The sequence below is a fragment of the Amycolatopsis sp. NPDC005961 genome (genome assembly GCF_040629235.1).
Taxonomy (GTDB): Bacteria; Actinomycetota; Actinomycetes; order Mycobacteriales; family Pseudonocardiaceae; genus Amycolatopsis; species Amycolatopsis camponoti.
Genome location: NZ_JBEXVF010000015.1, coordinates 1 through 115343, shown reverse-complemented (window position 1 = coordinate 115343; position 115343 = coordinate 1). Strand labels below are relative to the sequence as shown.

General features: G+C 71.1%; 100 protein-coding genes and 2 pseudogenes. 45 read left to right on the top strand and 57 right to left on the bottom strand.

The features are described from left to right. Positions 1-50 precede the first annotated feature (50 nt). Positions 51-890, bottom strand: a pseudogene (locus ABZ342_RS16570) (glycoside hydrolase family 16 protein); the annotation flags it as partial. 170 nt (positions 891-1060) lie between these two features. After that, positions 1061-1300: a hypothetical protein gene (locus tag ABZ342_RS16565; protein WP_155543724.1), complete on the bottom strand. Its 240-nt coding sequence runs from the start codon at positions 1298-1300 to the stop codon at positions 1061-1063. Positions 1301-1528: 228 nt separating this feature from the next. On the opposite strand from ABZ342_RS16565, the gene ABZ342_RS16560 reads away from it, so the two are divergent. Further along, positions 1529-3571, top strand: a complete 2043-nt coding sequence (locus ABZ342_RS16560; protein ID WP_360473572.1) for a phosphocholine-specific phospholipase C — start codon at positions 1529-1531, stop codon at positions 3569-3571. A gap of 118 nt (positions 3572-3689) precedes the next feature. Further along, on the top strand, positions 3690-5144 hold the full coding sequence (locus ABZ342_RS16555; RefSeq protein ID WP_360473570.1) for a cellulose binding domain-containing protein: 1455 nt from the start codon (positions 3690-3692) through the stop codon (positions 5142-5144). Between the two features lie 25 nt (positions 5145-5169). Here the strand turns inward: ABZ342_RS16555 and ABZ342_RS16550 are convergent, their stop codons facing one another. From ABZ342_RS16550 to ABZ342_RS16535, 4 genes are all read right to left on the bottom strand, one after another. Further along, the gene (locus tag ABZ342_RS16550; protein WP_360473568.1) at positions 5170-9099 is read right to left on the bottom strand and encodes a hypothetical protein; all 3930 of its coding nucleotides are present in this window, start codon (positions 9097-9099) and stop codon (positions 5170-5172) included. 45 nt (positions 9100-9144) lie between these two features. Further along, complete coding sequence (locus ABZ342_RS16545) at positions 9145-9354, bottom strand: hypothetical protein (RefSeq protein ID WP_155543720.1); 210 nt, start codon at positions 9352-9354, stop codon at positions 9145-9147. A 173-nt stretch (positions 9355-9527) separates the two neighbouring features. Then, a complete protein-coding gene (locus ABZ342_RS16540) occupies positions 9528-9653 on the bottom strand; it encodes a hypothetical protein (RefSeq protein WP_277875398.1) in 126 nt (41 codons plus the stop codon). Between the two features lie 307 nt (positions 9654-9960). Beyond that, complete coding sequence (locus tag ABZ342_RS16535) at positions 9961-10755, bottom strand: SDR family oxidoreductase (RefSeq protein ID WP_360473565.1); 795 nt, start codon at positions 10753-10755, stop codon at positions 9961-9963. A 187-nt stretch (positions 10756-10942) separates the two neighbouring features. Here ABZ342_RS16535 and ABZ342_RS16530 point away from each other — a divergent pair, with 187 nt between their 5' ends. Together ABZ342_RS16530 and ABZ342_RS16525 are read left to right on the top strand one after the other, a co-directional pair. Continuing rightward, positions 10943-11593: a LysE family transporter gene (locus ABZ342_RS16530; protein WP_360473563.1), complete on the top strand. Its 651-nt coding sequence runs from the start codon at positions 10943-10945 to the stop codon at positions 11591-11593. A gap of 110 nt (positions 11594-11703) precedes the next feature. After that, positions 11704-12411 carry a DUF6008 family protein gene (locus ABZ342_RS16525; RefSeq protein ID WP_360473561.1) on the top strand — a complete coding sequence of 236 codons (708 nt, stop codon included), beginning with the start codon at positions 11704-11706 and terminating at the stop codon, positions 12409-12411. Here ABZ342_RS16525 and ABZ342_RS16520 read toward each other — a convergent pair. From ABZ342_RS16520 to ABZ342_RS16510, 3 genes are all read right to left on the bottom strand, one after another. Further along, positions 12392-16471, bottom strand: a complete 4080-nt coding sequence (locus ABZ342_RS16520) for a beta-galactosidase (RefSeq protein WP_360473559.1) — start codon at positions 16469-16471, stop codon at positions 12392-12394. The two genes, ABZ342_RS16525 and ABZ342_RS16520, sit on opposite strands and share 20 nt — an antisense overlap. A 153-nt stretch (positions 16472-16624) precedes the next feature. Further along, positions 16625-17668 carry a LacI family DNA-binding transcriptional regulator gene (locus ABZ342_RS16515; protein ID WP_360473667.1) on the bottom strand — a complete coding sequence of 348 codons (1044 nt, stop codon included), beginning with the start codon at positions 17666-17668 and terminating at the stop codon, positions 16625-16627. 83 nt (positions 17669-17751) lie between these two features. Next, complete coding sequence (locus ABZ342_RS16510; protein WP_360473557.1) at positions 17752-18636, bottom strand: hypothetical protein; 885 nt, start codon at positions 18634-18636, stop codon at positions 17752-17754. 117 nt (positions 18637-18753) lie between these two features. Between ABZ342_RS16510 and ABZ342_RS16505 the strand changes: the two genes are divergently transcribed. The 3 genes and pseudogenes from ABZ342_RS16505 to ABZ342_RS16495 all read left to right on the top strand — a co-directional run. Then, positions 18754-19326, top strand: a complete 573-nt coding sequence (locus ABZ342_RS16505) for an RNA polymerase sigma factor (protein WP_360473555.1) — start codon at positions 18754-18756, stop codon at positions 19324-19326. Further along, entirely contained in the window at positions 19319-20446 is a 1128-nt protein-coding gene (locus tag ABZ342_RS16500) for a CU044_5270 family protein (RefSeq protein WP_360473553.1), read from the top strand. Before ABZ342_RS16505 ends, ABZ342_RS16500 begins: the two co-directional genes overlap by 8 nt. Positions 20447-20497: 51 nt before the next feature. Then, a pseudogene (locus ABZ342_RS16495) lies at positions 20498-21232 on the top strand (sulfite exporter TauE/SafE family protein); the annotation flags it as partial. 45 nt (positions 21233-21277) lie between these two features. Here ABZ342_RS16495 and ABZ342_RS16490 read toward each other — a convergent pair. After that, positions 21278-21934, bottom strand: a complete 657-nt coding sequence (locus ABZ342_RS16490) for a helix-turn-helix domain-containing protein (protein ID WP_360473551.1) — start codon at positions 21932-21934, stop codon at positions 21278-21280. 86 nt (positions 21935-22020) lie between these two features. Here ABZ342_RS16490 and folE point away from each other — a divergent pair, with 86 nt between their 5' ends. Beyond that, positions 22021-22641 carry a GTP cyclohydrolase I FolE gene (gene folE / locus ABZ342_RS16485; protein WP_155543711.1) on the top strand — a complete coding sequence of 207 codons (621 nt, stop codon included), beginning with the start codon at positions 22021-22023 and terminating at the stop codon, positions 22639-22641. Between the two features lie 117 nt (positions 22642-22758). On the opposite strand, the gene ABZ342_RS16480 is transcribed toward folE, so the two are convergent. The 4 genes from ABZ342_RS16480 to ABZ342_RS16465 form a co-directional block, all read right to left on the bottom strand. Then, positions 22759-23193, bottom strand: coding sequence for a hypothetical protein (locus ABZ342_RS16480; protein WP_155543710.1), 435 nt, complete (start codon positions 23191-23193; stop codon positions 22759-22761). Between the two features lie 109 nt (positions 23194-23302). Then, positions 23303-23962 (bottom strand): response regulator transcription factor, encoded by a 660-nt coding sequence (locus ABZ342_RS16475; RefSeq protein WP_155543709.1) that lies wholly within the window; start codon positions 23960-23962, stop codon positions 23303-23305. Continuing rightward, the gene (locus tag ABZ342_RS16470) at positions 23959-25464 is read right to left on the bottom strand and encodes a GAF domain-containing protein (RefSeq protein ID WP_360473665.1); all 1506 of its coding nucleotides are present in this window, start codon (positions 25462-25464) and stop codon (positions 23959-23961) included. The genes ABZ342_RS16475 and ABZ342_RS16470 overlap by 4 nt, the downstream gene beginning before the upstream one ends. Positions 25465-25610: 146 nt before the next feature. After that, a complete protein-coding gene (locus ABZ342_RS16465) occupies positions 25611-26015 on the bottom strand; it encodes a pyridoxamine 5'-phosphate oxidase family protein (RefSeq protein ID WP_360473548.1) in 405 nt (134 codons plus the stop codon). A 234-nt stretch (positions 26016-26249) separates the two neighbouring features. On the opposite strand from ABZ342_RS16465, the gene ABZ342_RS16460 reads away from it, so the two are divergent. Together ABZ342_RS16460 and ABZ342_RS16455 are read left to right on the top strand one after the other, a co-directional pair. Next, entirely contained in the window at positions 26250-26870 is a 621-nt protein-coding gene (locus tag ABZ342_RS16460) for a sigma-70 family RNA polymerase sigma factor (RefSeq protein ID WP_360473546.1), read from the top strand. 189 nt (positions 26871-27059) lie between these two features. Further along, positions 27060-27575: an AAA family ATPase gene (locus ABZ342_RS16455; RefSeq protein ID WP_360473544.1), complete on the top strand. Its 516-nt coding sequence runs from the start codon at positions 27060-27062 to the stop codon at positions 27573-27575. Here ABZ342_RS16455 and ABZ342_RS16450 read toward each other — a convergent pair. Together ABZ342_RS16450 and ABZ342_RS16445 are read right to left on the bottom strand one after the other, a co-directional pair. Next, positions 27544-28938, bottom strand: a complete 1395-nt coding sequence (locus ABZ342_RS16450) for an MFS transporter (protein WP_360473542.1) — start codon at positions 28936-28938, stop codon at positions 27544-27546. The two genes, ABZ342_RS16455 and ABZ342_RS16450, sit on opposite strands and share 32 nt — an antisense overlap. A 157-nt stretch (positions 28939-29095) precedes the next feature. Beyond that, positions 29096-29890, bottom strand: coding sequence for an IclR family transcriptional regulator (locus ABZ342_RS16445; protein WP_360473540.1), 795 nt, complete (start codon positions 29888-29890; stop codon positions 29096-29098). Between the two features lie 116 nt (positions 29891-30006). Between ABZ342_RS16445 and ABZ342_RS16440 the strand changes: the two genes are divergently transcribed. From ABZ342_RS16440 to ABZ342_RS16425, 4 genes are all read left to right on the top strand, one after another. Beyond that, entirely contained in the window at positions 30007-31215 is a 1209-nt protein-coding gene (locus ABZ342_RS16440) for a CaiB/BaiF CoA-transferase family protein (RefSeq protein WP_360473538.1), read from the top strand. A gap of 2 nt (positions 31216-31217) precedes the next feature. Beyond that, a complete protein-coding gene (locus tag ABZ342_RS16435) occupies positions 31218-32117 on the top strand; it encodes a hydroxymethylglutaryl-CoA lyase (protein ID WP_360473536.1) in 900 nt (299 codons plus the stop codon). Between the two features lie 602 nt (positions 32118-32719). Beyond that, on the top strand, positions 32720-34150 hold the full coding sequence (locus ABZ342_RS16430; RefSeq protein WP_360473534.1) for a DUF1996 domain-containing protein: 1431 nt from the start codon (positions 32720-32722) through the stop codon (positions 34148-34150). Between the two features lie 71 nt (positions 34151-34221). Further along, positions 34222-34572 carry an MmcQ/YjbR family DNA-binding protein gene (locus ABZ342_RS16425; protein WP_155543701.1) on the top strand — a complete coding sequence of 117 codons (351 nt, stop codon included), beginning with the start codon at positions 34222-34224 and terminating at the stop codon, positions 34570-34572. Here the strand turns inward: ABZ342_RS16425 and ABZ342_RS16420 are convergent. Further along, positions 34548-35756: an MFS transporter gene (locus tag ABZ342_RS16420; RefSeq protein WP_360473532.1), complete on the bottom strand. Its 1209-nt coding sequence runs from the start codon at positions 35754-35756 to the stop codon at positions 34548-34550. The genes ABZ342_RS16425 and ABZ342_RS16420 overlap by 25 nt on opposite strands. Positions 35757-35831: 75 nt before the next feature. Between ABZ342_RS16420 and ABZ342_RS16415 the strand changes: the two genes are divergently transcribed. Further along, the gene (locus ABZ342_RS16415; protein WP_360473530.1) at positions 35832-36365 is read left to right on the top strand and encodes a winged helix-turn-helix domain-containing protein; all 534 of its coding nucleotides are present in this window, start codon (positions 35832-35834) and stop codon (positions 36363-36365) included. Between the two features lie 612 nt (positions 36366-36977). Here the strand turns inward: ABZ342_RS16415 and ABZ342_RS16410 are convergent. The 7 genes from ABZ342_RS16410 to ABZ342_RS16380 form a co-directional block, all read right to left on the bottom strand. Next, positions 36978-37736, bottom strand: coding sequence for a hypothetical protein (locus tag ABZ342_RS16410; RefSeq protein WP_360473528.1), 759 nt, complete (start codon positions 37734-37736; stop codon positions 36978-36980). 106 nt (positions 37737-37842) lie between these two features. After that, entirely contained in the window at positions 37843-40989 is a 3147-nt protein-coding gene (locus tag ABZ342_RS16405; RefSeq protein ID WP_360473526.1) for a tetratricopeptide repeat protein, read from the bottom strand. Between the two features lie 96 nt (positions 40990-41085). Next, the gene (locus ABZ342_RS16400; protein ID WP_360473524.1) at positions 41086-42525 is read right to left on the bottom strand and encodes a glycoside hydrolase family 3 N-terminal domain-containing protein; all 1440 of its coding nucleotides are present in this window, start codon (positions 42523-42525) and stop codon (positions 41086-41088) included. A 3-nt stretch (positions 42526-42528) separates the two neighbouring features. Beyond that, positions 42529-43359, bottom strand: a complete 831-nt coding sequence (locus ABZ342_RS16395) for a carbohydrate ABC transporter permease (protein WP_155543694.1) — start codon at positions 43357-43359, stop codon at positions 42529-42531. After that, the gene (locus ABZ342_RS16390; RefSeq protein WP_155543693.1) at positions 43356-44342 is read right to left on the bottom strand and encodes a sugar ABC transporter permease; all 987 of its coding nucleotides are present in this window, start codon (positions 44340-44342) and stop codon (positions 43356-43358) included. The genes ABZ342_RS16395 and ABZ342_RS16390 overlap by 4 nt, the downstream gene beginning before the upstream one ends. Further along, a complete protein-coding gene (locus ABZ342_RS16385) occupies positions 44339-45643 on the bottom strand; it encodes a sugar ABC transporter substrate-binding protein (RefSeq protein ID WP_155543692.1) in 1305 nt (434 codons plus the stop codon). The genes ABZ342_RS16390 and ABZ342_RS16385 overlap by 4 nt, the downstream gene beginning before the upstream one ends. A 301-nt stretch (positions 45644-45944) precedes the next feature. Continuing rightward, positions 45945-46499 carry an FHA domain-containing protein gene (locus tag ABZ342_RS16380; protein ID WP_360473521.1) on the bottom strand — a complete coding sequence of 185 codons (555 nt, stop codon included), beginning with the start codon at positions 46497-46499 and terminating at the stop codon, positions 45945-45947. Between the two features lie 155 nt (positions 46500-46654). Here ABZ342_RS16380 and ABZ342_RS16375 point away from each other — a divergent pair, with 155 nt between their 5' ends. Then, on the top strand, positions 46655-48160 hold the full coding sequence (locus ABZ342_RS16375) for a CBS domain-containing protein (RefSeq protein ID WP_360473519.1): 1506 nt from the start codon (positions 46655-46657) through the stop codon (positions 48158-48160). 4 nt (positions 48161-48164) lie between these two features. Here ABZ342_RS16375 and ABZ342_RS16370 read toward each other — a convergent pair whose 3' ends face one another. After that, a complete protein-coding gene (locus tag ABZ342_RS16370; RefSeq protein ID WP_360473517.1) occupies positions 48165-50258 on the bottom strand; it encodes a (Fe-S)-binding protein in 2094 nt (697 codons plus the stop codon). Between the two features lie 30 nt (positions 50259-50288). Continuing rightward, complete coding sequence (locus ABZ342_RS16365) at positions 50289-50708, bottom strand: hypothetical protein (protein ID WP_155543688.1); 420 nt, start codon at positions 50706-50708, stop codon at positions 50289-50291. A gap of 219 nt (positions 50709-50927) precedes the next feature. Between ABZ342_RS16365 and ABZ342_RS16360 the strand changes: the two genes are divergently transcribed. Continuing rightward, positions 50928-51590, top strand: coding sequence for a nitroreductase family protein (locus tag ABZ342_RS16360; RefSeq protein WP_360473514.1), 663 nt, complete (start codon positions 50928-50930; stop codon positions 51588-51590). A 7-nt stretch (positions 51591-51597) separates the two neighbouring features. On the opposite strand, the gene ABZ342_RS16355 is transcribed toward ABZ342_RS16360, so the two are convergent. The 3 genes from ABZ342_RS16355 to ABZ342_RS16345 all read right to left on the bottom strand — a co-directional run bounded on the left by ABZ342_RS16355 (position 51598) and on the right by ABZ342_RS16345 (position 56281). Then, positions 51598-53700 carry an EAL domain-containing protein gene (locus ABZ342_RS16355; protein ID WP_360473512.1) on the bottom strand — a complete coding sequence of 701 codons (2103 nt, stop codon included), beginning with the start codon at positions 53698-53700 and terminating at the stop codon, positions 51598-51600. Between the two features lie 88 nt (positions 53701-53788). Continuing rightward, entirely contained in the window at positions 53789-54880 is a 1092-nt protein-coding gene (locus ABZ342_RS16350) for an alpha/beta fold hydrolase (RefSeq protein WP_360473510.1), read from the bottom strand. Between the two features lie 72 nt (positions 54881-54952). Continuing rightward, entirely contained in the window at positions 54953-56281 is a 1329-nt protein-coding gene (locus ABZ342_RS16345) for a cytochrome P450 (protein WP_360473508.1), read from the bottom strand. A 114-nt stretch (positions 56282-56395) separates the two neighbouring features. On the opposite strand from ABZ342_RS16345, the gene ABZ342_RS16340 reads away from it, so the two are divergent. Further along, positions 56396-57211, top strand: a complete 816-nt coding sequence (locus ABZ342_RS16340) for an SAM-dependent methyltransferase (protein WP_360473506.1) — start codon at positions 56396-56398, stop codon at positions 57209-57211. Here the strand turns inward: ABZ342_RS16340 and ABZ342_RS16335 are convergent, their stop codons facing one another. Further along, complete coding sequence (locus ABZ342_RS16335; protein ID WP_360473503.1) at positions 57212-60130, bottom strand: glycoside hydrolase family 3 C-terminal domain-containing protein; 2919 nt, start codon at positions 60128-60130, stop codon at positions 57212-57214. Positions 60131-60478: 348 nt separating this feature from the next. Here ABZ342_RS16335 and ABZ342_RS16330 point away from each other — a divergent pair, with 348 nt between their 5' ends. The 5 genes from ABZ342_RS16330 (at position 60479) to ABZ342_RS16310 (ending at position 66600) form a co-directional block, all read left to right on the top strand. After that, a complete protein-coding gene (locus ABZ342_RS16330; protein WP_155543681.1) occupies positions 60479-61486 on the top strand; it encodes a LacI family DNA-binding transcriptional regulator in 1008 nt (335 codons plus the stop codon). Between the two features lie 136 nt (positions 61487-61622). Then, a complete protein-coding gene (locus ABZ342_RS16325; RefSeq protein WP_360473501.1) occupies positions 61623-62852 on the top strand; it encodes a sugar ABC transporter substrate-binding protein in 1230 nt (409 codons plus the stop codon). Positions 62853-62854: 2 nt separating this feature from the next. After that, positions 62855-63787: a sugar ABC transporter permease gene (locus ABZ342_RS16320; RefSeq protein WP_360473663.1), complete on the top strand. Its 933-nt coding sequence runs from the start codon at positions 62855-62857 to the stop codon at positions 63785-63787. Continuing rightward, positions 63784-64587, top strand: a complete 804-nt coding sequence (locus tag ABZ342_RS16315) for a carbohydrate ABC transporter permease (protein WP_360473499.1) — start codon at positions 63784-63786, stop codon at positions 64585-64587. The genes ABZ342_RS16320 and ABZ342_RS16315 overlap by 4 nt, the downstream gene beginning before the upstream one ends. Positions 64588-64596: 9 nt before the next feature. Then, positions 64597-66600: a TIM-barrel domain-containing protein gene (locus tag ABZ342_RS16310; RefSeq protein WP_360473497.1), complete on the top strand. Its 2004-nt coding sequence runs from the start codon at positions 64597-64599 to the stop codon at positions 66598-66600. 11 nt (positions 66601-66611) lie between these two features. Here the strand turns inward: ABZ342_RS16310 and ABZ342_RS16305 are convergent, their stop codons facing one another. Next, positions 66612-67568 carry a pentapeptide repeat-containing protein gene (locus ABZ342_RS16305; protein ID WP_360473495.1) on the bottom strand — a complete coding sequence of 319 codons (957 nt, stop codon included), beginning with the start codon at positions 67566-67568 and terminating at the stop codon, positions 66612-66614. Positions 67569-67621: 53 nt separating this feature from the next. Here ABZ342_RS16305 and ABZ342_RS16300 point away from each other — a divergent pair, with 53 nt between their 5' ends. Then, complete coding sequence (locus ABZ342_RS16300; RefSeq protein ID WP_360473493.1) at positions 67622-68227, top strand: TetR/AcrR family transcriptional regulator; 606 nt, start codon at positions 67622-67624, stop codon at positions 68225-68227. Positions 68228-68248: 21 nt separating this feature from the next. On the opposite strand, the gene ABZ342_RS16295 is transcribed toward ABZ342_RS16300, so the two are convergent. Beyond that, positions 68249-68806: a YceI family protein gene (locus ABZ342_RS16295; RefSeq protein WP_155543674.1), complete on the bottom strand. Its 558-nt coding sequence runs from the start codon at positions 68804-68806 to the stop codon at positions 68249-68251. Between the two features lie 104 nt (positions 68807-68910). On the opposite strand from ABZ342_RS16295, the gene ABZ342_RS16290 reads away from it, so the two are divergent. From ABZ342_RS16290 to ABZ342_RS16275, 4 genes are all read left to right on the top strand, one after another. Then, positions 68911-69387 carry a MarR family winged helix-turn-helix transcriptional regulator gene (locus tag ABZ342_RS16290; RefSeq protein ID WP_360473491.1) on the top strand — a complete coding sequence of 159 codons (477 nt, stop codon included), beginning with the start codon at positions 68911-68913 and terminating at the stop codon, positions 69385-69387. Positions 69388-69395: 8 nt separating this feature from the next. Next, positions 69396-70379 carry a glutathione S-transferase C-terminal domain-containing protein gene (locus ABZ342_RS16285; RefSeq protein WP_360473489.1) on the top strand — a complete coding sequence of 328 codons (984 nt, stop codon included), beginning with the start codon at positions 69396-69398 and terminating at the stop codon, positions 70377-70379. A gap of 22 nt (positions 70380-70401) precedes the next feature. Continuing rightward, entirely contained in the window at positions 70402-71184 is a 783-nt protein-coding gene (locus ABZ342_RS16280) for an SDR family oxidoreductase (protein ID WP_360473487.1), read from the top strand. A 102-nt stretch (positions 71185-71286) separates the two neighbouring features. Beyond that, the gene (locus ABZ342_RS16275; RefSeq protein WP_360473485.1) at positions 71287-73107 is read left to right on the top strand and encodes a DUF262 domain-containing protein; all 1821 of its coding nucleotides are present in this window, start codon (positions 71287-71289) and stop codon (positions 73105-73107) included. Here the strand turns inward: ABZ342_RS16275 and ABZ342_RS16270 are convergent. Continuing rightward, on the bottom strand, positions 73091-74026 hold the full coding sequence (locus ABZ342_RS16270; protein WP_360473483.1) for a WYL domain-containing protein: 936 nt from the start codon (positions 74024-74026) through the stop codon (positions 73091-73093). The genes ABZ342_RS16275 and ABZ342_RS16270 overlap by 17 nt on opposite strands. A 61-nt stretch (positions 74027-74087) precedes the next feature. Here ABZ342_RS16270 and ABZ342_RS16265 point away from each other — a divergent pair, with 61 nt between their 5' ends. After that, entirely contained in the window at positions 74088-75218 is a 1131-nt protein-coding gene (locus ABZ342_RS16265; RefSeq protein ID WP_360473481.1) for an epoxide hydrolase family protein, read from the top strand. Here ABZ342_RS16265 and ABZ342_RS16260 read toward each other — a convergent pair. Together ABZ342_RS16260 and ABZ342_RS16255 are read right to left on the bottom strand one after the other, a co-directional pair. After that, on the bottom strand, positions 75215-75715 hold the full coding sequence (locus ABZ342_RS16260) for a TetR family transcriptional regulator C-terminal domain-containing protein (RefSeq protein WP_360473661.1): 501 nt from the start codon (positions 75713-75715) through the stop codon (positions 75215-75217). The genes ABZ342_RS16265 and ABZ342_RS16260 overlap by 4 nt on opposite strands. Beyond that, positions 75657-76199 carry a GNAT family N-acetyltransferase gene (locus ABZ342_RS16255; protein ID WP_360473659.1) on the bottom strand — a complete coding sequence of 181 codons (543 nt, stop codon included), beginning with the start codon at positions 76197-76199 and terminating at the stop codon, positions 75657-75659. Before ABZ342_RS16255 ends, ABZ342_RS16260 begins: the two co-directional genes overlap by 59 nt. Before the next feature lie 367 nt (positions 76200-76566). On the opposite strand from ABZ342_RS16255, the gene rox reads away from it, so the two are divergent. The 3 genes from rox (at position 76567) to ABZ342_RS16240 (ending at position 80852) form a co-directional block, all read left to right on the top strand. Next, positions 76567-77994: a rifampin monooxygenase gene (gene rox, locus ABZ342_RS16250; RefSeq protein WP_360473479.1), complete on the top strand. Its 1428-nt coding sequence runs from the start codon at positions 76567-76569 to the stop codon at positions 77992-77994. A 30-nt stretch (positions 77995-78024) separates the two neighbouring features. Continuing rightward, positions 78025-80181 (top strand): RNA polymerase recycling motor ATPase HelR, encoded by a 2157-nt coding sequence (gene helR / locus ABZ342_RS16245; RefSeq protein ID WP_360473477.1) that lies wholly within the window; start codon positions 78025-78027, stop codon positions 80179-80181. A 71-nt stretch (positions 80182-80252) separates the two neighbouring features. Further along, a complete protein-coding gene (locus tag ABZ342_RS16240) occupies positions 80253-80852 on the top strand; it encodes a hypothetical protein (RefSeq protein ID WP_360473475.1) in 600 nt (199 codons plus the stop codon). Positions 80853-80854: 2 nt separating this feature from the next. Here ABZ342_RS16240 and ABZ342_RS16235 read toward each other — a convergent pair whose 3' ends face one another. From ABZ342_RS16235 to ABZ342_RS16190, 10 genes are all read right to left on the bottom strand, one after another. Further along, entirely contained in the window at positions 80855-81043 is a 189-nt protein-coding gene (locus tag ABZ342_RS16235; RefSeq protein WP_155543665.1) for a hypothetical protein, read from the bottom strand. A 116-nt stretch (positions 81044-81159) separates the two neighbouring features. Next, positions 81160-82851 (bottom strand): chaperonin GroEL, encoded by a 1692-nt coding sequence (gene groL / locus ABZ342_RS16230; RefSeq protein ID WP_155543664.1) that lies wholly within the window; start codon positions 82849-82851, stop codon positions 81160-81162. An 11-nt stretch (positions 82852-82862) separates the two neighbouring features. Next, entirely contained in the window at positions 82863-83888 is a 1026-nt protein-coding gene (locus ABZ342_RS16225) for an NAD(P)-dependent alcohol dehydrogenase (RefSeq protein ID WP_360473473.1), read from the bottom strand. Continuing rightward, on the bottom strand, positions 83885-84610 hold the full coding sequence (locus tag ABZ342_RS16220; protein WP_360473471.1) for an iron-sulfur cluster assembly protein: 726 nt from the start codon (positions 84608-84610) through the stop codon (positions 83885-83887). Before ABZ342_RS16220 ends, ABZ342_RS16225 begins: the two co-directional genes overlap by 4 nt. Further along, a complete protein-coding gene (locus ABZ342_RS16215; RefSeq protein WP_360473469.1) occupies positions 84607-85644 on the bottom strand; it encodes an amidohydrolase family protein in 1038 nt (345 codons plus the stop codon). Before ABZ342_RS16215 ends, ABZ342_RS16220 begins: the two co-directional genes overlap by 4 nt. A 43-nt stretch (positions 85645-85687) precedes the next feature. Beyond that, complete coding sequence (mimD, locus tag ABZ342_RS16210; RefSeq protein WP_360473467.1) at positions 85688-86059, bottom strand: propane 2-monooxygenase effector subunit MimD; 372 nt, start codon at positions 86057-86059, stop codon at positions 85688-85690. Continuing rightward, complete coding sequence (locus ABZ342_RS16205) at positions 86056-87225, bottom strand: toluene hydroxylase (RefSeq protein WP_360473465.1); 1170 nt, start codon at positions 87223-87225, stop codon at positions 86056-86058. Before ABZ342_RS16205 ends, mimD begins: the two co-directional genes overlap by 4 nt. Before the next feature lie 5 nt (positions 87226-87230). Further along, the gene (locus ABZ342_RS16200) at positions 87231-88268 is read right to left on the bottom strand and encodes a 2Fe-2S iron-sulfur cluster binding domain-containing protein (RefSeq protein ID WP_360473463.1); all 1038 of its coding nucleotides are present in this window, start codon (positions 88266-88268) and stop codon (positions 87231-87233) included. 20 nt (positions 88269-88288) lie between these two features. Then, positions 88289-89941 carry a methane monooxygenase gene (locus ABZ342_RS16195; protein ID WP_155543657.1) on the bottom strand — a complete coding sequence of 551 codons (1653 nt, stop codon included), beginning with the start codon at positions 89939-89941 and terminating at the stop codon, positions 88289-88291. Between the two features lie 105 nt (positions 89942-90046). After that, on the bottom strand, positions 90047-90295 hold the full coding sequence (locus ABZ342_RS16190; protein WP_360473461.1) for a hypothetical protein: 249 nt from the start codon (positions 90293-90295) through the stop codon (positions 90047-90049). A 171-nt stretch (positions 90296-90466) separates the two neighbouring features. On the opposite strand from ABZ342_RS16190, the gene ABZ342_RS16185 reads away from it, so the two are divergent. Then, on the top strand, positions 90467-92272 hold the full coding sequence (locus ABZ342_RS16185) for a helix-turn-helix domain-containing protein (protein WP_360473459.1): 1806 nt from the start codon (positions 90467-90469) through the stop codon (positions 92270-92272). A gap of 141 nt (positions 92273-92413) precedes the next feature. Here the strand turns inward: ABZ342_RS16185 and ABZ342_RS16180 are convergent, their stop codons facing one another. Next, complete coding sequence (locus ABZ342_RS16180) at positions 92414-93568, bottom strand: FAD-dependent monooxygenase (RefSeq protein ID WP_360473457.1); 1155 nt, start codon at positions 93566-93568, stop codon at positions 92414-92416. 93 nt (positions 93569-93661) lie between these two features. On the opposite strand from ABZ342_RS16180, the gene ABZ342_RS16175 reads away from it, so the two are divergent. Next, positions 93662-94237: a TetR family transcriptional regulator gene (locus tag ABZ342_RS16175; protein ID WP_360473455.1), complete on the top strand. Its 576-nt coding sequence runs from the start codon at positions 93662-93664 to the stop codon at positions 94235-94237. A gap of 26 nt (positions 94238-94263) precedes the next feature. Next, complete coding sequence (locus ABZ342_RS16170) at positions 94264-94698, top strand: DUF5655 domain-containing protein (protein ID WP_360473453.1); 435 nt, start codon at positions 94264-94266, stop codon at positions 94696-94698. Positions 94699-94702: 4 nt separating this feature from the next. Here ABZ342_RS16170 and ABZ342_RS16165 read toward each other — a convergent pair whose 3' ends face one another. Continuing rightward, a complete protein-coding gene (locus ABZ342_RS16165) occupies positions 94703-95956 on the bottom strand; it encodes a YncE family protein (protein ID WP_360473451.1) in 1254 nt (417 codons plus the stop codon). Between the two features lie 172 nt (positions 95957-96128). Between ABZ342_RS16165 and ABZ342_RS16160 the strand changes: the two genes are divergently transcribed. Beyond that, positions 96129-97244 (top strand): helix-turn-helix domain-containing protein, encoded by a 1116-nt coding sequence (locus ABZ342_RS16160; protein WP_360473449.1) that lies wholly within the window; start codon positions 96129-96131, stop codon positions 97242-97244. A 14-nt stretch (positions 97245-97258) separates the two neighbouring features. Here ABZ342_RS16160 and ABZ342_RS16155 read toward each other — a convergent pair whose 3' ends face one another. The 4 genes from ABZ342_RS16155 to ABZ342_RS16140 form a co-directional block, all read right to left on the bottom strand. Next, complete coding sequence (locus tag ABZ342_RS16155) at positions 97259-97468, bottom strand: DUF2945 domain-containing protein (protein WP_360473447.1); 210 nt, start codon at positions 97466-97468, stop codon at positions 97259-97261. A 19-nt stretch (positions 97469-97487) separates the two neighbouring features. Next, positions 97488-98705: an FAD-dependent monooxygenase gene (locus tag ABZ342_RS16150; RefSeq protein ID WP_360473445.1), complete on the bottom strand. Its 1218-nt coding sequence runs from the start codon at positions 98703-98705 to the stop codon at positions 97488-97490. A 31-nt stretch (positions 98706-98736) separates the two neighbouring features. Next, positions 98737-102033, bottom strand: a complete 3297-nt coding sequence (locus tag ABZ342_RS16145) for a BTAD domain-containing putative transcriptional regulator (protein WP_360473443.1) — start codon at positions 102031-102033, stop codon at positions 98737-98739. Between the two features lie 77 nt (positions 102034-102110). Next, entirely contained in the window at positions 102111-103232 is a 1122-nt protein-coding gene (locus tag ABZ342_RS16140) for an epoxide hydrolase family protein (RefSeq protein WP_360473657.1), read from the bottom strand. A gap of 53 nt (positions 103233-103285) precedes the next feature. Between ABZ342_RS16140 and ABZ342_RS16135 the strand changes: the two genes are divergently transcribed. Continuing rightward, complete coding sequence (locus ABZ342_RS16135; RefSeq protein ID WP_360473441.1) at positions 103286-104251, top strand: WYL domain-containing protein; 966 nt, start codon at positions 103286-103288, stop codon at positions 104249-104251. On the opposite strand, the gene ABZ342_RS16130 is transcribed toward ABZ342_RS16135, so the two are convergent. Beyond that, entirely contained in the window at positions 104220-104699 is a 480-nt protein-coding gene (locus ABZ342_RS16130) for an SRPBCC family protein (protein WP_360473439.1), read from the bottom strand. The two genes, ABZ342_RS16135 and ABZ342_RS16130, sit on opposite strands and share 32 nt — an antisense overlap. A 1-nt stretch (position 104700) precedes the next feature. Further along, the gene (locus tag ABZ342_RS16125) at positions 104701-105036 is read right to left on the bottom strand and encodes a metalloregulator ArsR/SmtB family transcription factor (RefSeq protein ID WP_360473437.1); all 336 of its coding nucleotides are present in this window, start codon (positions 105034-105036) and stop codon (positions 104701-104703) included. Between the two features lie 90 nt (positions 105037-105126). Between ABZ342_RS16125 and ABZ342_RS16120 the strand changes: the two genes are divergently transcribed. From ABZ342_RS16120 to ABZ342_RS16095, 6 genes are all read left to right on the top strand, one after another. Next, positions 105127-106323 (top strand): ROK family transcriptional regulator, encoded by a 1197-nt coding sequence (locus tag ABZ342_RS16120; protein WP_360473435.1) that lies wholly within the window; start codon positions 105127-105129, stop codon positions 106321-106323. Positions 106324-106424: 101 nt separating this feature from the next. Further along, entirely contained in the window at positions 106425-107444 is a 1020-nt protein-coding gene (locus tag ABZ342_RS16115; protein ID WP_360473433.1) for an ABC transporter substrate-binding protein, read from the top strand. Continuing rightward, positions 107441-108214: an ABC transporter ATP-binding protein gene (locus ABZ342_RS16110; RefSeq protein WP_155543643.1), complete on the top strand. Its 774-nt coding sequence runs from the start codon at positions 107441-107443 to the stop codon at positions 108212-108214. The genes ABZ342_RS16115 and ABZ342_RS16110 overlap by 4 nt, the downstream gene beginning before the upstream one ends. Next, positions 108211-109053: an ABC transporter permease gene (locus ABZ342_RS16105; protein WP_360473431.1), complete on the top strand. Its 843-nt coding sequence runs from the start codon at positions 108211-108213 to the stop codon at positions 109051-109053. The genes ABZ342_RS16110 and ABZ342_RS16105 overlap by 4 nt, the downstream gene beginning before the upstream one ends. Next, positions 109050-110363: an LLM class flavin-dependent oxidoreductase gene (locus ABZ342_RS16100; protein ID WP_360473429.1), complete on the top strand. Its 1314-nt coding sequence runs from the start codon at positions 109050-109052 to the stop codon at positions 110361-110363. Before ABZ342_RS16105 ends, ABZ342_RS16100 begins: the two co-directional genes overlap by 4 nt. After that, positions 110360-111256, top strand: a complete 897-nt coding sequence (locus tag ABZ342_RS16095; protein ID WP_360473427.1) for a TauD/TfdA family dioxygenase — start codon at positions 110360-110362, stop codon at positions 111254-111256. Before ABZ342_RS16100 ends, ABZ342_RS16095 begins: the two co-directional genes overlap by 4 nt. 24 nt (positions 111257-111280) lie before the next feature. Here ABZ342_RS16095 and ABZ342_RS16090 read toward each other — a convergent pair whose 3' ends face one another. The 3 genes from ABZ342_RS16090 to ABZ342_RS16080 all read right to left on the bottom strand — a co-directional run bounded on the left by ABZ342_RS16090 (position 111281) and on the right by ABZ342_RS16080 (position 113376). Next, positions 111281-112468, bottom strand: coding sequence for an amidohydrolase (locus ABZ342_RS16090; protein WP_360473425.1), 1188 nt, complete (start codon positions 112466-112468; stop codon positions 111281-111283). Positions 112469-112531: 63 nt separating this feature from the next. After that, entirely contained in the window at positions 112532-113011 is a 480-nt protein-coding gene (locus tag ABZ342_RS16085; RefSeq protein ID WP_155543638.1) for a hemerythrin domain-containing protein, read from the bottom strand. A gap of 8 nt (positions 113012-113019) precedes the next feature. After that, positions 113020-113376: a hypothetical protein gene (locus ABZ342_RS16080; RefSeq protein ID WP_360473423.1), complete on the bottom strand. Its 357-nt coding sequence runs from the start codon at positions 113374-113376 to the stop codon at positions 113020-113022. Between the two features lie 98 nt (positions 113377-113474). Between ABZ342_RS16080 and ABZ342_RS16075 the strand changes: the two genes are divergently transcribed. Continuing rightward, positions 113475-114560 (top strand): glutamate--cysteine ligase, encoded by a 1086-nt coding sequence (locus ABZ342_RS16075; RefSeq protein WP_360473421.1) that lies wholly within the window; start codon positions 113475-113477, stop codon positions 114558-114560. On the opposite strand, the gene ABZ342_RS16070 is transcribed toward ABZ342_RS16075, so the two are convergent. Next, complete coding sequence (locus ABZ342_RS16070) at positions 114557-114943, bottom strand: STAS domain-containing protein (protein WP_360473419.1); 387 nt, start codon at positions 114941-114943, stop codon at positions 114557-114559. The genes ABZ342_RS16075 and ABZ342_RS16070 overlap by 4 nt on opposite strands. Before the next feature lie 126 nt (positions 114944-115069). Here ABZ342_RS16070 and ABZ342_RS16065 point away from each other — a divergent pair, with 126 nt between their 5' ends. Beyond that, positions 115070-115234 carry a hypothetical protein gene (locus ABZ342_RS16065; RefSeq protein WP_196425367.1) on the top strand — a complete coding sequence of 55 codons (165 nt, stop codon included), beginning with the start codon at positions 115070-115072 and terminating at the stop codon, positions 115232-115234. Positions 115235-115343: the final 109 nt, after the last annotated feature.

The window sequence follows — 115343 nt, the reverse complement described above, 5'->3', positions numbered from 1 at the left end:
CCTCGCACCGCGCGTGAAGGGAAGCCGGTCCCGCTGCTCTGGTCCCCTCAGCTCACGTGGACGTAGTCGACCACGAGCTGCTGCGGGAACTGGGTGCTGCCGTCGGGGTCACCGGGCCAGTAGCCGCCGACCGCGAGGTTCAAGATCACGAAGAAGTCGTGGTTGAACACCCACTGGTTGCCGCCGACGTCGGCCGGCGTGCGGGTCTGGTAGGCGTTGCCGTCGACCGACCACACGATCTTGTCCTGCGACCAGTCGACCGCGTAGGTGTGGAAGTCGTCGGAGAAGTTCGGCCCGCTGTAGGGCGCGCCGATGCCGGCGGAGCCCGAGTAGCCCGGGCCGTGGATGGTGCCGTGCACGGTGTTCGGCTCGAACCCGACGTTCTCCATGACGTCGATCTCGCCGCACTGCGGCCAGCCGACGTTGCCGATGTCCGCACCGAGCATCCAGAACGCGGGCCACATGCCCTGCCCGCGGGGCAGCTTCATCCGCGCCTCGACGTGCCCGGACGACGCGGTGAACTTGCCGGAGGTGTTGAGCCGCGCCGAGGTGTACTCGCACGCGCCGTACCAGCAGTTGTTCCCGCTGCTCTCCTTCTTCGCGGTGATCACGAGGTGACCTTGGCCGTCGAGCGCCGCGTTGGCGGTGCCGTCGGTGTACCACTGCCGCTCGTGGTTGTTCACGTTGTCACCGGTCTCGTGGCCCCACTTCGAGCCGTCGACGCCGCTGCCCGCGGGGCCGTCGAAGTCGTCGGTGAAGCTCGCGAAGGTCTGAGCCGGCGCGGCCTGGCTCTGTGGTGCGGTCACCACGGCGGCGGTCACGAGCAGTGCCGCGGGTGCCACCAGCAGGCGGGCGGTCCGCCGCCATCGGGCGGAGTTCCTGGTCGACATCGTCGTCGCCCCTTCCGTTCCGCGGGCGACGGCTGGCGGCTCACCGGCGCCCTATTTGTTGTCGAACGCAACAAAGTATGAACGGGTGCCTGGCGAAGAACAAGGATAACCGGTCGGGGATTTTCCGACGATACCCGATGGTCCGGACCACCGGGTACTTTCGGGCAACGTCAGCGCTGGATGCAGTCCAGGCCCAGCCCCACGCCGGTCGCGACGTACTGGCAGATGTGCGACGCGTGCGCCGCGTCGGTCTCGGTGCACCCCAGCGGAACGCCCAGCAGGTCGACCGCGCAGTAGGCGTAGAACTGGTTCGCGTTGCCGGGGACCGGGTCGGCCGACGCGGGGGCCGCCGTGGCGACGGCCGAAGCGAGGGCGAGCGCGGCCGCGAGGGCGGCGATACGGGTCTTCATGGTGCTCTCCTCCCGGAATCCCCTGTGGGCCAGGGGCTTGTGCCCGGAGAGATTCCCCGTCCGGCACGGGTTCACCTCCGGGTCACCGGAAAGTGTCACGCGGCCGGCCCGCCGATCGAACAGATCGTGAACTTCTTTCTGCATGATTCCGTCCGAACGTCGGTGTTTGCGAACAGCTTCGATCACCTACGCTGGCGCAGCCCTGCCGTGGTCCCCCTGGAGGCTCCCGTGATAGCCGACCCGCACGAGCTCACCCGCCGCAGCTTCCTCGGCGGGGTCGCCGCCGCCGGCGCCCTCGGCGCCCTGCCGCCCGGCATGGCCGAGGCGCTCGCCGAGCCCCGCGTCTCCGGCAGCCTGTCCGACGTCGAGCACGTCGTCGTCCTCATGCAGGAAAACCGCTCGTTCGACCACTACTACGGCACGATGAAGGGCGTCCGCGGGTACGGCGACCGGTCGGCGATCGTGCTGCCGAACGGCCAGGACGTCTTCCACCAGCCCGATTCCGGCCGCACCGACGGCAAGTACCTCCTGCCGTTCCGGGTGGACACGACCAAAGTGGACGGTCAGGACCTCGGCGACCTCGGGCACGGCTGGGCCGACCAGCACCAGGCGATCGCCGGCGGCGCCAACAACGCGTGGATCCCCGCCAAGGGCGAGATGACCATGGGGTACTTCACCGACGGCGACATCCCGTTCCACCGGGCGCTCGCGGACGCGTTCACGGTGTGCGACCACTACTTCTGCTCGGTGCAGGGCCCGACCACGCCCAACCGGCTCTACCTGTTCACCGGCACCATCGACGCCGACGCCCACGGCGGCGGCCCGGCGAACTACAACCCCGCCGACTACAAGCCGGTCTTCAGCTGGACGACCTACCCGGAACGCCTGCAGCGGAACGGGGTTTCGTGGAAGGTGTACGCCAACAAGGAGGTCGGCGACGCGGGCGGCTCCTTCGTCGGCGACTACGGCGACAACCCGCTGTGGCTCTTCAAGGCCTACCACCAGGACTACAGCTCCGACTTGTCCAAGCGGGCCAGTGTGTTCAAGACCTGGGGCCCGGATTCGGGACAGGGCAAGGACGTCGACCACGTCCTCGCGGAGTTCAAAGCCGACTGCGCGAGCGGCTCGCTCCCCCGCGTGTCGTGGGTCGTGGCGCCCTACGGCTACTGCGAGCACCCCGAAGCCCGCCCGGTCGACGGCGCCGCGTACACCCAGACCGTGCTGAACGCCTTGTGGGCCAACCCGAAACTCTGGGAGTCCACGGTCGTCCTCATCAACTACGACGAGAACGACGGCTTCTTCGACCACGTCGCCCCGCCGGTCGCGCCGCCGGGAACCGCGGGCGAGTACGTCGGCGGCAAGCCGATCGGACTCGGCGCGCGGGTGCCGATGACGGTGATCTCGCCGTGGAGCCGCGGCGGGTGGGTCAGCTCCGAGGTCACCGACCACACCTCGGTGATCCGGTTCCTCGAACGCTGGACCGGCGTCGCCGAGCCGAACATCAGCGCCTGGCGCCGCGCGCTGTGCGGCGACCTGATGACGTGCTTCGACTTCGGTACGCCGGACACCCGGATCCCGCTGCTGCCCGACACCGCGGCGCTGCGCAAGCAGGCCGACGACACCCAGAAGAAGCTGCCCAAGCCGGCCCCGCCCGCGACCGGGAAGCAGCAGGTCCCGGTGCAGGAGGCGGGGACCCGCCCGGCCCGCGCGCTCCCCTACCGGCCGCTGGTGACGACGTCGCTGAGCGCGGACCACCAGATCCTCACCACGACGTTCGCCAACCAGGGCACCGCGGCCGTGCAGCTGATGGCGTACCGCAACGACGGCCAGACCGACGGCCCGTGGCCCTACGACGTCGCGCCGGGGGCGCAGGTCAGCGACACCTGGCGGATCCAGCTCTACGGCGGCGGCAAGTACGGCGTCGCGGTCCACGGGCCCAACCGGTTCCGCTGGGTCCTGGCGGGAGACGCGAACAGCGCGGGCGCGGGTGTCGACGTCCTCGGCGGCTACACGACCGAGAACAAGCTGCGGCTGACCATGCGCAACAGCGGAACGTCGGCGGTCAAGCTCACCATCACGGCCAACCACTACCGCACGGACGGCCCGTGGACGTACTCGCTGGCGGGCGGGCAGACCCTGACGGACGACTGGAACCCGGTCGCCTACGGGTCCGGCTGGTACGACCTGTCGGCGACGCTCGACGTCGACCCGAAGTTCCTCCGCCGGTTCAGCGGGCACCTCGAGACCGGCGCGTCGAGCTTCACCGGCTGACCGTTCACATCCATGACTATCGTTCAGCTCATTGACGTGTGTCACATCCTTGACCTATAAAGGGAAAGTCCGGGTGTCCGCCGCAACACCTCCGCTGTCCCTTTTCCGGAGGCCATCGGTGTCCCCACGAAGTCGTGCCGTTTTCCTCGGCGCCGCCACCGTTTCCGCCGCACTCGCGCTGACCGGTGCGGTCACCACCGCGCAAGCCGCCGCGGCGAACCTGTCCGCCGGTTTCGCCCGGACGTCGGTCTGGAGCGGCGGCTACGGCGGCGAGTACACGATCGCCAACCGCGGCGACGCCCCCTCCACCGGCTGGACCGTCGAGTTCGACCTGCCCACCGGCACGGCGGTGAGCAGCTCGTGGAGTTCGGTCAAGACGCAGACCGGGCAGCACTACAAGTTCGCCAACGCCGGCTTCAACGGCACGGTCAAGCCCGGCGCCACCGCGAACTTCGGTTTCAACGTGACGGGCTCCGGACTGCCGTCCGGCTGCACGGTGAACGGGCTCCCGTGCGCGGGCGGCGGCCCGGTCACCACGACACCTACGACGACCACCACGACTCCGCCACCGACGACCACCACCACGCCACCGCCCGCCGGGGACACCGTGAGCGTCTCGACGGCCGCCCAGCTGCAGGCCGCACTGGCGAACGCGGCACCCGGTCAGGCGATCAAGCTCGCGGCCGGCACCTACCGCGGCTCGTTCGTCACGACCAAGGCCGGCACCGCCGCGAAGCCGATCACGCTGTCGGGCCCGGCGAACGCCGTCCTGATCAACGACGGCCCGTCGGGTGACGCCCCGGACTGCCCGGCACCGACGGCGGGCTGGGACTCCGGCTACGGCCTGTGGCTCTCCGGCGCGCCGTACTGGAACCTGACGGGCTTCACCGTGCAGGAGTCCAAGAAGGGCATCGTCGTGGACAACTCGCCGCACACGACGATCGACGGCGTGAACGTCAACCACGTCGACGAGGAAGCGATCCACTTCCGCCGCTCGTCGGCCGACAGCGTGCTGAAGAACTCGACGATCACCTACACCGGGCTGGTGCAGCCCGGCTACGGCGAAGGCGTCTACCTCGGCTCGGCCAATTCGAACTGGGCCTGCCACGGCAACTCCGGCGGCGCGGACCGCGGTGACCGGATCCAGGTGCTGGACAACCACATCGGCCCGTTCATCGCCGCCGAGCCCATCGACGTCAAGGAAGGCACGTTCAACGGCCTGATCCGCGGCAACACCTTCGACGGCCGCGGCATCTCCGGCGAGAACTCGGCGGACTCCTGGATCGACGTCAAGGGCATCGGCTACACGATCGAGAACAACACGGGCACGTTCTCCTCGCCGGGGGTGTTCGCCAACGGGTACGAGAACCACAACACGAGCACATCCCCGTCGTTCGACAACGGCTGCGGCAACGTGTGGCGCGGCAACAAGTCCGACCTCGGCGGCGTCGGCGCCTACGCCATCAAGATCAGCTCGGTGTCGAAGTGCGCGGCGAACCCGAACGTGGTGTACGCGTCGAACACGGTCACAAACGCGACGTCGGGACTGACGAACATCCCGGTCACGCCCTAGCGCCTCTCACCGCTGGAGTGCCGGCTCAGGCCAGGTCATCCCAGGTCCACGGTTCGGCGGGAGCACCGTCCGGCTCCCGCCCGAACCGGAACCGGACGGCGTTGTCCCCTGTTTCGAGGAAACGGTCGAACTTCCCCGCCGCCGGCAACCGGTCCGCCGAGGTGACCCCGACCACGGCAGCCTCGGTTGCCATCAGCACCGGCGGCGTCCAGTCCTCGTCGGAAAAGTAGGCCGCCCGGGACCTTTCTTCCAGCAACGTCGCCTGGGCGTCGGCACCGACCGAGCGCAGAGCTTCCAGAACTCCCGTGACCGTGTCCGGGTAGCCGAGCCACGTTTCGGCCGCGATCCGGTCGGCGAGCACCTGCACCTGGTCGTCGGACTCCAAACCGTGCAGTTTCTTCAGTAGGAAAGCCGCGTTGTCGTACCTCCCGATCTCCACATGCCGCGCGGGCTCACGCGCCAGCAGCCTCGCTTCGTCGCCTGCTGCTCCCACTCTTCTCATGTGCGCAAGCAGCAGGCCCACCTCGGACGCATCTCGCAACGGCGATTCCGCTGCAGCCCGGGCCGCAAGTTTCGCGGCTTGGCCGTCGGCACCGACCGAGCTCAGCGTCGTACAGAGGTTTACAACGGCTCGTGGCCGTTCCACATCTGCATGGGCCGCCGGCTCGCGGGAGAGGAGGAGTCGAAGCTGATCTTCGGCGCCGACGACCTGAAGCGCCGACAACAGATCCTTCACGGCCGTCGGATCGGTGAGATCCACATGCGCTCCTGGCTCGTTTGCCAGCAGGTCGGTCATCTTGTCGATGGCTTCCGCTTCGAACAACATCTCCACCAACTTGGCCTGCACCGAGCCGGCTTGCTCGCCGCCACGTTCGTTGACCAACCGGTCGATCAGCTCGGCGGCCTGATCGGCTCGCCCGAACCGCCGCAACGTCCGCAGAAGGTTCCTGACGTGCCTGAGGTTTCCCTTCACTGACGCCGAAGACGCCGGCAGCCGATCGAGGAACACCTCGAGCTGCCCTGTCAGGCCAAGGTCGGCGAACCGGTCGGCTAACGCACTGATCCGAAATGGATTGTCGAGCGGCGCTCCCGAAGCCGCCCGACCAGCCAGCAGCTCGACCTGTGTCCGCGTGCCGAGTTGCTGCAGCTTCTCCAGCAATTTGGCCAAAACGAGCGGATTCCCCAGGGACACGAGGCCTTCTGGACCGCGCCTCAGTAAAACGCCGACCTGGTCGACGGCGCCAACGGCTTCGAGGCAGTCCAAGTTGTACGCTACGTTATCGGCATCATCGAGCTTCGCTTCCTCCGCGATTCGGGTGGCCAGTGCGACGACCCGGTCACGGACTCCGAGATCGTGTAACCGCTTCAGCAACCCTCCTGCGCCCCACCAGCTCGTCACGTCGTCGACAGACAGGAAGTCACGTTCCAGCAGCACCCGCAACTCGTCGTGCGCACGAATCCGGCGCAAGATATCCAGCAGGTGATTGACCTGGCCCCAGTCAGACAGCGGCGCGCCCCCGGCTGCCCGTCTGGCCAGAATGGCGGCTTGCTCCCGGGCACCAAGCTCGACAAACTGCGATATCAGCGAACCCAGTGACATCGGGCTGTTCAACGAAACCGCCGAGCTGGGGTCGCGGGACAGCACTACAGCCAGACACTCATTCTCGCCCACCGTCCGCAACGCCTCCAGCAGTGCAGTGACCTCCCTTGGTTCGTCGACGCGCACACCCGCCGCGGCGCGCTCGGAGAGCGTCGCGACCTGCTCGGCCGCCCCCAAATCGGCCAGCCGCAGCAGGAGCCTGGCCACCGGCACGCCTTGATCCACCGCGACCTGAGCGGCCGGAGTCCGGGACAGCAGTACGCGGACATGATCGGCACAACCCACTGCGGCCAGATCTTCCAGTACTCCGGCTACGTCGGAGGCATGGCTCAGCGGTAACCCTGTTGCGACCCGCTCGGCCAGCTTGCGCATCTGGTCTTCCGCACCGATGGCCCGGAAGAACACGATCAATTTCCCGGCACCGTTCAAGGGCAGGTCCACTGAGACGTGCGACGAGGGATCCCGCCGCAGCAGCGCTGCGACCTGCTCGTCACCACCCGCAGCATGGAGGGCTTGCAGGAAGCGCCCGATTTCACTCGCGTTTTCCAGCGCAACCGCGGACGCGGGATCACGCGCCAAGAAGACATCGACCAGACCGGGATCCCCCACCTCGTGAAGTCCGCGCAGAAGTGCACCGAACCCCACGCCCGCGACCAAGGAAACGCCGGCGGCCACCCGCGCTGCGGCCGCATGACATAGGTCCTCGGTCCCGATCGCGCGGATCCGTTCCAGGATCATCGCCACGCCGTACGGGGAGTCGAGTGGAACGTTCTCCACGACCCACTCCGCACCGCGGAGGTCGCCGGGATGCACTGTGTTCATCCGGTCGATGATCGAGGCTCCGGCGAAGGTGCTGCCGCGACGCACCGCTTCTTTGTTGAGCGCCACGGAATCTCGGTACAGCCCACGGTTCCACGCCGAAATGGCGAGGGCGGCCAGGCTCTGCGATCCCGCCGACGCCACCGCGGCCGTCCAGAACCCGATGGGCGGTATCCAATCGGCGCGGTGCTTCCGGGAGTATTGATCAAGATAGTCGGCCAGCCGGAACAGGAGTTCGCCCGACTTCGGCGTCCTGGGCCGCCGTCGGTCGCGACCATTCACGCGCTGGGGGATCGGGGTGACCGGCCCCGGTGCGCCCTTGCACGGCTCGGCGATCCTAGCGAGGGCTCTCTTTTCCCACCCCTTTTTGAGCGAGCTGCGCTGCGCGTCGGTCAGGTAAGCCTCGACCGCTTGCACGAGCAGCGCGTGCGGAAGGGCATTCCGGTGTCCCATCCGAACTGCGTCCATCGCAACCTGGATGAACGCCTTCTCCACCGGGCCCACCGTGGCGAACCGCGCGAGCAGGGCGGGCCCACCGGCCAGCCACTGCGTGATCTGGCCGTCCGCCGCGTGCGCGGCTGCCCACGCGAGGCGGTCGTCGTCCGGGGTGGACTTCTTCAGGACTTCCAGCTCGGCGGTGCCGAAGGCCTCCGGCACCTCGATGACGGCGCCGTCCAGCACCTGCTGGATCTGGGCACCGGGGTTCTGCGTGAGGTCGGCGTGGTGCTCGGGCCACAGGGTCCCCAGCACCAGCACGGGTGCCCGGCTCGGATCGGCCAGCATGCTCCGGATCTTGGCTGCCACTCCCTCGGCGGGCTCGCCCTTGCAGTACTCCTGGGTCTCGTTGAGCCACACCACGGTCCGCGGGCCGACCTGGTCCAGCCCTTTCAGAGCGGCTTCGGACCGCCCCGGGTCGAACGGGTGCCACAACCGCCATCCCCCGGCCGTCCGCAACGGCTCCAGCGCTTCCCAGCAGGTTCTCGTCTTGCCCGCCGAAGAGCCGGCGACGAGTACGGCGATCGCGCTCTCGCCGCCCATCGCCCGTGCTATGACCTCCGCCAGCCGGTCGTCATGAGGGCGCCGGATGTAGGGCGGCAGGCCCGGCAAGCCGTCGGCATCGTCAAAGGTGATCGGGCGGTGCACTTCGAGCGCGAACGGATCGGTGATCTCGGCGAGCGGCTTGCCGATAGACGGAGCCAGCGACGCCGCATGCCAGAGTTCTCGTGCCTGACCGGCCGCACGCACCGCATCGACGCCGGCCGCCCGAGCCAGAACGATGACGACGGCCACCACGTCCAGGTGTGATGCCGGCAGTCTCGGACCGCTGATGATCCGGCCGGCCGTCGTGCGGTCCGGGGCCGCGGCCAGATCGTCGTCCGCCGCGATCCACCCGGCTATCGTGTCCAGCGTCGGGAGGTCCGCGAGCAGGTAGAGCTCGTAAACGAAGTTCTTCAGCTCGCGCAGCGGGCCCGGCGGCAGCTGTGGCCGGCCGGCCGGCCTGCGCCGCCGTCTCGGATCGTTCTCCCCGCCACTCATCGTGGACCATTGTCGCCCGGGCGGCCCCTGCCGCGCGAGAGCCGGTCACCAAGGGCCCAGGCCGTGCAGCTTCACCACCAGCTGCAGCAGGCCTCCCCCACCTCCGGCTCCGGCGATGATCCCGGTGAGGAGCTTGAGGACCCGGTAGGCGTCGGCACGCTGGGCGGCGTCCCGCACGAAGACCGCGACGTAACCGGAGCTACCCAGCAGAGCGGTGAACAAGACGGTGCACCACGTGACGATCCAGGAAAGCATGGGAACCCCTCGGCCTGGTGGGTGGATGCGCCCGGTCGGCGCGGAACCCACCTTCGGGCCGCACGGAAGATCAACACCCAGTTGCCACGAGAGAGTGCGCGGGCCGCATGTTCCCCCAGGTCGGCGGACCCGGATCGAAGCGCGATGCGACCAGTCGCGACGACACTCGTCGGCTACAGGTGCATGGCCAGCCAGAGCGCTACCCAAGCCGTGGCGGCGAGCAACGCGCCCGCCGCCACGGCCAGGAGTACCCGGCGCAGGGCCAGGACGGGTTTCGCCGGTGTCTCGATGTGGTCCATGAAGTCGATCATGAACCACGCGGGCCGATCGGGACAGTCCGCACGCACGTCCGGGCGACCCCTGCGCGGGGTACCCCGGATGGCCGCGACGCACGTCACCCCCGGCCGCGGAACACCAGACCCGGCGAAGCGTTGTAGAGGGTGTCGGTACGGCGGTGCCCCCGGGCCTCACCCCTTGCCTTCACGGAATACCGGTAACGCAGGAGCCGTGTCGTGCCTTCCGCCGCGAGGCGGCCCCCGTACCGGCCCCGAACTCCCGTTCCCTCCCGGGCCTCCCCCGTGCGCCCGGGCGGGAACGGGTCCCGCGTCAGGGAACGATCGAGTCGACGTACCCGCCGTCGACGCGCACGGCCGCGCCCGTCGTCGCCGAGGCGAACGGCGAACTCAGGTAGACCACCAGGTTCGCGATCTCCTCGGGCTCGATCAGGCGCTGCAGCAACGACTGCGGCCGGTGCTTCGTCATGAACTCGCGCTGGGCCTCGTCCCACGGCAGGTCCTTGTCGACCAGCTCGTAGACGAAGTCTTCGACGCCGGCGGTGTGCGTCGGGCCCGCGATCACAGCGTTGACCGTGACGCCGGTGCCCGCCGCGTGCTTGGCGAAGCCGCGCGAGACCCCGAGCAGCGCCGTCTTCGACACCCCGTAGTGGATCATCTCGGCCGGGATCACGATCGCGGAGTCGCTGGCGATGTACTGGATCCGGCCCCAGCCGCGCCCGGTCATGCCGGGCAGGTAGGCGCGGGTGAGCCGCACCGCCGCCAGGACGTTGACCTCGAAGTAGCGCCGCCAGTCGGCGTCGGTGATGTCGAGGGGCTCCTGGGCGCCGAAGATGCCGAGGTTGTTGACGAGGATGTCGGCGTCGGGCACCGCCTCGACGACCTGCGCCGCGCCGGCCTCCTCCGAGACGTCGCCCGGTGCCGCCACCAGGTCGGCGTCCGGCACGTCCTCCCTCAAGCGCGCGATCGCCTTGGCGACGCCGGTGTCGCTGCGGCCGTTGATCGCGACCCGCGCGCCGGCCGCGGCGAGTCCCGCCGCGATCGCCGAGCCGATGCCCCCGGTGGACCCCGTGACCAGGGCCGTCTTCCCGCTCAGGTCGACCCGCATTCGTGAAAACCCTTTCTCGCGCCGGCCCCTCGCCCGGGCCGATTCAAGCACAGCTGCCCGCGGCGCACCGGCTGGAAATCCGGTTGCCGCACCGGGGCCGCCGAGGACACCATCGGCCCATGACCTCCTACCGCACTCCACTCCTGCCGACCGTCGCCGCGACCACCGCGCCGGTCCAGCAGCAGCCGTGCCGTCCGCGGAGGTCGATCACCCCAGCGCCGTGACCGGCGCGCTGCTCGCCGGCCTGTTGGCCGGCTACGGCATCGCGATCCCGGTCGGCGCCGTCGCGACCTACCTCGTCGCGCTCACCGCCCGCACGTCGCTGCGGACCGGCTTGGCCGCCGCCCTCGGCGTCGCCACGGCCGACGGCGTTTACGCGCTGGTGGCGGTGCTCGGCGGGGCCGTGATCGCAGGCCTCGTCACGCCGGTCGCCGGGCCGTTGCGGCTGGTCTCGGCCGGGATCCTGGTCGTGCTGGCCGTCCGGGGCGCCGTCCTGGCCCTGCGAACCCACCGCGACGCCGCCGCCCGGCCCGTGACGCCGCTCGCGCCCGGCCGCGCCTACGTCAGCCTGCTCGGCATCACGCTGGTGAACCCGACGACGGTCGTCTACTTCACCGCCCTGGTCGTCGGCGACCGCGCCGGCACCGCGGTGTCCCTGCCCGAGCAGGTCGTGTTCGTGTTCGCCGCGTTCGCCGCCTCGGCGAGCTGGCAAGCGCTGCTGGCCGGCGGCGGAGCCCTGCTCGGACGGGTGCTCACCGGACCGCGCGGCCGCCTGGTGACGGCACTGGTGTCGAGCGCGGTGATCACCGCACTGGCCGTCCGACTTGTCCTCGCCTAGCCCGGAAACCCCTGCCATGCAACGGTTTGTCCGGTTCCGGCCGCACGGCGGAAGACGTTCGGCGGCCGGTTCCGCGGCTAGCCTGGGCGGGACGCGGACGGGAGGCGGCCATGACGATGCCGATGGGGGCGATGTCCGGCTGGGACGTCGCGGGCGCGACCCTGCTCGTGCTCTGGGCGCTGGCCATGTGGGCGGCGGTCGGGGTGCTGGCGTACGCGAACCGGGGGCCGGTGCGCCCGTGGGTGTACCGCGGCTCGGTCGCGGTGATCGGCGTCGGCGTGCTCGGGCAGCTCGGGCACGTCCAGGAGCACATCGCGCAGGTCGGCTACTGGCTCGGGCACCCGAACTCCCCCGCGTGGATGACGCCGTGGGGCACCGGCCTCGCGAACGGCCTGCAGATGCTCCTCCCCGGTCGCAAGACGTTCGGGATGGAACTGCTGCACCTCACGGGCAACTTCATCTTCCTCGCCGGGCTGGCCGGGGTCATGGTGATCACGCGGCGGGCGCTCGGCACGCGCGCCCGCCGCTGGGCGAAGATGGGCGTCTGGATGCAGGGGCTGCACGGGCTCGAGCACCTCGTCCTCACGCTGTCGATCGCGTTCGGCGCGCCCCGGGCGATCGGGCTCTCGACGTTCTTCGGGCTCGTCGACCCGGGCATCGGCCTGACGACCTACCGCGTGTGGTGGCACTTCGCCGCGAACGTGATCGGCTCGATCATCTTCGGCCTGGCGCTGTACCACCTGTGGCGCGAACGCCGGGAGGTCCGGGCGACGTTTTTCGTCCGGCCCGTCCCGGAGCTCACCCGGCGGGCGGCGTAGCGCAGGTCAGCGTCGGCAGCGCCCAGTCCGCGTGGTCGTTGCCGTTGCCGTCGCCGCCGTCGGACACCAGCAGGTCGAGGACCTGGGCCCCGGTGAGGTCGACGTCGATCGGCAAGGCCGCCTGGCCGCCTCTGACCACCGGCGTCGTCACCCGGGTCGCGCCGTCCACCGAGACGCTGAAACTCACGCTTCCCCCGGTGCCGGTCTCGCCGTCGACCCCGACCGAGGCCGTCAGCCGGCTGCACGAACCCGCCAGGTAGAGCTGGACGTCGCTCGCCGCGTGGGCGCCCAGGCCCTTCGCGTACGCCACCCCGCCGATAGTCATCGGCTTGCCGTCGCCCGCGCTCGCTTCGCCGTTGCTCGTGTCGCGCTCGACCGGGCCCCAGCCGTTCGTCGCCGTCAGGAACGGCAGCGAGCTGACGGCCACATGCCCGGCCGGCGGGGCGGGCGGCACCGCGCCGACGATCCGCTCGTCCGCCGCCGATCCCGACCGTCCGGCCTGCCGGTAAGCCACCGTCACCTTCAGCGCGGAAGTGTCCACTGTGGCGGGAGCGGTGACGGGCCAGGTGAAGCTCGCCGACTTCCCGCCGTCGATCTTCGCCACCGAAGGCGGGGAGGCCGCCCCGACCGTCCACCCGGCCGGCGCGGTCAGCACCGGCTTGACGTCGAACGCCGGCGGCGCGCCCGCGGGGACCTGCACGGTCGCCGAGGCGGTGAACCGCTGCCCGCCCGTCACGGTGTCCGGCGCGGTCAGCGACACGGCCGCCGTCGGTGCCGCCGGCATCGCGTACCGCCCGGGGTCGTAGCCCGGCGAGGCGTTCTGCCTGACGGTGAGCGGCGAGCGGTAGCTGCCGTAGTTCGTCCACGCGATCTTGCCGAGGCCGCCCGTGCTGCCGTCGAGGTTCCACACCGCGACGGCGATCGTGTTGTGGCCGTTGGGGTTCAGGATCCCGTTCGGAATCGGGAAACTGTGCTGCGGCCCGAGGTAGTTGACGTACTGGCCGAGCTGCCAGCCGTTGACGAAGAGCAGCGCCCGGTACTGGCGAGCCGGATCGTCGGTGATCGTCAGGCCGAGCGAGGTGTCCTGACCGCGGGGCAGGTCGAGATCCGCGGTGGTGCGGTACCAGGACACGCCCGGCGTGGTGTCCCTCGCCGGAAGCGTCGTCGACGTCCAGCGCCCGTCGGGGAAGCCGGGCAGCGACCAGCCCGCCCGCTCGCCGTACAGCCCGCCGGTGTTGAGCGGGCCACGGACCGGGTCGAGGCCGGTTTCGCCGCCGCGGACGCCCTGCAGCCGCCAGGTCACCGACGTCAGCGGCGACCCGGTCAGTCGCGCGGAGGTGAGCCCGCGCGCAGCCTTGTTGCCGTTGTTCGCGCCGTAGTCCTCCTCGTGCCCCATGTTCACGGTCAGCACGGAAATCTCGTTGTCGCCCGGACGCACCGAACCGGCCGGGAAGCCGAATGTGTGCTGCGGATCGGTCGAGCTGCCGAGGAAGACGCCGTTGAGCCACGCCGAGAACGCACCCGCCGGGCCGCCGCTCTGGCTCGACAGCGTGATCCCGGTCTGCTTGCCGTCGCTCGCGAACCGGCCCCGGTACCACGTGTTGCCGGTGTGGAAGCCGTAGTCGTCGGCGAAGAGCACCGGTTTCGTGCCGAGCACCGTCGAGCTGTTCGACGTGTCCTTGTCGGCCACCGGCCAAGCCGAGTCGTCGAAGCCGGGCTGGCTCTCCGGTGACTCCTGCTGGTGCTTCCAGCCGCCCAGCGCGGGCAGGGTCACCGGTTTCGCGGTCGGTGCGGTGGCGGTGAGGCTGCCGCTCGGCGTCGGCTGGGTCGCGACCCGGGATCCGTTCCACGACAACGCCTTCTCGGGTGCGAAAACCTCGAACGCGCCGTCGGTGCCGGTGTCGCCGGTCAGGTTCAGGGTGCCGTGGTCGTCGGCCGCGGTCCGCACCAGGTGCGTACCGCGGACCAGCACCGGGCCCGCCGCGGTGTCCTGGCGCCAGAAGGTCGCCGCCGTCGCCTTATCCGCGAGCAAGAGGAGCAGCGGCCGCTGTCCGGGTGCGGTGACGAGCACGCGCGCCAGGCCGTCGTGGGTGTAGTTCAGCCGTAGGTCGCCGCGAGCGGCGTCCCAAGTGGACGTCGCGCTGCCGCCGAGCACCTGCACGGACGGTTGCTTCGCGAACCGCAAGACGGTTTCGCCCGGCCCGCCCTTGTCTCCGTAGAGGACGGCGACGTCACGGCCGCCGATGGCCGCGTTCGTCATGATCTCCGACGTCGAGTACTGCATCCGGGTCTGCCCGAGGTCGTACCCGGCGACGACGATCTTCGACTGCCGGCCGTTCAGCGTGATCCCGGTGCCGGGCTGCTGCGGGACGACCGGGTAGTAGTCGCTGCTGCCCGACAGCAGGTCGACGGCGTCCACGACGACGAACGGCCCGGTCGCGTTCGTGTTCTTCTGCCCGGTGACGACGATCTTGAGCGTGTGCGCGCCGGCGGGCAGGCCGCGGACCTCGTAGCCGGTGACCTGGTTCTGCTTGCTCGTCGCGTAGAGGTCGACGGTGCTGACCTTCGCGTCGTCGAGGTAGACGTCGGCGATGCCGTGGCTCGGGTCCTTCGACGTCACCCAGCGGATCCCGGTGCCGGTGAAGGGGATGCTGACGTCGTCGCCGGTGACCTCCGAGAACGACTCGGTGTGCTGGTAGTCGCCGCCGGTGTAGTTCACCTCCGGCCCCACGTGGCTCCAGGTGCCGGTGTAGCCGACCTCGGCGGCGCGGTCGTCGTAGGTGTAGCCGGCGTGCGCGGCGAGGTCGAGCGCGAGGCTCGTGGTGTTCGTGGTGGTGGACGTCGAATCGGTGTGGCGCAGGGTGTGGAACTGCGTGCGGGTGTCCGGGTTGATCCGGGCGGTGTCGGTCAGCGCCGGGTCGGTCAGGGGCGCCGAGGCAAGCCCGTCGGTCTTGGTCAGCGGGGTGACGGACTGCGTGAAGTAGCCGATCAGCTTGTCCTCGTTGTACTTCGGGTCGAACTGGCGGCCTTCGGTGATCGCCGCGCCGTAGTCGTAGGACGTGTAGTTCTGCGGGATCGCGCTCCAGCCCCACGACGTGCCGCCGTGCAGCATGTAGAAGCTCTGGCCGGTCGCGCCGACCGCGATGTTCTGCTTGTAGAAGACGTTCGCGAACTGGTCGTTGATCAGCTGCGCGCACTTCTCGTAGCCCGGGCCGCCCCACGGGTCGAAGGCGCCGCCCTGGAACTCGGCGGTGATCAGCGGCTTGCCGGGGACGTGGTCGTAGCTGATGTCGGGGACGCCGTTCCAGCGCGTGGGGTTGGAGCAGTCGAAGCCCTGCGGGTAGGAGTCGGCGGCATCGACGTCGAGCGCGGCCTCGCCGGCGTTGAAGGTGCCGTTGTTGTTGCCCACCAAGGGAACCGTGATGCCGTCGGCGCGGGCCTTGTCCTCGAGGTGCTTCATGTACGCGCGGCCGTCGGCGTTGCCGTTGTAGTACTCGTTCTCGACCTGGTAGGCGAGCACGCTGCCGGTGCCGTTCGTCAGCTGGTGACGCGCGATGATCCGGTCGATCTGCGTCTGCCACTCGTCGGAGTACTTCAGGTAGACCGGGTCGGCGCTGCGGGTGTGGCCGGGGGTGATGGACAGCCAGGTCGGGAAGCCGCCGCCGTCGACCTCGGCGTTGATGTACGGCCCGGGCCGCGCGATGACGTAGAGCCCGGCCTGCTGGGCCACGTCGAGGAGCTTGTCGAGGTCGCGGACGCCGGTGAAGTCGTTGACGCCCTGGCGCGGCGAGTGGTAGCCCCAGTCGAAGTAGAGCGACGTCGAGTTGAACCCGGCGGCCTTCATCTTCTGGAAGATGTCGAGCCAGAGGTCGGGGCTCGGGAGGCGGTAGGAGTGGAACTCCCCCGACCACAGGTAGGTCCGGTTGCCGTCGACCAGGAACGAGTAGCCGTCGTAGGTGACGGTGTGTCCCGCCCGCACCGGCGCCGCGGTGGCCTGCGGGACGACCACGCCGGCCAGGGCGAGCAGGGCGACGAGCAGGGCCCGGACGGGAGCACGCATGCGGGGACCTCCTGGAACGGCACTGAACCGAACACGATCCTTTGGCAACCACACAGAAGCGGTCAAGATACAACACCGAGATGGATCAGTGCCGAGGTAGTGTTAGCGCTAACTGTCCAGGTCCGCTGTCTCGAACCGGTCATCCACCGGACATCAGCGCGGGCCGGTGCTCTCCCGCACGATCAGCTCGGCCGGCACGAGGTGGCGCGCCCGCACGTCGCCGCCCGCCATGCGGTCCTCGAGGAGACCGAAGGTCTTCCGGCCGACCTCGATGAAGTCCTGGCGGACCGTCGTCAGCGGCGGGTTGAAGTACGCCGCCTCCGGGACGTCGTCGAAGCCGGCGACGTGGACGTCCTCCGGCACCCGGATCCCCGCCTCGGTGAACGCGCGCAGCACGCCCAACGCCATCTGGTCGTTGGCCGAGAACACCGCCTTCAGCCCGCGCTTGCCGACCAGCGACCGACCCGCCTCGTAGCCCGACCGCGGGCTCCAGTCGCCGCGCACGACCGCCGGCACCCGCAAGCCCCGCCGCTCCAGGGTCTCGCGCCAGCCGCGTTCGCGGTCGCGGGCCTCCAGCCAGTCCTCCGGCCCGGCGACGTGCCAGACCGTCCGGTGCCCCAGCGCCAAGAGGTGCTCGGTGGCGCGGCGGGCGCCGTCGTACTGGTCGACCGAGATCACCGGCACCGGCGCCGACTCGCCACCGCCGACGGCCACCACCGGGATGTCGCCGGGCACCGCGGCCAGCGCGCGGCCGGCCGTGACGTGCGGGGCGATGACGACGATCCCCTCGACCGCCTGGCGCCGCAGGCTCTCCACCGCGTCGCCGATCGACGTCCGGCCGGGCCGCGTGACACTGCAGATCGCGACGCCGTACCCGGCTTCGCGCGCCGCGTTCTCGATGCCGTACAACGTGCTCGCCGGCCCGTAGAGGTTCGACTCCAGCGCCACCACGCCGAGGGTGCCCGACCGGCCGGTCACCAGCGTCCGCGCGGCGGTGTTGGGCCGGTACCCGAGCTTGTGCACGGCGGCGAGGACCCGCTCCCGGGTCTCCGGGCGCACCGGCCCGCTCTCGTTCACCACGCGCGAAACGGTCATGTGCGACACCCCGGCCATGCCGGCGACGTCGGCGAGGCTGGGCTGCCGCGGTCCCGGTGCCGCCGTCCTGGCCTGCTCCCCCGGCTTCGCCCGGTCCACCACCCTGGCCCCCTCCACCTCGTGCTGCGTCACCACCGACGAGACCGTACCGCCGAACGGGCCGTTCCCGGCGGACGCCGGGCGCGTCAGGGCCGGCCGAGCGGGCCGGAGAGCGCTTTCACGACCGCGGTGACGTTCTGCGACGCCTTCGCCCAGGACGTGGCGGCGGGCTGGGCGGTCAGCACGACGACGATGTAGCGGCGCCCGCCGACGAGCCCGCTGGTGTGCAGGTTGCGGCCCGGGTCGCAGCAGGACCAGCCCTGCTTCACCGCCCAGTCGGCGCCCTCGACCGCGTCCGGGATGCCGAAGTACTGGTCGAAGCCGTCCGCGCCGTGTTCGGTGGCGCCGCCGAGGGCGCGCAGGACGATCTGCCGGGTGCCCGCGCCGGCCTCGTCCATCAGGTACCGGTAGGTGCGGACGAGGTCGGCGGCGGTCACGAGGGTGCTGCCCCAGTGCGCGGCGTCGGCGGGCGGGCTCGTCGACCGCAAGCCGATCCGCTTCGCCCACGACGTCACGATCGCGGGGCCGCCGAGCTTCGTCCACAGCCGACTTGCGACGTCGTCGTCGCTGCGCGAAAGCATCTCCGCGACTTCGTCGGCGGGCTCGCCCCGCCGCAGCGCTTCCAGCGCGATGAACAGCTTGACCAGCGACGCGGACGTGTAGGTCGCGTCCGGGCGGTAGGACACGACGTCCTGGTCGTTCTCGCGGTCGTGGACCAGCACGCTGAGCTTGCCGGGCACGAGCTTCGCCAGCGAGGCGCCGTCGGGCGCCGGCTGCCGCTTCGCCGAGGTCTCCGGCGGCGCGGAAGTCGCCGTCGTGGCCACGCTCGTGGTGTACGACGGTGCGGTCGCGAGCGCCGGTCCGGCCGCCGCCGCGGGGCCCGGCGGCCGGACCGCCGAGGCCACGACGAGCATCGCCACCACCGCCCCGGCGCAGGTCCCGGCCAGTAGCATCGCGGTTCCCCTGTGCATACCCGGCTCTTGTCCGCAGCCCCCGGTCCTGTTCGGCCGGAAGGGCCCGGATGTGGCCTGCGTCTCATCCGGCCGGGCGGTCGGGGACGCGAGCGGCGGGTCGCGACAACCAGTACCGTGACCAGAATCGTGGAACGGCTCGACCGGCCCGACCTCGCCGCGCGGGATCCGAAAGAGGTCTTCTCGCGGCTCTTCGACGAGTACGCCCATCCCCTGCGCGGATACCTCGCGGGCCGGGTGGGCGTGCACACCGCCGACGACCTCGTGGCGGAGACGTTCGTCGTCGCGTTGCGCAGACGCGCCAGCTACGACCCCGAGAAGGCCCCGATCCGCGGCTGGCTCTACGGGATCGCGACCAACCTGCTGCGCAACCACGTGCGGCACGAGGTGCGCGGGTTCCAGCTGACGGCGCGGGCCGGCGCCGAAGAGCGCCCGGAAGAGAACCACGACACCGCGGTGGCCGGCCGGGTCGACGCGGCCGCACGCCTGCGCCTCCTCGCCGGCGCGCTCGCCGCGCTGTCCGAAGAGGACCGTGACGTCCTGCTGCTCACCTCCTGGGCCGGGCTCGAACCCGCCGAAGTCGCCGAAGCGCTCGGCGTGCCCGCCAGCACGGTCCGCTCGCGCCTGCACCGCGTCCGCCACCGCCTCCAGGCCCAGCTCGTCCCCACCGAGGAGAACCCCCATGCCTGAGCTCGACGAAACCCTCGAGCTGCTCCACCGCGACGCCCGCACGGCACCCGCCGACCTCTCCGCGGCCCGCGCGAGGCTGATGGCCGAACTGGACGCCGGATCGACCGTCGTCCCGCTGCGGCCGAGGCGGACCCGCCGGTTCGCCCTGCCGGTCGCCGCCGCCGTGGCCGGGGTGGTCGCGGTGACGGTCGTCGTCGTCCAGACCGGTTCGTCCGGGCCCACCGCCGGGCCCGCCGGCCCGTCCCCCCTCGCGAGCGCGACCCCGGGCCCGAGCCGGAACCCGACCGCGAACTGGCCCGACATCAAGCTGATGTCGGCGGTGCAGGTGCTGAACCGGGCGGCCGACCTCAGCGTCGGCGCGGTCGACCAGCCCGTCGGTCCCGGGCAGTTCCGGTACGTCGGCGAGCACACGTGGGTCGGGCGCGGCGTCCACACCGGGGAGACGACCGGCTACACCTACCTGTGGGAGCAGCAGGTCGACCTCTGGATCCCGGCCGACACCCACGACGTCTGGCAGCAGAATCGCAAGATCCTCACCACCGGGAAGTTCCTCGGCGGTTCGCAGCCGCAGGCCCAGTCCCCCGAGCCGGAGATCACGGACACCGACCAGGGGCAGTGGCAGGGCCGCTGCGGCGACTTCTTCCCGAAGTCGAAGCCGGCGAAGAAGTGCGACGACCCGGCCGACTGGGACAGCCCCGCGTTCTACGCGACGCTGCCGCACGACCCGGCGGCGCTGTACGCGAAGCTGCGGAGCCTGACGAAGGGCCGCGGCTCGACGCCGTCGGCGATGTTCCACTTCGGCACCGAGATCCTCCGGGCCGGGCTGATGCCGGCCGGGCTGCGGGCGCAGTGGTACCGGGCGCTGGCGAAGATCCCGGGCATGACGATCCTGGCCGCGGAGACGAACCTCGACGGCCGCACCGGCGTCGCGCTCGGCCTCGACGACCGGCACGAGATCCGGCAGCTGATCATCGACCCGGTGACGGGCCAGTTCATCGGCGAGCGCACGGTGGCGGGCGCGGAGCCGGACGAGCCGTGGATCAAGCCGGGCACGGAGCTCGGCGCGAGCGCGATCACGACCGCGGTCGCCGGTCGCCTCGGCGAGGTTCCGGCCAAGTAGCGAACCGGCCGGCGCCCGGAGCGGGGTGCCGGCCGGCCACCGGCTACGGTCGAGTCCGTGGTGGCCGTCCTGCTCCTCGCGGTACCGGTCGGTGTCTTCATCGGCATGATCGGCATCGGCGGCGTCCTCCTGCCGCCCGCGCTCACCTGGCTCGCCGGGCTCGACATCCACACCGCGGCGGGCACCAGCAGCTGGTGCTTCCTGTTCACCGGGATCGTCGGTACCACCGCCTACGCGCGCCACCAGGCCATGCCGTGGCGCTTCGGCGGCCGGCTCACCCTCGGCGCGGCACCGGCCGCGGCGGCCGGCGCGCTCGTCAACGGCGTCGTCCCGGCGACCGTCCTCTGGCTGTTCCTCGCGACCGTGACCGCCGGCTCCGGCGCCTTCAACCTCTGGGCACGGCCCCGCGAAGCACGTGAACTGCCCGCGCCCGCCGCGGTCGCGGTCGGGGCGGTCGTCGGGTTCGGCTCGGCGCTGACCGGCACGGGCGGGCCGGTGCTGCTCGTCCCGGTGCTGCTCGCGCTCGGCGTGCCCGCGCTGACGACGATCGCGGCCGGGCAACTGATCCAGCTACCGCTCGTGGGCTTCGCGACGCTCGGCTACGCGGCGCAGGGCTCCGTCCACTTCGGACTCGGCAGCGTCCTCGGCGTCCTGGCCGGCGCCGGCACGCTGCTCGGCACCCGCCTCGCGCGAAAGCTGCGCGGGCGCCACCTCCACCGCGTCGCCTCGGCGGCCCTCGTCGGCTTCGGCGCCTTCCTCTTCGTCCTCCCGTTCCTCCCCCGGTAGAAGCGAAAGCCGCCGGCTCGAGCAGTTCCCCCGCGAACACCTCGCTCAGGCGGGCGCGAGGCGCACGCAGCACAAGCCGGGCTCCGGATCGAGGCCGGCGCGCAGCCGGTGCTCACCCGCGCCGGCGAGCATGCCTTCGACCAGCCCCAGGCTCATCTCGCAGACCAGCCGCGGGTGCGTCCGGGCCAGCCGCTGGAACGGGCAGTTGCCGAGCAGCACCCCGTCGCCTTCGACGCGCGGCTCGAACCCGTGCTCCTCGAGCGTGGCGACGACGTCCGCGGCACCGGCGGCCACCTCGGCCCCGTGCTCGCGGGCGCGCCGCGCCAGGATTTCGCGCGCCGGGCCGCCGGTCGCGTCGGCCTCCTCGACGGCGGATGCCAAGAGCTCGCCGGCCAGCTCGTAGTGCCGCTCGGGCACCGAGACGCTGACCTGCCGGTCGGAGCGGTGGTAGAGCTTCGCCGGGCGGCCCGCGCCCGGCCCGGTGCGGCCGGAGCGGCGCTCGTACTCGACGACCAGGAGCCGCTCCGCCACCAGCCGGTCCAGGTGGAAGGCGACGGTCGCCCGCGGTACGGCGAGAGCCGAAGCGACGTCGTCACGGCTCACCGGTTCCGGGCGCCGGACGACGTACTCGTACAGCCGCCGGCGCGTCGGCTCGTCGAGCGCCGCGACCGCGGCGAGCGCGCCGGCCTGGGACTTGTGCATCCGAGCACTCTAAAACACACAACCGTTGACGAAAACCTCGGAGGGCTTCTAACGTCGGCTCGTCTTGGTTTTAGAAGGAGGCTTCCGTGACCGTCGATCCCGTCCGTGAACCGGTGCCGCTGCGGCACCTGGGTGTCGTCCACGACCGCGACGCCATGGACCTGCCGGCGGCGGAACGCGCGGTCGCCGACCTGCTGCGGGCGCTGGGGAAGGACCCGTCGTCCGAGCACCTGGGCGACACGCCGCGGCGGGTCGCCCACGCCTACGCGGAGATGCTGCAGCCGCGCGACTTCCAGCTGACGACGTTCCCGAACGACGAGGGCTACGACGAGCTCGTGCTGGCCAAGAGCATCCCGGTGCAGTCGTTGTGCGAGCACCACCTGCTGCCCTTCCGCGGCGTCGCGCACGTGGGCTACCTCCCCGGCGAGCGGATCCTCGGCCTGTCGAAGCTCGCCCGCGTCGTCGAGATGTTCGCGCGCGACCTGCAGGTGCAGGAGCGGCTGACCAAGCAGGTCGCGGACTGGCTGCAGGAGCACCTGGCGCCGAAGGGCGTCGGCGTCGTGATCGAAGCCGAGCACCTGTGCATGTCACTGCGCGGGGTGCGGGCGATCGGCGCGCTCACCGTCACGTCGTCCCTGCACGGGCTGCTGCGCGAGGAACCCAAGACGCGGCAGGAGTTCTTCGCGCTGACCGGGGTGAGTGCCTGACGGACGCCGCCGGCGCGGAGGCGCCGGCCGATCCCGCGCGTCCGCTCACGAGCCGGCCGCGCCGGCTGTCCGGTCGTGGGCGGTGAGCCCGGCTCACCGCCCACGACCCCCGAACCGCTAGTTGTCCCGCCGGTGCCGCCCGCCGCGTGATCCGGCGATCGCGCGCACCCGCAGCTCCAGGTCGCCCCGGCGGGAGCGGCGCGCGTACTCCAGCAACGCCTCCACCTGCTCCTGCGGCAGCCACCCTTGATCCGCCCCGGCCTCCAGCCGCAGCAGGTGCGTGACCAGCTCGCGTGAATCCTCGTCGTGCTCGCCGGCCAGCTCCGCGAACCGGCAGGCCGCGTCCGCCTCGCCGTCGCACCACGCCGTCATCGCCAGGAGCGTCGCCGTCGCCGTCAGGATGTCGCCGCGGTGGATGCCCCCTTCCGCCGCCAGGTGCTCCGCCAGCTGGAAGCTGCGCGTGCCGACGCCGCCGGCGCCTTCCCGGCGCACGGCTCTGGCCAGCGCCTTGATCTGCTGCGTGACATAGTCCCCGCTCGACAACCCCGACATGCTGTCCCCTCTGCCGCGCACGACAACTCGTGCGTCACCCGACAGGTGTATCGCATTTGCGGCCAGATACGTCGGATGCCCGACCGGTTTCCGCCGAGTGGGCGTGCGATCAGGACGAACGGCCGCCGTCGGCGCGTCGCTGCGACACGTACACCGCCGCCGAAGTGCGCCGCTCGACCCCGAGCTTGTGCAGCACCGAAGACACGTAGTTCTTCACCGTCTTCTCCGCCAGGAACAGCCGCTCCGCGATCTGCCGGTTGGTCAGGCCTTCGGCGACCAGGTCCAGCACCCGCCGCTCCTGCGGGCTGAGCTGCTCGTACCGCGGGTCCGGGGCCGCCACGTCCTCGCCGCGCAGCTTGTTCATCACCGACGCGGTCAGCGTGGCGTCCAGCAGCGAGCCGCCGACGGCGACCGTGCGGACGGCGTCGACCAGCGACCGGCCGGAGACCTGCTTGAGCATGTACCCGGCCGCGCCCGCCATGATCGCGCCGAAGAGCGCGTCGTCGTCCGAATAGGACGTCAGCATCAGGCAGGCCGGCGCCGGCTCGACCGTCGAGCGGATCTCGCGGCACACCTCGACGCCCTGGCCGTCGGGCAACCGGACGTCGAGGATCGCCACGTCCGGGCGGGCCTGCGGGATCCGGACCAGCGCCTCGGCCGCGGTTCCCGCCTCGCCGACCACCTCGATGTCCTCTTCGGACTCGAAGACGGTCTTCAGGCCGGTGCGGACCAGCTCGTGGTCGTCCAGCAGGAACACCGAGATCGTCATCGTCCACTCCCCTGCTCGCCGGTCCGTGCCGGCAGCTCCGCGGTCCATTCCAGCCGGGAGCCGCCACCGTCGGCGGCCACCAGGTCGCAGGTCCCGCCCCACCTGGCCGCGCGCGCGGCCAGGTTGGCGAGCCCGCTGACACGCTCGCGCTCCGGCGGCGGGCCGGTGCCGTCGTCGCGCACCACCAGGCTGAGGTGCCGGCCGGCGCCGTCCACGGTGACGTCGACCGACGACGACGTCGCCCCGGCGTGGCGGGCCACGTTCGTCAGCGCCTCGCGCAGCGACGCGAGCAGGTCGGACCGGACGGCGTCGGGCACCGCGGCGTCGAGCGGCCCGTCGAAGCCGACGCGCGGCTCGAAGCCCAGCGTGTCGCGCGCGTCGACGGCGACGCGCAGCAGCTCGGCGCGCAGGCTTCCCTGCGCCTGGGCGGGCGCCTGCAGCGAGAAGATGCTGTTGCGGATCTCGCGGATCGTGCCGTCGAGGTCCTGGGCGAACCCGGCGACGCGCGCCCCGACGGCCGGATCGGCGATCAGCCTGCTGACGCCCTCGAGCCCGAGACCGGTCGCGAACAACCGCTGGATGACCAGGTCGTGCAGGTCGCGGGCGATCCGGTCGCGGTCGGAGAACACCGCCAGCTGCTGGCGCACCTCCTGCGCCCGGGAGAACTCGACGGCGAGCGCGGCGTGCCCGGCGAAGGTCTCGGCCAGCTGGACCTCGGTCGGGGTGAACGGCGTCTTGTCCCGGAACTTCGCGACGACCAGCACGCCCAGCGTCTCGTCCCCGACCAGCAGCGGCACCGAGATCGCCGAGTCCAGGTCCTTGATCATCGCCGGCATCGCCCCGGCGAGGTCGCGCTGCTGCTCCTGCACGCGGTCGCCGTAGTCGCGCACGACGACCGGGCGGCGGGTGGTGAACGCGACCCCGGTGGCCGTCCCTTCGGTCGGCACGGTCACGCCGGTGAGCCGGTCGGCGTCCTCCCCCGGCGGCTCGACGACGTCGAACACCAGCCGCCCCGGCCCGTCGGGCAGCGCGATCGCGCCGGCGGTACCGCCGCCGACCACGCGCGCGCGTTCGGCGACGAGCCTCAGCGTGGCCCGAAGGTCTTGCGCGGCGAGCAGTGCGCTCGTGACGTCGTAGGACGCTTCGAGCCAGCGTTCGCGGCGGCGCATCTGGTCGACGAGCATCGCCTTGTCGACGGCCATCGCGGTCGCGGCGACGAGCGCGCCCACCACCTCGCGCTCGCGGAGGCCGAGCTCGCGGCCGGGCGCGGGCTCGATCACGAACCGGCCGAACGTCTTCGGCCCGGCCCGCACCGGCAGCTCGACCACCCCGTTGCCGCCGGCCCGCCCGTATTCGGCGACGGCACCTTCGGGACCCGTCACCTCGACGCGGCCGTGCCGCGCGCCGACGAGGTCGCAGACCGTCGTCACCGCGGTGCGCAGTACCGCCGGAACTTCCAGCTCCCGCGCGATCCCGGCCACCGCGGCCAGGATCGCCGGCATGCCGATTTCGTCCGCCACTTCCCGCCGACCCCACATGAGCCCGATCCCGGGGGTGTCCCCGGGCCGTCAAGGGTCCCACAGGCGACTGCCCGTGTCGGCCCAATCCGGTTCGTCCATCCGGTGGGTCGATCGGAAGAGTCCGTTTGTTACTCCGCGTGGCAGGCGATGCGGTGGCCGGTGATGGTCTCCGCCGGAATCCGCAGGAACCGGCGGCCGGCGAGGCCCGGGCACGGGCACGGGCAGGCGATCCCGGCGTCGTCGGCCGGCGACTCGGTGGCGCGTCCCAGCAGGCTCACGTACCAGCCGGCGCCGAAGTCGTCGGCGAAGTCGTCGGCTTCGAACGCCACGACGGCGTCGCGGGCGCCCGCGTAGAGGGGGCTGCTGGTCGGGACGGCGAACACGACGGCGTCGTCGACGACGACGTAGCGCACCGGCCGGACGGCCGGCATGGCCCGGTGGGTGAAGATCACCCGGCCGAGGCTCGACTTCCGGAGCAGCGCGAGGCACTCCTGCCGGTCGAGCAGCAGCCCGAAGCCCACGTCGTCCACCATCGCGTCCCTGCGTTTCTCCCTGTGAAAAATCCCCGATCGCCAGCGTGATCGAGGGGCCGAGGCCGCCGATAGGGCCGTTCGGCCCGGCCCCTCCCGGACGTCACGGGACGCACACCGGAGGGACCCGCGCCAGGGCCGGAAGACCCGGGCCGCGGCGGCCGCCCGGCCGGTGTGGCGGCCACGAGGGGTGACCTAGCGTCGTGACCGTCCGTTGCCGAGGAGAGGTGAGACCCGATGCCTCCGCAGTCCGCCGCGGGCGAACCCGCGACGTTCAGCCTCGATCCGGAGCAGGTCCGGTCCGCGATGACCGGCAACCGAGCCGCGATCGCGGGTGTGCTGCGCGCGCTGCGGCCGATGGTGTTCCGCTACTGCCTCGGCCGGCTCGGCACGTGGCAGGACGGTTCGTCGGACGCCGAGGACTGCGCGCAGGACGTGCTCATGGCGGTCGTCGGCGCGCTGCCGGGGTATCGCTACGAGGCCGACGGGTTCCTGGCGTTCGTGTTCGGCATCGCGGCGCACAAGGTGTCCGACGTCCACCGCAAGCGCGCCCGCGACCGCACGAGCCCGGTGGCCGAGCCCCCGGCCGAGCCCCCGGCCGAGCGCTGGACGGGCGGCGACCCGACGGGCGAAGAGGTCGAGCGCGCGGCGGGCCTGGACTGGTCGGCGGGACTGCTCGACACGCTCCCGCCGCGCCAGCGGGAGATCTTGGTGCTGCGCATCATCTTGGGCCTCTCGGCCGAGGAGACGGCGGCCGCGGTCGGCCTGGCCAGCGCGGGCGCGGTCCGGGTGGCCCAGCACCGGGCGTTGACGACGTTGCGGCGCGGGTTGCTGGCGCAGAAACGCGCGGCGTCCTGACGGGCGCGGCCGCGGTGGACCCGGGAATGCCGCATCGAGGGACTTGGCCTCCTTCGATACGGCATTCCCGACCTCGCTCGGCGCCGGGTCGTCGGCACGCCCCGTTCCCCTATCGAGAAGACCTGCGGCGCCACCGGCCACGCCCCGCCGCACGGGGCCGCGTGCCCTGCGGCGTGCGATCATCCTCCCGTGCCTCCGCTGCTGATCGTCCTGGGCGGGCTGCCCGCCACCGGGAAGAGCACCGTCGCCGCGGAACTGGCGCGGCGTAGCGGTTTCTCCTTCCTGCGGGTGGACACCATCGAACACGCCATCGTCGGCAGCACTCCCCTGGCGCACCCGCTCGGGCCGGTCGGCTACGTCGTCGCGCAGGGGGTTGCCGGCGATCTGCTGCGCACCGGTGTCAGCGTCGTCGCCGAATGCGTCAACCCGCTCGCCCTCACCCGCGATGCCTGGCGGGACACCGGTTTCGCCGCCGGCGCGCGCGTGCTCGAGGCCGAGATCGTCTGCTCCGATCCCGCCGAACACCGGCGCCGCGCGGAGAGCCGGGACACCGGCATCCCGGGGCACGTCCCGCCCACCTGGGCGGCGATCACGGCCCGCGAGTACGAGCCGTGGACCCGCGACCGCCTCGTCGTCGACACCGCCCGGCTGCCCGTCGACGAGGCGGTGGCCGTCATCGAAGCGGCGGCGCGATCTCGTCGTTGACGCTCTCCAATCGCCGGCCGGTCGTGCGCGGGCCGAGCACCGCGATGTCCACCGCGACCACCACCAGCGCCGCGGCCACGACCAGGAACAGCGTCGTCGGGCCGTGCGAGTTCAGCAGCGGCACCAGCACGAACGGCATCGCGCCGCTCGCCAGCCGCGAGAGCGAGTAGGTGCCGCTCGACGCCGTCGAGCGCAGCGCCGTCGGGAAGATCTCGGCCTGGTAGATGTGGTAGGCGTTCGAGAACACGTTGCTGGTCGCGGTGTAGAGGAAGCCGAACACGAGGATCAGCGCCATCGAGCCCGAGTAGCCGAACGCGATGCCGAACACCGCCATCGCCAGCACCGAGCCGACCACCAGGTACTTCCGCTCGACGCGTTCCACGAGCGGCAGCGACAGCGCCGAGCCGACCGGGTAGCCGAGGTAGGTCAGCGCGGCGAACAGCAGCGACTGCGAGAGGGCGTATCCCTTGGCCGCCAGCACCAAGGGCACGAGCGTGCCGAAGCCGTAGTAGCCGAGCGTCTGCAGGATCTGGAAGACGACCATCATCCACGTGCGGCGGCGCAGTGCCGGCCCGAACAGCTCGCGGACCGGCGCGGCGGCGCGCTTGCGGGTGTTGCCGCGCGCCGGGGAGGCGTTTTCGTTGACGCCGCCGCGTGCTTCGGCCTCGAGCCCGGCCACCAGGTGCTCGGCCTCCTCGGTGCGGCCGACGGACTCCAGCCACCGCGGCGACTCGGGCAGGCCGCGCCGCAGCAGGAACACCGCGCCCGCGCCGAGAGCACCGATCACGAACAGCCAGCGCCAGCCGGCGATGCCGAAGATCTCGTGCTCGGTCAGGCCGCGGGCGAGGAAGCCGACGACCGGGAAGCCGCAAAAGGCGAGCGTGTACGCCCAGGCGATGAACCGGCCGCGCTTGCGGGCCGGCAGCAGGTCGGTGAGGTAGGTGTCGGCCAGCGGCGGCTCCGCGCCCAGGCCGATGCCCGCGAAGAACCGCGTCACCAGCAGCATCAGCGCGCTGCCGCTGAACGCGCCGAGCAGCGAGAACAGCGAGTAGAGGCCCAGGTTCAGCAGGAACGCGCCGCGGCGGCCGAACCGGTCGGCGAGCCGGCCGAGCAGCAGGGCCCCGAAGAACATACCGACGAACGTCGACGCCAGCAGCGGCGGCAGCTCCGCCTTCGTGAGCGAGAACTCCTGGACGAGCACCGAGCTGAGCACGCCGGTCAGGAAGACCTCGTAGAAGTCGAAGAACAGGCCGAGCCCGACGGCGACGGTGGCCCGCCGGTGCGTACGGGTGATGGGCAGCCGGTCGAGCCGGCCCGCGATCGTGCCGGTGTCCGGCACGGTGGCGTCGGGGATATTCGCCATCCGTCGTCTCCTTTGACTTCTCCACGATGTGGTTGGCCGACCCATAATGTGACGGTGGCCGCGCCGAGTCAAGGACAGCCGGGCACGGGTCATGGTGCGTTAACGGGCACCAGGGCGCCATCCGGCACGAACCGGGCGCTCGCGGCGTCCCGAGAACTCAGAGAGCGGCGACCTGCTCCACGCCGGGCCGGTGACCCAGCCGTTCCGAGGCGCGCCGCGCGGCCTCGACGACGACCGGCGCCAGGCGCGGTACGTCGGCCGGCGTCATGCGCTGGGTCGGCGCGCCGATCCCGATCGCCGCGCTGACCTCGCCGTTCAGGCCGAACACCGGCGCGCTGAGCGACGCCGCGCCGAGATCGCGTTCCTCGAAGCTGACCGCGTACCCCGCGTCGCGGATCTGGCGCAGCTGCTCGGAAAGCAGGTCGATGTCCACCGTCGTCCGCGGGGTGAACCGGGCCAGGCCGTGGCCGATCGCGTCCTTGACCGCCAGCTTGTCCCAGGCCAGGAACACCTTCCCGGCCGACCCGGCGTGCAACGGCATCACCATGCCGACGACGAACAGGCGCACCACCGGGTGCCGGGACTCGGCCAGCGAGATCACCGTGCGGTACGCGCCATCGCGGACGTACAGGCACGCTGTCTCGCCCGTTTCGTCGCGCAGCTGCTGCAGCACCGGCCGGGTCAGCCGGACGAGGTCGAGGCCGAACGTGCCCGGCGCCGCCCAGCGGACCAGCCCGAGCCCGACGCGGTAGGTGTCGTCGTAGCGGTCGAGGAAGCCTTCGCGCACCAGGTTGTGGACCAGCCGCTGGCAGGTGCTCGCCGGCAGCCCGGTCGAGCGGGTGATCTGCTGCAGCGTCAGCTCGGGGTCGTCGATCGTGAACGACTCGAGGATCTGCTTGAACTTGCGCAGGACCAGCACCGGCGTCGTGCCGCTGCGTTCTTCCTCTGCCATCGCCCCGCCCCGTGCCCGTGGTGTGCCGCACAGTCTATCCACGCTCCGCGCTGTTGACTCCGCGACACTCGCCCGTATTCTGGGTTTACAACTCACATCGTGGTTTGGAGTCGGGCATGAGTCAGCAAACCGGACCCCTGGCGGGCATCCGGGTGGTCGAACTGGGCAACTTCATCGCCGCGCCGACCGCCGGCCGGCTCCTGGCCGACTTCGGTGCCGACGTCGTCAAGGTCGAACGCCCGGGCACCGGGGACGAGCTCCGGCGGTGGCGGCTGCACGCCGGCGACACGTCCCTGCTGTTCCGCGCCCTCGGCCGCAACAAGCGCTCGGTGACCGTCGACCTGCGCCGCCCGGAAGGCCAGGACCTCGTCCGCACGCTCGCCGCCCGCAGCGACGTCCTGCTGGAGAACTTCCGCCCCGGCACCCTCGAACGCTGGGGCCTCGGTCCGGACGAGCTGCGCGCGCTCAACCCGCGGCTGGTCGTCGTCCGGGTCTCGGGGTACGGCCAGACCGGCCCCTACCGCGACCGTCCCGGCTTCGGCGGCGTGGCCGAGGCGATCGGCGGCCTGCGCGCGCTCACCGGTTATCCCGACCGGCCGCCCACGCGCGTCGGGGTCAGCCTCGCCGACTCCGTCGCCGGGCTCTACGCGGTGATCGGCGCGCTGATGGGCCTGCTCCGGCGCGACCGCGAGCCGGGTGCCACCCCGGGTGAAGTGGTCGACGTCGCGCTGTACGAAGCCGTCTATTCGCTGATGGAGTCACTGCTCCCGGACTACGCGGCGTTCGGCGTCGTGCGCGGACCGGCCGGCTCCGCACTGCCCGGGGTGGCGCCCTCCAACACCTACCGCTGCGCCGACGGCAAGTACATCGTGGTCAGCGGCAACGGCGACGCGATCTTCCGCCGGCTCATGCACAGCATCGGCCGGGACGACCTCGCCGGCGACCCGCGGCTCGCGGACAACGCCGGCCGGGTCGAGCACGCCGCGCTCCTCGACGGCGCGATCGGCGCGTGGACGGCGACACTCTCCCAGGAAGCCGCCGAAGCCGTGCTGCGCGAGGCGTCCGTCCCGTGTGGACCGATCCTGACCGCCGCGGACATCGCCAAGGACCCGCACTTCGAGGCGCGCGGGATGCACGAGCGGCACCACGTCCGCGGCCACGACGGCGAAGTCACCTTCCCCGGCATCGTGCCCACGCTGACCGAGCGCCCCGGCCGCACCCGCGCGCTCGGGCCGGAGCTGGGCGAACACACCGAGGCCGTGCTCGCCGAGCTCGGCGTCACCGGCGAGGCGGTCACCCGCCTCCGCGAGAGTGGAGTGATCTGACCATGACCGAAGTGCTCCTCACCGAGGTCGTGCTGCGCGACGGCCTGCAGGACGAAGCCGTCACCGTGCCGACCCACGAGAAGGTCCGGCTCGCCCGCGGCCTAATCGACGCCGGGGTGCGGTCCCTGGAGGCCGGGTCGTTCGTCTCCGCGCGCCGGGTGCCGCAGATGGCCGACACCGGCGAGGTGCTGCGGGCCTTGGCCGGCGCTCCGGCGACCCTGCACACGCTCGTGTTCACCGAACGCGGGGCGCGGCAGGCGATCGACGCCGGCGCGAAGTCGGTGCGGCTGGTCGTGTCGGCGAGCGACGGCCACAGCGTCGCCAACGCGGGCGTGCCGACGGCCGCGGCCCTCGACCGGCTGGCCGGGTGCGCCGAGCTGCTGGGTTCGGCCGGGGTGGCGGTGGAAGCGTCGGTCGCGACGGCGTTCGTGTGCCCGTTCGACGGCGACACGGACCCGGACCGCACCGCCGACGTGGCCGCGCGGCTGGGCCGAATGGGCGCGCGCGTGGTGCACCTCGCCGACACCATCGGCGCGGCGCGGCCGAGCCAGCTGCGCACGATCGTATCGGCGGTCCGGGACGAGCTGCCGGACGTCCCGCTCGGCCTGCACCTGCACAACACCTACGGCTTGGCGGCAGCGAACGCGTGGGAAGGGCTCGGCCTCGGCATTCGCCGGTTCGACGCGGCCCTGGGCGGCCTCGGCGGCTGCCCGTTCGCCCCGGGCGCGTCCGGGAACGTCGCGACGGACGACCTCGTCGACTTCTTCCACCGCGAAGGCATCGCGACCGGCATCGACGGGGGGAAACTGGCCACACTGCGGGACCAGGTGGGACTCGCGGTGGGCCACCGCTTGAACTCGGCGCTGTCCGCGATTCCCGCCGTTCCGGCGGCGCTGCGCTGACTCGATGCTGTGAATGGCAGGTTCTGGTCGCCGAACGGCAGGAATCAGCCATTCACGCCGGGTTCGGCCGGTCATTCGCCGAGCAGGCATTCAGCAGGCCTCACCCAGGTATACGGATGCGGGTTCAGGTCGGTTCAAAGTTTTTCGCCACATCGCCGGAAGCTGGACAACGCCCCGGTCAGCGGCCCAGGATGACCGCACCCCCGAGTACGCCGGAGAGGGACACGCGCGGCCGCCCAGCGTGATCCAGGTGCGGTCCGTCGCGCCCGCGTTTTTCGCGTACCCCATTCTTCGTCGATTCCCGGCGCCTTTTCGCGATCACCCGCGACTACGCAAACGGAACCCCGGCCTGACGGTTCGTAATGGGCGCAAATCCCTTCTTGCCCCGTGTCAAACCCCGGTGTAGCTTCCATCACGGAACGATAACCAGCCGGTTGACGGCATGGCCACGGGCAGGTGGCCGCGCACCCATCGATGTCGGGTCGGTGGCCGGTCCGGGAATCGTTCCGTCCCCGCCGACGCACTACCTGGTGAGCACGAGCCTGGGCTCGTCCCGCCAGTGTCGCGCCTTCCCGCCAGCCCGACACCCGGAGGATCCATCCATGTCCCGCACCCAAGGGCGCCATCGCATTTCCCGCAGAACCAAGATCGCGACCGGCGGTATCGCCCTCGCGCTCGCGGTCGGCGGCATCGTCGTCGCGACGACCACCGGCAACACCGGTGAAGCGAGCGCCGACGAGGCGAACCCCGCCTTCTTCGTCGACATCCTCAAGGTGCAGCCGAACCAGTTCGACCCACGCCCGGTCTACGGCGCGTCGACCGGCACCTTCACCGTCGACTGCGGCCGCAACGAGAACGGCCACTTCAACCCCGACAACTTCATCGCGCAGCCCGGTGTCCGCAACGGCGCCCAGCACCTGCACGACTACGTCGGCAACCTCTCGACGAACGCCGACTCGAACAACAAGAGCCTCGTCAAGGCCGGCACCACCTGCCGCAACGGCGACAAGTCCGCCTACTTCTGGCCGGTCGTGCGCATCGACACCGGCGAGGAGGAGAAGAACGAGCCCGCGAAGAAGCCCGACGGCGACCGCGCGCAGGCCGACCAGGAAGCCAAGACCGTCCAGGTCGCCTGCCCCGACGTCGCGAGCAAGCTCACCGACGTCCCCGACCAGGCCATGGCCGAGGTCGACAGCAACCTCGACCAGATCGACACGCAGACCGACGAGGCCAACCAGCGCATCGCGCAGACGCAGGGCCAGGGCGGCGCGAACTTCGTGCAGAACGCCATCCTCAACCCGCTGAAGGACCGGCGGGCCGCGATCCTCGAGCGGATCGCCACCATCATCGCCCGGTTCGCGCCGAAGCCGAAGGACCTCGGTGGGCTCGCGCCGTGCGCGCCGAAGCCGGGCAAGGACACCGGGACGCCCACTCCGCCGCCGAGCACCACGGCGGGCGGCGCGCTGCCGGGCCAGGACGAGAACAACGAGCTGCCGGGCAACGACGGCAAGATCCTGCGCCCGCAGAAGGTGCAGATCACCTTCCGCGGCAGCCCGGTGGGCAAGGTCGTGGCGATGCCGAAGTTCCTGCGCGTGCTCTACGGCGACGCGAAGGTCTCGACGAACGGGCCGGCGAACGCCCGCGCGAGCTGGACGTGCACCGGGTTCGAGAACCGCGTCACGGACAAGTACCCGATCTGCCCGCAGAACAGCAAGGTCAAGCGGATCCACACGTTCCCGAGCTGCTGGGACGGGAAGAACACCGACAGCACGAACCACCGCACGCACATCGTGTTCCCGGACCAGTTCGGCCAGTGCGCCAAGGGGTTCAAGGCCGTACCGCAGCTGCAGATCTCGCTGACCTACGACATCCCGCACGACATCCAGGTCAAGAAGCAGTACAAAGTGGACGCTTTCCCGCAGGAGAAGCACAACCCGGGTTCCGACCACGACGACTTCGCCAACGTGATGTCGCAGCGGATCATGAACGGGCTGGTCAACTGCGTGAACCGCGGCAAGAACTGCCGGGCCTGACCTCCCCTCTCGCGGAAAGCCGGCGGCGCAGCGTGCACTGCGCCGCCGGCTTGTGCGGTTGAATGACCGGCATGGTCACCGGTGACGAGGTCCGCGCGTTCGCCCTGACGCTCCCCCGCGCCTACGAGGCGTTCGTGCGTGACCGGGCCAAGTTCCGGGTCGGGCAGATCGTGTTCGCCGCGCTCTCCCGGGACGAGACCGAGCTGGGGTTCGGGTATCCCCGCGACCAGCGGGAAGCGCTGGTGACGGGCGAGCCGGACAAGTTCCTGATGCCCGAGCCTTCGGACCTGCGTTACCAGTGGGTCCGCTGCCGCCTGGCGGCGATCGACGCGGAAGAGATGCGCGAGCTGGTGCTGGACGCGTGGCGGATGTGCGTGCCCAAGAAGGTCTGGAACGCCTACGCGGAGACGCACCCGCTCTGAGCGAGGGCCTCTTCGGTCACCACGCGGAGCCCGGCCACGACGGCGAACGCCAGCACGGCCATCACCACGAACACCGCCCGTAGCCCGAAGGCCTGGGCGATCGCCCCGCCGGCCAGGGCGCCGAGGGACTTCGTGCCCCACGCGACGAGCCGGTGGCTGCTGTTGAGCCGCCCGAGCAGGCGGTCGGGCGTGAGCTGCTGGCGCAGCGAGACCATCACGACGTTCGACACCAGGATTCCCACGCCGCCGAGGAAAAAGGCGGCGCCGGCCACGTACGGGTTCGCCGTCACGGCGAGCGCGCCGACGACGATGCCGCCGATCGGCCACGAAACCCACAGCGCGCGGACGCGGCCCAGCCGGCGTTCGACCGCCTCGGCGATCAGCGATCCGACCAGGCCACCGGCCGCGCTGGTCGCCATCAGCAGCCCGAAGGCGGGTTCGGACAGTCCCATCGCCGATCCCGGGCCCACCGCGTAAAGGACGAGGACGGCGAAGGTCGCTCCGGTGGCGAAGTTGAACGTGCCGGTCATGACGGAAAACGTCCGCAGCACCCGGTGGCGCAGCAGGAAACGCAGGCCCTCGGCGATGTCCGCGCGCAGGGTGGTGGGTTTCTCGCGCGGAACCCGGTACTCGCCGCGCACGAGCAGCAGGGCCGCGACGGCCACCGCCCACAGCGCCACCGGCGTGACGAGCGCGGCGACGACCCCCGCCGCGGCCAGCACCCCGGCGAGCGGCGGGCCGGCGAACTCGTTGGCCGTCTGCTCGGCCGCGAACATCCGGCCGTTGGCGCGAGCCAGCTGCGCCCGCCCGACGACCTGCGGGACGATCGACTGCGCCGCGGTGTCGTAGATCGTCTCCGCGCAGCCGACACCGAGCGCCGCCACGTACAGCGCCCAGATCGATCCCCCGCCGAAGACGGTCAGCAGCGCGACGCCGCCGAGAAGCCCGCCGCGCACGAAATTGGCGGCGAGCATCGCGCGGCGGCGGTCGAGCCGGTCGACCAGCGCGCCGGCGGGCAGCGCGAACAGCAGCCACGGCAGGCTGAAGGCGAAGGCGAGCCCGGCGATGAGCACCGGCTCGCGGGTGTAACCGACCGCGACCAGCGGCAACGCGACCTTGAGGACGCCGTCGGCGAGGCTGGACAGGCCGGCGGCGGACCACAGGCGCCAGAACACGGGGTTCATGAATGGAGGATCGCACATCGATGGGCTTTTCTCCATCGATGTGACCGGATCCCATCGATGGACTACGCTCCGTTCATGACCGAACCCCGCCGGCGGCGCCCGGCGACGCCGGCGGAGGCCAAGGCCCTCGGCCACCCGCTGCGGCTGCGCATCATGCGGATGTGCCTGCTCGAGGAGCTGACGAACAAGCAGCTGGCCGACCGTCTCGACCGCGACCCCGGCACGGTCCTGCACCACGTGCGGCAGCTGGTGTCGGCGGGCCTGCTGAAGCCGGCCCCGGTCCGCACCGGCGCCAGTGGCGCACTGGAGAAGCCGTACAAGGCCGACAACGAGACGTGGTGGCTGGACGGCCCCCTGGCCGGAGCCGACGCCGAGACGCGGTTCGCGCCGATCGAGATCTTCCAGGAGGAGATCCGGGCGGCGGGGCCGGAGTCGGTCGCGGTCCACGAGAAGTTCCTGCTGCACCTGTCCCCCGACGAGATCGAGGAGCTGGACCGCCGGATCCTCGCGGTGCTGGACGAGTACGTGGCGACCGACCACGAGCGCACCGACCGGCCTGCGGTGGGCGGGATCTTCGTGCTGCACCTGGCCGACCCGAAACGTCGATGAATCTCGACACGGCGCCATTTTCCGATTTCGTTTGACGGCACCGGAATTATGCATTGCGGGAATCGATCATCCGGCGCTACGGCGGCCAGGTCGCGCGGAGTGTCGAGCTGCCGCGGTAGCACCCGGAGTCGGCGCAGTGCCGCGCGGCCGTCGCCCGTGAACTGCGCGACGCGGGCGCCGACCGCGATCCCCAGCTCGTCGCACTGGCCGAACGACTGCGCGCGCTCGTCGAAGCGCCCGGCCGGGCCGTGCTCGCCGAAGACCCCGTCGAGCGGGTCCAGCGGTCGAGCGCGCTGGGGATGATCCGGCAGATGCTGGACGGGCACATCACCCAGGTGCTCGGGTCCGCGCCCGGCACAGTCCCTGCCGGTCGGCGCGTCCTGCGTGTGCCGGACCCCGAACGGCGACATCGGCGGCGTGGTCGACTGACACCGGGCGGCCCCTGCCCGGGAGAGGTGGGCAGGGGCCGGGCCACTCGCTCACCCCCGGCCGGGGATGGTGGCCGGGGGTGCAGCACGCGGATCTCGCCGGAGGCACGGCCGACGACCCCGCGCGGTCCGTCGCGGGTCTCGCCACCCCCAGGGCCGGCGAGACCCGCTTCCGGTCACCGCGTCAGTGGTTCACCTTGAACCACGGCTGCGACCAGCCGAGGTAGGTCTGGCCCCACTTGCTCTTGATCTGCGCGATCGTCGTCTCGGTGTAGCTGCCGTAGCCGTTGATGTCGTTCGACAGGAACTTGCCGCCGCCGATCGAGATCATCGTGTGGCCCGCGCCGCTGCTCTTGAAGAACGCGAGCCCGCCGGCCGGGACCTGGTAGTCGCCCGGGTGCTTGTACGAGGCCGGGATCTGGGTCCAGTGGATGTAGGCCGTCTCCGAGCCGGAGGCGGTCCAGCCGTAGTTCTGCGCGTTGATCCGGTCGCACCAGCCCTCGTACGAGTCGAGGTCGTTCGTGTGGACGCGGGTCTTGGCGTAGGCCACGGCTTGCGCGCACGTCTTCGAGTCGCCGGTGCCCGCGGTGGAGCAGGTCAGCGTCGAGCCCGCGCAGTCGGGCGCGACCCGGCCGTCGGAGCCGGTGTAGACGTAGGCGTCGCTGACGTAGCCGTCGCCGACCTTGTCCCAGATGTCCGACGTGCCGTACTTGCCGTCGACGGTCGACCCGTTGGTCTGGCAGCTGATGGTCACGGCGGTGCCGTCGGCGATGCTGCCGACCGAGCCCGCGGTGGCGCTCGGGCTGGACCGCACGGTCAGCGGCGCGCCCGAGTCGGTGTGCACCGTGCCCGAGGCCGCCAGGGCCGGGGTGGCGCCGGCGAGCACGATCGCCGCGGCGATGCCGGCCACGGCGGCCGCCCGCTTCCCGATCCGAATTCTCATTTGTCCGTCCCTCCGGGATTCGTTGTGGCGACAGCATGGCGACCGCCGGTACAAGGCCCGTACAAATGCCGGACCCGCGGTGTACCGGACACCCGGACAGAAGCGGCTATTCGTGCAGTTTCGCCCGCAGGGCGGCCTCGAACTCCGCAAGCTCGGGCACCGCCATGATGGAACCGAGGTCTTCAAGGTCTTCGAGCGCGTCGCGGAAGCGTCCGGCGTCAGGCGCCCTCGCCAATGCGGCCCCGAGCCAGGATCTCGCCTCCGTCACGTCGCCGAGCGCGAGGTGGTAGACCACGAAGTTGAGCAGCATGTTGCCCGTGGTCTCGCCGGCCGCGATCTCGGCAGCTTCGGCGAGCACCGCGGCTGCGAAAAGCTCCTTCGCCGCGTCCGGTCGTCCTTGGGCATGTGCGAGAAGGCCCAGTTGGTAGTGGTCCCAAGCCCCGGCGCCGAGCTGCACCAACCGCTCGAGATCGGCCTGTGCTTCGACCAGCCGGCCGCATCTGCGGTGAATCTGCCCTCGTCGGTTGAGGGCTAGGGTCAAGGCCGGGTCAATGGCTATCGCCCGCGTGAAGTCTGCCAACGCCTCGTCGTACTGGTTCAACGACTTCCGGCTCTCGCCCCGGCCGCAGAAGGCGTGGGCGAACGTCGGGTCGATTTCGGCGGCCCGAGTGAAATCGGCCAAAGCCTCCTCGTACCGCCCCGACATGTGCAGGACATTGCCCCGGTCCACCCACCAGAATGCCGTAGCCGGGTCGGTCTCGATTATTCGCGTGAGGTCGGCGAGCGCGTCCTCCGAGCGGTCGAGGTCACACAACACGAAAGCCCGCTGCCGGACCGCCCAGGAATACTCTGGGGCTCTTGCGATCAGCCGGTCGTAGTCGGCGAGCGCGTCGTCGAGCCGCCCGGCCCGATGGTAGGTTCCCGCACGGTCACGAAGGATCCAGCTCACTCCCGGGGCGATCTCGAGCGCCCGGGCGTAGTCCGCCAAGGCCTCCTCCCAGCGATGCATGTCCGCGTAGGTGTGCCCTCGCCTCGCGAACACCGCGGGATACTTCGCCTCGATCTCCACCGAGCGCGTGAAGTCCGCCAGCGCGTCCTCGTACCGCTTCATCCGACGATTCGTTTCGCCGCGGTCGGTCAGGGCCCAGGTCGCTTCCGGCTGCAGCTCCAGCACCCGGTTGAAGGCGGCCAGCGCCGCCTCGTAGGACTTCAGCTGGAGGTGAACGCGGCCACACCAAGAGAGCGCCCAGCTGTCGTTCGACCCCAGCTCCAGCACCCTGGTGAAATCGAGGAGGGCTTCCGGGTACCGGGCCATCTCGTAGAGCGCCTCGCCTCGGACGCCAAGAACCTCCGCCGTGTCCGGCATGAGGTCCAGCGACCGGCTGAGGTCGGCCACGGCCTCCTCGTGCCTTTTCAGCGAGAGCAAAGTCTGTCCGCGGGCACCGATCGGCCAGCCGGCCGCCGGATCCAGCTCGACCGCACGGTCGAGGTCCGCCAGCGACGCCTCGAGCTTTCCCAGCACGTGGTACAGGATGCCCCGGATCGTCAGGGCGACGCCGTCTTCAGGCACCTGCTCGAGCGCTTTGGAGAACGCCGTCACGGCATCGGCGAAGTCGGGCGTCCGACGTCGAAGATGGTGGTGGGCGACCTGCAGGTAGGCGCTGTGCCGAGCCTTGACCGACAGGGTGGTCTCAGCGGTGAGGCAGTTCAGCAGAGCGAGCGAGTCCTCTGCCGCACTCAGTCGGGAACCCAGGGCGGCCACCTGCTCCGCGCCGGAGTCCACCCCGGCCTGGGCCACCATGGCGACCCACCGCCCGACCTGGTCGGCTCGCACCGCGATCGTCGTGACGAGCGCGGCCAGCGCGTCCGCCGTCGCCACCGTGGCGCAGATGCGGTGGTAATGCTCCTCCACCGCCAGCGCCTGCCAACCCTCGTCCTGCCAGCCGGACCGGTCGTCGAGGCCGAGTTGCTCACGCCTGGCCCGGTAGTACTCCGACAGGACGCAGTGGCGCTCACGCCACTCGACGGACGACCGGCGCCGCACCACGCGGATCATCGTGTCGCGGACCACGTCGTGGTACCGGTAGCCGCTCGCGCGCTCGGCCACGAACGGCAGGCGGCGCAGCCACGCGAAATCCTCGTCCGGCGTGGCCGCGTCGGCGGCCAGCGCGAACACGTCCCGGTCCAGCTGCCTCGGCAGCGCGCCGCGCAACGCCGCCTGTTTCCGCTTCTCGTCCTTCTCCCACTTCAGGAAGCGCTCGACCGCGTTGTCCCCCGGATCGGCCACGCTCGCGGCGCTGTCCAGGCGGGACTCCGCCAGCAGCGCCAGCAGCACTGGCAACCGTCCGGACAGCGCTAGAACGACCTCGACCACCTCGTCCGCCGTGATGCCCCGGGCCGCCAGGAACTCGCGGGCCTCCTCCTCGGTGAACAGTTGGAGCGGGCAGTCGGCACGGACGCCCAGGTAGTCGCCCCACGCGTGGACGTCCAGCGGGTGCTGGCCCGCGAGCACCAGCACCAGGTTCGGCGGGAGGCTGCCGTAACGGCCGTCGAGCAAATCCAGCAGCCAACGCTCGAGAAACACCCCGGTGCGTTCGAAGGTGTCGAAGAACAGCACCACCGGTCGTTTCGCCGCCACCTGCCGGAGCTCGGCCACGAAGATCGGGGTCAGCTCTTCGACCGGCGACATCAACAGGCGCACATCGTGCTGGTTGCGCAGCTTCACGCTGAGGAAAGCACGGAACTTCTCGACCTGGTTCGAGATGGCGTCGCGGTCGAGCTCCTTGGCGAACGACCCGACGACCGGGATGTCTTCCGCGGCGCGCAGGCTGATCCGCACGGCCGACCGGGTCAGCACCGAGGACAACCCTTCCGGGGTGGCCGGGTCCGCGTCGAGCTCGTGCCGCTTTTCGTGGTAAAGCTCGGACTTCTTGGCGAACTCCTTGCACGGATCACCCTGCCGGGCGAACGACCGGACGATGCCCGACAGCGCCGACGGGATGTCGAAGACCGACTCGTCGACGTACGCGACGGCGCATCCCGACTCCTGCGCGATCCGCTGGAACTGGTTGATCAGGAACGACTTCCCGACGCCGGCATCGCCGTGCACGCTGAACAGGAACCGGCGGCGCTGGTCCTCCAGCGGGAGCCGGAGGGCTTCTTCGAACCGGCCGATCTCGTGGCGCCGCCCGACGAAGCCGTCGGCCTGCCGCCGCTTGATCAGGTCCTGCAGGGTCAGCCCGCCCGCGTCCAAGGCCCCGCCCTCCCTTCGCCGGCCGGACGTCGACCATAGCAAGACAGGACGACGAAGCCCCGCCGGAAACTCCGGCGGGGCTTCATCGGGGAGAACTCAGGCCAGGTACTCGGCCGCCGCGCGCAGGCTGACGTAGGAGCCGCTGAACGTGTCGATCCGCGGACCGTCGCCGTCCGCGGGGCCCGGCACGCCGGTCTCCACGCGGATGAAGTCCACAGTGGACAATGTGGCCAGCAGCTCGCGCACCCGCGGGTGCCGGTGCGCCTCGCGGGTCACCACGACGACGCTGCGGAAGTCCCGGGCCGCTTCGAGGATCGCGTCGGCGTCGTCCGGCGTCGCGGTCAGCGTCCGCGTGCCCGGCATCAGCTCGGCCAGGTGCGCGCCGAGGCCCCACGGCATCGGGCCGGCCGCGATGGTCGGCTCGGTCTGGACGTCGACGACCAGCGGCGGGCCGTCCAGCCGTACGTCACCCCGGACGCGCAAGGCCTTGCGCGCCGCCTCCAGGCCGAGCCGCCGGTCGACCGGGCCCACCGAAGCCGGGGCCGGGTCGGTGCCCAGCGCCGCCGTCCGCGAAGCCGCCTCCTCGAGCCGTTCGAGCGGCAGCTCCCCCGCGGCGACCGCGGCCACGATCGCCGTGACGCACGCGTCCAGGTGCTCGGCCTCGAACGCCGCGCCACCGAGGCAGAGCGCGTCCGCCCCCGCGGCCAGTGCCCGCACGGCCGAACGGCCGAGGCCGTCGTGCTTGCCGTACGCGCCGGACACCGCCCCCATTTCCAGCGCGTCGGTGATCACCGCACCGGTGAAGCCGAGCTCGCCGCGCAGGACGTCGGTGAGCGCGACGCGGTTGAGCGTCGCGGGCTCCTCACCCCAGGCTTTCACGACCAGGTGGCCCGACATCACCGAGCGGACGCCGGCGCGGATCGCCGCGGCGAACGGGACCAGCTCGATCTCCCGCAGCTCTTCGACCGTGCGTGGCAGCACCGGCAGCGCGACGTGCGAGTCCTCGGTCGCCGCGCCGTGGCCCGGGAAGTGCTTCGCGCACGCCGCGACGCCGTACTTCTGCAGGCCGGTCACGTAGGCCGCGACGTGCGGCGACGCCTTCGCCGGGTCGGACCCGAACGCCCGGACGCCGATGATCGGGTCCTCGGCCGCCAGGGTCAGGTCCGCGCACGGCGCCAGGTTCAGGGTGACGCCGCAGGCCGCCAGCCGTTCGCCGAGCGCGGCGGCGACCGCCGTGGTCAGCTCCGGGTCGTCGGCCGCGCCCAGGGCCAGCGGCCCCGGCACGAACGACCCGGTGTTCACGTCGAGGCGGGTGACGTCGCCGCCCTCCTCGTCGATGCCGACGACAACACCGTCCCGCTCACCGCGCAGCTGGGCGGTGAGCGCGGCGACCTGCTCGTCGTCGACGACGTTGCGGCCGAACAGCACCACCCCGCCCAGTCCCCCGGCGATCCGGCGGCGCAGCCAGCCGGGCGCGGTGGTCCCGGCGAACCCGGGCAGCAGGACGGCCTCGGCGAGCTTCTCGGGAGAAGACAACGGCTACCCCTTCACGGCGCCGGCGGTCGCGCCGGACACCAGCTTGCGTTGCACGAGCAGGAAGAACACCAGCGCCGGGATCGCGTAGATGACCGACGCGGCCATGACGCCGCCCCAGTCGGTGGCGAACGCCGTGCGGAACGACGCCAGCCACACCGGCAGCGTCTCCTTCTGCTTGTCCCGGATGAACACCAGCGCGAAAAGGTACTCGTTCCACGCGGTGATGAAGCTGAACACCGACGTCGTGACCAGCCCCGGGCCGAGCAGCGGCAGCGTCACCCGGCGGAACGCGCCGGTCTGGCTGCAGCCGTCGATCATCGCGGCCTCTTCCAGCTCGTACGGGATCCCGTTGACGAAGCCGTAGAGCATCCAGACCGTGAACGGCAGCGTGGTGGCGAAGTAGATCAGCAGCAGCGACGGCAGCGTGTTGAGCAGCCCGGCGTCCCGCATCAGCAGGAACAGCGGGATGAACAGCGCCGACACCGGGGCCAGCTGCGCCACCATGACCAGCACCAGGAAACCCTTGCGGCCGGTGAAGCGCAGCCGCGAGAGCGGGATCGCCGCCAGCGTCCCGGCGACCAGCGCGCACAGCACCGACCCGACCGTGACGATCAGGCTGTTCATCAGGTAGGTCGGGAAGTTGTCCTTGGTCAGCGCGGTGGCGAAGTTGCCGAACGAGAACGACGTCGGGATCAGGTCGTACTTGGGCGACAGGATCTCACCGGGCGTCCGCAGCGACGTGACGAACATCCAGTACGTCGGGAACACGATCGCCAGCGCGACGAGCACGCCGACCACCGAGAGCACGATCCGCTGCGACAGCGACTTCTTCACGACAGATCACCTTCCCGGGTCCGGGTGAGCAGCTGGATGTACCGGCCCGTGATGAGCGCGAGCACGATCAGCATCAGCGTCGCGATCGCGGCCGCCGCGCCGAAGTGGTTGCCCGCGATGCCCTTGAGGTAGAGCACGACGGCCAGGGTGGTGCTCTCGCCGTCGGGGCCGCCTTCGCGGATCGCCCAGATCTGGGCGAACGCGTTGAAGTCCCACAGCACCGACAGGAACGTGACCATGGTGGTGATCGGCTTGATGGCGGGCCAGGTGACCGCGCGGAACGTCTGCCACCCGCTGGCGCCGTCGATCCCGGCGGCCTCGTACTGCTCGCGCGAGACGCCGATGATGCCCGCGTACAGCGAGAACGTCACGAACGGCACGGCCTGCCACACGATGAGCAGCCCGATCACCGACAGCGTGCTCGCGCCGCTGGAGAACCACGAGAACCCGATGAAGCTGTGGAACCCGAGCCGGTCGAGGGTCTTGTTGAGGATCCCGTACTGCTCGTCGAAGATCCACTGGAACACGGTGGTCGTCGCGATCACCGGCGTCGCCCAGGCCAGCACCAGCGTCACCTGGACGATGATCCGCACGACCGGGCCGAGGTGGCGCATGAGCACCGCGAGGAGCAGGCCGCCGAGGATGGTGGCGGCCACGATGGCGGCGGTGAAGACCAGGGTCCGGAAGGTGACCGTCCAGAACTCCGGGTCCGAAAGCGTGTTCGTGTAGTTGTCGAACCCGATCCAGACCGTCTTGCCGGAGACGAGCTGGCCGATGTCGAGCTTGCGGAAGCTGATCGCGAGCACCTGGACCAGCGGCCAGGCGAGCAGGACCAGGATCGCGGCGAGCGCGGGGAGCAGCAGCAGGTACGGGAGCACCCGGTCGCCGAACCGGCCCCGCCTGCGCTTCTTGACCCGCGTGTCGCGCGGCGATGCCGGCGGGGTCGCCCCCGCCGGCATCGTCACATTGGCGGTCGCTGTCATCCGCCGATGAGCTTGTTCAGCGCTGCGTTGGCGTCGGCGGTCGCCTGGTCGAGCGTCTTCTTGCCGGTCAGGTACGCGGTCAGCATGTCCTTGACCGGGTTCTGGCCGGACTCCACGTCACCCCACTTCGGGCTGGCCGGCACGGCCTTGCCGTTGGTGGAGGCCTTCGCCATCACGCTGCCCAGCGGGTCCTTGTCCAGGCCGGTGAGGTCGGTCGACGTGCCGGGCACGACGCCGGCGGCGGCGAGCTGGCTCTGGTACTTCGGGCTGGAGAGCAGCTTGATGTACTCCTTGGCGGCGGCCACGTTCTTGCTGTTGGCCGGGATCGCCAGGTTGGAGCCGCCCAGGAACACCGGGGCGCTCTGGCCGGCGGTCTTGCTCGGGATCGCGAACGCGCCGGTCTTGGCGGTCAGGCTCGGGTCCGTCTTGGCCGCGGTCGGCAGCTCCCACGGGAGACCGATCATCATGGCCACCTTGCCGGCGCCGTAGACGGTCGCCTGCTGCGGCTTGGCCTCGTCGGCGTCCTTCGGCGCCTTGGTGCCGGAGGTGTCGACGAGCTTCTTGTAGAAGTCCAGGCCCGCCTTCGCGCCGGCGCTGTCCAGCGTCGCCTTGAAGTTCTTGCCGTCGGGCTGGGCGATGTCGCCACCGTTGTCCCAGATGAAGGACAGCAGCGCGTACCAGTTCTGGCCCGGCATGTACAGGGGCTGGAAGTCGGGGTCGGACCCGAACTTCGTCTTCAGCTTGGTGATCGCGTCGATCCACTCGTCGTTCGACGTCGGCGGCTTGGCGATGCCCGCCTGCTCGAACATGTCCTTGCGGTAGATGACCTCACGGTTGGCCGCGTAGAACGGGACGCCGTAGGTCTTGCCCTCGTAGGTGCCCGAGTCGGCGAGACCCTTCAGCCACTGGGCGCCGTTGAAGCTGTCCTTGTCGGCGGTCAGGTCGGTCAGGACGCCGTCGTCCGCGGCGAAGGCCGCGGTCTGCGTGTTGCCGATCTCGATCACGTCCGGCGGAGCGCCACTCGCCAGCGCGGTGGTCAGCTTCTGCTGGATGCCGTCCCACTGCTGGATTTCGTACTTGACCTTGACGCCGGGGTGCGCGGCTTCGAACTCCTTGTTGAGCGCGTCGGTCAGCGTGGTCGGCGCGGAACCCGTCATCAGCCAGACGGTGACGTCGCCGGTGATCTGCGCGGGAGCACCGCTCGACGAAGCGGCGGTGTCCGTGCCGCTGGAACCCGCGCAGCCCGCGGTCGCGAGGGTGAGTGCGGCGGCGCCCGCCGCCAGCTTGAGCCAGCGTTTCACTCGATGCCGTCCTTTCGATGTCCGGCCGAACCGCGACCGGACTCCCCAAATGGTGTAGACCAATGTTGGGGTTAGAGTGGTACGTACCACAGGCCCTGTCAAGGCGGTTGCCGGAACGTTGTAAACGCACCGGGGAGTCTGACGCGGTGTAGCCGGACGGTCACCGGCTTCGCCGTGACCTGCGGGGGAAGTCGTCCGAATAGGAGGGTGTCCGGAACGTTTTTCACCGGTGGCCACGCGGGATTCACCGCACGGCCACCCGGTCGGCGCAACGAAAACCGCCCCGGCTGATCGGGTGCGGTCACGTCCTGCTGCCGTGGACGGCCGACGGCCGCGCCTTCCTCCTGCGGGCCAGGACCACCCCGAGCACCGAGACGACCAGGCCCACCACCAGCAGGGCGACCCCGAACTCCGGCCCGGCGCCGAAGTGCCGGAGCAGCCGGGCGGCCCCGAGCCCGAACCCGGCGACGAACAGGACCGGGCCGAGCACGAGCGCGATCGTTCCCGCCCGCCGGGCGGGAACCACGGCGAACACCGGCCGATCGTCGCCGGTCGCGCCGACGTCGGTGTAGACGGCGGTGATGGGGCCGAAGGACACCCGGTCGCCGTCGTGCAGGAGCCGGGCTTGTCTCGGCGCCAGGGCCTCGCCGTTGACGAGCGTGCCGGCGCGCGAGCCGGCGTCGGACACCCAGGTGCCGCGGGCGTCCCGCCGGAGCCAGGCGTGCCGCGGGCTGACGCGGTCGGAGTACAGCTTCAGGTCCGCCTCGGGAGCGCGACCGACGAGCCATGAGCCCCGCCGCACGTCCAGCCGCGCGACCGCGCCGCCGAGCGTCTCGATGGTCACTGGGTGTTCCATCGTCCCTCCCCCACGTCCCGATTCCGGACAGAGCACCACGGCGGCGTGAAGATGCGCGGCGAACGGGTGAACCGGGCGGTTGCCGGGCGACGATCATCGCCCCGCGGCCGACTGGGGTGCGTAAGTCAGTTCGGCGCCCAGGAACCGGGAGAACGATGAAGTCAGCTTGGCAGGTCCGCGCGGGCAGGCAAGGCGAGCGCGACCAGGAGTCCCTCGCCGAAGGTCTCGCGATCGTCGGCTGGGGCGGCGTTCCCGCCCTCGGCCGGTTCGACAGCCGGGAAGCGCTCAAGGCCGGGCTCCGCGAGTGCTACCCGCAACGGTCCACCTACGTGATCGGCAACTGGGCCGGGCAGCTGTGGCGCTTCTACCGGGAGATGAACGAGGGCGACCTCGTCGTCATGCCGCTCAAGAACGTGCGGCGGTTCGCCATCGGCGAGGTCACCGGGCGGTACCACTACCGCCCCGGCTCGGCCCCGGAGTGCCGGCACGCCCGGCCGGTCCGGTGGCTCCGGACGGACATCGAGCCTGGCGAGTTCGGCCCCGACCTGCGCGGCAGTCTCGGGTCGCTGCTCACCGTGTGCCGGCTGAGCCGGCACGAGGCGGCCCGGCGGATCGGGGAAATCGCGGCCGGACGGCCGGACCCGGGCTGGCAGCACGCTTCGGCGAACCTCGACCCCGACGCCACCCAGGCCGACCTGTGGGAAGCCGTCGAAACCGGCGCGGCACCCGTGAAGCTGACCGTCCGGGCGCTGCTGTCCCTGTGGGGCTACCGGCGGCGGACCGCGACCTCCCTGGTGACCGTGCAATTCGAGCTGGCCGAGCACGGGGTCACGACCAAGCCGGCGTTCACCACGGCGCGGATGGACGCGGTCGTCGAGCTGGTCCCGGTCGCCGACGAGCCGGGCGCGGCGGACTCCGAAACGGATCCACCCGGGCTCGAAGCGCTGGACGACCTGCCGGCCAAGTGGGTGGTGCGCGCGGTCCTGCCGGAGGAGCCGTCCATCGAAGCGGTCACGGCCGGGAAGCCGCTCGCCACCGCGGTGACGCTCATGCTGGCCAAGAACTACTCCCAGCTGGCGGTCGTCGACGCGGACGGGTTCCACGTCGGCGCGGTCAGCTGGGAGTCCATCGGCCGGGCCCGGCTGACGAACCCCGAGCCGACGCTGCGGGACGCGACCACCCAGGTCCGGGTCATCGACTTCGACGACGAGCTGTTCGGCCAGATCGACGAGATCTACCGCCGCGGGTACGTCTTCGTCCGGGGAGAAGACCGCCGGAAGCTCATCGGGGTCGTGACGGCCCACGACCTCGCCCGCCAGTTCGGCACCCTCGCCCGGCCGTTCTCGCTCCTGGAAGAGGCCGAGCTGCGGCTGCGGCGGCACACCAAGCGCAGCGTGCCCGAGGACGTGCTCGACAAAGCGGTCCCGAAGTGGGCGAACGGCAACCCGACGTTCGGGAACTACGTCCGGATCTTCGCCGACCGGGCCACCTTCGAGCTGCTCGGCTGGCCGCTCGACCACGAGACCTTCCTCGATCTCCTCACGAAGGCGAAGAACATCCGCAACGAGCTGATGCACTTCTCCGGCGACGAGATCCCGGAGCAGGACCTCGCCGCCATCGAAGGGTTCTGCGCGACGGTCAAGGCCGTCGACCAGTCCTAGCCGGTCAGGGTTTCGGCGCCGGGGCCTTCACCCGCTCCAGCAGCAGCTGGGCCACATCGCGCACATCGACGTTCTCCGCCTTCTGCTCGCTCTGCCGCTGCACCAGTCCGTCCGTCAGCATCACCCGGCAGAACGGGCAGCCCGTCACGATCGTCTCCGCGTCGGTCGCGATCGCTTCGTCCACGCGCTCGAGGTTGATGCGCTTGCCGATCTGCTCCTCCATCCACATCCGCGCGCCGCCGGCGCCGCAGCACAGCGCCCGGTCCGCGTGGCGGGGCATCTCCTCCAGCGTCGCGCCCGTCGCGCCCACCAGATCGCGGGGCGGCGTGTAGACCTTGTTGTGGCGGCCGAGGTAGCACGGGTCGTGGTAGGTCACCTTCGGACCGTCTTCGACGGCCTTGACCGGCGTCAGCTGACCGCCCCGCACGAGCCGGTTCAGCAGCTGCGTGTGGTGGACGACCTCGTAGTGCCCGTCGAGGTCCGGGTACTCGCGGCTCAGCGTGTTCAAGCAGTGCGGGCACGTCGTGACGATCTTGCGCAGCCGCGGCTCGCGCCCCTCGAACACCGCGTTGAGCGTCTCCGCCGTCTGCTGGGCCATCATCTGGAACAGGAACTCGTTGCCCGCGCGCCGCGCCGGGTCGCCCGTGCAGGACTCCTCCTTGCCGAGCACCGTGTACTTCACGCCCGCGATGTGCAGCAGCTCCGCGGTGGCGCGGACGGTCTTGCGGGCGTTGTCGTCGAACGCTCCCGCGCAGCCGACCCAGTAGACGTATTCGACGTCGTCGGCGAGCTCGCCGTCGAACACCGGGACGTCGAAGCCGAGGTCCTTCGTCCAGGCGAGGCGTTCCGAGTTGTTCTGGCCCCAGGGGTTGCCCTTGGTCTCGAGGTTCTTGAACAGGCCGCCCAGCTCGGTCGGGAACGCCGATTCGATCATCACCTGGTAGCGGCGCATGTCCACGATGTGGTCGACGTGCTCGATGTCGACCGGGCACTGCTCGACGCACGCGCCGCAGGTGGTGCACGACCAGAGGACGTCCGGGTCGATGACGCCGCCGTCGGCTTCCGGCCCGACCAGCGGGCGCGCCTCTTCGTGCTCGGTGCCCGCGAGGATGTAGGGCGCCTCCTCGAAGAGGTTGTCGCGCAGGCTCATGATCAGCAGCTTGGGCGACAACGGCTTCCCGGTGTTCCACGCCGGGCACTGCGACTGGCAGCGGCCGCACTCGGTGCACGTGGCGAAGTCGAGCATGCCCTTCCACGTGAAGTCGCCGATCTTGCCGCGGCCGAACGTGTCGTCCTCGCCCGGGTCCTCGAAGTCGATCGGCTTGCCGCCGGACTCCATCGGCAGCAGCGGGCCGAGCGCGTCCGGCAGCCGCTTGGCCGAGACGTTGATCGGCGCCACGAAGATGTGCAGGTGCTTGGAGTAGAGCACGATCGACAGGAACACCAGCATGACGCCGATGTGCAGCATCAGGCCGACGGTCTCGAGCACCTCGGTCGTCGAGTGGCCGAGCGGCTCGAGGAGGTTCCCGACGCCGAGGGAGACGTACGCCCCGCCGTCGTACGGGAAGTTGCCCGATGCCGACGAGGCGCCGCGGAAGAAGAACATCGTCCAGACGACGTTGAAGATCATGAAGAGGATCAGCCACGCGCCGCCGGTGTGCGAGCCGTAGAACCGGGATGCGCGGTCCTTGCGCTCGGGGGCGTTGCGGATGCGGATCACCGTGAACACGCCCAGCGACACGGCCACCATGACGGCGATGAAGTCCTGCAGGAAGCCGAGCACCGCCCAGTGACCGATCCACGGGATCGCGAACTTCTCGTCGAAGAGCGCGCCGTACGCCTCGAGGTATACCGAAGCGAGGATCACGAAGCCCCAGAACGTGAAGAAGTGCGCCAGGCCCGGCACGGACCACTTCAGGAGCTTGCGCTGGCCGAACACTTCGCGCACCTGGGCGAAGACGCGGGCGCCGAGGTCGTCCGACCGCTTGGTGTCGGGCTGGCCGGCCTTGATCAGCCGGTACAGGAAGGCCACGCGCTTGCCGGCGACGGCGAGGCCGACGACCGTCATGAGCAGGCCGAGGATGAGACGAACGAGCACGGGTCCTCCGGTCGTACTTCGAGGATCGGCTCAGTGCGAGCCGGTGTAGTAGCGGCACGCCTTGCACGCGTACCGCATCTTCGCGACCCGCCAGTGTTTCCGGTACAGATCGAGGTCGGCCGACCGGCGGACGCCGAGACGCTGGTAGCGCCCCGGACGGCGGCGGCCGGTTTCGTACTGCTCGGTCGCGCGGCCGAGGTGGGCGCGCCGCAGCACGCACCCCCGCGTCCCGCAGCGGCCGAGGGCGCCGCGGCAGAACCGGTGCAGCAGCACCAGTTCCCCGGTGACTTCTTCGACCACGCCGTAGCCGGGGTGATCGCCCCGCCCGGTGAGCCGGACGGGCAGGCCGCAGTACCCGCACTTGAGGGTGCAGGAGAGGCAGCCGGCGATGTGCCTGAGCCGCAGTTCGCGCCGGTCTTCGGAGCCGGGTCCTCGGACGCGCGACGCCATGGGGCCTCCTCCGGCGACTGTGATCGGCACCACTGACTACTGGAGGGTAATGAGGACGTCACTTCGCGCGACAGGACCGAACCGCCTAGTTGTGTTGCGCCATTCGGCGTAAATATCGAAGGAAGGATCACCTTACTGTCCGTATACCGGACGTCAGTGGGTCGAGAATCGCACGTTCGGCCCTGCTGGCGCGGGGGTGTCCCCCGCCACAATCCGGGCATGACGTATCGCCCCGTCCCGTACCGGCCGGCCCGCGTGCCCGCCGCCGAAGCCGTCGCCGAGGCCGCCGCCCTGCGCGAGCGGATGGAAGCGCGGCGCTCGGTCCGGATGTTCTCCCCCGACCCGGTCCCCGAACGCGCGGTGCTCGACGCGATCGCGGTGGCCTCCACGGCCCCCAGCGGCGCGCACCAGCAGCCGTGGACGTTCGTCCTGGTCTCCGATCCCGCGGTCCGCCGGACGATCCGGGAGGCCGCGGAGGCGGAGGAACGGATCTCCTACGACGGCCGCCTCGGCGACGAGTGGCTCGAGGCGCTGCGGCCGCTGGGAACGGACGCGGTGAAGCCCCACCTCACGGACGCGCCGTACCTGATCGTCGTGTTCCAGCAACGCTTCGCGCTCGACGACGACGGCGGCGTCCACAAGCACTACTACGTCGACGAGTCGGTGGGCATCGCGGTGGGCATGCTGCTGACGGCGCTGCAGGTGGCCGGACTGGCGGCGCTGACGCACACGCCGTCGCCGATGCGGTTCCTCGGCGAACTGCTCGGACGGCCCCGCAACGAGAGGGCGTTCGCGGTGATCCCCGTCGGCTACCCGGCCGACGACTGCGTGGTCCCGGACCTGCGACGCAAATCCCTCGACGAAGTACTCGTACGAATCTGAAGAGAACTCAACAACCCGGCAAGCCGCCCGGAACCTCCGTGAACAGCGGTCCCGACAGCCGGTCCGCGCCCCGGTCCCGCCACCAGTCGCGCTGGTCCGCGTGGTCGATGCCGGTCACCGCGACCTCCGCGCCGGCCAGGTGGGCCGCCTCGACCAGTGCCGTCAGCGTGCGGTCCACCAGCGGGTGCGTCCGGCGCTCCACGAGCCGGGGCGCCATGCGGACCGTGCGCGCCGGGAACTCGGTCAGGCAGGTCGCGTCGCCGAAGCCGTGGATCTCCGCCGCCACGCCGATTTCCGCCAGCACCTTCAGGTTGTCGGCGGCGTCGCCGGAGTCCGCCGGCAGCGTCGCCGACGGGAACCCGGGTCTCAGTCGCACCGGCGCCAGGCCGGTGGACTCGAGCACGGCGCGGATCTCGCCGACCAGCTCCGGGTCGGCGGCCTGCTGCGCCGTCAGCTCGACCGTCAGCGGCACGCCGACGCCGGCCGCCGCGACCCGCTCGACCGCCGTGCGCAGGAGCCACGTGCCCAGCGGCAGCGCCAGCCCCGTCTCCCCCGCCAGCCGCACGCACGTCTCGTGCGGCAACACGCCTTCGGTCGGGTGGTTCCAGCGCAGCCGCGCCTCGACGCCCCGCACCGAGCCGTCCACCGCGGCGACCAGCGGCCGGTAGCCGACCTCGATCTCGCCGTTCTCCCAGGCGCCCGCCATCGCCGCGGCGAGCCCGAAGTCGTGGCGGTCGCGGCGGTCCAGCTCGCGGTCGAACAGGCCCCACTGGGCCCCGGTCCGCTGTACGCGGCGCAGCGTCAGGTCCGACGCGCGCATCAGCTCGGCCGGGGTGATGTCGCGCGGCGGCCGGTGGACGACGCCGATGCTGGCCGACACCGCCACGCCGTGGTCGCCGTCGACGTAGTCCGGCTCCGCCAGCTCGTGGGTGATCCGGCGGACGAGCGTCAGGACGCCCGGCGTGTGCTCGGTGTTCTGCACGAGCACCCCGAACTCGTCGCCGCCGAGCCGCGCCACGAGGGCTTTCTCGCCCTCGAACACCGCCTTCAGCTTTCCGGCGACCCCGCGCAGCACCTTGTCGCCCAGCTCCTGGCCGAGCCCGCCGGTGATCTGCGAGAAGCCGTCGAGGTCGAGGTGGAAGAGCGTGACGCCCCGCGACGCGTCGGCCTCGCGCAGCAGGTTTTCCAGGCGGGTGCTGAAGAACTGCCGGTTCGGCAACGCGGTCAGCACGTCGTGCAGGGCCTGGTGGGACAGGCGCCGCTGCAGCAGCGACACCTCGGTGTCGTCGTCGACGAGGGTGATCAGCTGCCGGGGCGCCCCGACCGCGTCGCGGATCACCGACGCGGCGAAGGTGGCCCACATCGGCTCGCCGTCCCGGCCGACCAGCCGGCGGCCGACGCGCAGCCGGTGCAGCCGCCCGGCCACCAGCTCCGCGTAGGCCTCCCGCAGCTGGTCGACTTCGTCCGGGTGGACCAGGTCGAACAGGGTCATCGCGGAGATTTCGGCCGGGGTCCGCTGGAGCGTCTTGGCGAGCGCCGCGTTGGCGCGCAGCACGCGCCCGTCCAGCTCGGTGAGCGCGATGCCGCTGGCCGAGCCGGCGAACACCTCTTCGAACTGCGCACGCGTGATGACCTGCTTCTGCCGGGTCTCCTGCTCGACCTTCAGCAGGGCCCGGCTCAGGCCTTCCTGGCGCTTCTGGATGTCTTCGCGCAACGTCTCGCCGTAGCCCGAGCTGAGCGCGCCGAGCACCAGCACGACCCGCTCCGCCAGCCCGTCGACCCGGCGCAGCTCCGGCTCGCGCAGCAGGGCCTTGCCGAGCACCTCCAGGCTGCGGCGCAGGCTGTCCGAGCCGACGCACCGCAGCTCGACGAGCCGCGCACCGGCGGCCGCGGCTTCCTCGAGCTCCGGCAGGTCGCTCGCGACCGCTTCGAACAGCCGGCCGACCAGGACCGCCAGCTCGCGCTCGATCTCCTCTGGCGTGTGCGGCAGGTAGGCCGTGGTGCTGACCAGGTAGCCCCACTTGCGCGCCAGGGTGGCGAGCCGTCTCGCCGCACGTTCGGCGGACGGCTTCTTCCGCGGGTCGTCACCGCGGGGATAAGGAGCAGTCACCTCAGCCTGTCCTGGGGTCCGGTCAACACACCGATCGGGTAGCCGATATATCTTGGCGCGAAATTGTGTCCGGTGCGCGAAACAGCATTCATCCGATCGAGTGATAACCCTGCGGAGCGATCGTCAGGCGATCGCGCAACCACGACCGGGTGGCGTCACGGTAAGCCGCCGCGTTTTCGTGCAACGCAACGGAATGACCGGCACCCGGGAGGACGTACATCGACAAGTTCGACGGGTCGGCGTAATACGGCGCTTCCTGCGCGCGCAGCACCCGTGCGTCCGAACAGTCACGCAGGGCGAGCAGGCCGCAAAAGAGAACGTCCTTTTCCCCCACCACTTGGAAAACCGGTACGGTAATTCCCTTCGTCGCCGGCAACACGATCCCGAACAGCGCGACCGTGCCCATGCCGGGCACCGAAACCTGGTCCTTGGTCGCCTCGTCGGCGGCGATCACGCCCGGGTCGGAATCTCCCGCGGCGTAGAAGAGCCCGGCCCGCGCACCGGGCCTCGTCGTGAAGTACAGCGGGTCGCTGCCGAGGCGGCCGAGCTGACCGTCGAGCAGCGCGGGCTGCAGGCCCAGCGCCGCGCCGATCGCCAGCACCGGCAGCGCGGGCAGGTGCGTGATGCCGGTGAGGACCACGCCGTCGACGTCGTGGTAGGTCGACGCCTCCACCGCGACCACGCCGGACCCGACCGAGTGCCCGACGATGACGACCTTCGCGAACCGCACGCCGCCGACGTGCCCGGCGCGCAGGTGCCCCACCACCTCGTGCGTCGATTCGGCCGCCGCCCAGACCGACAGCGGCAGGCTCAGCGGCCGGCTGCTGCGCCCGGCGCCGAGCTGGTCGGCGGCGAAGGTCGCGTAGCCGTGCGTGGCCATGTCGCGCTGGTAGGAGTAGCGCTCCGGCTGGTAGGGCAGATCCCAGTACGCGCTGTTGTACGTCCCGCCGTGCACGAGCAGCTGGACGGTGTCCGGCGCCTCACCCGCGGGCAGGCACAGCCGGCCGTGCATGGTCGCCGGTGCGCCCGGCACGAGCGGCGGCAGGCCCGGGCCGCTGACCGGCAGATCCGTGTCGGTGCACGAGATCGCGGCGGCCTCGGCGGGCATCGCGGCGGTCAGTGAAGCGAGCAGGACTCCGCAGGCGAACAAGGCTGACGTCACCTTGACGGGCAGCTTCACGCCGCACTCCCTCTGGGCTCGGACAGGTGAACGAACTCGGAAACACTACACCCGGTAGCTGACCGGGTACCGTCAGGTCCGCGGCACCACGGTCATCGGCAGCCGGTTCGGCTGCATGGTGGCCTTCAGTTGCGCGCGGACCTTCTTGCCCGGCACGGGAACCAGCCGCCAGCGCGCCCCGATCGTGGCGGCGACGATGCCGATCTCCGTCGGCGCGAACACGTGCCCCGGGCACAGCCGCGCACCCGCGCCGAACGGGATGTACGCCCCCTTCGGCAGTTCCGCGGATGCGCCGGGCGTCCAGCGGTCCGGGTCGAAGCGCTCCGGATCGGGGAACCAGCGCGGGTCACGGTGCAGCGTGTGCTGGCTGACCGCGACCTCGCTGCCCGCCCGGATGGTGACGCCGCCGAGCTCGACGTCTTCGCGGGCGCGGCGCATGAGGATCAGCGGCGGGGTGCGGCGCACGATCTCGTTGACGATCTGGTGCGTGTACACCAGGTCCGGCAGGTCCTCGAACCGCGCGGGCCGGCCGCCGAGCACCTCGTCGACCTCCGCGTGGAACCGCCGTTCGACCTCCGGGTGCTGCCCGAGCTCGTGGAAGAACCAGGCCAGCGCGACGGCGGTGGTCTCGGCGCCGGTGGTGAGGATCGTGATGACCTCGTCGTGCACCTGCCGGTCGGACATGCCCTCGCCGGTGTCCTCGTCGCGGGCCAGCAGCAGCATCGACAGCAGGTCGCCATGGTCGGCTCCCTGTTCCCGGGCGGCCACCACGGTTTCGCCGATGACGGCACGCAGGCGCGCGGCCGCGGCGTCGAACTTACGGTTCGGCGGGATCGGCAGCTTCTCCACGAATTTCGGAGAAAAAGCCCGGATCAGCACGTATTTCAGCATGATCGGGATCGAATGCTGGATTTCCGCCAGTGCTTCGTCGCCGAGCGCGGTCGAGAAAAGCGTCTGGCCGGCGATGGTCAGCACGAGGTCTTGCATCCGCCGGTCGAACTGGACGACTTCGCCCGGCTGCCACGAGCTCGCCAGCTCGTCGGCCAGCTTCGTCATGGTGTTCTCGGCGTACCCCGCGATCCGCGTCCGGCCGAAGGCGGGCATCACCAGGCGGCGCTGGCGGCGGTTGAGCTCGCCGTTCGAGGTGGCCAGGCCGTCGCCGAAGAGCGGGCGCATCTTGTCGAAGACCAGGCCCTTGTCGAACTTGTCGGCGTCCGTGGCGAGCACCCGCCAGGACAGTTCCGGGGTCGTGACCACGTGCACCGGCAACGGACCGAGGCGGAGTTCGACGACATCTCCGTGCGCCGGAAGGGAAGTGAAGAGCTTCAACGGGTTGCGCAGCAGCGCCACCGTGTGCCCGAGCACGGGCAGGCGGCCGGGCACGGGACGCGCGTCGGTCATGTCGCATCACCCTAACGGGACGGTGTGCACGCCGAGCGCGGGTCCACACGAACGGAGGATGGCGCTACACTCCGTCGTCTCGAGCGGGCGTCTTGAGCGAGGGTGGGAGGTCCCGTGACCGGGGAACTGAGCTGGGTACCGCCGGAGATCGACACCACGGTGCCGAACCCGGCGCGGGTGTACGACTTCTGGCTCGACGGCGACCACAACTTCGCCGCCGACCGGGCGCTCGGGGAGCAGATCCTCAAGATCATGCCGGGCGTGCGCGACGCCGCCCGCCTCAACCGCGCGTTCCTGCGCCGCGCGGCCAAGTTCATGGTCGACTCCGGCGTCCGGCAGTTCCTGGACATCGGATCCGGCATCCCGACCGTGGGCAACCTGCACGAGATCGTCCAGCAGGCCGACCCGTCGTGCCGCGTCGTGTACGTCGACCGCGAGCCGGTGGCCGTCGCGCACAGCGAACTGCTGCTGCAGGACAACGAAAACTGCCTGGTGCTGCAGGCCGACCTGCGCGACGTCAACGACATCTTCGCCGGTGCGGGCAAGCTGCTGGACCTGGACCGCCCGGTCGGCGTGTTCATGTTGCTGCTGCTGCACTTCGTGCCGGACTCGTGGGACCCGGCGAGCATCCTGTCCCGCTACCGCGACCGGCTGGCCCCGGGCAGTTTCCTGGCCGTGACGCACGTCGCGGCGGACTCCGAGGCGGGCCGCCTCGACGAGGCGGTCGAGGTGTACAAGAGCAACCAGGACCAGCAGAACCAGCCGGTCCCCCGCACGCACGACGAGGTGCTCGCCTTCTTCGACGGCTTCGAGATGGTCGAGCCGGGCGTGGTCGGCTGCGCGATGTGGAAGCCGGAAGGCGCCGGCGACATGTCCGACGACCCGGCGATCAACGCGCTCCCGTACGCCGGGGTCGGCCGGAAACCCTAGTCACCGCAGGGAGAACGCCGCCAGGTTCACCGGCCCGTCGAAGGTCAGGTACACGTCGTGACGGCCGGTCGCCTTCGCCAGCGGGGCCGTCACCGTCGTGTACGCGTACCGGTCCCCGGTGGACGGCACCGTCGCCGTGCCCAGGACCCGGCCGGTCGGCGAGTCCAGGCGGACCGTCACGCGCGCCGAGTCCACTGTGGACACCGAGGCCGCGAACCGCGACGGGCCGGAGAGCGCGACGTCGCGGTAGGCCAGCCAGCTCCCGGCCGTGGCCGCGACCGACGTCCCGGCGGTCTTCGACGTGTCGGTCAGCGTCGTCCCCGAGTAGTCGTCGAAGTTCTGCGCCGGGGTGGTGCGGCTCAGGTCGCGCGGCGGGATCCGCTCCCCCGGAACGAACACCGGCTGCGCCGCGGAGAGGTCGGAAGCGTTGCGGCCCACCGAGAAGTCATAAGTACCCTGCTCGACCGCGGACCGGCCGAGCGAGGCGTTCCACGACGCCAGGTCCGCGACCGGAACGGAGAACTTCACCGAGCGTGTTTCGTGCGGCTTGAGCGTCACGCGGGAGAAGTCCCGCAACCGTTGCACGCCGGCCGCCTTCGAATACAGCTGGACGACGTCGGTCCCGGACCGCGCGCCCGTGTTGGTCACGTCCACACTGACCCGCACGGAAGAACCGAGGCGCGAAGCATGCACAGCGCCGTACCGGAAGTTCGTGTAGCTCAGCCCGTACCCGAAGGGGTACAACGGCTTCCCGCGGTAGTACTGGTACGTCATCCCGGTCTTCGCGATGTCGTAGTCCAGGATGCTCGGCAGCCCGGCGTCGGACGCGTACCAGGTCTGCGTGAGCCGTCCGGTCGGGTCGTGGTCGCCGAAGAGGACGTCGGCGACCGCGTGCCCGGTCTCCTGGCCCGCGTGGCTCGTCCACACGATCCCCGGCACGGACAGCGTGTCCCAGCCGGTCGTCGGGTAGCTGTTCTCCACCACGACGACCGTGTGCGGGTTCGCCTTCTGCACGGCTTCGATCAGCGCCCGTTGCGCCGGGGCCGGCGACGTGCTCGTCCGGTCGTTCGCCTCGCGGCCGTTGATGAACGGCATGCTGCCGACCACGACGACGGCCGTGTCCGCGCCCCGCGCCGCTGCGACCGCGTCGGAGACGCCGCTGCGAAGCACGTCGCGGCCGAACTTCGTCGCGTGGGCCGCATCGGGCGCGGAGATCGTGAGGACCCCGTCGGCGCCGACGACGGCAAAGCGGTTCGGGCCGAACCACGGCTCGGTGACCTCGTTGCCCGCGTACTCGAGCACGTAGCTGCCGTCGGGCTGCGGGTCGAGCTTGAGCTGCTGCTGCACGAACCACCCGGTCGGCTGGGCGGCGTCGTTGACCAGGGCGCCACCGGAGTAGCCGAGGAACTTGCCGTTCGCCGCGGCACGCAGGGTGTTCTTGCCCGCGCCCCAGTCGTAGACGTCAAAGGACTCCGCCGTCCCCGCGGTGGTCCCGCCCGCGGTCACCTTGCCGGGCGCGGCGGGCGCGGTCAGGTAGCGACCGGTGGCGAGGTCCTTCAGCGCGATCCGGTCGACGCCTTCGGACGACGCCACCGAGGTCCCGAGCCGTTCCGCGATGCCCTGCTTCGGCGTGACGCGGTACGGCATCGCGCCGCTGTACCAGTCTTCGTACAGCGTGTCGGACAGCGGGCCGACGACGGCCACCTTCTTCTTCGCCGGGTCGAGTGGAAGCGCGTTCGCGGTGTTGCGCAGCAGGACGACCTGCTCGTCCGCCACCTTGCGGGCGAGCGCCTGGTGCTCCGGGGAGTTGATGACCGCCGGGGTGATCTTCACGTAGGGGTTGCGGCCCGGCGGGTCGAACTCGCCGAGCCGGAGGCGCAGCGACAGCAGGTGCCGGTCGGCCTTCTCGACGTCGGCCATGGTCAGCAGCCCGCGGGCCAGCGCTTCCTTGACGGCCTCGACGGTGATCGAGCCGTTCGTGTCGTTGTCGGTGAAGCTGTCGAGCCCGGCCTTGATGGCCGCGGCGTCCGCCTCCGCCTTGGTGGCGTAGTACTTCTCCGAGTTGACGAGGTTGGACGGGGCGCCCGCGTCGCTGACGACGGCGATGTCCTGCGGCGCCCACTTCCGCAGCAGGCCGCCGAGGTCGGGGCTGACGGTGTTCGGCCGCCCGTTGACCAGGTTGTACGACGGCATGACGCCGTTGGCCGCGCCGGCCTGGAGCGGGATCTTGAACGCCTGCTCGTCGTAGTCGTGCAGGATCTTCGGCGGCACGGAGGAGTTGCTGGTGTCGCGGCCGACCTCGTTGTTGTAGGCGAGGTAGTGCTTCAACGTCGGCGCGGCCCGCAGGTACCTCGGGTCGTCGCCCTGGATGCCGTGGCCGTACGCGGTCGCGAGCGCGCCGGTGAGGTGCGGATCCTCGGAATAGCCCTCCTCGTTGCGGCCCCACCGCGGGTCGCGCAGCAGGTTGACCACCGGCGCCCACAGGTTGAGCCCCCACAGCGTCGGGTTGCGCGCGTTGAAGCCACGCGCCTCCTGCCCGACGGCCGCGCCCACCTCCTTCACCAGTGCCGGGTCCCACGTCGACGCCAAGCCGATGGCTTGCGGGAACACGGTGCCGTCGGCCTTGACGACCGCGCCGTTGTTGTCGTAGTCGGTGGACCAGGCGACGCCGTGGAGTGCTTCGGTGCCGGTCTTGAACACGCCGATGCCCAGGCGCGGGATGGCGGGTTCGTACTGGTGCAGCAGCGAGATCTTCTCGTCCGCGGTCAGCCGGGACAGCAGGTCGCCGATCCGCGTGGCGAGGGGCAGCGCCGGGTCGCGGAACGGCATCGGCGGGGCCGCGAGCGCCGGCGCGGGCGCCAGCAGGAGGGCGGCGGCGACCACCGGGACGAGGGCACGGCGGAGCGGGGACTGGCGCACGGACGGCCTCCCGGATTCGTCGAATCGTTTCGACAGTGCGGCGCGGAACATTCGCGTCGAAGGTGAGGATGGGGACGACTATTACAGTCGTGTGAGCACGAGGTCAAGACTTCCTGGGAGCGCGCCCAGGAAGTCCGACGGGCTGCCAGAACTGCGCCTTGAGCTGCGGGAAGATCCTCTATCAGGCGCGTTCGACAGTTTCGACACGACCGTTTGTCGTCGAATGCGAATCGAATATCTTCCGGCGGCGAATTCTGCTTGTGTTTCGAGCGGGTGTCCCTTACCTTCGTGCCATCGTCGATGCGCTTCGACAGAGTTCCACTCTGTCACGTCCCCAGGAGGCCGCCCGTGGTCACGATCAACGACGTCGCCACGGCGGCGGGCGTGGCACCCAGCACGGTGTCGTACGTGATCAGCGGCAAGCGTTCGATCTCACCGAAAACCCGCCGGTTGGTCGAGGAGAGTATCCGCAAGCTCGGGTACCACCCGCACGCCGGGGCCCGGGCGCTCGCCAGCAGCAAGACGAACGTGCTCGCCCTGGTCGTGCCGCTGCGCACGGACCTCAACGTCGCCGTGGTCATGCAGTTCGTCGCCGCGGCGGTCACCGCGGCCCGCGCGCACGACCACGACCTGCTGCTGCTCACCAAGGACGAAGGCCCCGCCGCGCTGCAGCGGGTGGCGTCGTCGGCGATCGCCGACGCGCTGATGGTGATGGACGTCGAAGCCGCCGACCCGCGGGTGCCGATGCTCATCGCGCTCGACCTGCCGGTGGTGCTCATCGGCGTGCCCGACCACCCGGCCGGCCTGAGCTGCGTCGACCTGGACTTCACCGCCGCCGGCTCGGCGTGCGTCGCGCACCTGGCCGAGCTCGGCCACCGCTCGGTCGCGCTGATCGGCCCCTCCCCCGCGGTCTACCGGCGCGGCACGAGCTACGCGACGCGGTTCCTGCGCGGGTTCGACGACGCGGCGAAGAGCCACGGCGTCCGGGCGACGAACCGCCCGTGCGCCCACTCCTACGAAGCCGTGAGCGCCTGCCTCGACGATCTGCTCGCCGCCGACCCGGACCTGACCGGCCTGGTCGTGCACAACGAAGCCGTGCTCCCCGGGCTGCTTTCGGACCTGCGCCACCGCGGCCTGCGCGTGCCAGAAGACATCTCAGTCGTCGCCGTCTGCCCGGACACCATGGCCGAGCAGCACCCCGTCGCGCTCACGACGGTCGCCATCCCGGCCGAGGAGGTCGGGGCCCAGGCCGTCGAGATGACCATGCGCCGCCTCGCCGGCCACACCACTCCGGAGGTCCGCCTCCTCGGACCTCGTCTCACCCGGCGCGACAGCACCGCCGCGCCGCGAGCTTGACTGTGTTGTTCATTGCCGATCCGGTCACGGCCACGGCCGATCCGGCCCGTGGCAACGGTCACCTGCCGCTGCAGGGCCGGCCTACCTTTGGCCGGATCGGCAACCGGTTCTGCTCCAGCGTCGAAGGAGGATCACCATGTCCCTACCCCGTCGCGCCCTGATCCTGGCCGCGAGCGCCGCGCTCCTGGCCGCCTGCAGCCCCAGCCCCGCCACCCCGTCCCCCGGCTCGGGTGCCGCGCCCGCTTCGTCCATCACCGAACTCGACTACTACGCCGACGAGCAGGGTTCCGCGGCGTGGCAGAAGATCCTGGACGCCTGCGCGTCCCAGACCGGGATCAAGATCCAGCGCCAGACCGTGCCGACCGCGCAGATGCTGCCGAAGGTCCTGCAGGGCGCCAGTTCGAAGACGCTGCCGGACCTGCTGTTCACCGACAACCCGACGCTGCAGCAGGTCGCCGCGACCGGCGCGCTCACCCCGCTGGACGGCTACGGCATCACCACCGACGGCTACTACCCGAGCATCGTCAAGGCCGGGACCTACCAGGGCAAGGTGTACGGCGTCGCCCCCGGCGTCAACGGCCTCGCGCTGATCTACAACAAGGACCTCCTCGCCGCCGCGGGGGTCGAGGCCCCGAAGACCTGGGACGAGCTGAAGGCCGCCGCGGCGAAGCTCACCAAGGACGGCAAGTACGGCCTCGCCTTCTCCGCGATCCCGTCCGAAGAGGGCACCTGGCAGTTCCTCCCGTTCTTCTGGAGCAACGGCGCCGAACTGTCCCAGCTGGACTCCGCGCAGTCCGTGAAAGCGCTTCAATTCGTCACGGACCTGGTGAACGCCGGGTCGGCGTCGAAGTCCGTGGTGACGTGGAACCAGAACGACGTCGCCGACCAGTTCGTCGCGGGCAACGCCGCGATGATGGTCAACGGGTCCTGGAACCTGGCCCGGCTCGACGAGCAGAAGTCCCTGCACTACGGCGTCGTGCCAATCCCGGTGCCGCAGGCCGGCGCGAAGCCGGTGGTCGCGCTCGGCGGCGAGGTCGGCACCGTGCCGGTCACCAGCGGCCCGGCCCAGCAGGCGGCCGGCAAGGTGCTCTCCTGCATCCTCTCCGAGCCGACGATGCTCGAGTGGAGCAAAGCCCACGCCTACATCCCGTCGAAGACGGCCGCCGCGACCAAGTTCGGCGCGGAGCAGCCGGCGATGCAGGCGTTCGTCGACGAGGTCGGCACCGCCCGCTCCCGCACCACCGAACTCGGCGAGAAGTACCCGAAGGTGTCCCAAGCCCTGGCCGACGCGCTGCAGGCGGCCCTGACCGGGAAGCAGCCCGCCGACCAGGCGTTGAAAGCCGCCCAGCAGGCGAGCGGTTCGTGACGCTGGTGGCCCCGGCCGTCGCAGCGCCTCCCCGCGCCGGCCGGAAACCCCGGCGGGACAACCGGTTCTCCGCGTGGCTGTTCCTGCTGCCGGCCTTGGCCTACATCGTCGTGTTCTTCGGCTACCCGCTCGCCGCGAACGTCGTGATGAGCACCCAGGACTACACGGTCAAGTCGTTCTACACCGGCGAAGCTCCCTTCGTCGGCTTCGCCAACTACGCCGCCGTCTTCGACAACCCGCTCTTCTCGACGGCGGTCGTCAACACCGTCCTGTTCACCGCCGGGTCGCTCGTCTTCCAGTTCGGCATCGGCCTCGCGCTCGCGGTCTTCTTCAGCGGCCGCTTCCTCGGCAGCGCGCTGCTGCGGTCGCTGCTCCTGCTGCCCTGGTTGCTGCCGCTGGTGGTCAGCGGTGCGGTCTGGCGGTGGATGTTCGACGAGGACCACGGCGTGCTGAACGCGGCCCTGCGGCTCGTGGGCCTGGACGCGGTGCCGTGGCTGAGCAGCACCGGCTGGGCACTGCCCGCCGTGATCCTCACCAACATCTGGATCGGCATCCCGTTCAACCTGGTGATCCTGCACGGCGGGCTGCGCGCGATCCCCGCGTCGCTCTACGAAGCCGCGTCGCTGGACGGCGCGGGCCCGTGGCAGCGGTTCCGGCACGTCACCTGGCCGCTGCTGCGGCCGGTCACCGGGATCGTGCTCATGCTCGGGCTGGTCTACACGATCAAGGTGTTCGACGTGATCATGGTCGTCACCGGCGGCGGGCCGGCCAACGCGACCCAGACGCTCACGACGTGGTCCTACCGGTTGTCGTTCCAGGACTTCGCGTTCGGGCAGGGCGCCGCCGTCGGCAACATCCTCATCCTGGTGGCGACGGCGTTCGGGCTGCTGTACCTGCGCTCGGCGAGGGCGACCCTGGCCGAGGCGGCGGCGTGAAAGCCCGGACGGTGTTCGGCGTCCTGATCGTCGCGGTCCTGCTGTTCCCGCTGTACTGGATGGTCAACGCCTCCCTGCAACCCAGCGGCGCGCTGCTGCGCCCGGACCCGGCGTTCGTCCCCGTCGACGGCACCCTGGACGGTTATCGCAAAGCGTTGTCCTCCCAGGGGCCGCACCTGCTCTCCAGCGTCGTCGTCGCGCTCGGCACCGTGCTCGTGTCGCTGGTGATCGCCGCACCGGCGTCGTACGCGCTGGCCCAGCTGAAGGTCCGCGGCGGGCCGGTGCTGGTGTTCGTGCTGCTCATCGTGCAGATGATCCCCGGGATCGTGATGGCGAACGCGCTCTACACGGTGTTCGCCAACCTCGGCCTGATCGACAGCTACCTCGGACTGGTGCTCGCCGACTCGACCGCGACCATCCCGTTCGCCATCCTCCTGTTGCGGGCGTTCATGATCTCCGTGCCGCGAGAGCTCACCGAAGCGTCGCGAGTGGACGGTGCCGGCCACTGGCGGACGTTCCGCTCGATCATCCTCCCGGTCAGCCGCAACGCGCTCGTCACCGCCGGGCTCTTCTCGTTCCTGTTCGCCTGGGCGGACTTCCTCTTCGCCGTCACCCTCACCACCGGGCAGTCGTTCGAGCCCATCACCGTGGGCATCTACCGGTTCGTCGGCAACCAGTCCGCCGACTGGAACGGGATCATGGCCACCGCCGTCCTCGCCGCGGTCCCCGCGGCCGTCCTGCTCGTCGTGGCCCAGCGGTACGTCGTCGCCGGGCTGACCAGCGGTGCCGTCAAAGACTAAGGAGTCCGCGTGATCACGTCCGAAGACGGCCGCTCGCTCGAAGTCACCGTGCGGCACGAAGTCCTGCGCGTCGAACCCTGGGGCGAGGGCAGCCTGCGCGTGCGCGCCGGCCGGCACCGCATCCTCGACGACGTGCCGGGGGCGCTGCTGCCCGCGAAGCCGTCGGCCGCCACCGCGTCGGTCGACGAGCGGATCGGCAAGGTCGTCAACGGCCCGCTCACCGCGATCGTCGAGATCGCCGACACCGACACCGGGATCGACGCGCAGCTGCGGTTCGTCCGGACCGGCACCGGTGAGGAGCTGCTTTCCGAGCAGCGCGCGCACTTCTGGTGGCCCGGCGCCCGGCTGTTCATGCCGTCGCGCAACGGGTACGGCCGCCTCGAACAGCGGTTCACCGCCTACGACGACGAGCGGGTCTACGGCCTCGGCCAGCACACGCACGGCCGGCTCGACCAGAAGGGCCTCGTGCTCGACCTGGTGCAGCGCAACGCCGAGGTGTCGGTGCCGTTCCTGCTGTCCAGCCGCGGCTACGGGTTCCTGTGGAACAACCCGGCGGTCGGCCGGGTGGAGCTGGCGGCCAACGGCACCCGCTGGGTCGCCGACGACGCCCGTCAGCTCGACTACTGGGTCACCGCCGGCGACGGACCGAAGGAGATCCTCGGCCACTACGCCGACGCGACCGGGTACGCGCCGATGCTGCCGGAGTGGGCGGCCGGGTTCTGGCAGTCGAAGCTGCGGTACCAGACCCAGGACGAGCTTCTCGCAGTGGCGCGCGAGTACCACGCGCGCGGGCTGCCTCTGTCGGTGATCGTGGCGGACTTCTTCCACTGGACGCACCTCGGCGACTGGAAGTTCGACCCGGCGGAGTGGCCCGACCCGGCTGCGATGGTGCGGGAGCTTTCCGACCTGGGCGTCAAGCTGATGGTGTCGGTGTGGCCGTCGGTCAGCCCGCTGTCGTCGAACTACCGCGAGCTGCACGAGCGGGGGCTGCTGGTCGCCGCCGAGAGCGGGGTCCCGGCGCACGCACCGTGGAAGGACAAGGGTTTCGACGTCGAGATGCCGGTGGCGTTCTACGACGCGACCAACCCGGCGGCGCGGCGGTTCGTCTGGTCGAAGGTCAAGGAGAACTACTACGACCTGGGCGTGCGCGCGTGGTGGCTGGACGGCGACGAGCCGGAGATCCAGCCCGGCCACCCGCACAACCTCGGCTTCCACGTCGGCCCGGGCGCGGAGGTGTTCAACCTGTACCCGCAGGCGAACGCGCAGACGTTCCACGACGGCATCCGCGCCGAGGGCGACGACGAGGTGGTGCTGCTGTCCCGCTCGGCGTGGGCGGGCAGCCAGCGCTTCGGGGCCGCTCTGTGGTCGGGTGACGTCCCGGCGACGTGGGCGTCGCTGCGGACGCAGGTACGGGCCGGGCTGAACGTGGCGCTGGCCGGGATCCCCTGGTGGACCACGGACATCGGCGGCTTCCACGGCGGCGACCCGTCGTCGCCCGCCTACCGGGAACTGATGGTCCGGTGGTTCCAGTACGGCGTGTTCTGCCCCCTGTTCCGCCTGCACGGCTTCCGCGACCCGCGGCCGCCGTTCGGCCCTTCGATGACGGGCGGGCCCAACGAAGCCTGGTCCTACGGTCCGGATGCGCTGAGGGCGATCACGGCGGCGCTGCGGCTGCGGGAGCGGCTGCGGCCGTACCTGATGGCCCAGATGCGGGTGGCGCACGAGCAGGGCGTCCCCCCGATGCGGCCGCTGTTCGTCGACTTCCCCGCGGACGCGGCGGCGTGGGACGTGACCGACGAGTTCCTGCTGGGGCCGGACGTGCTGGTGGCACCGGTGCTCTCACCCGGGCTGACCACACGGCGCGTGTACCTGCCCGCCGGGGCGGCGTGGACGGACGCGGTGACCGGCTCGCGCCACGAAGGCGGAGTCACCATCGAGGCGCCGGCACCGGCCGACCGCATCCCGGTCTTCCTGCGGGACGGTGCCGACGTGCCGATCACCGGTCGTGAGTGAGAAACAGCGTTCTAACCCTGTTTCTCCCTCACGACCTCGGCCCACAGGCCCGGCTTGAGCGGCCGTGGCGGACCGGGCGCCCAGCCTGTCGGCCACTGCCGGACCGCGTACACGTCCGTGCGGGCGTGGGCGCGGGGGAACCGGAACCGGTCGGCCGTCGCTCCCGTGAAGTCGGCGTGCCCGCCGAACCGGGCGCCGCCGAAGAAGGCGTCCGCCGCGAACCGCGCGCCGCGGAACGTCGTGCGTCCCGCGAAACCGGCACCCGCGAACGAGACGTCGTCGGCGAACACCACCTCCGAGAAGTCCGTGCGGGCCGAAAACCGGGCTTCGTCGAACCACATCGCGCGGCCCGCGGTCGCCCGCGTGAACTCCGCGCTTCCGGTGAAGGTCGCGTTCTCGAAGTCCGCGCCGACGCCGAACCGCGCGCCCCTGAACCAGGCGTGGCGGGCGAAGCACGCCTCCTCGAAGCACGCCAGGCCGGTGAAGACCACCCCGTCGAAGCGGGCGTCGCCGACGAAACGCACGCTGCGGAACACGACGTCGAGGAGCTCGCACCCGCGCAGGTCCACGTCGTGCAGGACGACGTGCTCGGCGCGCAGGTACATCCCGGGCCAGAAGCGCGGCGAGTCCCGCCGCAGGTGCGGGAGCAGGAGGCGCCACAGCTCGGCCTGCCACGCCGGCTGGTCGTGCCAGCGGTAGCGAAGCTGGGCGGCGATCTCGTCGACGCAGTCCTGGCGCCGCGCGGGGTCGGCGTCGGCCCGCCCGGCGAGGCCGGCCAGCGCGGCCAGCCGGACGGAGTACTCGTCGGCCAGCAGCCGCGCGGTGACCTCGGGTTCCATCGGCTCCGGCGGCGCCGCCGGCGTGAGCACCTGGACCGGCGGGTTCCGGCGGAGGATCAGCCACGCCGTGACCGCGCCGGACACCGCACCGATGAGCGCGAGGACCGCGAAGGGCGTGACCGTGGACATGCCGGGATTGTCCCGTCTCGCCCCGTTTCGCGACAACGGATTAAAGTGGACCTGTGAGTCCAAAGCTGACCCTGAAGGGCGCCGCGACGCGGCAGCGGATCATCGAAGGCGCCGCGGCGGAGATCCGCGAGCGCGGCGTCGCCGTCACGACGCTCGACGACGTCCGGACGCGGACGCGCACCAGCAAGAGCCAGCTCTTCCACTACTTCCCCGACGGCAAGGAAGAGCTCCTGCTGGCGGTGGCGCAGTTCGAAGCCGGCCAGGTGATGGCGGCCCAGCAGCCGCAGCTCGGCGAGCTGTCGTCGTGGGCGGCGTGGAAGCGCTGGCGCGACACGGTCGTCTCGCACTACCGCGAGCGGGGTCAGTACTGCCCGCTCAACGTCCTGATCTCCCAGCTCGGCCGCGCGACGCCGGGAGCGCAGGCGGTGGTGAGCGAGCTGCTGCGCGCCTGGCAGGACGAGCTCGAGGCGGGTATCCGCCGGATGCAGGACGCGGGTGAGGTGAGCCCGCGCCTGAACTCCGGACGCACCGCCGCCGCCCTGCTGGCGGGACTGCAGGGCGGCGTGGTGGTGATGCTGTCGACCGGCGGCATCGAGCACCTGGAAGCGGCGCTCGACGTCGGGATCGAAAACCTGCGGGCGAGCGGGAACCGGAGCTGACCCCGGTTCCCGGTCCCGGGGTCAGGCGTTCTTGATCGCCGAGATCTCGAACTCGAGGGTGACCTTGTCGCTGACCAGGACACCGCCGGTCTCGAGGGCGGCGTTCCAGGTGATGCCGTAGTCCTTGCGGCTGATCGTGGTCGAGCCCTCGAAGCCGATCCGGTCGTTGCCGAACGGGTCCTTGGCGGAGCCCTCGAACTCGAACGGAATCGTGACCGAACGGGTGACGTCCTTGATCGTCAGGTCGCCGGTGACGTCGAAGGACGTGTCGCCGGTCTGCTTGATCTCGGTCGTGGTGAAGGTGATCGTGGGGTACTCGTCCATCGACAGGAAGTCGTTGCTCTTCAGGTGCCCGTCGCGGTCCGCGTTGCGGGTGTCGATGCTGTGTGCCTGGATGGTGACCTGGGCGGAGGACTTCTCCGGGGCGTCACCGTCGATCGTCGCGGTTCCGGTGAACTCGTTGAAGCTGCCGCGAACCTTGGTCACCATGGCGTGCCGGGCGACGAACCCGATCCGCGAGTGGGCGGCGTCCAGGGTGTACTCACCGGTCAGCTGGGGGTAGGTGGTCGCGCTGGTCATGCTGGCTTCTCTCCTCCGTGTGGTCCCCCAGGTGATTGAGGGTTCAACAACACTGTACTCACATTTACTGGTTGCGCAAGCAAGCTTTCGCTAGACTCGCCGATATGGGTGAACCGTACGCGCTCGATCCCGACGAAGCCCCGTTCTGGCGGTCGCTGATGCGCATCACGACCGCGCTGCCGCGGGCGCTCGAGGACCAGTTCCTCCCCGAGACGGGCCTCGCGATCACCGACTACGGCGTGCTGGTCGCGCTGTCCGAAGCGCCGGACCACCTGCTCCGCATCTCGGCGCTGGCCGCGACCACCGGGCTGTCGCTGAGCCGGATCAGCCGGGTCGTCGACGACCTCACCCGCCGCGGCCTGGTCGAGAAGCGCAAGTGCGCCGAGGACGGGCGCGCGTCCAACGCCGTGCTGACCGACGCGGGACTGGCCAGACTGGAGGCGGCCTACCCGGGCCACCTCGCCCGGGCGCGGGCTTCGGTGTTCGACCACCTGAGCGCCGAGGATATCCGCACGGCCGGGCCGGTGCTGGCCCGGCTGGCCGCGGCGCTCGACGCCGCTCCCCCGACCGACGACTGCTGAAGGACGCGATGAGCGACAAGGGCGAGTACCAGCGGGACCTGAACTACATCCCGGACCGCATCACCGCCGACGGCCGCGACGGCTGGCCGGTCGAGCCCGGCCGCTACCGGTTGATCGTCGCCCGCGCCTGCCCGTGGGCCAACCGCGCGGTGATCGTGCGGCGCCTGCTCGGCCTCGAGCCGGTGCTGTCCATGGGCATCGCCGGCCCGGTGCACGACGAGCGGAGCTGGAGCTTCGACCTCGACCCGGACGGGCGCGACCCGGTCCTCGGCATCGAGCGGCTGCAGGAGGCGTTCTTCAAGCGCGACCCGGGGTACCCGCGCGGCATCACCGTGCCGGCGTTCGTCGACGTCCCGAGCGGCCAGGTCGTCACGAACGACTTCGCGCAGATGACGCTGGACATGTCCACCGAGTGGACCGCGTACCACCGCGCCGGCGCGCCCGAGCTGTACCCGGAAAAGCTGCGGGACGAGATCGACGACGTCGCGCAGAAGGTCTTCACCGACGTCAACAACGCGGTCTACCAGTGCGGTTTCGCCCGTTCCCAGGAGGCGTACGACCACTCGTACACCAAGCTGTTCTCGCGCTTGGACTGGCTCTCGGAGCGGCTCGCGGACCAGCGCTACCTGGTCGGCGACACGATCACGGAGGCCGACGTCCGGCTGTTCACCACGCTCGTCCGGTTCGACGCGGTCTACCACGGCCACTTCAAGTGCAACCGGCAGAAGCTCACCGAGCTGCCGGTGCTGTGGGCGTACACGCGCGATCTGTTCCAGACGCCCGGGTTCGGCGACACGATCGACTTCCCGCAGATCAAGGAGCACTACTACGTGGTGCACAAGAACGTGAACCCGAGCGGGATCGTGCCGCTGGGGCCGGACGTCTCCGGCTGGCTGACGCCGCACGACCGCGAGCAGCTGGGCGGCCGGCCGTTCGGCGACGGCACCCCGCCGGGCCCGCCCGTGGAGTCCGAGAGGGTGCCCGCGCTCTAGGTTCCGGGCTACGGTGATCGCCATGGAACGCCTGCGCGATCGCCGGATCCTGGTCACCGGTGCCGGCTCCGGCATCGGCCGGGCCACCACCTTCCGCCTGATGGACGAGGGGGCGTGGGTCATCGGCACCGACGTCTCCGAAGAGGGGCTGATCGAGACCCAGAAAGCCGCACCGCGCGGGGGCTTGACGACGTACGTCATGGACGTGGCCGACGAGGAGTCGGTGGCGTTCGGCGTGCGGTCGGCGGTCGACGCGCTCGGCGGCCTCGACGTGGTGGTCAACGCGGCGGGCATCCTGCTGGCGTCGCACACGCACGAGACGTCCCTGGAGCTGTGGAACCGGGTGCTGGCGGTCAACCTGACCGGCACGTTCCTGGTGACGCGGGCGGCCCTGCCGTCGCTGCTCGAGTCGGAGAACGGCGTGGTGGTCAACTTCAGCTCGACGTCGGCGTCGTTCGCCCACCCGTACATGGCGGCGTACTGCGCGAGCAAGGGCGGCATCCAGGCGTTCACGCATTCGCTGGCCCTGGAGTACAGCAAGCAGGGCCTGCGCGCGGTGAGCATCGCCCCGGGCAGCGTGAAGAGCGGCATCACGGACTCGGCTTTGAGCTGGCTGCCGCAGAACATCGACGTGTCGCTGTTCGGGCGGTTGCTCCCGATCCTCCCGACGGACCACACGACCGAGGTGGGCAACCCGGTGGCGGGCCCGGAGACGGTGGCGGGCGTGGTGGCGATGCTGGCCTCGGACGACGGCAGGTTCATCACAGGCACGGAAATCCGCATCGACGGCGGCACGCACACCTGATCAGCACCGAAGACAATCGATATCGGCCCTTGACCTCCACTCTGAAACTTTTCGCCGCGCTCTCACGACATAGGGCGGACGGCGAAGAGGACAGGAGCAGACGTGGGTGTTGAGGCCTTCGGCATCGAGAAGGAGTTCCTCAAAGACTTGCTTGCGCAGGTCGACCAGGGAGAGACGCAGCTACCCGAGTTCCAGCGCGGATGGGTGTGGCCGGATCGCAACATCGCGAGCCTCATCGCCTCCATCTCTCTCGGTTATCCCGCGGGAACCGTGATGATGCTGAAGCAAGGCGGCGAGACGCGCTTCAAGACAAGACCTGTAGAAGGTGCCCAGCCGTTCTCGAAAACCGCTCCCGAGCGGCTGATCCTCGACGGTCAGCAACGGCTGACGTCCCTGTACCAGTCGATCTTCCGCAACGCACCCGTCGAAACCCAGGACGTCCGAGGCAAAGACGTCAAGGGCTGGTTCTACCTCGACATGGAGCGCGCCGTCCTCGACGACGGCGACCGCGAGGACGCCATCGTCTTCGTGCCGGAGACGAAAATCCGCCTCGACTTCCGCGGCCGTCCCGTGCTGGACCTCTCGACTCCGGAGAAGGAATACGCGGCGAGGTTGTTTCCCTGCACCGCGCTGTTCGACTCCATGCGGTGGATGATGGGTTTCTTCCAGTCCGACCCCGAGCGGCAGACCGAGAACCTCAAACTGTGGGGCAGTTTTCACGACATCGTCGTCCAGCGCTTCCTCCAGTACCAGCTGCCCGTGATCGAACTGGGCCGCAGCACGCCTCGACAAGCCGTCTGCCAGGTGTTCGAGAAGGTCAACACCGGCGGAGTCACGCTCACGGTCTTCGAGCTGCTCACGGCGACGTTCGCGGCCGACGACTTCGACCTGCGCCAGGACTGGGACGACCGCAAGGCGTCCTGGAGCACCGGGAAGTACGACATCCTGGGCAACGTCGCCAACACCGACTTCCTCCAGGCCGTGGCCTTGCTGGCCACCATCGAGCGGCGACAGGCAGCCATCGAGGCCGGCCGGGACGAGGCCAGCGCGCCACGGATCGGCTGCCGCCGGGCCGACATGCTCAACTTGACCCTGCCCGAGTACCTCAAGTGGGCTCCCGACGTGACCGAAGGGCTCAAAGCCACGGCGCAGTTCCTCCACGCCCAGCACATCTTCGACACCCGGTTCCTGCCCTACGGCAGCCAGCTGATCCCGATGGCCGCGGTGTTCGCCCTTCTCCGTCAGCAGGCCGATACAGTCGGCGCGCGGCAGAAGATCTCACGCTGGTATTGGTGCGGGGTCTTCGGTGAGCTCTACGGCGGCACCACGGAGACGCGGTTCGCGCGCGACGTCCCGGATCTCGTCGACTGGGTCCGCGGAGCCGAGACCGAGCCTCGAACCGTCCAGGAAGCCCAGTTCGTCTCCAGCCGCCTCTGGTCGCTGCGGACCCGTGGATCTGCCGCCTACAAGGGCCTCTATGCCCTGCTGCTGCACGAAGGTCCGCTCGACTGGTGCACCGGTTCGGACATGTCCGACGAGAACTACTTCGACAACGCCGTGGACATCCACCACATCTTCCCGAAGGTGTGGTGCGAGAAGGCCGGTATCGACGCCAACCGGTACAACTCGATCATCAACAAGACACCGCTGACCGCGCGCACCAACCGGATCATCGGTGGCCGGCCACCGTCCGTCTATCTGCGCGGGCTCGCGAAGAGCGCCGAAACGACACCCGAGACCATCGACCAGAACGTGCACTCGCACCAGATATTCGCGATCGACCTGCGGAATGACGACTTCGAGACGTTCGTGAGCCATCGCGAGCGGGCACTGGTGTCGCTGATCAGCCGGGTCATGGGCAAAGAGGTGCAGACCGACGCACCGGTCGACGAGCTGAGAGGCGTCTTCAGCGGCGGTCTCTGACGGCTTCGGCGTACCTCGCGGAGAGCACCCGAAGCCGTTCGGCCAGTTCCGGGGGCGACTCCACCTCGAACGCCACATCCAGCATCCCCACCACGAACGCCACGATGTCGTACGAATCGGACGCCAGCTCCAGCCGGCACGTCCGCGCGTCGATCGCCGTCACCTCTCCCTCGACGCGCCCCGCCACCTCCGAAGCCGGGGCGTGGATGCGGAGAGAACAGCGCAACGGCCACATCTCGCGGCCCATCGTCCGGGTCAGGTAAGCCGTCAGGTCGCCGTCGGGCGGGTCGCGGTGGGTGAACCTCGGGCCGTTCGGGGTGCGCAACGACACTCGGTCCGCGCGGAGCGTGCGCCAGTCGCCGCGGGCGGTGTCCCAGCCGACCAGGTACCAGCGCCGGCCCCACGACACCAGCCGATGGGGCTCCACCGCGCGGCGGGACACGCTGCCGGCATGGTCCACGTAGTCGAAGCGCAGCGTCTCCGCCGCGCGAATCGCCGCCGACACCGCCGTCAAGACCGCCGGGTCCACCACCGGCCCGCGCGACGGCAGGGCCAGCATGCTCGCCTCCAACGCCGCGACGCGGTTCCGCAGCCGCGACGGCAGCACGCGCGACAGCTTGCTCGACGCCCGCAGCGACGCCTCACCCGAACCGGACGTGTGCAGGGCGATCGTCACCGCCACGGCTTCGTCGTCGTCCAGGAGCAGCGGCGGCAGCTCGGCGCCCGCGCCCAGGCGGTAGCCACCCACCGGGCCCAGCACCGCGTGCACCGGGTAGCCCAGCTCGCGCAGGCGGTCGACGTCCCGCCGCACGGTCCGGGTCGTGACGTCCAACCGTGAAGCCAGCTCCGTGCCCGACCAGTCGCGGTGCATCTGCAGCAGGGCCAGCAACCGCAGCAGCCGGCCGGAGGTTTCGCGCATGGTCCGATCTTCCCAGACGTCTAGGACCGAAACTGTCCTACACACGCGCCAGGCTGAGCGCATGGATCCCTTCCGCATCGACGTGCCGCAGGCCGACCTCGACGAACTGCACCACCGGCTCGCCCGCACCCGCTGGCCGGGCGAGCTGCCCGGCGCCGGCTGGGACTACGGCGTCAGCGAGCCTCACCTGCGCGAACTCGTCGAGTACTGGCAAACCGGCTTCGACTGGCGCGCCCAGGAGGCGCGGCTCAACGCGGTCCCGCAGTTCACGACCACGATCGACGGCCAGCGCGTGCACTTCCTGCACGTCCGCTCCCCCGAACCGGACGCGACGCCGCTGATCCTGACCCACGGCTGGCCGAGCACGGTCGCCGACTTCCTCGGCGTCCTCGGCCCGCTCACCGACCCGCGCGCCCACGGTGGCGACCCGGCGGACGCGTTCCACGTCGTCGCGCCGTCGGTGCCCGGCTTCGCCTTCTCCGGGCCGACGAACGACCGCGGCTGGAACACCCGCCGGACGGCCCGGGCGTGGGCCGAGCTGATGCGGCGGCTCGGCTACGAGCGCTACGGCGCCCAGGGCGGCGACTTCGGCAGCATCGTCTCGCCCGAGCTGGGCCGGACGGCGCCCGAGTCGGTGCTCGGCGTGCACGTCAACGCCGTCGCCAACGCCGGTGTCCCGACCGCGCCCGGCGACCTCGAGCGACTGTCCGAAGAGGACGCGAAGCGGGCGCGGGAGAACGAAGCGTGGTGGTACGGCCATTCCGGCTACGCCACCCAGATGGCCACCCGGCCGCAGACGCTCGCCTACGCGCTCAACGACTCCCCCGCCGGGCAGCTCGCGTGGAACCTGGAGTGGTTCGTGGACTGGGACCCGACCGCGACGAACCAGACGCCGGTGGACCGCGACGCGATCCTGATGAACGTGGCGATCTTCTGGCTCACTGGTACCGCGGGCTCGGCCGCGCGCCTCTACCTGGAGGCGGGCCAGGACGGCTGGGGCGAACGGCCGGAACCGTCGGGCGTGCCGACGGCGGTGGCGAACTTCCGCGGCGACCACGCGATCCGCGGCCTGGCGGCGTTGTCCAACAACGTCACGCGCTGGACGGAGTACGACACCGGCGGCCACTTCGCCTCGCTGCAGGCACCCGAAGCCCTCATCACCGACATCCGGGAGTTCTTCCGCGGCCTCTAGTCCACAGTGGACACGGCGCCGTCGAGCAACGGCCGCAGCTCCGCGACCACCGTGTCCAGGGGTGCGACGTCCTGGTGCGCCCGGGCCAGGACGATCGCGCCCTCCAAGGCGCTCAGCATGAGCACGGCCAGCGACGCGCTGCGGGCCGCGGGCACGCCGTACTCCTCGAGGGTGGCCGCGACCGGACGCTGCCAGCCGTCGAACGCCTTGCCGACCGCTTCCCTCAGATCGTCGCTGGTGGCCGCCACGTCGGCGACCGTCGCGACCAGTGGGCAGCCCGCGTCGTAGCCCTGTGCCGTGAACTCGTCGCGCCACTGCCCGGCCATCGCCGCGAAGAGCTTGCCCGGCGTCGGATCCTCGATCTTCGCCGCGACGCGCGCGACGCGCCGGGCCGCGTAGCCGCCGGCCCACGTGACCGCTTCGGCGATCAGCTGGTCCTTACCGCCCGGGAAGTAGTGCTGCAGGGACCCCCGCGGCGCTTCGGCGTGCGCGACCACGTCCCGCATGCCGGTGGCCTCGACTCCGTGGATCCGCACCAGCTGCGCGGCACTGAGCACCATCCGCTCGCGCGGCGTCCTCGTCATCGCCTGCCTCCTTCATGACGTCTGTCATGGTAGCCCAGTCCGGCACGACCAGCGCGAAGTCCCGCTCGCCGCGTTCGTAGGCCGGCACCGGCCGGAAACCCTGGCGCAGCAACAGCGCTTCGGCACCCGCGTTGCCCGCCCACACGGTGCCGCGCACCGTCCAGCCCGGGAACCGCCCCGAAGCCCAGAGCCACCGCGCCAGCGCGCTCCCGATCCCCTGCCGCTGCCAGGGATCGGCGACGAGGATCCCGATCTCGGCCTCCCCCGGGGACACCGCGACGAAGTTGAGCAGTCCCACCGGAAGCCCGCCGCGAGTGGCGAGCAGGGCGGGCGCCCCGGCGAGCAGGAACCGGCCGTACCGCCGGAAGACCTCGCCCGGCTCGGCCGGCCCGCCCATCATGAAGCGCCGCCGGAGGCTGTCCGGCGAGCACGCCGCGACGAGCGCGGCCACGCACTCCCGGTCCGCCGGGCGGTCCTCCAGCTCCCGGACTTCTATGACAGCTGTCATAGCTCCATGACAACATACTGCGGCGCGAACCACACTATGACGGCCGTCATAGTTCGACCGGACGACACGATTCTGCGACTATGCGCACGAGCGATGAACTGGGAAGACGTCCCGGAACCGGCGGGAGGAACAACCACTCCCCTCCGTAATCAATGTATAGCGCACCCCTGGGCTTGCGGCAAGACCCCCGTAGTGCCGCACAATTCTCGGCCGTAGCCACAACCTGCGCAAACGCGGGGATTTCAAGGGGGTCTTTTTGACTGACGTGATCATCGCCGGCGGCGGGCCGACCGGCGCGATGCTGGCGGCCGAACTCCGGCTGCACGGCGTCGACGTGCTCGTGCTGGAACGGGACGCGGAGCCGACGAAGGTCGTCCGCGCGCTCGGCCTGCACGCGCGCAGCATCGAGGTGCTGGACCAGCGGGGGCTGCTGGAGCGGTTCCTCGAACTGGGCACGAAGTACCCGGTCGGGGGTTTCTTCGCCGGAATCGCGAAACCGTCGCCGGAGAAGCTGGACACCGCGCACGGCTACACGCTCGGCATCCACCAGCCGGTCATCGACCGCCTGCTGACCGAGCACGCGATCGAAGCCGGCGCCGAAATCCGGCGCGGTACCGAGGTGACCGGCCTGGAGCAGGACGACGACGGCGTGACGGTCGAGCTGGCCGACGGCACGACCGAACGCGCGCGCTACCTCGTCGGCTGCGACGGCGGCCGCAGCACGGTGCGCAAGCTGCTCGGCGTCGGGTTCCCCGGCGAGCCCAGCCGGATCGAGACGCTGCTGGGCGAGGTGGAGGTGGGCGTGTCGCGGGAAGAGATCGACACCGCCAACATCGAGGTCCGCAAGACCCAGAAGCGGTTCGGCTTCATGCCCGTGGAAGGCGGGACCTACCGCGTCGGTGTCCCGGCCGAAGGGGTCGCCGAGGACCGCCGGACCGCGCCGACGCTGGACGAGCTCAAGGAGCAGCTGCGCAAGACGGCCGGGACCGACTTCGGCGTGCACTCGCCGCGCTGGCTGTCGCGGTTCGGGGACGCCACCCGGCAGGCCGAGCACTACCGGGTGGGCCGGGTCTTCCTGGCGGGCGACGCGGCGCACGTCCACCCGCCGACCGGCGGGCAGGGCCTCAACCTCGGCGTCCAGGACGCGTTCAACCTGGGCTGGAAGCTCGCCGCCGCGGTCGACGGCTGGGCGCCGGAGGGGCTGCTGGACAGCTACGAGGCCGAGCGGCACCCGGTCGCCGAGGACGTGCTGAACAACACCCGCGCGCAGATGGAGCTGATGCAGCTCGAACCGGGGCCGCAGGCGGCGCGCCGGATCATCGCCGAGCTGATGGAGTTCGACGAGGTCAACCGGTACCTCACCGAGAAGATCATCGCGGTCGGGATCCGCTACGACTTCGGCGAGGGCCATCCCCTGCTCGGACGGCGCCTGCGCGACGTCGAGCTCAAGCAGGGGCACCTCTACGGGCTGCTGCACGCGGGGCGCGGACTGCTGCTCGACCAGACCGGCTCGCTTTCGCCGGAGGGCTGGGAAGACCGGGTCGACCACGTCGTCGACGTCAGTGAAGAGCTGGACGTGCCCGCGGTGCTGCTGCGCCCGGACGGGCACGTCGTCTGGGCCGGGGAAGACGGCGCGGACCTGTCCGGCGCGCTGCGGAAGTGGTTCGGCGCGCCCACCGCCTGAAACGCCGTCGTCCGAAACGAAGAGGGAAATTTGTCTCAGGGGTACGAAGAAGAACTGCGGTCCGAACGCGACCACGTCGCCGGGCTGTACGCGCGGCTCGACGCCGAGCGCGCGCGGGTGAAGGGCGAGTACGAGGCGGCGCTCGGCGGCAAGGGCGTGGGCGCCATGGAACGGGACGTCGGCGTGCGCTCGCTGGGCCGGCAGGTGAAGCGGCTCGACGTCGTCGACAACGGGCTCTGCTTCGGACGACTGGACGCCGTCTCGGGCGAGCGGTCCTACATCGGCCGGATCGGGCTGTTCGACGAGGAGGACGAATACCGGCCGGTGCTGCTCGACTGGCGTGCGCCGGCGGCCCGCCCGTTCTACACCGCCACCGGCGCGCACCCGGAGGACATGCGCCGGCGGCGGCAGTTCCACACGCGCGGGCGGCGGGTGCTCGGGTTCACCGACGAGGACCTCGGGCGGCCGGGCGGTGACGCGCAGGGGGACGCGGCGCTGCTCGCGGCCGTCAACGCGCCGCGCGGCGAGGGGATGCGCGACATCGTCGCGACCATCCAAGCCGAGCAGGACGAGATCATCCGGCTCGACCACCCCGGCGTCCTGGTCATCGAAGGCGGGCCGGGCACCGGGAAGACGGTCGTGGCGCTGCACCGCGTCGCGTACCTGCTGTACACGCAGCGGGAGCGGATGGAACGCCACGGCGCGCTGGTCGTCGGGCCGAACCCGGCGTTCCTGGACCACATCGGGCGCGTCCTGCCCTCGCTGGGCGAGACCGACGTCGTGTTCACGACCACCGGCGACCTCGTGCCCGGCCTGCACGTCACCGCCGAGGACACCCCGGAAGCCGCGCGGCTCAAGGGGTCGCTGAAGATCCTCGACGTGCTGAAGGCGGCCGTCGCGGACCGCCAGCGGCTGCCGGCCGAGCCGGTGCCGATCGCGCTGAAGGACGTCACCGTGCGGATCGACGCCGAGACCGCGGAGTGGGCGAGGCAGGAGGCGCGCGACAGCGGGCTGCCGCACAACGAGGCGCGCGCGGTGTTCACCGAGATCGTCACGTACGTGCTCACCGAGCGGGCGCTCGGCCGGATCGGCAAGGGCTGGCTGAACCGGGACGACCGCGACGAGTGGGAAAGCATGCGGAAGGGGCTGATCGAGGACCTCGCGGGCGACGAGCGGTTCACCACCACGCTCGACGAGCTCTGGCCGATCCTGACGCCGGAAGCCCTGCTGTCGTCGTGCTACTCGTCCGCGCCGGCGGATTCGGGGTTGTTCCGGGCCCGGGGTGACGCGTGGACGGTGTCGGACGTGCCCCTGCTGGACGAGCTGGTCGACCTGCTGGGCCGCGACAAGACGGCCGAGAAGGCCGCTGAGAAAGTGGCAGCGCGGCAGCGGAAGGCCGAAGCCGAGTACGCCGAGGGCGTCTTCCAGTCGATGAAGCTGGACCGGGAGGAGATGGACGAGGACGTCATGCTGTCCGCCGAGAACCTCCTCTACGCCGAGGACCTGGCGGACCGGTTCGTCGAGGCCGACACGCGCACGCTGGTCGAGCGCGCCTCGGCGGACCGGGACTGGACCTACCGGCACGTCGTCGTCGACGAAGCCCAGGAACTGTCCGAAATGGACTGGCGGGTGCTGATGCGGCGGTGCCCCGGGCGGTCGTTCACGGTGGTGAGCGACCTCGCCCAGCGCCGCTCGGCCGCCGGGGCCCGGGCGTGGGGCGCGATGCTGGCGCCGTACGTCAGCGACCGCTGGGCCTACCGGTCGCTGACGGTCAACTACCGCACCCCGGCGGAGATCATGGCCGTCGCGGCGTCGGTACTTGCCGGGTTCGCGCCGGACGTCAAGCCGCCGGACTCGGTGCGCGCGTGCGGCGTCTTGCCGTGGTCCCGGCAGGTCAGCGAGGACCAACGGGCGGGGGCGATCGAGGAGTTCGTCCGGGACGAGGCCGGGCGGGAAGGCACCAGCATCGTGATCGGGCCGCCCGGGGTGCCGGGCGCGGTGCCGGCGTCGGAGACGAAGGGACTCGAGTTCGACGCCGTCCTCGTGGTGGAGCCGGCGGCGATCCTCGCCGACAGCGCGGCGGACCTCTACGTGGCGCTCACCCGCGCGACGCAGCGGCTCGGCGTCCTGCACGAGGGCCCGTTGCCGGCCGAGCTGACCGGGCTCGCGGAGGTCGTCCGCAGCTAGGCGCGGTTCGCCGGTGGGGAGCGCGGGTACGTTGCCGACGCCCGCGCTCCCCCACCGCGAAAGGCGTCCCGATGCAGCTCTACGCCGAACGGCCGATCCGCCGCACCGTCCAGCTCGTCAGCGACCTGCTCGCCCTGCTGCTCGTGATCTTCGCGGTCTGGCTGGGGACGTCGGTGTACGACCAGGTGCTGAAGCTGCGGGCCCCCGGGGACGGGCTCGTCGACGCCGGGACGGGGCTGCGCGGGACGTTCGACTCGGCGGCGAGCTCCGCGGGCGGCATCCCCCTCATCGGCGACAAGCTGGCGAACGCGCTGCACGGCGGGTCGGACGTCGGGACCAAGCTCGTCGACTCCGGGCGGTGGCAGATCGACGCGGTGGAGAACCTGGCGTGGTGGATGGCGGCGATCATCATCGCGCTGCCGGTGCTGGCGCTGGTGGTGACGTGGTTGCCGCTGCGCTGGAAGTTCACCCGCCGGGCATCCGCGGCAGCACGGTTGCGCGCGATGGGCGACGAGGGTCTGGACGTCCTCGCCCTGCGGGCGCTGGCGACCCAGCCGTTGCGACGCCTGGCGTCGCTGGGCGAGGTGGCCACCGGCTGGCGGGAGCGGGACCGCGACGTGATCGAGAAGCTGGCCGGCCACGAGCTGGCGGCCCACGGCCTGGTGAGCTGACGTCAGCGCGGGCCCTGGCGCCGGCCCACCGAACGGCCGATGAAGAACCCCAGCAGCAGCCCCACCACCAGCCCGATCGCGATGAAGAAGATCACCGTCGCCGCGGCGATCTTGCCCACCGTGCCGAGGAAGCCCTTCGCCTCGAGCTCGGTCACCGTCGCCAGGGTCTGGGCCATCACGTAGTGCGTCATGATCACCAGCCTGGCACCGAAGCCCGGCCACCGCAGCACGGGAGAGGTCCCCTCACCCGCGCTCAGGACGCGGGCGAGGGGACCTCCGATCTCCGTGGGCTGGAGCGGACGAAGGCTCAGCCGACGGAGGGGCCCATCCCGAGGGACTGCGGTGTGCTCGCGTCGGGCGAGGGCTGGTGCAATCCCTCGTCCAGGGGGCCGAACTCGGTCATCAGGGCCGCGCTGCCGCCCCACGGGGTCTGCTCCTCGGCGATCAGCGAGTTCGTCGTCAGCAGCAGGCCCGCCACCGACGCCCCGTTCTGGATCGCCGAGCGGCAGACCCGCAGCGGGTCGACGACGCCCATCGCCACCATGTCGCCGTAGCGGTCGTGCAGCGCGTCGAAGCCCTCGTCGTCACCCAGCTCGCGGGTGCGCGCGACGATCTCGTGCGCCGGGTGCCCCGCGTTGTGGGCGATGAGGAACGCCGGTTCGGCCAGCGCGCGCCGCACGATCTCGACGCCGATCGCCTGATCACCTGAAAGGCCCAGGTTCTCCAAAGCCTTCTCGGCGTGCAGCAGCGCCGCTCCCCCGCCCGCCACGATGCCCTCGGCCATCGCCGCCCGGGTCGCCGACAGGGCGTCCTCGACCCGGTGCTGCAGTTCCTTCAGCTCGGCCGGCGTGGCCGCGCCGACGCGCACCACGGCGACCTTGCCGGTCAGGGCGCCGATCCGCTCGGTCAGCACGTCCTCGTCGACGCCGAACTGCGCGCGCTCCAGCTCCGCCCGCAGCTGCCCGACCCGGAACTCGACGGCGTCGGACGTGCCGGCGCCGCCCACGATGGTCGTGTTGTTCTCGGTGACCCGGACCTGCTTGGCCCGGCCGAGGTGTTCCAGCGTCATCGTCTCCATGCTGAAGCCGGACGTCTTCGACAGCACCGCGCCGCCGACGATCGCCGCGAGGTCCTCCAGCTTGTGCAGCCGCCGGTCGCCGAAGCCGGGCGCGCGCACGGCCACCGACTGGAACGTGCCGTTGACGTGGTTGTGCACCAGCATCGACAAGGCCGTGCCCTCGATCGACTCCGCGATCACGACCAGCGGCCGCGGGGCCCGCATCACCTTGTCCAGCAACGGCATCAGCTGCTGCACCTTGGTGATCTTCTCCGCCGACATGAGGATGTACGGGTCGTCGAGCACCGCCTCCAGCCGGCCCGGGTCGGTGACCAGGTACGGCGAGAGGTAGCCGTTGTCGAACTCGAAGCCCTCGACGAAGTCGACGCTCATCCCGATCGACGGCGACTCCTCGACCGTCACCACGCCGCCGTCGCCGACGGTGTGCAGGGCCTTCGCGATGACGGCACCGACCGTGTCGTCGTCGTTGGCGGAGATCGCCGCGACCCGCGCGTAGTCCTGTTCGGACACCACCGGGTGCGCCTGCTTCTCCAGGTGCGCCACCAGCAGCCCGACGGCGTGGTCGATGCCGCGCTTGACGAGCACCGGGTTGCCGCCGCCCGCGATGGCCCGCATGCCTTCGTGGACGATCGCCTGAGCGAGCACGGTGGCTGTGGTGGTGCCGTCGCCGACGACGTCGTTGGTCTTGATCGCCGCTTCCTTGACCAGCTGCGCGCCCATGTTCTCGAACTGGTTCTTCAGGTGGATCTCGCGGGCGATGGTGACGCCGTCGTTGGTGACCACCGGCGAACCGGTGATCTTCTCGATGATCACGTTGCGGCCCTTGGGGCCCAACGTGGACTTGACCGCTTCGGCCAGCTTGTCCACGCCCGCGAGAAGCAGGTCGCGGGCGTCCGAGCCGAACCGCAGTTCCTTCGCCATGTTTCCTGCTCCTAGGGTGTGAGGATGGCCCGACCGCGCACGCGTCCGGCATCGAGGTCGGCCAGTGCGTCGAGAGCCGCGTCCAGCGGGTACTTCTTCGTGTGGAGCGTGACCTTTCCCGCCTGCGCCAGCACCATCAGCTCGACGAGGTCGTTGTAGGTGCCGACCAGGTTGCCGATGATGTTGCGCTCGGTGGAGATGAGGTCGATGGTCGGGATGTCGATGTTGCTGCCGTACCCGATCACGAAGTGCGACCCGGCGCGCCGGGTCATCGCGAACGCGTCCTGCTGGGCGCCCTGCTCGGCGACGAAGTCGAGCACGACCTCCGCGCCGTTGCCGTCGGTCAGGTCGAGCACGGCGTCGACCTGCTTGCCGTCGCCCAGCACCGTTTCGTCGGCGCCCAGTTCGGCCGCCAGCTTCAGCGCGTCGGCGTTGCGGTCCACCACGATCACGCGGGTCGCGGTGAGCGCCTTGAGCGACTGGATGCCGATGTGCCCGAGGCCGCCCGCGCCGTTGACGACGCAGGTGGTGCCCGGGTACAGCTGCGGAACGGCCTTGCGCACCGCGTGGTAGGCCGTGATGCCCGCGTCGGCCAGCGCGGCGACGTCCTCCGGTTGCGTCGACGGGTCGAGCTTGATGCACGCCCGCGCCGACGTCAGCAGGTATTCGGCCATCCCGCCGTCGCTGTCGATGCCCGGGAAGCTCCCGTTCGGGCAGTGCATGTCGTCGCCCGCGCGGCAGGCGTGGCACAGCCCGCACGTCGGCGTCGGGTGCAGGATGACCGTGTCCCCGACCTCCACATTGGACACCGCCGGGCCCACTTCGTGCACCCAGCCGGCGTTCTCGTGGCCGATCGTGTACGGCAGCGCGACGCCGGACTTCTCGGCCCACTGCTCTTCGATGATGTGCAGGTCGGTGCGGCACACGCCGGCGCCGCCGATCTTGACCACGACGTCGAAGGGCCCGGTGGCGCGCGGCTCCGGTACCTCTTCGATCACCGGTTGCTGGTGGTACTTCTGCAGCCGCACGGCCTTCATCCCGTGCCCTCCTCATCCGAAGTCAGCGAATACCGGGCGCGCAGCATGCCGCGGCAGACGCCCGAGTTGGCCTCCATGCTCGTGCGGGTCAGCCGCGCGAAAGCGAGGTGGCGCTTCGCGTCGGCGGGAGCCACCGGCGCCCCGGTGGCCGGGTCGAGCAGCAGCGGGTCGCCGTCCTCGGCGGGCAGGCCCAGCTCACGGCGCCGGGCGCGCAGCCGCTCGACGTCCGGCCCGGGCGGGACCTCGCCGAGCGTCAGCGACGCCGGGTCGAGCCCGGTGCCGGCCAGGGTCCGGCAGACGCGGTCGGTGCCGGCCAGCACGGCCTTGCGCACGAAGTCGTAGCGCAGGCTGTCCAGCTCGTCGACGGCCTCGCCCTCGAACGACGCGACGAAACCCCGCCGCGCCGCCACTCCGCGGTTGATGACGTCGGAGGCGAAGTGGTCGTCGAGCCGGATGTCGAGCCCGGTCAGGCCCGGCACCCCGGCGACGGCGTCGTAGGCGTCCGCGACCATCAGGAACGCGAAGTTGGGCGCGCAGAAGTAGGTCGGCAGCCGCAGCCGGATGACGGCGTGGCCCGCCGCGCTCACCTCGCAGCGGGCCACGAAACCCAGGTCGGTGAGGGGTTCGTCCAGTTCGGGATCCCGGACGGTGCCGAGCGCCGACCACACCGCCGCGTGGTCGGCGTGATCGGCGCGGACGACCCGATCGTCGAGTGCCGTCATGAGTTCGGCACGCCGACGGGCTCGACCGTCTCCGGGTCCTTGAGCCGCAGCTCGGCCGGCACGTCGATGTCGTACAGCCGGGCGGCGTTCAGCCCGAGGATCTTCTTCTTCTGGTCGACCGTCAGCGGCGCGAAGTCCGACAGCTCGTCGTCACCCGGCATGTTCCAGTCCACGAAGCCCTCGACCTGCCACTTGGGCTCCCAGATGGCGTAGTCGGCGCCGAAGATCAGCTTGTCCTCGCCGATCCAGAACATCAGCTCGCCCATGACCTTCGCGAAGAACTTCGGGCGGGCGTGCATCAGGCCGCCGACCACGACGGCCAGCCCGGCGTAGACGTTGCGCTCCTGGGTGGCCATGAAGCAGAAGTCCTCGATGCGCGGCAGGCCGACGTGCTCGACGATGAAGTTGAGGCCCTGGAAGTTCGTCGCGACGTGGTCCACATCGGACACGTCGAAGGCGTCCTTGTCGAGCGGCCAGATGGTCGGGCCCTTGTGGATGTGGACGTTCTTGACGCCGAGCTCTTCGCACTTCTCGAGGTACCGGGCCGCTTCCGGGTCCTTGAGGCTCCAGCCGCGGGAGTCGCCCCGCCACTCGGCGGTGTAGAGCTTGACGCCCTTGCAGCCGTACCGCTTGACCCGCTCCTCGAACGCCTTCATGCCCTCGTCGCCTTCACGCGGGTCGAAGGTGGTGTTCACGAGGAACTTGCCGGGGTGCTTCTCGGCCAGGGCCGCGTCGGCTTCGGTGGTGTTGAAGCCGTTCTTGTACCACTGCCGCAGGTTCGTCGGCTGGAAGATGGCGGTGTCGACGTGCCCGACCTCGAACAGGTCGTGCATCATCAGCTCTTCGGAGTACTTCTGGAAGCGGTCGATCGGCCAGTGCGTCTCCTTCGGGCCGAGGCCCTGGTAGGCGTGGAAGCACTCGATCCAGCCCTTGGCGTATTCCTCCTGCCCCTTCACCCAGTTGTCCGGGCTCGCGTCCCAGAAGTGGGTGTGGGCGTCCACCACGAAATACTTTTCGCCGTCTTTTTCGTACATCGGTGATCCTTCCTGAGCGGATCGAGTGCTTCCTTGCTGGTGGTTACTTGATGGGCTTCAGATCGAAGTCGAGGTACTCGGCCGCGTCCTCGGGGTTGGCGAACATGATCGTGCGGTCGTCCTCGTGGATCATCCGCCCGTAGTGGGTGGACATGCTCTCCTCGAACTCGGCCGCGTTGAACCAGCCCTCTTCCTCGCCGGCGGCCTCGTCGACCTCGGCGTAGATCAGGTCCGTCCGGCCCTGCGCGTCCACCCGGATCATCGACGGCAGCGGCGTCACGGTCACGTTGTCCTTCTTGGACATGACCTCGGCGATGATCGCGCCGACCTGGTTGTTCATCAGGGTGAAGCCGCACATGTTGGACGCGGTGTTGTTCGTCTTGTACGGGCTTTCCGCGGTCTTGAAGACAGTCACTGGCCCAGCTCCTCCGGTGCTTTGAGACCCAATTCGGACAGGATTCCGGCGAACCGGCTCTTCGCCCGGTCGAGACCGTCCTCGAACCGGATGGGCTTGGCGTCGGGCTGCGACCACAGCGGCTGCAGGGCGCGGGCGGCGGCGATGCTCTTCGGCACCCAGTCCTCCAGCCACTTCTGCAGCAGCGCCTGGTTGTGCCCGGCGAACTCCTTGTCGTTGATCAGCAGGTGGAACATCGCCTTCGTGTAGCGGAGATCGCGCTCGGAGAAGTCGAACTCCTCGGCGCCGATCAGCGTCGGGGTCACGAAGTCGCCGTTCGCGGGCGCGGCCTGCTGCACCAGGTTGCTGCGGAACAGTTCGCCGACGAGGGGCTCGAAGACGATGTTCGCGGCGAAGATCGCCTCGCACCAGTCCCAGATCCCGGTCAGCTGCTCGGCGGTCTCCCGCACGCCCTGCCACGCCGGGTCCTCGGCCCAGGTCGTCAGGTGCGCGCTGCCGTCGAAGCCGTCGATCTCTTCGGTGAGCGTCAGGTTGTACAGCGCCAGGTCCTGCGCCGCGCGGATCCGGTGCATGCTGTTCACCGAGATCGCGTTGTTGTGCATGTTCGTCGGCGCGCGCCGGTTGGCGTTGGCGAACAAGTACAGGCCGAGGCCGTGGTCGACGTGCATCCACGCGCCGACGTGCTTGGCGACGAAGTCGACCCAGTTCGGGTTCCACTGCTCGAACGCCTTGGCCTGGCGGGCCGCGTCGATGTTCTGGTTGAGCTGGCGCACGACGTTCGCGTTGTACCGGTAGAGGGTGAGCTCCCACTCCTCGTTGGGGTCGCGGAACTCGTGCCAGCCGTGGGCGGGCCAGTCGTAGCCCTTGCCGCCGGAGCCGGGGCCGCGCTCGGGCACCGGCCGGTCGGAGCCCCACGCCTTCAGCGCGGTCCACTCCAGCGGGTAGCCGCCCTTGCCGTCGGCGAAGGCGTAGAGCCAGCCCTGGGACAGGTAGTGGCGGGGGTCGGGCTGGACCTCGACCGTGACGTCCTCGTAGTGGCTCTGCTTGCGCTTGGCCGGGGTGAAGTAGTTGTACCGGCGGGCGTCGGAGTCCGGGAAGACCTTCGCGCCCGCTTCGGCGTCGGTGAATGTCGGCTTCGGCACACTGCGTTCGGAGGTGGCTGTCATGGGTTTTACCCTTCGCCCGTGGTGGTGAACTTGTCGTAGAAGACGCGCTTGTCGGCGACGCCGAGCGCGGGCAGCAGTTCCAGCGCGGCTTCCACCATCGGCGGCGGACCGCAGACGTAGGCGTCGGCTCCGGTCAGGTCGTGGCCGGCCCGGCGCAGGACGTCGGTGATCAGGCCGGTCTCGCCTTCCCAGGCGTCGTCACCCGGTTCGGAAAGCGCTGGGACGTAACGGAAGTTCGGCAGTTTCTCTTCGAGCTCCCGCAGTTCCGCGTGGAAGCAGAGATCCGCCTCGCGGCGGGCGCCGTAGTAGTAGGTCGCCTTCCGGTCGATGCCGCGCTCGGCCATGGAGCGCAGCAGCGACAGGATCGGCGCCATCCCGGCGCCGCCGCCGACGAAGACCAGGTCCTTGCCCGGGTTGTCCCGGAGGGTGAACACCCCGAACGGGCCGCTCACCCGGAGCCGGTCGCCGACCGCGACGTCGGTGTCGAGGAACCGGGAGAACAGCCCGTCGGGGTAGATCTTGATGACGAACTCCAGGAGCCCGTCGCGCGCCGAGGTGTTGGCCATGGAGAACGACCGCGTCTCCTCGGTGCCCGGGATCGCGAAGTCCAGGTACTGCCCGGGGAAGAACTTCAGCGCCTGCTCCGGATCGGTGAGCCGGACGGCGAGGTGCCGCAGGTCGTGCGTGACGTGGTCGTTGGCGACGACCTCGACTTCCGCTTCCTGGATCGGCAGCCCCGACTGGATCATCTCCTCGTCGTAGTTGAGCAGCTCGATCGTCAGGTCTTCGTAGGCGTGGGCCCGGCACAGCAGCGTGAAACCCTCCTCCTTTTCGTAGTCGGGGAGCGCGAAGGTCGAATAGCGGTCGTGTTCGACGTCTTCGCCGTCGAGGATGAACGACTTGCAGGCCGCGCACTGCCCTTCCTTGCAGCCGTGCATGAGCATGACGCCCTGCTCGGCGGCGGCGCGCAGGATCGTGGTGTCCTCGGCGACGTCGATCTCGATCCCGACCGGTTCGAACCGGACGCGGTGCTTCTCTGCCATGCCGGGCCTCTCCTCGCGCCTCAGGCCTGCTGCGGGGCCGGGCGCCCGGCCGGGCCCTGGCGGTTGTAGTCGGCCACGAACGCGGCGCGTTCGGCGTCGGTCATCTGGTTCAGCAGCACGTTCGGCGACTGCACCTCGGGCATCCGGCGCAGGTGGTCGAGCGTCCACATCTTCTTCGGGTCGAGGTCCAGGTGCGGCTGCGCGACCATGGTCTTGCCGTCGTCGCGCACGAAGCCCATGTCGGAGACGACGTCGGCCCAGTTCCAGCCGTGGTAGAGCGTCTCCCACTCGCGGGCGCCGACCAGCTGGCCCATGTTCGGGGTGTTGCGGCCCTGGTAGGTGGGCCGGAACGCCTCGGCGTCGGTCCAGCGGCACGTCTCCGAGCAGTACGTCCGGTGCTGGCCGTCGACCTCGTCGACCACCATGTCCTCGCGGATGAGGCACGGCACCATGCACGTCCAGCACCGGTGCGGGTACACGTAGTTCACGTCTTCGGCGACGATCGGGTGGTGCCCGTTCGGCGTCGCGAGGCGGCTGTAGTTCTCCCACCAGGCGCCGTACTTGTCGTACCAGCCCGGGTACTTGTACTCGAACCACTCGAAGTCCTCGTCCGTCATCGGGTCGATGCGCCAGTAGTTGGCGAGCCACCCGGTGGCGAAGAACTGCGCGACCTCGTGCACGTAGCCCTTGTTCCAGATCCGGTTCCACGCCTCTTCGATGAGGTCGTGCGGGATCACGAGCCCGTACTTCTCGAGCGGGACCAGATAGCTGCGGTAGTAGTCGTCGTAGATCCAGCGGCGCCACATCTCCGCGTAGGACTCGCGGTCCTTGCGGCGGTCCTTGGTGCCGTACTCGATGAACGTGCCGATCGCGGCGTCGACGACGGCGTGGTTGTTCCACCACGCGTACCGCAGGTCGCGTTCGAGCAGCTGGTGGTTGCTCTCGTCCGACAACGCCATCAGCAGCGTCGCGTAGCCGTTGCTGATGTGGCGCGACTCGTCGGACTGCACCGAGTGGAACACCGTGGGCAGCAGGTAGTCGCCGTTGGCGGCGGCTTCCGCGGGCATGGCGACGAAGAGGGTGTTCGTGAACGCCGTCTCCGCCACGATCGTGAGGTAGATGCTCGCCGCGGTGATGGCGTCACCGGTGATGAAGCCTTCGGCGAACTGGCGGCCGATGGTGCCGCAGTAGTCGTTCTGGAAGTTGCGCAGGCTCGAGTTGAAGCCCGCCGGGTCGATGTAGTTCTGCATGTACAGGCGCTTGAGGTTCTGCTGGATCGTCGAGTGCCGGACCTCGTCGATCATCTGGATCGCCTGGCCGTTGTGCAGCTCCGGGTTGGGCACCGTGCGGAACAGCAGCGGCATCGCCCGCGCGGCCGAGATCTCCGGCAGCGGGATGATCGACAGGAACAGCTTCTGCCATTCCAGCCAACGCTCCTGCACCTGGCGGAACATGTTGCCGCGGATCGCGCCGTCTTCGGCGCCGTAGACCCGGTGGTCCTTTTCCTCCTGCATCGGGAAGTACGAGCGGAGGACCTGCTTCAACGGGTCCTTCTTCTTGGCCTTCTGGAACGTGTAGTCGGTCCCGTAGTGCGAAACCGGGGTGTGGTACGCCGGCTCCCACGACAGTTCCTGGATCTTCTGGTGGGCTTTCGCCACACTCTGGCGACTCATGGAGACTCCTTGTCCGTCGCTCGCCGTCGGGGCGGACGTCCTGCGTTCACCATTCAAGGGGCGGCCACGAGTGACGCGGGTCTCAATCTGAGACAGAACCGCTGCTCAGGGCGTTTCGTCCGCGTCGAGCATCCGGGCGCGCAGCTCGGCGAGCTCGCTGTGGACGCCCGTGCGCACGCGCGCGTCCCCCTCGACGGTCGGGGTGATCCCGAGCGCGCGCAGCAGCGCCGCGGCCGGGTCACCGGGATGGCCCTCGCCGCCGAACGTCGGGTGCAGCCCCTGTTCCGCCAGATGCGTGAAAACCAGGTTGACGATCGTCCACGGGTTGTACGTCTCCGCGGCCTCGGCGGTCATGGGCACTCCTCCTGGTCAGCGGTCTCTTCCCGGTCCATCGGACCGCTGCCCGCCCGCCCCGGCCGTCTCAATTTGAGACACCGCGCGGCGCGAGCCGGATCTAGGCTGAACGGGCGGCACAACGGGTGTGCCCGCACCCACGTGGGCCGCGGGGAAAGCTGTGGAGGTCACGTGGAAGAGATGGTGCCCGGCACGCTGCTCGCCGACGACGAGCTGGCCCGTACCCGGGTCCGTTTCCTCACCTCCGAACCGGTGCCGCCCGGCACGGTCCGGCAGACGATCTTGGCCTCGTGGCGGCGTTCGCAGGAGTTCCGCGTCGACGCCGACCGGATCGACCCCCTCTTCCAGGGCGACCAGAACCTCGACATCCCGCTGATGCGCGGCGCGGAACCGGTGCTGCACAAGCTGGGCGAGCAGTTCGAGGGCCAGCCGATCAGCCTGATCCTCACCGACGCCAGCGGCGTCGTGCTGACCCAGCGGACCGGCGACGCGGACCTGAAGCGGCACCTCGAACGCGTCGAGCTGGTGCCCGGGTTCAGCTACGGCGAGCAGTCCGTCGGCACCAACGGCATCGGCACCGCGCTGGAGGACGGCCGCGCGACCACGGTGTTCGGCCACGAGCACTACGCCGAGCACCTGGAGAACCTGGCGTGCGCGGGCGTGCCGATCCACCACCCGATCTCCGGCAAGAAGATCGGCGCGGTCGACCTCACCTGCTGGTACAAGGACGCGGGAGGCCTGCTCATCGCGCTGGCCCGCTCGACCGCCGAGCAGATCCGGCAGGCGCTGCTGCGCCACGGTGACCTGCGGGAGATGATCCTGTTCCAGGCGTACCTGCAGACCTGCCGCCGCTGGACCGGCATCGTGCTGGCGTTCAACGAGGACATCGTGATGATGAACGACCGGGCGCGCCAGCTGCTCGACCCGGTCGACCAGTCGGTGCTGCTGAGCCACGCCACCGAGGCGCTGGCCGACGGGCGCCGGACGTCGGCGACGCTCGCGCTCTCCAGCGGCCTGCGCGTGCGCGTGTTCTGCCGCCGCGTCCCGGGCCAGCGGGAGACCGACACCGCGGGCGGCGTGCTGTCGGTGAAGCTGATCGAGGCCGACGAGACCCTGGCCGTGCCGTCGACGCCGATGCTGCCGATGTACCTGCCGGGCGTGGTCGGGCAGGCGCCGCTGTGGCTGCGCTGCGGGCACGAGCTCGACATCGGCCACGAGCGCGGCGAGTGGGTCGCGCTGGAAGGCGAGGCGGGGACCGGGAAGCTGACCCTGGCGAAGGGGCTGCACCAGCGTCACCACCCGGCGGCGCGGCTGCTGTCGGTCGACGCGGCGGTGACGACCGGCACGGACTGGGCGGCCGAGCTGCTGCGCGAACACCTCGACGCCCCGATCCGCACCCTGGTGATCCGCCACGCCGACCGGCTCACGGCGCCGGCGGCGAACGCCTTGTCGGCGACGTTGCGGGAGCTGCGCGAGCGGGCCGACGCGCCGTGGGTCGTCGTCACGCTCGTGCCGGAGGCCGAGACCAAGCCGGCGCTGGCGGAGCTGCTGAAGTCGTTCCCGCGGACGGTGCGGGTCCCGCCGCTGCGCCACCACGTCGAGGACCTGGCGGAGCTGGTCCCGCTGGTGCTGAGCAAGCTCGGCTACGGCGGCAGGCTCACCTGCTCGGCGGCGGCCCTGCACCTGCTGATGCGGGCGGAGTGGCCGGGCAACACCGGCCAGCTCTACCAGGTGCTGCGGAAGGTGGCCCAGCGCCGCCGGGCGGGGACCATCCGCCCGGGCGACCTTCCGGCCGAGTTCCACACGGTCGCGCGGCGGCCGCTGAACCGGTTCGAGTCGATCGAGCGCGACGCGATCGTGCGCTGCCTCGAAGACGCGGACGGAAACAAGGTCCGCGCGGCGAAGCTGCTGGGCATCTCCCGGGCGACGATCTACCGCAAGATCCACGAGTACGGGATCGTGCCGCCGACCCGCTAGGTTGGCGGCTCGTGCTCATCGAGCTGTTCGCCTGACCAGAGGTCGGCACGTACTCGGCTACCTGTTCCTGCCGAACGCGCGGGACCGCGGGTATGCCCCCGAGACCTGCGCGGTTGTGCTCGGCTGGTTCGCCGGGGAGTGTCAGCGCGCCGCGAGTTCGGACAGCTGGTAAGCCAGCTTCTCCCGCATCGGCGGCAGCGAGAACACCGTCTTCAGCACGGTGTTGCGCAGCAGCCGGGCCGGGCGGGGGCGCAGCGTCGCCATTCGCGTCATCCGGTCGGTGAACGCCACCACGCCCGTCGCCACCGGGCGGCGGGTGGTCTCGTACTCGTCCAGCAGCGCGTCCGGCTCGCCCGCGGCCACCCGGGCCAGCAGGCGGCCGAGCGCGACCGCGTCCTGGATGCCGGTGTTCATGCCCTGGCCGCCGGCCGGGCTGTGCACGTGGGCCGCGTCGCCGGCCAGCAGCACCCGGCCCGCGCGGTAGTGGTCGGCCACCCGGTGGTGCACCCGGAACCGTGAGCTCCACACGACCTCGGTGACCCGCGACCGCGCGCCCTCCGGGCCACGAGCGTCCACAATGGACTGGATGTCGGTGATCCCGGGGTGCTCGGGAGCCTCGGCGACCGTCGCGACCACCCGGTAGCGGTCGTCGCTGCCGGGCAGCGGCGCCACCACCGTCACGCCCTCCGGCGACAGGTGCAGGCTGACCTCCGCGCGGTCGAGCGGCCAGCTCATCCGGACGTCGGCCAGCACGAACGACTCCGCGTAGCTGGCGCCGGTGAACCCGATGCCGGCCTGCTCGCGGACGGTGCTGCGCATGCCGTCGGCACCGACCACGTACTTCGCGCGCACGGTGCCCCCGGTCGTCGTGACCGTGACGCCCGTGTCGTCGCCGGCGACGGCGGTGACCTCGTACGGCCGGTGGACGTCGCCGCCCAGCTCGCGCAGGCGCGCCAGCAGCACGGCTTCGGTGCGGTCCTGCGGCACCATCAGCGTGTACGGGTAAGCCGTGGGCAGCCCTCCGAAGGGCACCTTGGCGAGCACCGTGGCGCCGTCGCGGACGGTGAACGTCGGCACGACGACGCCCAGCTCCTTCAGCCGCTCGGTGACGCCGAGCTCGGCCAGCACCTCCAGGGTCCGGGCGTGCACCACGCAGGCCCGGGACGTGTTCGCGCCCTCGGCCTGGCGGTCGAGCAGCACGAAATCGACGCCGGCCTCGGCGAGGACGATCGCGGTGGCCAGGCCGGCGGGGCCGGCGCCGGAGATCAGGACGTCGGTACGGGTGGGCAGGGACATGACGGCACCTCCGAGTTTGCCAACAACTGTTGGCATTCACGGTAGGCACGCCCCGGCTGGCTTGTCAACAAGTGTTGGCCTACACTCGTTGGCATGACCGAGTCACCGCGTCGATCGGACGCCACCCGGGCGACCATCCTCGACGCCGCGCGCCGCCGGTTCGCCGCCGACGGCTTCCGCCGCGCGACGATCCGCGCCATCGCCGCCGACGCCGACATCGACCCGTCGATGGTGATGCGCTACTACGGCAGCAAGGACGGCCTGTTCGCGGCGGCCGTGGACGTCGAGCTGGACCTGCCGGACCTGGCCGCGGCCGACCCGGGCACCGTCGGCGAGCTGCTGACCCGGCAGTTCCTGGCGCTGTGGGAGCGGCCGCCGACCGACGAGATCCTGCTGACGCTGCTGCGGTCGGCGGTGGCCGACGACGCCGTGGTCGAGAAGATGCGGCAGGTGTTCGCCGGCCAGGTCACGCCGGCGGTCCTGCGATTCGGCGACCCGGCCGACGCCCCGCGCCGCGCGGGGCTGGTGGTGAGCCAGCTGCTCGGCCTGGCGTTGACGCGCTACGTCCTGCGCCTGCCCCCGGTGGTCGCGCTGACGCCGGCGGAGGTCGTCGCCGAGGTCGGCCCGACGGTGCAGCGCTACCTCGCGGGGGTCACTTCGGCGGGTTGACGGCCTCGGCGGGCACAGGCACCGCCGTGACTGCCATCCTGGACGGCATGCCGACCCGGTGGACGTGCCCGCGCTGCGATCGCGAGTTCGCGCGCGCCGGCCAGGGCCACACGTGCGTCCCCGGCTGCACCGTCGACGAGACGTTCGCCGGCCGCGACCCGCGGTTCCGCGCGATCTACGACGCGGTCGCCGAGCACCTGCGGTCCCTGGGCGACGTCCACGAGGACGCCGTCAAGGTCGGGGTCTTCCTCAAGCGGGAGCGGAAGCTGGCCGAGCTGCGGCCGCGGTCCCAGGACGTCCTGGTCTACCTCTTCCTGCCCCGCCCGATCGAGACGGCCCGCATCGCCCCGGCCCGATGGGCGAGCGGACCCCGCGTGGGACACCGGCTCAAGCTGCGCGAAGTGTCCGATGTGGACGACGAGGTCCGCGAGTGGCTGACGATCGCCTTCGACTTCGCCTGAGGGCTCAGGCGGCCGGGCCGGTCCAGCCTTCCGGAACGTGCCCGATCCGGACCCGCTGCGGGTGGTCGCCGACCGGCACCGAGACGAGCTTCCGCCCCGTCGCGAAGTCGATCGCCGTCACCTGGTCCGCGCCGGCTTCGGAGATGACGCACGCGCTGCCGTCGCCGCTCACCGTCGCCCAGTACGGCTTCACCGCGGGCACCAGCGTGCCCTGTTGCAGGGTCGCGCGGTCGACGACCGTCGCGTAGTCGTCCATCGTGCCCGCGACGCAGAGCTTGGTCCCGGCCGGGTTCATCGACAGGCCGTGGTGGCGGGAGTCGTTGACGAACGTGGTGCGGTCGTCGCTCGTGGCCGGGTTCTTCGGCAGCTCCTTGAGCCGCGTGATCCGGTCGCTCGCGACGTCGTACTCCAGGAAGCCGTTGAAGAACGACACCTGGAAGTACAACGTGGACTCGTCCGGGGTGAAGGCGACCGGCCGGACGGCGTCGGAGAGGTCCCGGCGGCCGAAGGCGTCGAGGCGATCGCGCATGTCGATCACCTTGACCTGGCGGAACGTCGTGGCGTCGACGACCGTGATGCGCCGGTCCCCCTTGGTGAAGTCCCAGCCGGGGTCGTCGAGGTTCGTGTCGACGTTGCCGATCGACATGTTCCACAGGTACCGGCCGCCGTCGGTGAACACGTTCTCGTGCGGCTTGTCCCCCGTGGCGAACGAGCCGAGCTGCTGCCCGGTGCCGATGTCCAGCACGTGCACGGTGTTCGACGTCGAGGCGGACACGGCGACGCGGCGGCCGTCCGGCGAAACCGCCATGTGGTCGGCGCGGAACCCGGAAACCGGGAAGCGCCAGTTGATCCGGCCGGTGGCGAGGCTGATCGAGACGACGTCGGCGAAGCTCGGCCGCGACGCCACCACGGAGGACCCGTCCGGGGTGGTGTACATGTCGTCGACGAACTGGTCGTGCCCCTCGCCGGGCCCGTTGCGGATGCCGAGGAAGAACGCGAGCTTGATCGGGTTCAGGTAGATCTCCCGCAGCCGGTCGTCCTTGTCCGGGATGATGTTCACCCGCCCGATCTTCGCGAAGGAACCGCGGGACTGGATGACGTCGGCCGTCCCCTCCCAGTTGTTGCCGACGAACATCACCTCCCGCAGGGCGGCGGGTGCACCGGTCGCCGGCACCGCCGCGCCGGTCGTCAGCAGAAGGGTCGCGGCCAGGCACGAGAGGTACGAGCGCCGTCGGCGGCTGCTCGGGAGAATGCGCACGGAAGACACCTTTCGACGCTGAAGAGGTGCGGCGGTGGTTTTTGCGCGGGACAGGGGTTACTGTCCGGTATTGCCACGATAACCGGCCCCGGGAGTTCCTCCGGTAGGGCCGATCGCCCAACGTCGGGGGTGGCGGGTTGTGGCCGTGCCACAACGGGTCCGGGAGGTGCCGGTGACGCCGCTGCTCCGCCGGATCCTCGACGACCTGGCCGCGGACGAGACCGTGCTGGACGAGCTGGTGAAGGCCGCGCGCAGCGAGTCCGCCGAGGTTGCCCGGCTCCCGGAAGCCGAGAACCGGCGGCACATCCAGGTCCTGCTGTCGGCCGCGCTGCGGGCGACGGCGAGTCCCGGCGAAGCCGACTACACGGCCGCGGAGGCGCTGGGCGCCGATCGCGCCGCGCAGGGTGTCCCGCTCACCGAGCTCCTGCGCGGGGTCCAGGCGGGCCGCACGCACGCGGGGCGCGTCGCCGTCGAACGCGCCCGGGCGGCGGGCGTGCCCGACGACCTCATCCTCGAGACGGTCCTCGACGCCGGTCGCTACACCGGCGCGCTGGAGCACCACATCGTCAAGGGCTACCACGCGGCCGAGCTCCAGCTGTCCCGCACGGTGCGCGACGCCCGGACCCAGCTGCTGCGGTCCCTGCTGCTCGCCGGGCACCCGCCCGCGCCCGAGGAGCTCCGGCGAGCGGGCCTGCACCCCGACGTCCGGTACTTCTGCGTGGTGTCCGACGTGAGCGACCCGGCGCGGGCGCGCACGCTGGAGCAGGCGCTGCTGGAGTTCGGCGGGGTCTACGGGCTGGTCGAGGGCAGGCTCACCGGCCTGGCGGCCCGGTCACCCGCGCGCGTCCCGCTGGACGGCGACGTCCTGCTGGTCGTCGCCCCGGCCGTCGCCTTGGCCGAGCTGCCCGAGGTCCACCGCCTCTGCACGGCGGCGGCGCGCCTCGCCGGGCCCGGCTGCCACGACCTGACGGCGCTGGCGAGCGAGCTCGCTCTGACCGCGCAGCCGGTCCTCGGTGGCCTTCTCACCACGGCCTTGCTGGGCGCGCTGGACCCGGCGAACCCGTTCCACCGCGAGCTGGCGGGGACGGCGCTGGCGTACCTGGACCACGGCCAGCGCCTCCGTCCGACGGCGGAGGCCCTGCACCTGCACCCGAACACGGTCCGGTACCGCCTGGACCGGCTGGCGGAGCTGACCCCGTTGGCGCTGGCGGAAAACAGCGGGTGCCGGGTCCTCGACGCCGTGCGCTCGTGGTGGGCCCTGCACTGCTGGCTCACCACGCCGGCGTAGGTCGCCGGGCGCCGTCAGGCGGGGTGCAGCTTGTCCGGGTGGTGGACGGCGGTCTTCCCGGACTTCTCGCTCTTGACGAGGTACTGCGGTTCGTCCGGCGACGCCTTCACATCGCGCTTACCCGCGTGCGTGTCCTCGGTGATCTTCTCCTCGACGGTCCCGATGGAACTCTCGTTGCCCGCGTCCCAGCGGACGCGGTCGCCCTTCTTGAAATCCTCGCTCATGGGTGCCGGGTACCCGTGATCACCGCGGGTACGCACCCGCGTAGTCCTTCAGCACCAGAGCGTTCGCCGCTTCGCGGATCGGGCGGGCCATCTGCTCCAGGACGCGGTTGCGGCCCGGGAGGTACGGCATCAGCCTGATCATCCGGGTGTTGAACCACGCGAACGCCCGCGACCGCGGGATGATCCCGCGCAACGCCGTCTTCGCCAGGGCCTGGTTCTTCTCGATGTACGGCCGCATTTCGCTCTCGTAGCGGGCGAACGCCACCGTGTGGTCGCCGGATGCCGCCGCCAGCTCCCCCGCCAGGACGTACGCGCCCACCAGTGCGAGGCTCGTGCCCTGACCCGACGCCGGGGACGCGCAGTAGCCCGCGTCGCCGAGCAGGGTCACGCGGCCGGCCGACAGGTGGTCCATGACGATCTGGCACACGGGGTCGAAGTAGAAGTCGCCCGCCTCGCGCATGGCGGCGAGCAACGCGGGGATCTCCCAGCCCAGGCCCGCGAACCGGTCCGCGACGAGGTCTTTCTGGCCGTCGACGTCCCGGCGGTCGTATTTCAGCGGCGGGGCGGTGAACCAGAACGCGGCCTTCGCGTCGTCGGCGCGAGCCGTGCTGTAGACGTTCACCATCTTGCCCGCGGCCGCCGAGTGCAGCAGCTCCCAGCGGTCCAGCTCGAACGTGTTGGGCACGGTGGAGATCGAGATGTACGCGTCGAACCGGCGCAGGAAGTCCTCCTCCGGGCCGAACGCCAGCGCGCGGACGCCGGAGTGGAGACCGTCGGCGCCGACCACCAGGTCGAACCGGCGCGGTGCGCCGTGGGCGAACGTCACGTGGACGCCGTCCGCGCGCTCGTCGAGGCCGGTGATCCAGTCGCCGAAGACGTACTCGGTGTCGTCCCGCGTCGCGATGTAGAGGATCTTCGCGAGGTCGCCGCGCAGGATCTCGGTGTCGTCGCCGTGGCGGAAGCCGAACGTGTCGGCGTCCAGTGTCGCCAGCTCCTTGCCGCGCTTGTTCACGAACGCCGCGCCGCGCATGTCGGTGCTCGCCGCGTGCGCCTCCTCGAGCAGGCCCATGCGGCGGACGACGTCGACGGCGACACCGCGGATGTCGACCTTGTAGCCGCCTTCGCGCGGGCTCGGGGCGCGCTCGACGACGGTGGTGCGGAAGCCGTGGCGGTGCAGCCAGAAGGCGAGGGCGGGGCCGCCGATGCTGGCGCCGGAGATCAGGATGCTCTTCGTCATGGCCCGAACTCTGGGCGCGGCCGCTGACCGCTCACGAACCGAGCGCGAACCGCCGCTGACCGAACTCGCTCAACGCCTGCTCAGGGGGCATTTCGCGGCCGCGATCGAAGGCTTCCGCGTACGCCTCGGCACCGATCCGCGCCCGTATGCGGCCGGTCACCGAAGCCACGTCGGCGTCTCCGGTGACCGGTGCGCCGCGCAGACCGACCGCGACGCCGAGCAGGAACGCGGCCCGGGAGTCCTCGGTCCGCGCAGCGAGGACGCCCGCCAGTCCTTCGACCGCCTGGGCCGTGCCCGGCAGGTTCGCGTGTTCGAGAGCGGTGGCCAATGCTTCCTGGTGCAGGTCGGTCGCTTCGTCGAGGTTTCCCTCGGCGACGGCCGTCCAGCCGAAGCCGGTGTGGAGCCGGATCCGCGTCTCGCCGCCGGTGACCGGGTCGACGGCGAGACCGACGGCCGCGGTGTACCAGCGCCGGGCCGCGGCCAGGTCGCCCGCGCGCCGGGCGATCTCGCCCAAGCCGCCGCGAGCCCGCGCGAGCGTCACCGTTGTCCCGGCCGCGCGAGCCATGTCGGCCGCGGCTTCGTAATCGGCGCGGGCGGTCTCGGCGTCTCCGGCCCGCAGCACGCCGTCGGCACGGCGGCAGAGCAGGTCGGCGGCGTCCTCGAACGCACCCAGCTCACCGGCCAACCGCACGGACTCGTCCATCAGCTCCCGGAACCGCACGTGGTCGCCGCGCCAGTCCGCGAACTCCGCGAGCTTCTCCAGCGCGCTGGCCTCGCCCCAGCGGTCGCCGAGGGCGCGGAACCCGTCCAGCGACGACGAAAAGTGCGTTTCGGCCTCCGCGATCCGGCCGCGGTACTGCGCGCCGAGGCCGTCGCCGATCCGCGTGAACGCGCGCGACCACGGATCGTCGCCGACGAGCGCGGCCAGCCGGGCGCCGTCCCGCACCTTGGTGTGCGGGGAGAACGCCCACAGCAGGAAGAGGTACGGATACCGCAGCGGCCCGTCGAGCGCCCGCAGGATCGGCTCCGGCTCGACACCGGTGCCCGACGCCTGGATCAGGCAGAGGACGTACTCCTCGGCCAGTCCCGGCGGCGGCTCGGCCCCGAAGGCGGCGACGACGGCGTCCGCGAACGGCGTCACCTCGCTGCGCAGGCCGCGCAGCCACCAGTACCAGGTCAGGGCCGCGATGAGCCGTACCGCGGTTTCCGGTTCCTCGGCCGCGCTCCACCGCAGCGCGGCGTGCAGGTCGGCGTGCTCGGCGGTCAGCTCCGCCAGCGCGGTCAGCTGGTCCGCGCCACGCAGCTTCGGCTCGGCGGCGCGGGCGAGGTCGAGGAAGTACTTCGCGTGCTCGGCCCGGCGGTTGTCGCCGTGCTCGGCGCAGAACGCGCGGATCGTCTCCAGCATCCGGTACCGGCCGCCGGTGAACTCGACGAAGGACTTCTCGACCAGGCCCGTGAGCACGGCCTCGGCATCGGGCTCGGGGCCGGGGATGGCCGCGTCGAACCGCGCGCCGCCCACGAACTCGACGGACGACTTCTCGACCAAGCCGGTGAGCACGGTGTCGGCGTCCGGCTCGGCGCCGGGGCCGGCCGCGTCGAACCGCGCGCCGCCCGCGAACTCGACGGACGACTTCTCGACCAAGCCGGTGAGCACGGCCTCGGCGTCGGGCCCGGGGCCGGCCGCATCGAACCGCGCGCCGCCCGCGAACTCGACGAAGGACTTCTCGACCAAGCCGGTGAGCACGGCATCGGGGTCGGGGGCGGGCTCGGCATCGGGCTCGGCGCAGACGCGTTCGACCGCCTCCAGCCGCGCGCCGCCCACGAACACCGCGAACCGGGCCGCGAGCCGCTTTTCGTCCGGTTCGAGGAGGTCCCAGCTCCACTCGACGACGCCGCGCAGGGTCCGGTGCCGCGGCTCGGCCGTGCGGTCGCCGCGGGACAGCAGGCGGAAGCGGTCGCCGAGCCGGGCGGCGATGTCGTCGGCGGACAGCGAGCGCAGGCGGGCGGCGGCGAGCTCGATCGCCAGCGGGAGGCCGTCGAGGGCCGCGCAGATCCGGGCGACCGCGCCCGGGTCGGGCACGCTGCCGGGGGCGACCGCCGCGGCCCGGTCGGTGAACAGCCGCGCCGCGGCGCCCGCGGGCAGGGCGCCGACCGGCACCACTCTCTCGCCGGTCAGGCCCAGCGGTTCACGGCTGGTGGCGAGCACACGCAGGCCGGCGCACGCGCCGAGCAACCGCCGGACCAGCCGCGCCGCCTCGGCGACGACGTGCTCGCAGTTGTCGAGCACCAGCAGCAGCGACCGGTCGGCGAGCGCGGCGGCCAGCCGGTCGGCGGGTTCCCCGGCCGCGCCCGGCGCGAGCACACCTTGTTCACGCAGGCCCAGCGCGGCGAGGACGGCCCGCGGCACATCGGTCGTCGTCGCCAGCTCGACGAAGCACGCTTCGCCGGCCGCGGCTTCGATGGCGAGCCGGGTCTTGCCGGCACCGCCCGGCCCGGTGAGCGTGACGAGCCGGGCGTCCGCGAGGGCTCCGCGGAGGTCGTCGAGCTCGGTCCGGCCGACGAACCCGGTGAGCGGCACCGGAACTCGCCGGGTGGGCGCGGGTTCGGCGGCGCGCAGGACGGCGACGTGCGCGTCCGCCAGCTCCGGCGACGGGTCGGCGCCCAGCTCGTCGGCGAGGCGTTCGCGGATCTCGGCGAAGGCGGTCAGGGCCTCGGCGGACCGGCCGCTGCCGTGCAGCGCGCGGATGAGCTGGGCGGTGAGCCGTTCGCGCAGCGGGTGCTCGCCGGCCAGCTCCCGGAGTTCCGCGACGAGCTGTTCGTGCCGGCCGAGCGCGAGATCGGCTTCGACGCGGTCCTCGGTGGCGGCCAGGCGCAGCTCGGCCAGCCGCGCGGCCCGCGGCGGGTCGGCGAGCCCGTCCAGCGCGGGTCCACGCCAGAGTGCGAGCGCTTCGGTCAGCAGCGCCGACTTCGCGGCGGGGTCGGGGGTCGCCCGCGCCTCGGCGGTGAGCCGTTCGAACCGGTGGACATCGACGTCCTGGGGGTCGACGGCCAGCCGGTACCCGGCGGGGCCGAACTCGACGAGCCCGTCCGGAGCCCCGCCGTCCCGCAGGCGCCGCCGCAGCCGCGAGACCTGCGATTGGAGTGCTTCGGCGGCACCCTCGGGAGGGCGGTCCCCGTGCAGGCCGTCGATGAGCCGCCCGGCACTGACGACGCGGCCGGCGTCGAGCGCGAGAAGGGCGAGGAGGCCCCGAAGCTGCGGACCGCCGAGGGGAACGGAGGTCCCATCGGGACGGCGGGCTTCGACCGGCCCGAGGATCGCGAACTGCACGCCGCCGATTCTGGCTCAGGACGGGGGTCCGGCGGTGCGATTCCGCGAAGTCTCGCCGGACCCGGCGACGACGCCGTCTACCGCAGCTTCCGGAAGAACGCCCGGATATCCCCCACCAGCAGCTCCGGCGTCTCCATCGCCGCGAAGTGGCCGCCCTCGGCGAACTCCGACCAGTGCTCGATCTTCTCCTCCGGGTCCATGATCCGCCGCACCACCGGCGACGTGTTGAACACCGCCCAGCCCGCGGGCACCGCCGACGGCGCCAACCACCCGTGCCCGGAATGCGCGGCCTCGTAAAGGAACCGGGCCGCCGTCGCGCCGCTGCGCGTGAACCAGTACAGGCTGACCGTCGTCAACAGCCGGTCCCGCGAGATGCCCCGGCCCGTCCACGCCTGGAACTTCTCGGCGATCCACGCCAGCTGCCCGACGGGCGAATCGGTGAGGGCGGCCGCGATCGTCTCCGGCTTGTGCGACTGCAGGTCCAGGTACCCACGACCCGCCTTCCACGCCTCGCGGGCCGCGTCCAGTTCGGCCTGCTCGGCCTCGGTCAGGTTGTCCGGCAACGGAAGCTGCTCCCCCGCCAGCGCGATCGTGCCGCGGTCGCTAGTGACGTGCGTGCCGAGCACGCGGTCCGGGAACAGCGCGGCCAGCCGTCCGGTGACGCCCGCGCCGATGTCGCCGCCCTGGGCGGCGAAACGGTCGTACCCGAGGCGCGTCATCAGCTCCGCGAACGCGTCCGTCGTGCGGGCCAGCTCCCAGCCGGGCCCGCTCAACGGCGTCGAGAACCCGAAGCCCGGCAGCGAGGGCACCACGACGTGGAACGCGTCCGGGCCCGGCTCGGTCAGCGGCCCGATGACGTCCAGGAACTCGGCGAAGGTGCTCGGATAGCCGTGCGTGAGCAGCAGCGGGACGGCGTCCGGGTCCGCCGACCGGACGTGCAGGTAGTGGATCGTCTGGCCGTCGATCTCGGTCGTGAACTGCGGAAACGCGTTGATCGCCGCCTCCTGCGCGCGCCAGTCGAAGCCGTCGCGCCAGTACTCGGCCAGCTCCCGGACGTTCTCGGTCGGGATGCCGCGGGACCAGTCCGGGGCATCACCGGGCACGGGGTCGGCGAACCGGGCCTCGGTGAGGCGCCGGTGCAGGTCGTCGAGGTCGGTCTGCGGGATTTCGATGCGGAAGGAGTTCGTCATGAACAGCACGCTACGAACCATTGCGGAAGATTTTCTTCCGCAATTCGTGCGATCCTCGGGAAATGTTGCAGACCTCCGCCCGCCTGCTCCGGCTGCTGTCGCTGCTCGAGACCCGGCGCGACTGGACCGGCGCCGACCTCGCCGGGCGGCTGGGTGTCACCGCGCGCACCGTCCGCAGCGACATCGGGAAGCTGCGCGACCTCGGCTACCCGGTCGAGGCCTCCCCCGGCGTCCAAGGGGGCTACCGGCTCGGCGCGGGCGCGCAGCTGCCACCACTGCTGCTCGACGACGACGAGGCGGTGGCCGTCGCGATCGGGCTGCGGACGGCCACCGGCGTCGCCGGGATCGGCGAGACGTCGGTGCGCGCGCTCGCGAAGCTCGAGCAGGTGCTGCCGTCGCGGCTGCGGCACCGGGTGCACGGCCTGCAGGCCGCGACGGTCTCGGTCCCGGGCAGCGGCCCGTCGGTCGACGCCGACGTCCTCACGGCGATCGCCTCGGCCATCCGGGCCGGCGAACGGCTGCGGTTCGACTACACCAGCCACGACCGCGCGGCCAGCCGCCGGGACGTCGAGCCGCACCGGCTGGTCAGCCTGAGCCGGCGCTGGTACCTCGTCGCGTGGGACACCGCGCGCGACGACTGGCGCACCTTCCGCGTCGACCGGATGACGCCCCGGGTGCCGAACGGTCCGCGCTTCGCCCCGCGCGAGCCGCCGGAGGGCGACGTCGCGCAGTTCGTCCAGCACAGCGTGGGCGCGGCGACCTGGCGCTACCACGCGAAGGTCCGGCTGCACGCGCCCGCGGAGTACGTCCGCGCCCGGCTGCCGCTCGCGGTCGAGCTGACGCCCGAGGGGCCGGACCGCTGCGTCGCCGCGGTCGGCTCGGACAGCGCGGCCATGCTCGCGCTGTACCTCGGGCTCCTCGAAGTGGACTTCGGGGTCCTCGACGCGCCGGAGCTGGCCGCCGAGCTGGCCAGGACGGGTGAACGGTTCCTGCGGGCTAGCGCAGGGAGTTCGCCAGCTCCTCGATGATGACCATCTGCTCCCGCACGCCGACCTCCATGCCGGACTCGAGGATCATGTCGCGCAGCTCCTTGCTGCCGGTCACGGTCAGCAGCTCCAGGCGCGTGCGGTCGCCGTCGAGGGCGGTGAAGGTGGCCGTGTTGAGCGGCCCGTCGACGGAGTCGAGGTCGACGCCCGGCATCTCGAACACCTCGGTGTAGACGATCTTCTCGTCCGGCACGACCTCCCGGTACTCCCCGTGGAAGCCGACCTCGGCGCCGTCGTTCGTCTCCAGCACGTACCGCCAGCGGCCGCCGGGCCGCAGGTCCATCTCGACCTTCGTGGTCGTCCCGCGCTGCCCGGCCCACCACCGCTTCACCAGCTCCGGCGTCGTCCACGCGCGGTAGACCAGGTGCCGGGGCGCGGCGAACTCGCGCGTGATGAGGATCCGGTCGTCGGCCGGGGTCGTGATCTCCATGTCACCGCTCCTGTTCCTTGAGTTCTTCGAGGACGTCGTCCAGCAGCTCGAAGCGTTCCGACCAGGTCCGCTCGTAGCGCTTGACCCAGTCGTGGATGGGCTTGAGCGCGGGGCCGTTGAGCCGGTAGAGCCGCTGACGGCCGTCACCGCGCACGTCCACCGCACCCACCTCCCGCAGGACGCGCAGGTGCTTCGACACCTGCGGCTGGGCCAGGCCGAGCGCGTCGACGAGGTCGCCGACGGACCGCTCGCCGTCCATGAGGACGTCGAGGATCTGCCGCCGCCGGGGCTCGGCGACGGCGTTGAAGGTGTCCGCCGTTGTCGCTGCTCGTGCCACGGGAGCATCATATGCCCATATGGGTATGCGTCAAGAGCCCGCATCCTGGGCACGCTGGGCTGCGGCGCCGCCGTCTGCCACGATCGGCCCATGACCTCCCGGGGCGAAGGTCCACAGAGGACGGACGCGCGCGGCGCCCGGCGGAGTGCCAGCGCGAGCGCCGTCCTGCGGGCGATCCTCGACGACGGCCCGATCGCGCGCAGCACCATCGCGCGGCGCACCGGGCTGTCCGCCGCGGCCGTCACCGGGCACACGGCCGAGCTGCTGCACCGCGGGCTCCTGCGCGAACTCCCGGGAGCCGGACGGCGAAGCGTCGGGCGGCCGCACGTGCCCGTCGACCTCGACACCGCGCGGCACGTCGCCGGCGCGCTGCACCTGGCCGTGCACCACGCCACCGTCGCGCTGCTCGACCTGCGCGGGAACGTCCTGGTGCAGCACGAAGAACCGCACGACGGCCTGGCCGCCGAAGACCTCCTCGCCCGTGCCGCCGAGATCCTCGACGACCTGCTGCTCGGGCACGCCCCGGACCGCGAGCCGCTCGGCCTGGGTGTCGCCACCGGCGGCTGGGTCGACCGCGCGTCCGGCACCGTGGTCGACCACCCGCTGCTGGACTGGAAGAACGTGCCCGTGCGCGACCTGCTGGCCGAGAGCACCGGGCTGGCCGTCGAGGTGGACGGGCACGCGCGCGCCCTCGTCCACGCCGAACGTCTTTTCGGCCACCCGAAGGCGCGCGAGAGCGTCGTGCAACTGTTCGCCGGCAACGTCGTCGACGCCGCGTTCGCGACCGGCGCCACCGTGCACCACGGGCCGCGCTCGGCCGCCGGGGCCGTGGCGCACCTGCCGGTGGACGACAGCGCCGAGCCGTGCCGCTGCGGGCGCACCGGCTGCCTCGAAGCCACGGTTTCGGAAGCGACGCTCGCCCGCAGAGCCGGCGTGCCCTTTCCGGAACTGCTCGCTCTCGCGACGGCCGGGGAAACCGCGGCGGTGCGGATGTTCCACGACCGCGCCCGGTTGATCGGGCAGGCGGCGGCATTGCTGCTCGACGTGCTCAACCCGGCCGTGCTCGTGGTGGTCGACCGGAGTGTAGCCCAGGTGCCCGGCTGCCTTCCCGCCATCCGGGACGAGGTCCGCGAGCGCTCGCGAGGATGCGCCGACCCGGTGGAAACCGTTGTGCCGACGAGCTTCCCGGGCGCGGAGCTGGCGACGGCCGGCGGCGCGGTGCTCCTCGACGTCCTCTACGACGATCCGCTCGGCCCACTGCTGTCCGGGTTGCCGCGCGCCTCGTGAACCACCCGAGTTATTTCACGAACTCGCAAAATTGACCGTCCGCTCGGCCGCCCCGAACAATCGAGGCATCCCCGCCGACTCCCGGAACGGACGAAACCACCGTGAAGAAAACCTTGCCCCTCTTGGCCGCCGCCGCGGTGCTGCTCGCCGGGTGCGCGTCGGCCACCGCGACCGGGACACCCGGCCAGCCCGAAAAACTCGAGCTGCGCTACCAGGGCAGCGCGAACTCCGTGACCCTGCCCGAGCTCGCCGAGGACCTGGGCTACTTCGGCCCGGTCAAGCTGAAGTGGGTCGGCAACACGATCAGCGGCCCGCAGGACATCCAGTCCGCCGCCACCGACCAGACCGACTTCGGCGGCGCCTTCACCGGCGCGGTGGTCAAGCTGGTCGAAGCCGGCGCCCCGGTCAAGGCGGTCGTCAACTACTACGGCTCCGACGACAAGGCGTTCATCGGGTACTACACCAAAGAGGACAGTCCGATCCGGACCGCCCGTGACCTGATCGGCAAGAAGGTCGGCGTCAACACCGCCGGCGCCAACCTGGAGGCGGCGCTCGACACCTGGCTGAAGAACCAGGGGCTCTCCGGTGACGAGATCAAGCAGGTCCAGCTCGTCGTCATCCCGCCGGTGAACGCCGAGCAGGCCCTGCGCAACGGCCAGCTCGACGTCGTCGCACTGCAGGGCATCCTGCAGGACCACGCTCTCGCGGCCGGCGGCGTCCGCTCGCTCTTCAGCGACGTCCAGGCCTTCGGTCCCTACAACGGCGGCCCGTACGTGCTGCGCACCGACTTCATCAAGAAGTACCCGGAGACCACGAAGATCTTCGTCTCCGCGGTGGCCAGGGCGATCGAGTGGGAGCGCACCACCCCGCGCGAGCAGGTGATCGCCCGCTTCACCAAGATCATCGAAGCCCGTGGCCGCAACGAGAACACCGGCACCCTCAAGTACTGGAAGAGCGTCGGCGTCACCCGCGGCGGCCTCATCGGCGACCAGGACTACACGCTCTGGCAGCCGTGGCTGAAGGAGCAGCGCTACATCAAGGGCGACAAGATCGACACCTCGAAGCTCTACACCAACGAGTTCAACCCCTACCGTGCCGGTGCCCCGGCGGTGACCAGGTGATCGGCATCCGTTCGGTGACCAAGACCTTCGGCGCGCTCACCGCCCTCGACGACGTCTCCCTCGACGTCGCCGACGGCACGTTCCTCTCCCTCGTCGGGCCGAGCGGCTCCGGCAAGTCGACGCTGCTCGACCTGCTCGGCGGGCTCACCACCCCGACGTCCGGCGAGGTGCTCATCGACGGCGAACCGGTGCGCGGCCCGGGACTCGACCGCGGGGTCGTCTTCCAGCAGTACGCGCTGTTCCCGTGGCGCACCGCCCGCGCCAACGTCGAGTTCGGCCTCGAAGGTGGGCCCCTCGGCAAGCGGCACCGGGCCGAGCGGGCGCGCGAATACCTCGCACTGGTCGGGCTTTCCGGGTTCGAGGACCGCTACCCGCACGAGCTGTCCGGCGGGATGAAGCAGCGGGTCGCGATCGCCCGCAGCCTCGCCTACGACCCCGCCGTGCTGCTGATGGACGAGCCGTTCGCCGCCCTCGACGCGCAGACCCGCGAGCAGCTGCAGGACGAGCTGCTGCGGATCTGGCGCCGCACCGGCAAGACGATCGTCTTCATCACCCACGGCATCGACGAAGCCGTCTACCTCGGCCAGCGGGTGGCCGTGCTGACCTCGCGACCCGGGCGGCTCAAGGCCGTCGTGGACATCGACCTCGGCGACCGCGCCGGTGACGTCCGCTCCGACCCGGCGTTCGGGCGGCAGCGCCACCGGCTCTGGGAACTGCTGCACGACGAGGTCCGCAAGGCGGCCGAACACGAACGGAGCGCGGCCGGATGACCACCACCCTCGAGAAGCCATCCGTCCACATCGGACCTGCGAGTCCGCCGGCGAAGCCGCGGCGGTGGCGCAAGCGACTCACCCGGGCGGTCCACGCGTCCGCCGCGATCGCGCTGTTCGTGGCGCTGTGGGAGCTGGTCCCCCGGTTCGTCCTCGACGAGGGCACCCGGACCTTCCTGCCGCCGCTGTCGGAAGACCTCCGAGCGCTCTGGGACCTCGCGCTCGACGGCGAGCTGGCCGACCACCTGCTCGCCAGCGTCGGCCGCTCGGCCGCCGGCTTTGCCGTGGCCGTCGCGGCCGCCGTGCCGCTCGGGCTGCTGATCGGCTGGTACCGGCCGGTCGCGCGGTTCCTGCAGCCCCTGCTGGAACTGGCCCGCAACACCGCCGCGCTGGCCCTGCTCCCGGTGTTCACGCTGCTGCTGGGCATCGGCGAGCTGTCCAAGGTCACGCTCGTGGTGTACGCCTGCGTGTGGCCGGTGCTGCTCAACACGATCGCCGGCGTCAACACCGTCGACCCGCTGCTGGTCAAGGCGGCCCGCTCGCTCGGGCTGTCCAGTCCGCGGCTGTTCCGGAAGGTGATCCTGCCGTCGGCGGTGCCGACGGTGTTCACCGGCATCCGGATGGCGGCGTCCTACTCGATCCTGGTGCTGGTGGCCGCCGAGATGGTCGGCGCGAAGGCCGGGCTCGGTTACCTGATCAACACCAGCCAGGTGAACTTCCAGATCCAGCAGATGTACGCCGGGATCATCGCGGTCTCGCTGCTCGGCGTGCTCGTCAACGCCGGCTTCGTCGCCCTCGAACGGCGGTTTTCCACCTGGCGCCCCAAGGAGAAGCCATGATGCACCTCAACGCGTTCGTGATGCCGAACGGCCACCACGAAGCCGCCTGGCGGCACCCGTCCACCGACCCGCACCGGGCCCGGACGCTGCAGCACTACGTCGACATCGCCCGGACCGCCGAGCGCGGCAAGCTCGACTCGCTGTTCCTCGCCGACGGTGTCGCGCTGTGGGGCAACGTCAAGCACAACTCCCACAGCCACTTCGAGCCGTTGACGCTGCTGTCCGCCCTGGCCGCCAGCACGGTCCACATCGGACTCATCGCCACGGCGTCGACGACCTACAACGAGCCCTACCACCTGGCGCGCAAGTTCGCCTCGCTCGACCACCTCTCCGGCGGCCGCGCGGGCTGGAACATCGTCACGTCGGCGGGCATCGACGAGGCCCGGAACTTCAACCTGGCCAAGCGACCCGCGCACGCGGCCCGCTACGACCGGGCCGAGGAGTTCGTCGAGGTCGTCAAGAAGCTGTGGGACAGCTGGGACGACGACGCCGCGCTCGTCGACCGCGCGACCGGCGTCTACGCGGACACCGACCGGATCCGCCCGATCGCGCACGACGGCGAGCACTTCCAGGTCGGCGGGCCGCTCAACATCGAACGCCCGCCCCAGGGGTACCCGCTGCTGGTGCAGGCGGGCTCGTCCGAAACCGGCAAGGAGTACGCGGCCCGCCACGCCGAAGCCGTCTTCACCGCTCAGCAGACTTTTCCCGAGGGCAAGGCGTTCTACGACGACGTCAAGGGCCGGCTCGCGAAGTACGGCCGGTCGCCGGAGGAGATCAAGATCCTCCCCGGCATCTCGCCGATCCTCGGCCGCACCGAGGCCGAAGCCCGCGAGCGCGAGGCCGAGCTGAACGCGCTGATCACGCCGGACTACGGGCTGCGGCAGCTGTCGAAGATGCTCGACCACGACGTCACCGGCTACCCGCTGGACGGCCCGCTGCCCGACGTCGGCAGCTTCACCGAAGGCGGCCAGAGCCGGTTCGAGCTGGTCGTGGGCCTGGCCCGGCGCGAAGACCTGACCATCCGGCAGTTGCTCGAACGGCTGGCCGGCGGGCGCGGGCACCGCGTCTTCGCCGGGACGCCCGTCCAGGTCGCCGACGAGCTGGAGGCCTGGTTCACCGGCGGCGCGGCGGACGGCTTCAACGTCATGCCGCCCACCCTGCCCGGCGGGCTCGACGACTTCGTCGACCTCGTCGTCCCGGAACTGCAGCGGCGCGGGCTCTTCCGCACCGAGTACTCCGGCACCACCCTGCGCGAGCACTACGGCCTCGCGCGTCCCGTCAACCGCAACCGAGTCAAGGAGCCCGCATGACCGCGATCAGCATTGACGTCCGCAAGATCACCGGGAGGATCGGCGCCGAGATCATCGGCCTCGACCCCGCCGGAGATCTCGACGCCGCCCAGGTGGCCTTCCTCACCGACGCCCTGTACGAGCACAAAGCGCTGGTGTTCCGCAACACCGAGCTCGACGACGAGGGCCAGCAGCGGTTCGCCGCCCGCTTCGGCGAGCTGACCAAGGCGCACCCGACCGTACCCGCGGCCGAAGGCGCGCCGACGATCCTGCCGGTCGACAGCGAGCTGGGCCGGGCCAACCACTGGCACACCGACGTCACGTTCGTGCTCAACCCGCCGAAAGCCAGCACGCTGCGCAGCCTCGTGGTGCCGCCCTACGGCGGGGAGACGCTGATCGCGAACGCGGCCGCGGCCTACCGGGACCTGCCGGAGCCGCTGCGGGCGTTCGCGGACACGTTGCGGGCGGTGCACACCAACGACTACGACTACGTCCAGCCGCCGGAGACGGTGGACGAGCGGGAGCAGGCACGGCGGGCCCAGTTCGTCTCGCGCAAGTACCGGACCGTGCACCCGGTGGTGCGGGTGCACCCGGTGACCGGCGAGCGCGGCCTGTTCATCGGCGGGTTCGCGCAGCGGATCGAGGGGCTGTCGGTGAGCGAGTCCCGTGATCTGCTGCGGCTGCTGCAGTCCTACGTGACGCGACCGGAGAACATCGTGCGCGTCGCGTGGGAGCCGAACCAGCTCGTGCTGTTCGACAACCGCATCACGCAGCACTACGCGATCGACAACTACGACGGCCTGCCGCGGCGCCTGAACCGCGTGACGGTGGCCGGCGACGTCCCGGCGGGCATCGACGGACGGCCGAGCGAGTCGCGGGAAGGGGACGCCTCGCACTACACCTCGGTGGCGTGACCCGGGCGCGGGACGGGCGTGCGCTCAGCGCCCGTTCCGCTCCATCGCGCGAAAGTAGTCCCAGGCCCGGCTGACCAGCGCGGGGTGCGTCCGCAGGTCGATCGCCGTGCGGGCCAGCGCGGCCGCCGAGGCCAGCATCGCCGACCGGCCGCGTTCGCCGGCCGACGCGGCCGCGAACTCTTCCGTGTGCACCGCGTGCTCTTCCGCCGCGATCGCCACGAACGGGTGGATCGCCGGGACCCGGACGCTCACGTCCCCGATGTCCGATGAACCCGGGTACACCCCCGGCGTGGGTGGCGTCGCGTGGATCCCGCGCGCCGCCAGGTGTTCGGTGAACCGCTCCGACAGCACCGGGTTGTCGCGGAAGTGCGCGAACCCGCGCCCGAGGCGTTCGACGTCGACCTTCGCGCCGGTCGCCAGCGCCGCGCCCTCGGCGCAGGCGCCGACGTCCTCGGCCAGGCGGTCCAGCGCCGCGGTCGTCAGCGCTCGGAGCCCGAAGCGGCCTTCGGCGCGGTCGGGGACGATGTTCGTCGCCTCGCCGCCGTGGGTGATGATGCCCTGGACGTGGGAGCTCGCGGGCAGCCGCTGGCGCAGGGCCGCGACCGCGCCGAACGCCTGGATCAGCGCAGCGAGGGCGTCGATGCCCTGGCCGGGGTCGCCGGCCGGGTGCGCCGCGCGGCCGTGGAAGGTCACCTTCAGCTCAACCTGCGCGGTCAGCGGTGCCCACGACCACGAGTGGACGCCGGGGTGGACCGTCAGGGCCGCGTCGACGTCGTCGAAGACGCCGGCCTCGGCCAAGGCGACCTTGCCGCCGCCGCGTTCTTCGGCGGGGCAGCCCACGGCGAGCAGCGACCCCGGGCTGTCGGCCAGGATCTCCTTGGCGGCCAGGGCGGCGCCGAGCCCGGCCGCGGCGATCAGGTTGTGCCCGCACGCGTGGCCGAGCCCGGGCAGCGCGTCGTACTCCAGCAGCAGCGCGACGCACGGCCGCCCGGTCCCGGCCCGCGCGACGAACGCCGTGGGCAGGCCGCCGACACCGGTCTCGATCTCGAAGCCGTCCGCGGCCAGCTCGGTGGTCAGGCGCTCGGCGGCCGCGTGTTCCTCATAGGACAGTTCCGGCCGCTCGTGCAGTGCGGTGGCCACCGCCCACAGCCGTTCGTCCAGCCGCTCGATCCGCTCGTCCGCCCGCTCATGCAGTTCTTCGTGCCACTCCATGCCCACCGGCCTACCCCCACCACGCACGGTCACGCCACCGTCAGTCTTTCACAGGTCGCGGGGCTAGGCCTTCGCGCTCTTCAGCGCCAGCGGGTTCTTCGGCGCGGCCGAGCGGGCGTCGATCATCCGCTGCCCCAGCTCCTGCAGCCGCTTGCGGCCCATCGCGGAGCGGACCTCGGGGAACCACTCGTCCTCTTCCTCTTCGACGTGGTGGCGGACGTTCTCCGTCAGCACCGTGACCTTCGCGTCGAACGTCTCGTGGTGCGGGTCGAGGTCGACCAGCTCGGAAAGCATCCACACCACCACGTGGTGCTCCTCGACGCTCTCCAGGACGTGATCCTTGGTCTCCGGCACGGCCTCGCGCGCGGCCGGGTAGAAGATCTCCTCTTCGATGTACGCGTGGACCGTCAGCTCTTCGATGATCGCGTCGGCGATGCGGCGCTTCTCGCGGTACGCCTCGTCCCCCGCCTTCTCGAACTCCTTGAACAGCTTCTCGACGGTCTTGTGGTCGTTCTTCAGCAGCACGATCGCGTCGGTCGACATCGGTTTCCTCACGGTGTGGCCAGGTCCCGCAGGGCGACCTGGGAGTTCTCCAGTTCCTTCGTCATCAGCAGGGCGATGGTGCCGGCGTGGGCCAGCGCCCGGCCGACGTTCCCCACCGAGTCCCACGTCGCCGCGACGCCGTCGTCGGCGACGCGGCCGGCCAGCAGGCCCTCCTCGAGCCGGTCCTGGAGGGCGGGCAGCAGGTGGGTCAGGTCGTCCGCCAGCAGCCGCAGCGAGCCGAGCACGCGGTACATCTCGGCCGGGGAGTCGATCTCGCCGTCGCCGACGCAGCGGGACAACCTGCGCACGGTGGCCCCGGCGTCGGCGGCCAGCAGCGACGGTGAAGCGGCGGTGCTCGGATCCATAGCCGCCCGGTTACCCGCTCGCCGGCAGGGGAAACGCCGTTTGCGCGGCACCCCGCCCGGGTATCCCACCGGCTCCCCCGATCCCCAGGAGAACACCGGTGAACGCAGACGTGCTGACCTTCGGCATCGAAGAGGAGTTCTTCGTCGTCGACCGGCGTGGCCACCTCTCCCAGGCCGGCGACGACGTCGTCGACGCCGCGGAAGCCGCGGCCGACGGGCGGGGCGAATTGCAGCACGAGCTCAACCTGTCCCAGGCGGAGGCCGCCACGGACGTCTGCAGCACGCACGCCGAAGCGCTGCGCCAGGTGAGCGGCCTGCGCGACGACCTCGCCCGCGCGGCCCGCGCCCGCGGCTACCGGCTGCTGCCCGCCGGCGCGCCCCCGCTGTCCGAAGTGGACCCGCCGCGCATCACGCCCAACCCGCGCTACCAGCGGATGGCCGAACACTTCGGCGCGACCGCGTGGACCTCGCTCACCTGCGGCTGCCACGTCCACGTCGCGATCCCCGGCAAGGAAAGCGGGATCCACGTCCTCAACAGCGTCCGGCCGTGGCTGCCGGCGCTGCTCACGATCACCGCGAACTCGGCCGTCGTCGACGGCTACGACACCGGCTACGCCAGCTGGCGCTACCACCAGTGGAGCCGGTGGCCTTCGGCCGGGCCGCCGCCGCGGTTCGCGTCGCTCGACGAGTACGAGAGCATCGTCGACGGCTGGCTGCGCTCGGGCGCGATCCTGGACCGCGGAATGGTCTACTGGGACGTCCGGCTGTCGGAAAAGCAGCCGACGCTCGAATTCCGCATCTCCGACGTCGCCGCCACGCCCGTGGAGGCGGTGCTGCTGGGAGTGCTGGCCCGCGGCCTCGTCGCGACGGCGCTGGCCGACGACGCCCGGCCGCCGGAGCTGTCGAACGAGGTGCTGCGCGGGCAGCTCTGGCGGGCGTCGAAGGAAGGGGTGACCGGCTCGTGCCCGCATCCGCGGACCGGCGACCTGCAGCCCTCGAAGACGGTGATCGGCGATCTGATCGAGCTGATCGCGCCCGCGCTGGAAGCGGCGGGGGATCTGGATTTCGCGCGGGAAACGACGGCCCGGCTCATCGCCGAAGGCGGCGGTTCCGACCGGCAACGGCGTGCGTTCGCGGAGAAGAACCGGGCGGAAGCCGTCGTGGACCTGCTGACCGGCGGCTAGAAGACGGGCCCGCCGAGGTCACCCAGCACCCGGAGCGCGCGCCCGGCGGCGTGGGAGCGGCCGGGGTCGACGACGAGGTGGACACCCGCGGCTTCCGCGTCCCGCTGGGCCTGCAGGAGCACTTCCAAGCCGGCGGAACCGAGGAACCCGACCTCGCCGAGGTCGACGCGCAGGACGGCCGGGCGGGCGCGCAGGTGCCCGGCCAGCGTGGCGCGCAACCGGGGTGCGGTGCGGCCGTCGATTTCGCCCGCCACCTCGACGACGATCGCGTCGGCGCTCTTGCAGCGGACCTCGGTGCGCAGGTCGGCGGGCGCGCGCGGCGCAGGCAGACGGTCGTGGGCCGTAGCCGTGCGGACCTCCCCCGGCCGGGAATAAGTCGTCATGAACGGAGAAGTACCCCTGGCGCGTCGAGCACCAAACAACGCCACGGCCCAGGCCCGTTTCCGGCGGCTTGAACCGGCTCCGGCGGGGTACCCGCCCCGGAAAGGATCCCGACGGAAGGCACCGCGATGACGTCCCAGGACCACACACAGGACCCGGCGAAGCCGGCGGAAGGCACCGGCGGCGAAGACCCGCACGGCGACACCTCGCAGGCCCAGCGCGAAACCCTGCGCGGTGAGCAGGGCACGTCGAGCGGCGACCAGCACGACGACAGCGACCCGCAGTCCGGCTGACCCGGTTCGGAACCCCCGGCGGCCGAGGTCGCGTTCGGTGCTCGACGACCGTCCGGCGAAGCGGCCGAGGCTCGGGTAGGAGCGGTATCGAGGTCGGCCGGAAGCATTC

Excerpts from the sequence above, each read along its gene's own strand:
- ABZ342_RS16525 (WP_360473561.1), top strand. The coding sequence starts at position 11,704 with ATGACGATGCCGATGGGGGCGATGTCCGGCTGGGACGTCGCGGGCGCG.
- ABZ342_RS16490 (WP_360473551.1), bottom strand. The coding sequence starts at position 21,934 with ATGCACAAGTCCCAGGCCGGCGCGCTCGCCGCGGTCGCGGCGCTCGAC.
- ABZ342_RS16535 (WP_360473565.1), bottom strand. The coding sequence starts at position 10,755 with ATGCGGGTCGACCTGAGCGGGAAGACGGCCCTGGTCACGGGGTCCACC.
- ABZ342_RS16095 (WP_360473427.1), top strand. The coding sequence starts at position 110,360 with ATGACCGCGATCAGCATTGACGTCCGCAAGATCACCGGGAGGATCGGC.
- ABZ342_RS16085 (WP_155543638.1), bottom strand. The coding sequence starts at position 113,011 with ATGTCGACCGACGCGATCGTGCTGCTGAAGAACGACCACAAGACCGTC.
- ABZ342_RS16220 (WP_360473471.1), bottom strand. The coding sequence starts at position 84,610 with ATGACGGCACTCGACGATCGGGTCGTCCGCGCCGATCACGCCGACCAC.
- ABZ342_RS16175 (WP_360473455.1), top strand. The coding sequence starts at position 93,662 with ATGACCGAGTCACCGCGTCGATCGGACGCCACCCGGGCGACCATCCTC.
- ABZ342_RS16410 (WP_360473528.1), bottom strand. The coding sequence starts at position 37,736 with ATGAGAATTCGGATCGGGAAGCGGGCGGCCGCCGTGGCCGGCATCGCC.
- ABZ342_RS16270 (WP_360473483.1), bottom strand. The coding sequence starts at position 74,026 with ATGCGCGAAACCTCCGGCCGGCTGCTGCGGTTGCTGGCCCTGCTGCAG.
- ABZ342_RS16105 (WP_360473431.1), top strand. The coding sequence starts at position 108,211 with ATGACCACCACCCTCGAGAAGCCATCCGTCCACATCGGACCTGCGAGT.
- ABZ342_RS16460 (WP_360473546.1), top strand. The coding sequence starts at position 26,250 with ATGCCTCCGCAGTCCGCCGCGGGCGAACCCGCGACGTTCAGCCTCGAT.
- ABZ342_RS16470 (WP_360473665.1), bottom strand. The coding sequence starts at position 25,464 with ATGCCGGCGATCCTGGCCGCGGTGGCCGGGATCGCGCGGGAGCTGGAA.
- ABZ342_RS16325 (WP_360473501.1), top strand. The coding sequence starts at position 61,623 with ATGTCCCTACCCCGTCGCGCCCTGATCCTGGCCGCGAGCGCCGCGCTC.
- ABZ342_RS16200 (WP_360473463.1), bottom strand. The coding sequence starts at position 88,268 with ATGGCAGAGAAGCACCGCGTCCGGTTCGAACCGGTCGGGATCGAGATC.
- ABZ342_RS16155 (WP_360473447.1), bottom strand. The coding sequence starts at position 97,468 with ATGAGCGAGGATTTCAAGAAGGGCGACCGCGTCCGCTGGGACGCGGGC.
- ABZ342_RS16065 (WP_196425367.1), top strand. The coding sequence starts at position 115,070 with ATGACGTCCCAGGACCACACACAGGACCCGGCGAAGCCGGCGGAAGGC.
- ABZ342_RS16360 (WP_360473514.1), top strand. The coding sequence starts at position 50,928 with ATGACGTATCGCCCCGTCCCGTACCGGCCGGCCCGCGTGCCCGCCGCC.
- groL (WP_155543664.1), bottom strand. The coding sequence starts at position 82,851 with ATGGCGAAGGAACTGCGGTTCGGCTCGGACGCCCGCGACCTGCTTCTC.
- ABZ342_RS16445 (WP_360473540.1), bottom strand. The coding sequence starts at position 29,890 with ATGGCAGAGGAAGAACGCAGCGGCACGACGCCGGTGCTGGTCCTGCGC.
- ABZ342_RS16130 (WP_360473439.1), bottom strand. The coding sequence starts at position 104,699 with ATGGAGATCACGACCCCGGCCGACGACCGGATCCTCATCACGCGCGAG.
- ABZ342_RS16480 (WP_155543710.1), bottom strand. The coding sequence starts at position 23,193 with ATGTCGGGGTTGTCGAGCGGGGACTATGTCACGCAGCAGATCAAGGCG.
- ABZ342_RS16365 (WP_155543688.1), bottom strand. The coding sequence starts at position 50,708 with ATGGCGTCGCGCGTCCGAGGACCCGGCTCCGAAGACCGGCGCGAACTG.
- ABZ342_RS16240 (WP_360473475.1), top strand. The coding sequence starts at position 80,253 with ATGCAGCTCTACGCCGAACGGCCGATCCGCCGCACCGTCCAGCTCGTC.
- ABZ342_RS16205 (WP_360473465.1), bottom strand. The coding sequence starts at position 87,225 with ATGACAGCCACCTCCGAACGCAGTGTGCCGAAGCCGACATTCACCGAC.
- ABZ342_RS16285 (WP_360473489.1), top strand. The coding sequence starts at position 69,396 with ATGAGCGACAAGGGCGAGTACCAGCGGGACCTGAACTACATCCCGGAC.
- ABZ342_RS16265 (WP_360473481.1), top strand. The coding sequence starts at position 74,088 with ATGGATCCCTTCCGCATCGACGTGCCGCAGGCCGACCTCGACGAACTG.
- ABZ342_RS16070 (WP_360473419.1), bottom strand. The coding sequence starts at position 114,943 with ATGACGACTTATTCCCGGCCGGGGGAGGTCCGCACGGCTACGGCCCAC.
- ABZ342_RS16195 (WP_155543657.1), bottom strand. The coding sequence starts at position 89,941 with ATGAGTCGCCAGAGTGTGGCGAAAGCCCACCAGAAGATCCAGGAACTG.
- ABZ342_RS16510 (WP_360473557.1), bottom strand. The coding sequence starts at position 18,636 with ATGCACAGGGGAACCGCGATGCTACTGGCCGGGACCTGCGCCGGGGCG.
- ABZ342_RS16565 (WP_155543724.1), bottom strand. The coding sequence starts at position 1,300 with ATGAAGACCCGTATCGCCGCCCTCGCGGCCGCGCTCGCCCTCGCTTCG.
- ABZ342_RS16435 (WP_360473536.1), top strand. The coding sequence starts at position 31,218 with ATGACCGAAGTGCTCCTCACCGAGGTCGTGCTGCGCGACGGCCTGCAG.
- ABZ342_RS16100 (WP_360473429.1), top strand. The coding sequence starts at position 109,050 with ATGATGCACCTCAACGCGTTCGTGATGCCGAACGGCCACCACGAAGCC.
- ABZ342_RS16235 (WP_155543665.1), bottom strand. The coding sequence starts at position 81,043 with ATGACGCACTACGTGATGGCCCAGACCCTGGCGACGGTGACCGAGCTC.
- ABZ342_RS16190 (WP_360473461.1), bottom strand. The coding sequence starts at position 90,295 with ATGACCGCCGAGGCCGCGGAGACGTACAACCCGTGGACGATCGTCAAC.
- ABZ342_RS16090 (WP_360473425.1), bottom strand. The coding sequence starts at position 112,468 with ATGGAGTGGCACGAAGAACTGCATGAGCGGGCGGACGAGCGGATCGAG.
- ABZ342_RS16475 (WP_155543709.1), bottom strand. The coding sequence starts at position 23,962 with ATGACGATCTCGGTGTTCCTGCTGGACGACCACGAGCTGGTCCGCACC.
- ABZ342_RS16380 (WP_360473521.1), bottom strand. The coding sequence starts at position 46,499 with ATGGAACACCCAGTGACCATCGAGACGCTCGGCGGCGCGGTCGCGCGG.
- ABZ342_RS16375 (WP_360473519.1), top strand. The coding sequence starts at position 46,655 with ATGAAGTCAGCTTGGCAGGTCCGCGCGGGCAGGCAAGGCGAGCGCGAC.
- ABZ342_RS16465 (WP_360473548.1), bottom strand. The coding sequence starts at position 26,015 with ATGGTGGACGACGTGGGCTTCGGGCTGCTGCTCGACCGGCAGGAGTGC.
- ABZ342_RS16500 (WP_360473553.1), top strand. The coding sequence starts at position 19,319 with ATGCCTGAGCTCGACGAAACCCTCGAGCTGCTCCACCGCGACGCCCGC.
- ABZ342_RS16120 (WP_360473435.1), top strand. The coding sequence starts at position 105,127 with ATGACCTCCCGGGGCGAAGGTCCACAGAGGACGGACGCGCGCGGCGCC.
- ABZ342_RS16430 (WP_360473534.1), top strand. The coding sequence starts at position 32,720 with ATGTCCCGCACCCAAGGGCGCCATCGCATTTCCCGCAGAACCAAGATC.
- ABZ342_RS16080 (WP_360473423.1), bottom strand. The coding sequence starts at position 113,376 with ATGGATCCGAGCACCGCCGCTTCACCGTCGCTGCTGGCCGCCGACGCC.
- ABZ342_RS16150 (WP_360473445.1), bottom strand. The coding sequence starts at position 98,705 with ATGACGAAGAGCATCCTGATCTCCGGCGCCAGCATCGGCGGCCCCGCC.
- ABZ342_RS16450 (WP_360473542.1), bottom strand. The coding sequence starts at position 28,938 with ATGGCGAATATCCCCGACGCCACCGTGCCGGACACCGGCACGATCGCG.
- ABZ342_RS16545 (WP_155543720.1), bottom strand. The coding sequence starts at position 9,354 with ATGCTTTCCTGGATCGTCACGTGGTGCACCGTCTTGTTCACCGCTCTG.
- ABZ342_RS16440 (WP_360473538.1), top strand. The coding sequence starts at position 30,007 with ATGAGTCAGCAAACCGGACCCCTGGCGGGCATCCGGGTGGTCGAACTG.
- ABZ342_RS16255 (WP_360473659.1), bottom strand. The coding sequence starts at position 76,199 with ATGGGCGGGCCGGCCGAGCCGGGCGAGGTCTTCCGGCGGTACGGCCGG.
- ABZ342_RS16290 (WP_360473491.1), top strand. The coding sequence starts at position 68,911 with ATGGGTGAACCGTACGCGCTCGATCCCGACGAAGCCCCGTTCTGGCGG.
- ABZ342_RS16550 (WP_360473568.1), bottom strand. The coding sequence starts at position 9,099 with ATGAGTGGCGGGGAGAACGATCCGAGACGGCGGCGCAGGCCGGCCGGC.
- ABZ342_RS16390 (WP_155543693.1), bottom strand. The coding sequence starts at position 44,342 with ATGACAGCGACCGCCAATGTGACGATGCCGGCGGGGGCGACCCCGCCG.
- ABZ342_RS16345 (WP_360473508.1), bottom strand. The coding sequence starts at position 56,281 with ATGACCGACGCGCGTCCCGTGCCCGGCCGCCTGCCCGTGCTCGGGCAC.
- ABZ342_RS16280 (WP_360473487.1), top strand. The coding sequence starts at position 70,402 with ATGGAACGCCTGCGCGATCGCCGGATCCTGGTCACCGGTGCCGGCTCC.
- ABZ342_RS16425 (WP_155543701.1), top strand. The coding sequence starts at position 34,222 with ATGGTCACCGGTGACGAGGTCCGCGCGTTCGCCCTGACGCTCCCCCGC.
- ABZ342_RS16420 (WP_360473532.1), bottom strand. The coding sequence starts at position 35,756 with ATGAACCCCGTGTTCTGGCGCCTGTGGTCCGCCGCCGGCCTGTCCAGC.
- ABZ342_RS16305 (WP_360473495.1), bottom strand. The coding sequence starts at position 67,568 with ATGTCCACGGTCACGCCCTTCGCGGTCCTCGCGCTCATCGGTGCGGTG.
- ABZ342_RS16225 (WP_360473473.1), bottom strand. The coding sequence starts at position 83,888 with ATGAAGGCCGTGCGGCTGCAGAAGTACCACCAGCAACCGGTGATCGAA.
- ABZ342_RS16540 (WP_277875398.1), bottom strand. The coding sequence starts at position 9,653 with ATGGACCACATCGAGACACCGGCGAAACCCGTCCTGGCCCTGCGCCGG.
- ABZ342_RS16295 (WP_155543674.1), bottom strand. The coding sequence starts at position 68,806 with ATGACCAGCGCGACCACCTACCCCCAGCTGACCGGTGAGTACACCCTG.
- ABZ342_RS16520 (WP_360473559.1), bottom strand. The coding sequence starts at position 16,471 with ATGCGTGCTCCCGTCCGGGCCCTGCTCGTCGCCCTGCTCGCCCTGGCC.
- ABZ342_RS16180 (WP_360473457.1), bottom strand. The coding sequence starts at position 93,568 with ATGTCCCTGCCCACCCGTACCGACGTCCTGATCTCCGGCGCCGGCCCC.
- ABZ342_RS16215 (WP_360473469.1), bottom strand. The coding sequence starts at position 85,644 with ATGTACGAAAAAGACGGCGAAAAGTATTTCGTGGTGGACGCCCACACC.
- ABZ342_RS16415 (WP_360473530.1), top strand. The coding sequence starts at position 35,832 with ATGACCGAACCCCGCCGGCGGCGCCCGGCGACGCCGGCGGAGGCCAAG.
- ABZ342_RS16135 (WP_360473441.1), top strand. The coding sequence starts at position 103,286 with ATGTTGCAGACCTCCGCCCGCCTGCTCCGGCTGCTGTCGCTGCTCGAG.